93 protein-coding genes and 2 pseudogenes (1 of these 95 cut by a window edge) are annotated in these 108528 nt (G+C 66.1%); 42 read left to right on the forward strand and 53 right to left on the reverse strand.

Annotated elements, in window-relative coordinates; translation table 11 throughout:
- The 12 genes from ACIBL3_RS37525 to ACIBL3_RS37580 form a co-directional block, all read right to left on the reverse strand.
- On the reverse strand, positions 1-1243 hold the 5' portion of the coding sequence (locus ACIBL3_RS37525; protein ID WP_396358669.1) for a hypothetical protein. It extends 98 nt beyond the left edge of the window; only the first 1243 of its 1341 coding nucleotides appear in the window; the start codon lies at positions 1241-1243; its stop codon lies off the left edge, out of view.
- A 153-nt stretch (positions 1244-1396) separates the two neighbouring features.
- The gene (locus ACIBL3_RS37530) at positions 1397-2446 is read right to left on the reverse strand and encodes an aldo/keto reductase (RefSeq protein WP_396358670.1); all 1050 of its coding nucleotides are present in this window, start codon (positions 2444-2446) and stop codon (positions 1397-1399) included.
- 47 nt (positions 2447-2493) lie between these two features.
- A complete protein-coding gene (locus ACIBL3_RS37535; RefSeq protein WP_396358671.1) occupies positions 2494-3297 on the reverse strand; it encodes an ATP-binding cassette domain-containing protein in 804 nt (267 codons plus the stop codon).
- A gap of 54 nt (positions 3298-3351) precedes the next feature.
- Entirely contained in the window at positions 3352-4374 is a 1023-nt protein-coding gene (locus tag ACIBL3_RS37540; protein WP_396358672.1) for a substrate-binding domain-containing protein, read from the reverse strand.
- 55 nt (positions 4375-4429) lie between these two features.
- Entirely contained in the window at positions 4430-5521 is a 1092-nt protein-coding gene (locus ACIBL3_RS37545; RefSeq protein WP_396358673.1) for an ABC transporter permease, read from the reverse strand.
- Between the two features lie 542 nt (positions 5522-6063).
- Positions 6064-6342 carry a hypothetical protein gene (locus tag ACIBL3_RS37550; RefSeq protein ID WP_396358674.1) on the reverse strand — a complete coding sequence of 93 codons (279 nt, stop codon included), beginning with the start codon at positions 6340-6342 and terminating at the stop codon, positions 6064-6066.
- A gap of 559 nt (positions 6343-6901) precedes the next feature.
- The gene (gene npdG, locus ACIBL3_RS37555) at positions 6902-7570 is read right to left on the reverse strand and encodes an NADPH-dependent F420 reductase (protein WP_396358675.1); all 669 of its coding nucleotides are present in this window, start codon (positions 7568-7570) and stop codon (positions 6902-6904) included.
- Positions 7563-7961: a Rid family detoxifying hydrolase gene (locus ACIBL3_RS37560; protein WP_396358676.1), complete on the reverse strand. Its 399-nt coding sequence runs from the start codon at positions 7959-7961 to the stop codon at positions 7563-7565. Before ACIBL3_RS37560 ends, npdG begins: the two co-directional genes overlap by 8 nt.
- A gap of 27 nt (positions 7962-7988) precedes the next feature.
- Positions 7989-8999 carry an LLM class flavin-dependent oxidoreductase gene (locus ACIBL3_RS37565; RefSeq protein WP_396358677.1) on the reverse strand — a complete coding sequence of 337 codons (1011 nt, stop codon included), beginning with the start codon at positions 8997-8999 and terminating at the stop codon, positions 7989-7991.
- Positions 9000-9027: 28 nt separating this feature from the next.
- Positions 9028-10065, reverse strand: a complete 1038-nt coding sequence (locus ACIBL3_RS37570; RefSeq protein WP_396358678.1) for an LLM class flavin-dependent oxidoreductase — start codon at positions 10063-10065, stop codon at positions 9028-9030.
- Complete coding sequence (locus tag ACIBL3_RS37575; RefSeq protein ID WP_396358679.1) at positions 10062-10367, reverse strand: hypothetical protein; 306 nt, start codon at positions 10365-10367, stop codon at positions 10062-10064. Before ACIBL3_RS37575 ends, ACIBL3_RS37570 begins: the two co-directional genes overlap by 4 nt.
- Positions 10368-10382: 15 nt before the next feature.
- On the reverse strand, positions 10383-11672 hold the full coding sequence (locus tag ACIBL3_RS37580; protein WP_396358680.1) for a M24 family metallopeptidase: 1290 nt from the start codon (positions 11670-11672) through the stop codon (positions 10383-10385).
- Positions 11673-11742: 70 nt separating this feature from the next.
- On the opposite strand from ACIBL3_RS37580, the gene ACIBL3_RS37585 reads away from it, so the two are divergent.
- Positions 11743-12924, forward strand: a complete 1182-nt coding sequence (locus tag ACIBL3_RS37585) for a PucR family transcriptional regulator (protein ID WP_396358681.1) — start codon at positions 11743-11745, stop codon at positions 12922-12924.
- Between the two features lie 67 nt (positions 12925-12991).
- Here the strand turns inward: ACIBL3_RS37585 and ACIBL3_RS37590 are convergent, their stop codons facing one another.
- Entirely contained in the window at positions 12992-14113 is a 1122-nt protein-coding gene (locus ACIBL3_RS37590) for a pyridoxal-phosphate dependent enzyme (protein WP_396358682.1), read from the reverse strand.
- 990 nt (positions 14114-15103) lie between these two features.
- Between ACIBL3_RS37590 and ACIBL3_RS37595 the strand changes: the two genes are divergently transcribed.
- The 15 genes from ACIBL3_RS37595 (at position 15104) to ACIBL3_RS37665 (ending at position 31628) form a co-directional block, all read left to right on the forward strand.
- Positions 15104-16453 (forward strand): cytosine permease, encoded by a 1350-nt coding sequence (locus ACIBL3_RS37595; protein ID WP_396358683.1) that lies wholly within the window; start codon positions 15104-15106, stop codon positions 16451-16453.
- Between the two features lie 292 nt (positions 16454-16745).
- Positions 16746-17645 (forward strand): LysR family transcriptional regulator, encoded by a 900-nt coding sequence (locus tag ACIBL3_RS37600; RefSeq protein WP_396358684.1) that lies wholly within the window; start codon positions 16746-16748, stop codon positions 17643-17645.
- A gap of 116 nt (positions 17646-17761) precedes the next feature.
- Positions 17762-18595, forward strand: a complete 834-nt coding sequence (locus tag ACIBL3_RS37605; RefSeq protein WP_396358685.1) for an MBL fold metallo-hydrolase — start codon at positions 17762-17764, stop codon at positions 18593-18595.
- Complete coding sequence (locus tag ACIBL3_RS37610; RefSeq protein ID WP_396358686.1) at positions 18592-19902, forward strand: extracellular solute-binding protein; 1311 nt, start codon at positions 18592-18594, stop codon at positions 19900-19902. The genes ACIBL3_RS37605 and ACIBL3_RS37610 overlap by 4 nt, the downstream gene beginning before the upstream one ends.
- The gene (locus tag ACIBL3_RS37615) at positions 19899-20774 is read left to right on the forward strand and encodes a carbohydrate ABC transporter permease (protein ID WP_396358687.1); all 876 of its coding nucleotides are present in this window, start codon (positions 19899-19901) and stop codon (positions 20772-20774) included. The genes ACIBL3_RS37610 and ACIBL3_RS37615 overlap by 4 nt, the downstream gene beginning before the upstream one ends.
- On the forward strand, positions 20767-21621 hold the full coding sequence (locus ACIBL3_RS37620) for a carbohydrate ABC transporter permease (RefSeq protein ID WP_396358688.1): 855 nt from the start codon (positions 20767-20769) through the stop codon (positions 21619-21621). The genes ACIBL3_RS37615 and ACIBL3_RS37620 overlap by 8 nt, the downstream gene beginning before the upstream one ends.
- Entirely contained in the window at positions 21618-22670 is a 1053-nt protein-coding gene (locus ACIBL3_RS37625; RefSeq protein WP_396358689.1) for an ABC transporter ATP-binding protein, read from the forward strand. Before ACIBL3_RS37620 ends, ACIBL3_RS37625 begins: the two co-directional genes overlap by 4 nt.
- A complete protein-coding gene (locus tag ACIBL3_RS37630; RefSeq protein WP_396358690.1) occupies positions 22667-23332 on the forward strand; it encodes an HAD family hydrolase in 666 nt (221 codons plus the stop codon). The genes ACIBL3_RS37625 and ACIBL3_RS37630 overlap by 4 nt, the downstream gene beginning before the upstream one ends.
- Positions 23333-23476: 144 nt before the next feature.
- Positions 23477-23575 (forward strand): site-specific integrase, encoded by a 99-nt coding sequence (locus tag ACIBL3_RS37635; RefSeq protein WP_396358691.1) that lies wholly within the window; start codon positions 23477-23479, stop codon positions 23573-23575.
- 205 nt (positions 23576-23780) lie between these two features.
- Positions 23781-24488, forward strand: coding sequence for a LysR family substrate-binding domain-containing protein (locus ACIBL3_RS37640; RefSeq protein WP_396358768.1), 708 nt, complete (start codon positions 23781-23783; stop codon positions 24486-24488).
- A 135-nt stretch (positions 24489-24623) separates the two neighbouring features.
- Positions 24624-25400, forward strand: coding sequence for an IclR family transcriptional regulator (locus ACIBL3_RS37645; protein ID WP_396358692.1), 777 nt, complete (start codon positions 24624-24626; stop codon positions 25398-25400).
- A 14-nt stretch (positions 25401-25414) separates the two neighbouring features.
- Positions 25415-27445 (forward strand): hydantoinase/oxoprolinase family protein, encoded by a 2031-nt coding sequence (locus tag ACIBL3_RS37650; protein WP_396358693.1) that lies wholly within the window; start codon positions 25415-25417, stop codon positions 27443-27445.
- Positions 27442-29112 carry a hydantoinase B/oxoprolinase family protein gene (locus tag ACIBL3_RS37655; RefSeq protein WP_396358694.1) on the forward strand — a complete coding sequence of 557 codons (1671 nt, stop codon included), beginning with the start codon at positions 27442-27444 and terminating at the stop codon, positions 29110-29112. Before ACIBL3_RS37650 ends, ACIBL3_RS37655 begins: the two co-directional genes overlap by 4 nt.
- A 36-nt stretch (positions 29113-29148) precedes the next feature.
- Positions 29149-30477 (forward strand): MFS transporter, encoded by a 1329-nt coding sequence (locus ACIBL3_RS37660; RefSeq protein WP_396358695.1) that lies wholly within the window; start codon positions 29149-29151, stop codon positions 30475-30477.
- Positions 30474-31628, forward strand: a complete 1155-nt coding sequence (locus tag ACIBL3_RS37665; protein WP_396358696.1) for an aspartate aminotransferase family protein — start codon at positions 30474-30476, stop codon at positions 31626-31628. The genes ACIBL3_RS37660 and ACIBL3_RS37665 overlap by 4 nt, the downstream gene beginning before the upstream one ends.
- A gap of 396 nt (positions 31629-32024) precedes the next feature.
- On the opposite strand, the gene ACIBL3_RS37670 is transcribed toward ACIBL3_RS37665, so the two are convergent.
- The 6 genes from ACIBL3_RS37670 to ACIBL3_RS37695 form a co-directional block, all read right to left on the reverse strand.
- Positions 32025-32663 (reverse strand): SDR family NAD(P)-dependent oxidoreductase, encoded by a 639-nt coding sequence (locus tag ACIBL3_RS37670; protein ID WP_396358697.1) that lies wholly within the window; start codon positions 32661-32663, stop codon positions 32025-32027.
- Positions 32664-32675: 12 nt separating this feature from the next.
- Complete coding sequence (locus tag ACIBL3_RS37675) at positions 32676-34316, reverse strand: hypothetical protein (RefSeq protein WP_396358698.1); 1641 nt, start codon at positions 34314-34316, stop codon at positions 32676-32678.
- A gap of 23 nt (positions 34317-34339) precedes the next feature.
- Positions 34340-35233 carry a carbohydrate ABC transporter permease gene (locus ACIBL3_RS37680; RefSeq protein WP_396358699.1) on the reverse strand — a complete coding sequence of 298 codons (894 nt, stop codon included), beginning with the start codon at positions 35231-35233 and terminating at the stop codon, positions 34340-34342.
- Positions 35230-36201, reverse strand: coding sequence for an ABC transporter permease (locus ACIBL3_RS37685; RefSeq protein WP_396358700.1), 972 nt, complete (start codon positions 36199-36201; stop codon positions 35230-35232). Before ACIBL3_RS37685 ends, ACIBL3_RS37680 begins: the two co-directional genes overlap by 4 nt.
- 126 nt (positions 36202-36327) lie before the next feature.
- Positions 36328-38151 (reverse strand): DUF2264 domain-containing protein, encoded by a 1824-nt coding sequence (locus ACIBL3_RS37690; RefSeq protein ID WP_396358701.1) that lies wholly within the window; start codon positions 38149-38151, stop codon positions 36328-36330.
- Positions 38151-39284 carry a glycoside hydrolase family 99-like domain-containing protein gene (locus ACIBL3_RS37695; RefSeq protein WP_396358702.1) on the reverse strand — a complete coding sequence of 378 codons (1134 nt, stop codon included), beginning with the start codon at positions 39282-39284 and terminating at the stop codon, positions 38151-38153. Before ACIBL3_RS37695 ends, ACIBL3_RS37690 begins: the two co-directional genes overlap by 1 nt.
- Before the next feature lie 169 nt (positions 39285-39453).
- Here ACIBL3_RS37695 and ACIBL3_RS37700 point away from each other — a divergent pair, with 169 nt between their 5' ends.
- From ACIBL3_RS37700 to ACIBL3_RS37710, 3 genes are all read left to right on the forward strand, one after another.
- Positions 39454-40413 carry a helix-turn-helix domain-containing protein gene (locus ACIBL3_RS37700; RefSeq protein WP_396358703.1) on the forward strand — a complete coding sequence of 320 codons (960 nt, stop codon included), beginning with the start codon at positions 39454-39456 and terminating at the stop codon, positions 40411-40413.
- A gap of 39 nt (positions 40414-40452) precedes the next feature.
- Entirely contained in the window at positions 40453-42285 is a 1833-nt protein-coding gene (locus tag ACIBL3_RS37705) for a DUF4038 domain-containing protein (RefSeq protein ID WP_396358704.1), read from the forward strand.
- 394 nt (positions 42286-42679) lie between these two features.
- Positions 42680-43018, forward strand: coding sequence for a hypothetical protein (locus ACIBL3_RS37710; protein WP_396358705.1), 339 nt, complete (start codon positions 42680-42682; stop codon positions 43016-43018).
- Between the two features lie 466 nt (positions 43019-43484).
- On the opposite strand, the gene ACIBL3_RS37715 is transcribed toward ACIBL3_RS37710, so the two are convergent.
- Positions 43485-44246 carry a phytanoyl-CoA dioxygenase family protein gene (locus tag ACIBL3_RS37715; RefSeq protein WP_396358706.1) on the reverse strand — a complete coding sequence of 254 codons (762 nt, stop codon included), beginning with the start codon at positions 44244-44246 and terminating at the stop codon, positions 43485-43487.
- Positions 44247-44375: 129 nt separating this feature from the next.
- Here ACIBL3_RS37715 and ACIBL3_RS37720 point away from each other — a divergent pair, with 129 nt between their 5' ends.
- A complete protein-coding gene (locus ACIBL3_RS37720) occupies positions 44376-45194 on the forward strand; it encodes a helix-turn-helix domain-containing protein (protein WP_396358707.1) in 819 nt (272 codons plus the stop codon).
- Between the two features lie 7 nt (positions 45195-45201).
- Here ACIBL3_RS37720 and ACIBL3_RS37725 read toward each other — a convergent pair whose 3' ends face one another.
- From ACIBL3_RS37725 to ACIBL3_RS37740, 4 genes are all read right to left on the reverse strand, one after another.
- The gene (locus ACIBL3_RS37725) at positions 45202-45456 is read right to left on the reverse strand and encodes a biotin/lipoyl-containing protein (protein WP_396358708.1); all 255 of its coding nucleotides are present in this window, start codon (positions 45454-45456) and stop codon (positions 45202-45204) included.
- On the reverse strand, positions 45453-46466 hold the full coding sequence (locus ACIBL3_RS37730) for a thiamine pyrophosphate-dependent dehydrogenase E1 component subunit alpha (RefSeq protein ID WP_396358709.1): 1014 nt from the start codon (positions 46464-46466) through the stop codon (positions 45453-45455). Before ACIBL3_RS37730 ends, ACIBL3_RS37725 begins: the two co-directional genes overlap by 4 nt.
- On the reverse strand, positions 46463-47491 hold the full coding sequence (locus ACIBL3_RS37735) for an alpha-ketoacid dehydrogenase subunit beta (protein ID WP_396358711.1): 1029 nt from the start codon (positions 47489-47491) through the stop codon (positions 46463-46465). Before ACIBL3_RS37735 ends, ACIBL3_RS37730 begins: the two co-directional genes overlap by 4 nt.
- A 135-nt stretch (positions 47492-47626) precedes the next feature.
- Positions 47627-48757: a glycoside hydrolase family 99-like domain-containing protein gene (locus ACIBL3_RS37740; RefSeq protein ID WP_396358713.1), complete on the reverse strand. Its 1131-nt coding sequence runs from the start codon at positions 48755-48757 to the stop codon at positions 47627-47629.
- A 197-nt stretch (positions 48758-48954) separates the two neighbouring features.
- Here ACIBL3_RS37740 and ACIBL3_RS37745 point away from each other — a divergent pair, with 197 nt between their 5' ends.
- Positions 48955-50004, forward strand: coding sequence for a LacI family DNA-binding transcriptional regulator (locus ACIBL3_RS37745; RefSeq protein WP_396358714.1), 1050 nt, complete (start codon positions 48955-48957; stop codon positions 50002-50004).
- A gap of 11 nt (positions 50005-50015) precedes the next feature.
- On the opposite strand, the gene ACIBL3_RS37750 is transcribed toward ACIBL3_RS37745, so the two are convergent.
- Both ACIBL3_RS37750 and ACIBL3_RS37755 read right to left on the reverse strand, forming a co-directional pair.
- Positions 50016-51143, reverse strand: coding sequence for a mandelate racemase/muconate lactonizing enzyme family protein (locus ACIBL3_RS37750; RefSeq protein ID WP_396358715.1), 1128 nt, complete (start codon positions 51141-51143; stop codon positions 50016-50018).
- Positions 51140-52198, reverse strand: coding sequence for a Gfo/Idh/MocA family protein (locus ACIBL3_RS37755; RefSeq protein WP_396358716.1), 1059 nt, complete (start codon positions 52196-52198; stop codon positions 51140-51142). Before ACIBL3_RS37755 ends, ACIBL3_RS37750 begins: the two co-directional genes overlap by 4 nt.
- Before the next feature lie 68 nt (positions 52199-52266).
- Between ACIBL3_RS37755 and ACIBL3_RS37760 the strand changes: the two genes are divergently transcribed.
- Genes ACIBL3_RS37760 through ACIBL3_RS37770 form a run of 3 tightly spaced genes read left to right on the forward strand, consistent with a single transcriptional unit; the run spans position 52267 to position 54488 of the window.
- Entirely contained in the window at positions 52267-53451 is a 1185-nt protein-coding gene (locus ACIBL3_RS37760; protein ID WP_396358717.1) for a mandelate racemase/muconate lactonizing enzyme family protein, read from the forward strand.
- Positions 53448-54194 carry an SDR family NAD(P)-dependent oxidoreductase gene (locus ACIBL3_RS37765; RefSeq protein ID WP_396358718.1) on the forward strand — a complete coding sequence of 249 codons (747 nt, stop codon included), beginning with the start codon at positions 53448-53450 and terminating at the stop codon, positions 54192-54194. The genes ACIBL3_RS37760 and ACIBL3_RS37765 overlap by 4 nt, the downstream gene beginning before the upstream one ends.
- 15 nt (positions 54195-54209) lie before the next feature.
- Positions 54210-54488 (forward strand): muconolactone Delta-isomerase, encoded by a 279-nt coding sequence (locus ACIBL3_RS37770; protein ID WP_396358719.1) that lies wholly within the window; start codon positions 54210-54212, stop codon positions 54486-54488.
- A gap of 8 nt (positions 54489-54496) precedes the next feature.
- Here ACIBL3_RS37770 and ACIBL3_RS37775 read toward each other — a convergent pair whose 3' ends face one another.
- Positions 54497-54811 carry an L-rhamnose mutarotase gene (locus tag ACIBL3_RS37775; protein ID WP_396358720.1) on the reverse strand — a complete coding sequence of 105 codons (315 nt, stop codon included), beginning with the start codon at positions 54809-54811 and terminating at the stop codon, positions 54497-54499.
- Positions 54812-54931: 120 nt separating this feature from the next.
- Between ACIBL3_RS37775 and ACIBL3_RS37780 the strand changes: the two genes are divergently transcribed.
- The 3 genes from ACIBL3_RS37780 to ACIBL3_RS37790 all read left to right on the forward strand — a co-directional run bounded on the left by ACIBL3_RS37780 (position 54932) and on the right by ACIBL3_RS37790 (position 57625).
- Entirely contained in the window at positions 54932-55786 is an 855-nt protein-coding gene (locus ACIBL3_RS37780; RefSeq protein ID WP_396358721.1) for a sugar phosphate isomerase/epimerase family protein, read from the forward strand.
- A 93-nt stretch (positions 55787-55879) separates the two neighbouring features.
- A complete protein-coding gene (locus tag ACIBL3_RS37785) occupies positions 55880-56737 on the forward strand; it encodes a helix-turn-helix domain-containing protein (RefSeq protein WP_396358722.1) in 858 nt (285 codons plus the stop codon).
- A gap of 63 nt (positions 56738-56800) precedes the next feature.
- Positions 56801-57625 (forward strand): phytanoyl-CoA dioxygenase family protein, encoded by an 825-nt coding sequence (locus tag ACIBL3_RS37790; protein WP_396358723.1) that lies wholly within the window; start codon positions 56801-56803, stop codon positions 57623-57625.
- Positions 57626-57733: 108 nt separating this feature from the next.
- On the opposite strand, the gene ACIBL3_RS37795 is transcribed toward ACIBL3_RS37790, so the two are convergent.
- From ACIBL3_RS37795 to ACIBL3_RS37830, 8 genes are all read right to left on the reverse strand, one after another.
- Complete coding sequence (locus ACIBL3_RS37795) at positions 57734-59464, reverse strand: twin-arginine translocation signal domain-containing protein (RefSeq protein ID WP_396358724.1); 1731 nt, start codon at positions 59462-59464, stop codon at positions 57734-57736.
- A gap of 18 nt (positions 59465-59482) precedes the next feature.
- A complete protein-coding gene (locus tag ACIBL3_RS37800; RefSeq protein WP_396358725.1) occupies positions 59483-61009 on the reverse strand; it encodes a hypothetical protein in 1527 nt (508 codons plus the stop codon).
- Positions 61010-62059: 1050 nt separating this feature from the next.
- Entirely contained in the window at positions 62060-63997 is a 1938-nt protein-coding gene (locus ACIBL3_RS37805) for an ADP-ribosylglycohydrolase family protein (protein ID WP_396358726.1), read from the reverse strand.
- Between the two features lie 4 nt (positions 63998-64001).
- Positions 64002-64874: a carbohydrate ABC transporter permease gene (locus ACIBL3_RS37810; protein ID WP_396358727.1), complete on the reverse strand. Its 873-nt coding sequence runs from the start codon at positions 64872-64874 to the stop codon at positions 64002-64004.
- Positions 64871-65752: a carbohydrate ABC transporter permease gene (locus ACIBL3_RS37815; RefSeq protein ID WP_396358728.1), complete on the reverse strand. Its 882-nt coding sequence runs from the start codon at positions 65750-65752 to the stop codon at positions 64871-64873. The genes ACIBL3_RS37810 and ACIBL3_RS37815 overlap by 4 nt, the downstream gene beginning before the upstream one ends.
- A gap of 67 nt (positions 65753-65819) precedes the next feature.
- On the reverse strand, positions 65820-67187 hold the full coding sequence (locus ACIBL3_RS37820; RefSeq protein ID WP_396358729.1) for an ABC transporter substrate-binding protein: 1368 nt from the start codon (positions 67185-67187) through the stop codon (positions 65820-65822).
- Positions 67184-68218 carry a LacI family DNA-binding transcriptional regulator gene (locus ACIBL3_RS37825; protein ID WP_396358730.1) on the reverse strand — a complete coding sequence of 345 codons (1035 nt, stop codon included), beginning with the start codon at positions 68216-68218 and terminating at the stop codon, positions 67184-67186. Before ACIBL3_RS37825 ends, ACIBL3_RS37820 begins: the two co-directional genes overlap by 4 nt.
- 242 nt (positions 68219-68460) lie before the next feature.
- Positions 68461-69189 carry a hypothetical protein gene (locus tag ACIBL3_RS37830; protein WP_396358732.1) on the reverse strand — a complete coding sequence of 243 codons (729 nt, stop codon included), beginning with the start codon at positions 69187-69189 and terminating at the stop codon, positions 68461-68463.
- An 83-nt stretch (positions 69190-69272) separates the two neighbouring features.
- Here ACIBL3_RS37830 and ACIBL3_RS37835 point away from each other — a divergent pair, with 83 nt between their 5' ends.
- Entirely contained in the window at positions 69273-69521 is a 249-nt protein-coding gene (locus tag ACIBL3_RS37835; protein ID WP_396358733.1) for a helix-turn-helix domain-containing protein, read from the forward strand.
- A 96-nt stretch (positions 69522-69617) separates the two neighbouring features.
- Here the strand turns inward: ACIBL3_RS37835 and ACIBL3_RS37840 are convergent, their stop codons facing one another.
- Positions 69618-73274, reverse strand: coding sequence for a hypothetical protein (locus ACIBL3_RS37840; RefSeq protein WP_396358734.1), 3657 nt, complete (start codon positions 73272-73274; stop codon positions 69618-69620).
- Between the two features lie 137 nt (positions 73275-73411).
- Here ACIBL3_RS37840 and ACIBL3_RS37845 point away from each other — a divergent pair, with 137 nt between their 5' ends.
- Entirely contained in the window at positions 73412-74830 is a 1419-nt protein-coding gene (locus ACIBL3_RS37845; protein ID WP_396358735.1) for a hypothetical protein, read from the forward strand.
- Position 74831: 1 nt separating this feature from the next.
- Here ACIBL3_RS37845 and ACIBL3_RS37850 read toward each other — a convergent pair whose 3' ends face one another.
- Entirely contained in the window at positions 74832-75551 is a 720-nt protein-coding gene (locus ACIBL3_RS37850) for a GntR family transcriptional regulator (protein ID WP_396358736.1), read from the reverse strand.
- 130 nt (positions 75552-75681) lie between these two features.
- Here ACIBL3_RS37850 and ACIBL3_RS37855 point away from each other — a divergent pair, with 130 nt between their 5' ends.
- From ACIBL3_RS37855 to ACIBL3_RS37880, 6 genes are read left to right on the forward strand one after another with little or no spacing between them, the layout of a single operon-like run.
- The gene (locus tag ACIBL3_RS37855; protein WP_396358737.1) at positions 75682-77040 is read left to right on the forward strand and encodes an ABC transporter substrate-binding protein; all 1359 of its coding nucleotides are present in this window, start codon (positions 75682-75684) and stop codon (positions 77038-77040) included.
- 4 nt (positions 77041-77044) lie between these two features.
- The gene (locus ACIBL3_RS37860) at positions 77045-78019 is read left to right on the forward strand and encodes a carbohydrate ABC transporter permease (RefSeq protein WP_396358738.1); all 975 of its coding nucleotides are present in this window, start codon (positions 77045-77047) and stop codon (positions 78017-78019) included.
- Positions 78016-78828, forward strand: a complete 813-nt coding sequence (locus tag ACIBL3_RS37865) for a carbohydrate ABC transporter permease (protein WP_396358739.1) — start codon at positions 78016-78018, stop codon at positions 78826-78828. The genes ACIBL3_RS37860 and ACIBL3_RS37865 overlap by 4 nt, the downstream gene beginning before the upstream one ends.
- A 13-nt stretch (positions 78829-78841) precedes the next feature.
- The gene (locus ACIBL3_RS37870; protein WP_396358740.1) at positions 78842-79648 is read left to right on the forward strand and encodes a 6-phosphogluconolactonase; all 807 of its coding nucleotides are present in this window, start codon (positions 78842-78844) and stop codon (positions 79646-79648) included.
- A 30-nt stretch (positions 79649-79678) separates the two neighbouring features.
- A complete protein-coding gene (locus ACIBL3_RS37875) occupies positions 79679-80974 on the forward strand; it encodes a glycoside hydrolase (protein ID WP_396358741.1) in 1296 nt (431 codons plus the stop codon).
- On the forward strand, positions 80971-81942 hold the full coding sequence (locus ACIBL3_RS37880) for a BadF/BadG/BcrA/BcrD ATPase family protein (protein WP_396358742.1): 972 nt from the start codon (positions 80971-80973) through the stop codon (positions 81940-81942). Before ACIBL3_RS37875 ends, ACIBL3_RS37880 begins: the two co-directional genes overlap by 4 nt.
- 29 nt (positions 81943-81971) lie before the next feature.
- On the opposite strand, the gene ACIBL3_RS37885 is transcribed toward ACIBL3_RS37880, so the two are convergent.
- From ACIBL3_RS37885 to ACIBL3_RS37910, 6 genes are read right to left on the reverse strand one after another with little or no spacing between them, the layout of a single operon-like run.
- The gene (locus tag ACIBL3_RS37885) at positions 81972-83633 is read right to left on the reverse strand and encodes a dipeptide ABC transporter ATP-binding protein (protein WP_396358744.1); all 1662 of its coding nucleotides are present in this window, start codon (positions 83631-83633) and stop codon (positions 81972-81974) included.
- Positions 83630-84145, reverse strand: coding sequence for a GbsR/MarR family transcriptional regulator (locus ACIBL3_RS37890; RefSeq protein WP_396358745.1), 516 nt, complete (start codon positions 84143-84145; stop codon positions 83630-83632). Before ACIBL3_RS37890 ends, ACIBL3_RS37885 begins: the two co-directional genes overlap by 4 nt.
- Entirely contained in the window at positions 84138-85595 is a 1458-nt protein-coding gene (locus ACIBL3_RS37895; RefSeq protein ID WP_396358746.1) for a serine hydrolase domain-containing protein, read from the reverse strand. The genes ACIBL3_RS37890 and ACIBL3_RS37895 overlap by 8 nt, the downstream gene beginning before the upstream one ends.
- Before the next feature lies 1 nt (position 85596).
- Positions 85597-86478 (reverse strand): ABC transporter permease, encoded by an 882-nt coding sequence (locus tag ACIBL3_RS37900; protein ID WP_396358747.1) that lies wholly within the window; start codon positions 86476-86478, stop codon positions 85597-85599.
- A complete protein-coding gene (locus ACIBL3_RS37905; RefSeq protein ID WP_396358748.1) occupies positions 86471-87397 on the reverse strand; it encodes an ABC transporter permease in 927 nt (308 codons plus the stop codon). The genes ACIBL3_RS37900 and ACIBL3_RS37905 overlap by 8 nt, the downstream gene beginning before the upstream one ends.
- A complete protein-coding gene (locus ACIBL3_RS37910) occupies positions 87397-88980 on the reverse strand; it encodes an ABC transporter substrate-binding protein (RefSeq protein WP_396358749.1) in 1584 nt (527 codons plus the stop codon). Before ACIBL3_RS37910 ends, ACIBL3_RS37905 begins: the two co-directional genes overlap by 1 nt.
- Positions 88981-89142: 162 nt before the next feature.
- Here ACIBL3_RS37910 and ACIBL3_RS37915 point away from each other — a divergent pair, with 162 nt between their 5' ends.
- Positions 89143-90156 (forward strand): proline racemase family protein, encoded by a 1014-nt coding sequence (locus ACIBL3_RS37915; RefSeq protein WP_396358750.1) that lies wholly within the window; start codon positions 89143-89145, stop codon positions 90154-90156.
- A complete protein-coding gene (locus ACIBL3_RS37920; RefSeq protein WP_396358751.1) occupies positions 90153-91073 on the forward strand; it encodes an ornithine cyclodeaminase family protein in 921 nt (306 codons plus the stop codon). The genes ACIBL3_RS37915 and ACIBL3_RS37920 overlap by 4 nt, the downstream gene beginning before the upstream one ends.
- A 42-nt stretch (positions 91074-91115) precedes the next feature.
- On the opposite strand, the pseudogene ACIBL3_RS37925 reads toward ACIBL3_RS37920, so the two are convergent.
- Positions 91116-91244, reverse strand: a pseudogene (locus ACIBL3_RS37925) (acetylxylan esterase); the annotation flags it as partial.
- A gap of 602 nt (positions 91245-91846) precedes the next feature.
- Positions 91847-93325, reverse strand: coding sequence for an MFS transporter (locus ACIBL3_RS37930; protein ID WP_396358752.1), 1479 nt, complete (start codon positions 93323-93325; stop codon positions 91847-91849).
- A 117-nt stretch (positions 93326-93442) separates the two neighbouring features.
- On the opposite strand from ACIBL3_RS37930, the gene ACIBL3_RS37935 reads away from it, so the two are divergent.
- Positions 93443-94723, forward strand: coding sequence for an amidohydrolase family protein (locus ACIBL3_RS37935; RefSeq protein WP_396358753.1), 1281 nt, complete (start codon positions 93443-93445; stop codon positions 94721-94723).
- Between the two features lie 78 nt (positions 94724-94801).
- On the opposite strand, the pseudogene ACIBL3_RS37940 reads toward ACIBL3_RS37935, so the two are convergent.
- The 7 genes and pseudogenes from ACIBL3_RS37940 to ACIBL3_RS37970 form a co-directional block, all read right to left on the reverse strand.
- Positions 94802-95501 (reverse strand): annotated as a pseudogene (locus ACIBL3_RS37940) (transposase); the annotation flags it as partial.
- An 88-nt stretch (positions 95502-95589) separates the two neighbouring features.
- Positions 95590-96417, reverse strand: a complete 828-nt coding sequence (locus ACIBL3_RS37945; RefSeq protein WP_396358754.1) for a carbohydrate ABC transporter permease — start codon at positions 96415-96417, stop codon at positions 95590-95592.
- A gap of 1 nt (position 96418) precedes the next feature.
- The gene (locus tag ACIBL3_RS37950) at positions 96419-97336 is read right to left on the reverse strand and encodes a carbohydrate ABC transporter permease (protein ID WP_396358755.1); all 918 of its coding nucleotides are present in this window, start codon (positions 97334-97336) and stop codon (positions 96419-96421) included.
- 82 nt (positions 97337-97418) lie between these two features.
- Complete coding sequence (locus ACIBL3_RS37955) at positions 97419-98723, reverse strand: ABC transporter substrate-binding protein (protein ID WP_396358756.1); 1305 nt, start codon at positions 98721-98723, stop codon at positions 97419-97421.
- 14 nt (positions 98724-98737) lie between these two features.
- On the reverse strand, positions 98738-99964 hold the full coding sequence (locus ACIBL3_RS37960; protein ID WP_396358757.1) for an adenosylhomocysteinase: 1227 nt from the start codon (positions 99962-99964) through the stop codon (positions 98738-98740).
- A complete protein-coding gene (locus ACIBL3_RS37965; protein ID WP_396358758.1) occupies positions 99945-101195 on the reverse strand; it encodes an adenosylhomocysteinase in 1251 nt (416 codons plus the stop codon). The genes ACIBL3_RS37960 and ACIBL3_RS37965 overlap by 20 nt, the downstream gene beginning before the upstream one ends.
- 153 nt (positions 101196-101348) lie before the next feature.
- On the reverse strand, positions 101349-102329 hold the full coding sequence (locus ACIBL3_RS37970; protein WP_396358759.1) for a LacI family DNA-binding transcriptional regulator: 981 nt from the start codon (positions 102327-102329) through the stop codon (positions 101349-101351).
- A gap of 53 nt (positions 102330-102382) precedes the next feature.
- Here ACIBL3_RS37970 and ACIBL3_RS37975 point away from each other — a divergent pair, with 53 nt between their 5' ends.
- The 4 genes from ACIBL3_RS37975 (at position 102383) to ACIBL3_RS37990 (ending at position 106646) form a co-directional block, all read left to right on the forward strand.
- A complete protein-coding gene (locus ACIBL3_RS37975; protein ID WP_396358760.1) occupies positions 102383-103321 on the forward strand; it encodes a nucleoside hydrolase in 939 nt (312 codons plus the stop codon).
- Positions 103318-104526 (forward strand): adenosylhomocysteinase, encoded by a 1209-nt coding sequence (locus ACIBL3_RS37980; RefSeq protein ID WP_396358761.1) that lies wholly within the window; start codon positions 103318-103320, stop codon positions 104524-104526. Before ACIBL3_RS37975 ends, ACIBL3_RS37980 begins: the two co-directional genes overlap by 4 nt.
- A complete protein-coding gene (locus tag ACIBL3_RS37985; RefSeq protein WP_396358763.1) occupies positions 104523-105695 on the forward strand; it encodes an adenosylhomocysteinase in 1173 nt (390 codons plus the stop codon). The genes ACIBL3_RS37980 and ACIBL3_RS37985 overlap by 4 nt, the downstream gene beginning before the upstream one ends.
- A 75-nt stretch (positions 105696-105770) precedes the next feature.
- Positions 105771-106646 carry a ribokinase gene (locus ACIBL3_RS37990; protein WP_396358764.1) on the forward strand — a complete coding sequence of 292 codons (876 nt, stop codon included), beginning with the start codon at positions 105771-105773 and terminating at the stop codon, positions 106644-106646.
- Positions 106647-107803: 1157 nt separating this feature from the next.
- Here ACIBL3_RS37990 and ACIBL3_RS37995 read toward each other — a convergent pair.
- Positions 107804-108391: an alpha-L-rhamnosidase C-terminal domain-containing protein gene (locus ACIBL3_RS37995; protein WP_396358765.1), complete on the reverse strand. Its 588-nt coding sequence runs from the start codon at positions 108389-108391 to the stop codon at positions 107804-107806.
- Positions 108392-108528 lie beyond the last annotated feature (137 nt).

Below are 108528 nucleotides of genomic sequence, written 5' to 3' on the forward strand. Positions count from 1 at the left end.
TGAACAGGTGCTTGCTGCCCTGCGCCCGAGCGCGCTTGACCGCCGCCGCCGCGGATGCTTCCTGGTCGGCATCCGGGCTCAGGCCCGACCACTCGCTCCAGGTCACGGGCACGCCGGCTTGCTCGAACGCGAGGAAGATGCTGTGGTCGGAGACCGGCGTGTCATAGAGCACGTTCGCGTCGTCGATCGAATGCACCGCCCAGATCGGAAGCTTCGTCAGGTTCGCCACCGCGGATGCCGGGTCGCCGGAACCGGTGACCAGCAACGCTGCCGCGAACAGGTCGGGGTGGGCGGGCAAGATGGACCACGAGCCGATCGAGCCCATCGACAGTCCGGTGAGGTACACGCGCTCCGGGTCGATCTGGGGGTTGTCCGCCAGTGTCTGCCGGACCAGCTCGACGACGGCCTGCGACATCCTGGGCGTCGACCAGCGACCCTTGTTCGGATCCGTCGGATCGGTCTGCGGCGACAGCACGTACGCCGGGTGGCGCGCCTGCCGGGCAGGGTCGGCGAACGCGGTGGCGATCTGGTTGCCGGCGAGCTGGGCGAAATTGTCGTTACCACTCTCCCCCGAGCCGTGCAGCGTGACAACGAGGGGGTACGACCTGGGGCGGTGCCCGCGTCGAAGATCCGGCGCGAAGAACCGATACGGCATCGTGGCACCGGAGGCCGCGACGAACGAACCGGATCCGAAATCATCGATGATCGAATGACGTACGTCGCTGTTGATCACCACGCGCGCCGGATGGCCCTCGATGATCGTTTGCCGCCGGTCGCGATCTGAAGGTGAGCGGCGCGGCCGGTTTCCACGGATGGTCTCCACCTGACTTACACCATAGGCGCCGACGAGATCATAGAAATAGTCGCGCCCACCGAAGGCGACGGCCGCAGCGAGAGCGTCATTCTTGTTCAGCTCCAGAATAATGAACCGCCCTGGTTTCTGTTTCGCGCTGAAGCCGATGCCGTCATTCGAGTAGGCTTCGACAACGCTGCGCTTTCCCGCCAGCGGCGCCGTACCCGGACGTGTCAGCGTAACGTTGACATCGAAGGCCGTCGTGGGGATTTCCGCCGAGCCCAGATCGATTCGTCTGTTGTATTCCACGGCGAGACCGGTGACCTTGATGCCGACCGGCGTGACCTCGGTGATCACCGTCGTGTCAACAGCACGCAATCGAGGTGGCGCCGCCTGCACCGCCGGCATACCCAGGAATGTCGCTGCGGCCACTGTGAGGGCGATCACCACTGCACCGAATCTTCGATTCATTGCGCCTCTCTTCTTTGAGATCTGCCACAACTGTGTGGCATGCGGCCGGGCGGGCCGACAATACACCGAAAGCTAGCAAGCAAGGCCGGGTTAAGTAACTGTTAAGGCGCCTTACGAACAGCACAGAATTCGTCACAAATAGGGGCGCAGATAGGAGAGGTCGGCCGGGCTCAGCCGGTCGGCGGCGATGTTGCGCTGGTGCCAGTGCGGGTAGCGCAGCGGTTCCTGGCTGACCTGGTCGAGCCGGCTCCGCTCGTCGTCGGAGAGTTCGAGACGCGCCGCCGCGAGGTTGTCGGCGAGTTGTTCGTCCGTGCGCGCTCCGATGACGACAGACGTCACCGCCGGACGTCCGAGCAGCCAGGCCAGCGCAACCTGGGCAGCGGAAACCCCGTGATCACCGGCGATCTCGATCAGGATGTCGATCGTGTCGTACAGCCGGCGGTCGTCGTACACGGGCGGCTCGTTCCACCCCTCGAACCGCCGGGTGCCCTCAGGGGTCGGCTGGTTGGGCCGGTATTTGCCCGACAGCAGTCCGCCGGCGAGCGGGCTCCAGACAAGGATGCCGAGCCCTTGGTCGACACTGACCGGCACCAGGTCAGCCTCAGCGTCCCGGGCCTGCAACGAGTAGTAGATCTGCTGGCTGACGTAGCGGGAGTGGCCATCGCGTTCCGAGATGCTCAGTGACTTCATCAACTGCCAGCCCGTGTAGTTGGACGCGCCGATGTACCGGACCTTTCCCGCCTGGACAAGCGCGTCGAACGCGGCGAGCGTTTCCTCCAGTGGCGTCTGACCGTCCCACTCGTGCGCTTGGTATAGGTCAATGTGGTCGGTCTGAAGCCGGCGCAGGCTTGCCTCGGCGGCGCGGATGATGTGGTGGCGCGACAGTCCGGCGTCGTTCGGCCCCGCACCCATCGGCATGCGGACCTTGGTTGCGAGCAGAACCTCGTCCCGGCGACCAGCCAACGCGGTGCCGACGATCTCCTCTGATCGGCCCGCAGAGTAGACGTCCGCTGTGTCGATCAGGTTCACACCCGCGTCGATCGCGAGCGCGATCTGTCGTTTCGCGCCGTCGACGTCGGTGGTCCCGACCGCTTTGGCCCAGCCTGTGCCACCGAAGGTCATCGTGCCCAGCGTGAGGGCCGACACGCGCAGGCCAGAACTGCCAAGTTGGCGATATTCCATGGTGTGCTCCAAGTGTCGTGAGGTGTACCTGCGACATGTCGCAGCCGTCAGGCCGCTTCGAGTCCGGTGATCAGTGCGATCAGACGTTCGGTCGTCGCCTCGTCGCGCTGAAGCACCGCGACGAGCCGACCGCGGCGCAGGACCGCGATCCGGTCGGCGATCTCGAGCACATGTGGCAGCTGGTGCGAGACGAGGATCACCGCGATGCCCTTTCGCCGGACGCGGTCGATAAGGTTCAGCACCTCTCGCTGTTGCTCCACGCCGAGGGCCGCCGTCGGCTCGTCGAGCAACAGCGCGCGCCTGCACCAGGTCACAGCGCGGGCGATCGCGATCGCCTGTCGCTGACCACCGGACAGCCGACGGGTCTCCGTACGCAAGTCAGGTATCCGGATATGGATGTCTTGGAGCGCGGTCTGGGCGTCTGCCACCATCTTGCTGCTGTCCAGCCACCGAATCCACCGTCCGAGGCCTCGCCGCAAGCTGACTTCCCGCCCAAGGAACAAATTGTCGGCGACATTCAGGTCGAGCGCGAGCGCCAGGTCCTGGTAGACAGTCGCGATGCCGACCTCTGTGGCGTCGGCGGGACGCCGGAAATGGGTCTCCGTACCGTCGATGAGCAGGCGGCCGGTACTCGGCACGGCATTGCCGGAGAGGATGCTCAGCAATGTGCTCTTTCCGGCGCCGTTGTCGCCGACGAGAGCCAGCACCTCGCCGGGATCAAGGGCGAAGCTGACGTCGCTGAGTGCCGTCAGCCCGCCATATGTCTTCCCCAGGCCCTCCGCCCTGAGGATCGGGGCTTGCGTTCGTGGCTCGTCAGGTGCGTTCGCGCTGTGGTCGTGAAGGGCTGCCATACCTGCTCCTGCATCGAGGTGTGAGAGTTGAGTGAGCGCTTGGCTGTCGTCGACTCAACTGATGGCTGGGCCGTAGAGGACGTTCTGGATCTCGGGCTTGTCGAGGTTGCTCATGTCGACGCCGACTGTCGGCAGCGTGACCTGCTTCTGGATCTTCGACTTGTCGCCGTTGAGGTAGTCGACTGCGTGCTGCATCGCGATCTCGCCCGCCTTCCTGGCTTGTTGCACGACGAGGTACTGCAGCAGCCCCTGCTTGAGGTACTGCACTTCGAGCGGCGTGCCGTCGTAGGCGATCACGGGGATTTTGCCGCTTTTGTTCTGTGCGCGGAGGGCGGCTGCCGCGCCCTCGGCGTTCACCTCGGTGACGCCGTAGATCCCCTTCAGGTCCGGGTAGGCGAGCAGCAGCGAGCGAGTCGCGGCCTCCGAACCGGACGGGTTGCTGCCCGCCTCCTGAACCGGAGCGATCTTCACGTTCGGCGCGGCCTTCTGCAAGGCCTCCTTGAATCCGTCGACGCGGTCCTCGAGAGCGGTCACACCAGCGACGACATTGATGATCGCCACCGTGCCGTCACCTCCGCTCAGCTTGGCCATCTGAGCGCCCGCGAGGGCGCCCCCCTGCTTGCCGTCGCCGTAGATGGAGCTGACGATGCCAGCCGAGTTCTTGAGAACCTGGTCGACGGTGATGACCGGAATACCGGCGCTCAGAAAGCGCTGGATCGGGGCCCGCATGGCGACGGGGTCGACTGGTGCGACGATGAGCAGGTCGGGACGCTGCGCGTAGACGGCATTGAGCACCTTCGTCTGATCCGCCACGTTGAAGTTCGGCGATCCCTGGTGGTCGAGGGTCACAGTGTTCGCCTTGGCGACGTCGTCCATCGCGCGCTTCACCGTGTCGAAGTACGAATTCTGCGTGACACCAGGCACGTAGGCGACGGTGTAGTGCTTGCCGGACCCGCCGTCTTTTCCGTCCCCTGAGGCAGATTCGTTGCGGGAGCAGCCGGCCGCGGCGATGAGAGCCGTTGCGGCAACGAGCGCCGCGGTTGCGCCACGCAACCGGAGTCGAGGTGAACGAGGCATGACCTTCTCCAATTCGTCACTGGAATCGATGGATGCGCTGAGTGGACCGGTCCGGCTACTCGCTGCGGGCTACGCGCTGGCGCTGCTGGTCGACGAGCACAGCGCCGATGAGGATGACCCCGACGACGATGAGCTGCCAAGCGGAGTTGGCCTTGGCGATGACAAGGCCCGTCTCGAGTACAGCGACCATCATCGCGCCGGTGACGGTGCCGGCCACCGAGCCGCGTCCGCCCGACAGGCTCGCCCCGCCAATGACCACGGCGGCGATCGCGGATAGTTCGACGCCTTGCCCGGCCGTGATCGTCGCGACGCCGAGTTGGGCCATCGCGCTGAAGCCGGCCAGGCCGGCAATCAGACCGGAGAGGATGTAGGTTCGCAGCATGTGCCGTTTGACGTTGATGCCGGTCCGCATCGCCGCCTGAACGTTACTTCCGATCGCCTGCGTCCGCCGGCCGTACCGCGTCTTGGCGAGGAACAACCAGGCGACTATCGACACCACGACGGCCACCGCGACCGGAATGGCGATCCACCCGTCAAGAACGAAGGTGTTCCCGATGATCGTGAGTTCCAGCGGGAGATTCGAGATCTCCTGCCCACCATGCACCAGTTGTGTCGCCCCTCGTGCGACGCCAAGCATTCCCAGCGTGACAATGAACGGGTTGACGTTGAAGCGGGTGATGACAAGACCGTTGGTCGCGCCTGCGAATCCGCCGACCGCGAGGGCAACGACCAACCCCACGGCCATTGTCGGGGTGGCCCCGTAGTGCGAGTCGAGCATTCTCGACATCACGTCGGCCGAAAGGATGCCGGACAACCCGAGCACCGAGCCAACCGAAAGGTCGATGCCACCGGCAACGATGACGAAGGTCCCGCCGACGGCGAGCAACAGCACCTCCGTCGAGTTCAGGGAGACGGCCTGCCATCCCGCCTTGGTGAAGAAGTTGCTCGTCGTGAGCGCGAAGCCGACGACAATGACCACCAGCACACCGAACGTCCACAGACTTCCGCCGCGCTCGACGACTCGCCGTACGACATCAGCTCGCATCGGCATGCCGAGGCGAACACGCTTCGCGGGCCTCACGGCCACCCCGGACCTACCGTCATCGGTGACGGCGCTGCTTCGCTGCTCCACAGGTGGAACGCTCATGAAATCTCCTCGCTCTGAAGCGCGTGGTCGGCGATTCTTTCGGCAAGCCAAGCCACCGCGGCCTGATCGCAGGTTGCTCAGCTGCCCACTTGAGACGTTGCGGGTGTGCCCGCAGCCCGCGGGCGCCGCCGAAACGCTCGTGCGACGCGGCTATTGAGATGCGCCCTGCAGGGGCCGGAGGCAGCCCCGCCAGATACCTGTACTGTTGGCTGCATTGCGGTGCGAGCGACGGAGCGCCGAGGCCGGGGTCCACGGTGCAGGAGGACGACGCGCTGCTTGCAGTCGCGAGTCGGCACATCGTGAGCGCCGCGCGGTGTTTGCGTAGGCGAAGGACGTGTCACTGGAGTCCCCTCTCTGGTCTGCGACGGATGGCCTCGTGTTGTCCACCATGTGGTCTTGGGCTTTCATTCGTGCACCGCGTACGGCTCGGCGACCGGCACCTCGGGATGCGCGGCCGCGGTTCGGGACCCGGTGGACAGGCAGGCCAGCGCCCTTTACTGCTTCTCGGCCTGCGTGTCTTCCGTCACAACTGGCAGACATGGTCAGCCGAGCCCAGCGTGTTGAGCAACGTTAAGCGCGCGGCGGTTTTCCGCCCGGTTCAGCTTCTCTACTTGCCGTTGCTTAAGGGGACGGTCGGTCTCTACTTTGTGGGCTTCGGTGTGTGGCAAGCTCAGGTCGCGGCGCAAACAGGCACCTGTCCGACGGGCCCCGTTGTCGGTGCCCGGGCGCCTCCCGTCACACGACGAGGCGTGCAGGCCGATCGGCGTGATCGCCACCCGGTACTTGTGGTTCTTGGCTTTCTTCAGAACGCCGATCCTCATCGCGTCCTCCATTTCATTGCGTGATGGTTGTTGCGCCCGTTGCCAACTCGGCCAGCGAGTGCGTCAGCGGCCGATTCCTGAGCACCGCGTGTGTGTGCGGTCCCACGCCGATGTAGGTCGCCACCCGCACCGCCTCCAGGTCCGGTTCGCAGCGCAGACGACCAGGTCTGCGCCGGTTGCGATCACGCCTGCGGCTTTGTGCCGTGCTGCGGAATCAGCACTGAACCTGGAGACGACGCCACGTCTCCTGCTCCCGAGCAGGGTCGTTCCCACGTCGCGGAGGTCCTCGACGTGGCCGGGACGGACGTTCCCGTGCACCTGGGTCAGCGCCTCGTCGAGTTCCGCGCGAGCCAGGGCCGGAGGTCCGACGTGGGCGCGGCGGTCGGACGGCCTCTGCTCGAGCATCCAGGCCAGGTCCTGGTTGAGGGACGCACCAGGCAGCGGCACCACGACGCGGGCCCGACGTCAACTGGAACCGCCGCCTGGAAGGCATCCGCGGCCCGAGCGGAGACGATCACCGGTCATCCCCGCGAGAACTGCACGGGCCTTGCGGCGTCGGTCAGGACAGGCCAACGATCCGCACACCTGCGTGGGTCCGTTTCCGGATGTTGATGCCGATCAGAAGCGGCGTGAGGCTCTCGACCAGACGACTCATCTCGAGCCGGCCGGCATCGACGACCCGAAGACCGGTGACGGTGCCGATCACCTCGCGCACCACGTCCTTTGCGGCCCGCGAGTCGCCACAGATCAGGGTGTCCTGCTCGAGTGGGTGGTCGAGGTCTTGGAGCGTCGCTGCGCTGAGGGTGTGCAGCCCGGACACCACCGCGATCCCTTCTGGCACCGCGGCTGCCGCCTGCTGTCCAGCAGAGCCGGCCCAGAGGCCGACGACCTGGGTGGGCCGCCCACCCACCGCCGGCGCCAGGGGAACGGTCGCGTCGAGCAACACCTTGTCGCCCAGGTGTTCGGATACGGTAGCGATCGTGATGGCCTGGCTCGCGAGCGGGACCGACAGCACGACGAGCCGATCGGCGGCGCGCGCGGCGTCAGGGTTGGCGAGCCCCCGTATGTCGGCCGACGGCAGCCTCTGCGATGCGCGCGACGCAGCTTCCTCTGCGCGCGCATGGTCCCGCGAGCCGATCACGACCGTGTGTCCCGCATGCGCGAGGCGCAGCGCCAGGCCGTAGCCGAGCGCGCCGGTGCCGCCCAGGACGGCAACGACCTCACTCATCGGCGGCCGGGACCGCGACAATGGCGTCGATCTCGACATGTGCCCCTTTGGGCAGGGCCGCGACCCCGACCGTCGTCCGGGCTGGGACCTGCGTGCTGAAGGCGCTGGCGTAGGCCTCGTTGATCTCTGGGAAACCGTCGATACGGGTGGTGAAGATGGTCATGCGAAGTGCGTTGCCGAGGTGGGTGCCGACGCTCGCGCAGACCGCCTGAAGGTTCGCCAGCGAGCGCCGGGTCTCCGTAGCGAGGTCTGCGTTATCGAGCTTCCCGGTTGCGGGGTCGAGTGGCAGCGAGCCGGAGCAGTAGAGGACGCCACCATGGCGAATCGCTTGGACGTAGGGGCCGACGGCCACTGGGGCGTCGGGGCTGGAGACAGGATGGGGTAAATACATGGGTCGGGGATTCCTCAGGTTGGTGGGTCAGTCGGTGAAGGCGGGCATGACATCCGTCGCGAAGCGGCGCATCTGCGCGCGCAACTGCTCGATGTTGTCTGCCGCGAAGTAGATGCCGGCCAGGTGCGTCGCACCTGCGTCCCGGAACTCCTGCACCTTGGCGATGACGTCGTCCGGGGTACCGATGCAGTTGTTGGTCACGTAGGTGTCGACACTGACGTCCTTGAGCGTCGACTGCTGCAGCGTGACGAGGTGATGGAACAGCTGGGAGCGTCGGTAGATCTCCTCCGCCTCCTCGGTGGTGTCGGACAGGCACACCATGACCTGTGGCGCGATGGCGAAGTCCTGGTCCCCCCGGCCCTCCTCGGCGGCGTACTTGGCGAGCTTCTTCTTGCCCGCAGCTACGGCCGCGGGACCGAGGCCTGCGGGTAGCCAGCCCTGTCCATAACGCGCGGCCCTCCGGATCGAGGCGTCCGCATTGCCGGCTGGGTAGATCGGCAGCACGTCCTGCACGGGCTTGGGGAACATCTCGACGTCGTCGAAGGCAACGTACTCGCCGACATAGCTCGCGCGACGCTCGCGGAAGAGCAACCGAACCGCCTCGATCGACTCGTTCAACAGCCGGCCACGGTGGGCGTGCGCGAGGTGCGGCTGGGAGGCCACGAACTCCTCGCGGTAGGCCCCGCTACCGGCGCCCACCATCACCCGACCACCGGACAGCTGGTCCAGGGTGGACAGCTGCTTGGCGAGCAGCACCGGCTGCCGCATCGGCATGACGAGGATGCCGGTCATCAGCCGGAGCACGGAGGTTCGTGCGGCGATGTAGCCGTAGGTGACCAGCGGCTCGAAGAAGTCCGGTGGAACCGGGTACGACTTGCGCACGTACTGCTGCGTGGTGATGTGGTCGTTTCCCGCGACCTCGTAGTAGCCGAACTGCTCGGCCTCGACGGCGATGTCGACGACATCGGCAGCGGTGGCGAAGGGGGTGGGGTACATCATTCCTGCCGTTGCTGTTGGCAGGCCAACTCCGAATCGCATGGAGACTCCTGGGTTTCTGTGTCTTTGCTCAAGCGCAGCACGCGTGGCTAGGGAACGCGGCGTCGCGAGCACGGGCGACGGCGGCGACCGTCTGGTCCACGTCGTGGTCCGGCGTGGGCACGGGATTGACGAGGATCTGGTCGGCAACGGCGCCGAGGTCCCTCAATCGGGCGGTCACCTCGTCGAACGTGCCGGCCACGGCGAAGTGGTCGACGAGACCGTCGGGGATGTGCGGTGCCGCCCAGCCGATCGCCTCGTACCTGCGGGTGGCCATCAGCTCCAGCACCCGCTCGGGAACCTGGACACCGGTCGGTTCGAGGTAGCCGAGGTTGGGATAGCTCGACCAGATCGGCATCGCGACCATGTAGCGCACCGCATCCCTGGCTGCCCGGGGATCCTCCGAGATCGCGACGTCGACACGCGCAACGACCGGCGGTCGCACGCCATCGGTCCGTTGCGCGACGCCGGCGGCCACCGCATCTGCGGCGCCCGCGAGGGTGACGCTCGAGGCGAAGGGCGCCGTGATGACCCCATCGGCGATCCGACCAGCCGTGCCGAGCACCTTCTCGCCGCGACCGGCGAGGAAGATCGGTAGTGGCACGGTTGGAAAGTTCAGCCGTCCGGAGGTGAAGGTCAGGACCTTGCCCTCGACGTTCACCTCCTCACCCGTCAACAGGCCGCGGATAATGGCCACCGCCTCGGTGAGCGCCGTCACCGGGGCGCGGCGCACGACGCCCATAGGGGGAAATCCCGACCCTCCGGCGCCCATGCCAATCCGGACCCGACCCGGCGCGTGCTCGTGCAGGCTGCCCATCGCCATCGCGATCAGCGCGGGGTGGCGCGCGTATGGTTCTGTCACACAGGTGGCCAGGTCGATCCTGCGGGTCGCCGCCGCGATCGCGGTGAGGGTCACGAACGGGTCGCGGTAGAACTTCTCGTCGGCGACCCACAACGAGTCCAGGCCCGAGTCCTCGACATGCACGGCGCGATCGACCAGCTCGGCGACGGGCAGGTCCGGAATCATCAGGATGCCGATGTCTGGCCGCCGAGCCTGGCCGCGGGTCACGCCTCTGCTCCCCTGTAGACACTTGCGAGGTCGTCCCCGCTCATCTCGCTCATGGTGCCGGAACTCCTACGATGTGGCGTCTCACTCGTCCCGGCTGCGCGCGAGCTCTTCCCGAACCACTCGGTCGAGAAGAACCTCCAGCTGGACGCGGGTGTCCACCTCGGTTCCCGGGTCGGCCGACCACCCTCGCTCGACTCCAGCTCCGCACCCGGCAGACACCAGGCCGCACGGGGAATGTCGACAAGCAAAGGCCACGCGTCCTCGACAGCCGCCTTCACCTCGAACTCGTTCGTCAGGATCATGAGTACTCCGTTCGGTCAGGGAAGAGCGACCCAAAGCCGCCGATCGGTCAGATTCAGGCGCTGGAATCCCGCGTCGGTGACGAGAACGGTGTCCTCAACCATCATTCCGGCCCAGCCGAGCTCGTAGTACGGCGTCTCGATGCACAATGTCGTGCCGACATCGATCGCGGTATCACCGGCGGGCGACACCATCGGCGCCTCGTAGATCTCCAAGCCGATGCCGTGCCCGCAGTGCTGGCGGCGGTACGGCAGACCGTGCCCGTTGACCGTCCGGACTGCTGCTTCGAACAGTTCGCGTCCGGTCACGCCCGGACGCAACGCCTCGAAAGCCGCATCCTGGCCAGCAAGCAGGGCCTCATAGCGGACGAGCTGCACCTGCGAAGGCTCCCCGAGCACGACTGTCCGACCCAGGTCTGACCAGTAGCCGTCGACGACGCAGCCGGCATCAAGTCGCAGGACCTCGCCACGCTGCCACGACCGGCGGGTGGCGAAGCTGTCCGAGAGTGCGGAGCGCGGACCCGTGCCAGCGACGATGAAGCGCGGTGAGCCGCCACCGGCCACCATCCCCGCAGCGACGTGGTCGGCGACCTCTTTCTCGGTCGCACCCTCGGTTGCGGCCTCCACCGCGGACGCCATCGCCGCCTCGGTAAGGCGGGCTGCGTATCGGATCAGCTCGACTTCGCCCGGCAACTTCCGCGCGCAGATCCGCCCGATGGCTGCCGTCGCGTCCACCAACGTCACACGATCACCGACGGCGTGACCGGGGGCCAGCCCTTCCACGCCCCAGCGCATGTCGCGGGAGCCGATAGCGCCGACGACGAATCGCAGCGCCGCGTCGAGGGTGGGATGACGTCCGACGTCAGTGCTCAACGGCGACTCGTCGACGCTCTCGAAGAAGAACGTGCCGAACGGGACGATCCGGTCCAGACGGATCCCGGCATCAGCCGCGGCCGCACTGTCGCCCGCGGGACAGATCAGCCAGCAGTCGTCGCGCGTGAGGACCGCCGCCATCTGGTGGCTGGCGTAGAGATCAGCCCCCACCGAGCGGTAGCCGCTCGCGTACTGGACGCCGGCCGCCGTCAACATAACGAGGGCATCGAGGTCGAGATCGTCCACGACCGTCCGCAGCCGTGTCTGGCGGGCCGATGCCAGGGCGGGCATATCGACCTCGGGCCGGTCGGGCATGATCGCGCGCGGCGCATCGACGGCGGTTCCAGTCGTGGTGCTTGCGGAGGTCGCTGCGGCGTTCTCTGCCTGTGATCCGGCACCGTCCGCAAGGAGGTTGCCGCCCGTGATCGAGATCATGACGATGATTTTGGCCGCTACGCTCTTGTCGAGATACGTGGATCGCGAGGAGAATCCTTGGGAGGTATCTGTGGACATCACACAACGAGCACGTGATCTTCTCGCGAGCGACGCACAGATCGCCGAGCACCTTACGGCTGCAGTGTGGGAGAGGTTGCCCGGTTACGAGGTGAGCCTGCTCGACCGGACCGAACTATCCGACGCGATCACCGCCAGCATGCGTTCGGTCCTGCTGGCCGTCGCTGAGCAACGCCGTCCGAGCGACGCCGAGCTGGCGCCGGCACAGCACATGGCCGAGCGACGCGCCGTCCAGGGAGTGCCGATCGAGAGCCTGGTCGGCTCGTGGCACAACGCCGAAAGGGTCCTCCTCAGCCGCCTTCTCGCTACCCGGGGCGCCCTGACGACGGCAGAGGTCCAGGATGCCGCGCGGCGTGTCGGCGTTGCCGTCGACGCCATGATCGGCGCCAGCACGGCCGCGTACCGGAACATCGCGAGCGACCTGCACGCACAGAGCAGCCAGGTCGGCGTCGATCTGGTTTCCAGCCTCGCCGGCGCGGAGGCGCTAGACCCGTCGGAACTGGACCGTCGGGCCAGCATGGTGGGCGTCGAAGCCCATCTCCCCCACCGCGCCATCGCGCTGTCAGTCCGTCGCCAAGACGGCCGCTTGGTGGCACGGGCCCAACGAGCCATCGCCGAGCGGCTCCGGCCCCACGTCGCCGGCCGCACCCTGATCGGTAGCCACCAGGGATTCACCATCCTCGTCTTCGCGGACTTCGCTCGGCTGGTCGAGGTGCTCGAGCGCGCACTGCGTGATCCGGACGTCCCCGCCAGCACGGCCCTTGGGGTGGGCGACGTCCGCGAGCGTTTCAACGAGACGGCTGGATCGCTCCACGAAGCGGTCAGCGCACTCAAGGTCGGACGGCTGCTGGGACGCGCGGTGACCAGGTTCGACAACGTGATTCCGGAGGTCATGATCAACGAGAACCCGGGGTTGTCGGCACAGATGGTCGGGACCGTGCTCGGCCCCCTCCGCAAGGGCGACCTGCTCGAAACCCTGCGCACCTTCCTCAGCTCAGGTCTCTCGACCCGCGCCACCGCCGCGGCTCTCCGCGTCCACGAGAACACAGTGGCCTACCGGCTACGACGGATCTGCGAGCTTCTGGGCATCGGGTCGTCGGCCGAGCTGGTGCGGGTCGACGTTGTACTCGCCCTGCGAGCACTTGAGCTCGAGAGAGACACCGAGGACCAGTGACGCGGGGTCGCGCACTCCCTGGCCGAGAGCGCCCGCTAGGACCACACCCCTTCATCGCGGGGCCCACTCATCGGGTGAGAGCCTCATCCAGCAACATATTGAGATCGATGCTGGCCGTCCCCGAGTGCACCACGGGTCGCTGCCAGGTTCGCGCACCGAGGGGGTCCTTCAGCCCGCTGGACGTCGAGAGGACGACCACGGTCTCCGTCGGACGCACGACCCCGCCGGCAGCGAGCTTTCCGACTACGGCCACCGCGGTGGCCGCCGACGCCTCTACGAAAAGACCCTCGTCAAGGCCCATCATGCGCTGCGCCTCGGCAATCTCGTCCTCGCTGGCCGTGACCGCAAGCCCACCGGTGGCCCGAACGGTCCGCACCGACTGATCAGTGGCGCTGGACGTCGCAATGGAGAACGCCCGCGTCGACCCCGGTTCACCGCTCCGCAGCACCGGGCTTCCCGTGATCGCTGCACCGACTGCACCGAAGACCTCGGCAGCGACGAGCCGCGGCATCCGGTTAACAAGCCCCAGGTCAACCAAGTCCGCGAAACCGCGCGCCACACCGCTAATGCAATCGCCGTACCCCACGGGGACCACTATCCACTCCGGCAAGCGCTGCTCCAGTTGGAGCCACAGCTCGTAGGCGATGGTCTTATACCCTTCGATGCCGAACGGCGTGCTACCCACTGAAGGGGTCGACGCATTCGACACCGGGTACAACCCGTGGCTGCTGATGGCACGACGCATCAGCTCGTTGCGATCAGCAACAGTACTGGCCGCAACCACCGTGGCGCCATATGCGCTGATGAAGGCCATCATCGCCTCGGGCACGTCCTCAAGGGTGAAGATGACGCACGGCAAACCGGCCCGCGCGGCGTACGCTGCAACCGAGGCGCCGTGGTTCCCCGTTGAGACGGCCGTTGTGGCTCTCGCTCCGAGCCGATGGGCTGCCGCCGTCGAAACCGCAACCAGACGGTCCTTGTGGGACCAGGTCGGATTGGCCGACTCGTTCTTGGCCCAGAGGTTCGCGATACCGATCCGACGACCCACGGATCGGATCGGCACCAGCGGCGTCCAGCCCTCCCCCAGGTCAACCCGGTCGTCGCTGTCCAGCGGCAGCAGCGGCTCGAACTCCCACATGCTGCGACCAGGAGCATGCAGCAGGGCCTGCCGCGCCACGTCGCGGTCCACTTCGACATCGCAGACCAGGTTGACCCGGACGCCGTCCGCATCCCAGCACTGGCTGCACCCGACCCACAGATCGGCATACGCCGAGTGGGGCCTCTGACACCGCGGACAGCGCAACCGCTCAGAGAACGGCACGTCAGATCCCTCTCCCGCAACGCGCGCGAAGGCACGCGCCACACCGTACCGCGTAATCGATGCGCACCGATGCCACCTCACAGGCCATGAAAACTCCTCCTCGCCGCCACTCCGCGATCTACTAGTCCTGATCGTCCACCTCCATACCGGACGCGAACCACATGGACTACGGTCAACCCGAAGGCGCCTCACATGTGGATTGTCGACAAGTTGCAGAGGAGTTCGCGCGACGGCCTCGTGAATGACCGACATCAACTGGTACCAGTGAGGGGTCTCGACCACCGAAATCCGAGAAGAAGTCCCGCTGTGTTCAGCGAGGTGCTCGTGCCACCCGTGGCGATGCCGCGATCCGGCAGTTTCGAGAAGACATCGAGGCGCACCGACGCGAGCCCAAGGGAGCCGTCTGCGACGCCGTTCAAGGGGGTGACCTGGTGATTCTCGTCCGTGATCGCCTTCCCTGCCCACGATCAGCACGCTCGAGGACGCGGCTGCGGATCAATCCGGCCGTATCACCATCGCCGATTCGGCATGGACCGCCATCGCGCAAGCTGTGCTGGTGACCGGGAGGCCTCCACCTTCGGGATGCCTGAGGACGGCTCTCCCCTGCTGCAACAGGGCGGCGGTGAAGGTTTCTCACCTCCACTCGAATACACAGTGCCTCACGGCGCACTCAACGATGGGCGAAAACCAACCCATCCGTCGATAGGGGTCAGCTATCAGCCGCCGCCGACAAGCAGCCTGTGGAGAATCCACAACTACCGGCGGGCGGAATGGTGGCGAGATCACGTGGATCGCTACGTCGGCTGGTCATGACGATGGTCCGCACACGCGGGGTCCATCGCTGGTAAGGGAGCCACCATGACTGACACACAACCGGATGACGCAGGTGTAGAGTCTCCGGGCATCAGCAATGTCACTAGCGCCTCAGTGTCCAACGCACTTCAGGATCATGCACTGGAGTCGGTGCCTGCTGATCGAAGGCAGTCGCTCCTCCAGCTCGTGGTCGTCCAGGTGGGCTGGAACATCAGCGTGAGCAGCTTCCTCGTCGGCGGAGTCGTCGGCGCCGGCGTGCCATTCTGGACGGGCGTGCTCGCTGTTCTCGTGGGCAACCTGGTGCTGGTCAGCGTCAGCACGCTCGTGGGCCTCGCCGGGTGTCGAACCGGCCTGACCAGCTACCTGATTTCTCGAGCCGTGTTCGGCGCCAAAGGCTCGATCGTTGTCTCGGTCATGCTCGGCATCATCGCCATGGGCTTCATCGGCGTGCTCATGGACACCTGGGGCACCGCGGTCAACAAGCTGATTCCAGCGATCCCGAGCTGGGGCTTCGTGCTCGCGTTCGCTGTGGCCATCACCTCAACGTCGATCTTCGGATTCAAGGGGCTGGCCCGATACTCCGCCATTGCCGTGCCCATCGAAATCGCAATCGCTCTGTTCGCACTGTTCAAGATCGGCTCACTCGGCACCGGCTTCGGCGAGGTCATCGCCCACACGCCGACTGCTCCAATCGGGTTCGCTGCCGCAGTGGGCGCCGTCATCGCGACCTGGATCACCGGGGCTTCGTTGGTCTCTGATGTCACGCGTTATGCCAGGCGTCGTCGTGACGTGCTGATCTCGAACTTCGTCGGATTCGTCGTGGGCGCAGGCGTCTTCGAGACCATCGCCATGATCTCGGCCATGAAGGTGGACCAGAGCAACTTTGTGCTCGTGATGAGCGGCCTCAGCTTGCTTGCGCCTGCCGCGGTGATGCTGTTCCTTGCACTCTGGAACACCGCTGACAACAACCTGTACTCCTCGTCCTTGGCATTCACCAATGCGTCGAACCTCATCGGCCTTCGCGTAACCAAGCCGGTGTGGACGGTCGTCGCGATCCTTGTCGCGGTTACGATCGCGTTCTCCGGCGCCTCGGCCCACTTCCTGGACCTCCTCCTTGTTGTCGCCACCGTCGTGCCTCCATTCGCCGGGGTCCTTGTCGCACACATGTCGATCGTCTCCCGCCGACAGCCTCCCACGGAGATGCTGAGCACGGCTCCGAGCGTCCGCTGGAGCGCGCTGGTCGCCTGGGGCGGCTCGGCGTGGGCAGCCAAGCAGGTCGCCTTCCTGCTCAACGATGCCATCGAGGGCCTACTGCTCGGGGTCGCGAGCTACCTGCTGCTGTCACTCGCCCTGGCCGCGCGCCGCGACGGTGTGTCCTCCGGTACGAGCAACTGAAGGTCCGGTGCCACGGTCCGTGGACCACCGATTGCCGGTCTGCCACCGACCGTGGAATGCCGTCGCGCCTCGTACGCTGGCAGATCGGACCGCATGGCGGATTTGTTCCGAGCACCGCTGGTGGAGTGCCCTTCCGCAATGTTTCCTGCTCCGCCAAGATCGCTACGAAGGCACCAACCAGGTCCAGCGCATCGTCATGGCCCGCCAGTTGCTGAAGGGCCTTGGTTGATCACGTTTCCGCTGGTCAAACGCACGTTTCCTATTGTTCACGTGGCTCGGCTTGCGTGGGGTCATGGAGTTGCGGCAGCTGGAGATCTTCCGGGCGATCGCGGAGGAACTGCATTTCGGCCGGGCGGCGGAACGGATGTTTCTGGCGCAGGCGTCGGTGAGCCAGCAGTTGCAGCGGTTGGAGAGTGACGTCGGTGTACGACTCGTGGACCGCAGTTCGCGGACCGTGCGGCTGACACCGGCGGGCAAGGTGTTTCTCGCCGAGGCCGAGCGGGTGCTGTCCGCGGCGGACCACGCCGTACATCGGGCTCGTGAGGTCGCGGCCGGCCGGTACGACGCCCTGCGGATCGCCACCAACTACCCGGCCAGCCGCCTGCTGCTGCTTCCGTTGCTCGAGGACCTGCGCGCCCAGAACCCTGGCCTGGCCATGATGCTGCGGGAGATGGGTTCCCCGGAGCAGCTCCGGGCGTTGCGGCGCGGCGACCTCGACCTCGCGCTCGTCTACGGGCCGGTCGACGTTCCCGGGGTCATCAGCGCACACCTGCTCGACGTGCCGGTGGTCGCGATCGTCCGGCCGGGACACCCGCTGGCGGGGCGCGAGCGGCTGCGGTACGACGAGGTGCTCAGTTTTCCCAGGATGACTGGGTACCAAGGAGGTGGCACGGTGATCGAGGAGGCCGTCGTCGCCACCGCGGCCCGCTACGGGACCCAGTTGCCGCGGACGCGGAGCACCACCGAACTGTCGGGCTATCTGCTCGAACTGGAGACAAGCGACGCGATCGGGTTTTGCTCGCTGCCACGCGCGGAGCAGCACCGGGCGAACGGTGTGCACGTGCTCCGGCTCGCCCCGGCCGAGCCGAGCCTGCCAATCCACGTGGCCTGGAGCGAGTCCGCCGATGAACCTCTGGTGAACAGCACGGTCGCCCAACTCGTCCGCCTGGCCGAGACTGCGCGTAAAGCCTGATCACCGATCGACCAGACCGATCGGCCGATCGCGAATCGGCCGTTGATGACGCCCGGCGATCCGGCCGAGCATAGGCCCGCGACGCCGCCGCGGGCGTCTCGGATCGAGAGCGGTTCATGGACCTTCATCCCCTCGGCATCATGGCCGGTATGCCGGCCGGCGGCCACGCGAGCAGCGGCTACCTCGTGCGCGACGGCAGTATCACCGTGCAACTCGACGCCGGCCCCGGCACGGCGCTGCGCCTCGGCACGGTGAGCGCGGCAGGTCTGCCCGACGCCGTCGCCATCACCCATCTGCACTCCGACCACGTCTACGACCTGCTGCCGCTGGGCAAACTGCTGCTGCGCCGCCGGATCCGGCGCACCGACGAGAGCGCGGACCTCGAACTGGACGAATCGGTCCCGCGGACGCCGCTGTTCGTTCCCCGCGGAGCCACCAGCGTGCTCGAGTCGCTGGCCGGGCTCTTCCCGGTGACCACCCATCCGTTGCTCGATCGCGCCTTCGACGCCGCCTTCGCCATCCATGAGTACGAGCCCGGCGAGTCAGTTGCCGTCGGCCATCTCTCGGTCCGCTTCGAGTTGCTGCGCCACGCCGCTCCGAACTGCGGCATCCGGATCGAGTCCGCGCGGACAAGCCTGGTCTACACCGGCGACACCGGAGTGACCGACGCCCTCCCGGTCCTTGCCGCAGGCACCGGACTGTTGCTGAGCGAGAGCACGCTGAGGGAGTCCGACCGTAGCGGCCACGGGCACCTCAGCTCGCGTGAGGCGGGCCGGGCCGCGGCTGACGCGGGGGCCGCCGAACTCGTGCTCACCCATTTCTCCTCCACCGATCCACTCGAACTCGAGTGGCACCGCGAACGTGCCGCCGGCGAGTTCGGCGGACCGGTTCGGATCGCCGATCCCGGCCACCGCATTCCCGTCGTACCGACTCGAAAGGTCTCCGCATGAAGCGCCTTCACACCGTGTCCACCGCATTGCTCGCGACCGGCACGCTGCTCGGTCTGGCCGCCTGCTCGCCGGCTGAGCAATCCGGATCGGCCGATGCCGGGACGGGCAAGACCACCATCACCTTCACGTCCTACAACTACGGCACCCAGGGCGCCGCGGGTACCGGCACCCAGGCCCTGCTCGACCGCTTCGCGGAACTGCACCCTGAGATCACTGTGAAGCCGCAGGGGGTGGCGACCGCCGACGTCCTCACCAAGACCAAAGCCGCCGTCGCGGCCGGCGCGGCACCGGACGTGGTGCAGATCGGGTACAGCAAGCTTTCCGAAGCGTTCGAGACCCTGCCCACGCAGTCGCTGAAGTCCCTCGCCGGCGACGACTGGGACTCGTCGGTCAAGGGCATCAAGCAGGTGTTCCTCACCACCGGGACCTCGGGCGGTGAGGTCCGCGCGCTGCCGTACACCGTCTCGGTTCCGACCCTGTTCTACAACGCCGATCTGTTCAAGAGCGCGGGCCTGGATCCCAAGGACCCGCCGACAACGATCGAGGAGGTCCGCACCAGCGCCAAGGCGATCGTTGCCTCCGGTCATCACGGTGTGTACTTCGGGATCGCCGACGCGAGCAAGTCGGACTACCTGACCCAGTCGGTCATCAACTCGGCGGGCGGCTCGCTGATCGGCGAGAACGGTTCGGTCACGATCGATTCCGACCAGGCCGTCGCGGGGCTCGAAGCGGTGCAAGGTCTGACCCGCTCGGGCCTCCAGCCCGCCGTCGGCGTGGAGGACGCGCTGAGCGACTTCGCGAAGGGCAACCTCGGCATGTTCGTCGTCAGTACGGCGGTCTCCGGTCAGCTCGAGGCCAAGGCCAAGGGCAAGTTCGAGCTGCGCAGCGCCGGGTTCCCGGCGTTCGGCACTTCGGCGCCGCGCCCGACCTTCTCGGGTGCCGGCCTGATGGTGCTGAGCAAGGACTCCGCGAAGCAGGCGGCGGCGTGGCAGTTCGTCAAGTTCCTCACCAGCAAGGAGGGATACACGATGATCACCAAGGATCTCGGCTACCTGCCGCTGCGCGCCGACATCGTGGCCGACCCGCAGTACCTGGGCACGTACTTCAAGGACCACCAGTTACTGCTTCCCCCGCTGAAACAGCTTGCCACGGTCAGGCCGTACCAGTCGTTCTCGGGACCGCGGGCCAATCAGGCGATCGTGATGCTGCAGGACGACGCGATCGAGCCGATCGTGTTGCGCGGCGCCGACGCACGGTCCACCCTCAGTACGACGGCCGGCCGGATCCGCGAACTGGTCGGTCAGTGAGCACTCGAGCGACGACGCGCAGCGGGTGGGGCTACCTCGCGCCGCTGCTCGTCGCGCTCGGCCTGTGGATCTACGGGCCCGCGCTGGTCACCCTCACGCTGAGCTTTGCCGACTGGCGCCTCACCGACCAGCCCACCTGGTCGGGACTCGACAACCTCCGTGCCCTGCTCGGCGACGGCGACTTCGTCCGCTCCGCGGTGCAGACCGTGCTCTACGCGGTCGGGCTGCTGCCGTTCGCGACGGTCGTGCCGCTCGGCATCGCGACCATGCTGTGGATGCGTCCCGGGCGCTCCGCACTGGTCTACCGATCGCTGCTCTTCCTTCCGGTCATGATCGCCCCGGTCTCCGCAGCCGTGGCGTGGCGCTTCCTGCTCAACCCGCTGCAAGGGCTCCTGACCCGGGTGCTGGCGGCCATAGGCCTCCCGCCGGTCGACCTGCTGGGCTCTCCGTCGACCGCACTGCTCACGATCGTCGTGATCACGGCCGCCCGGGTGACAGCGTTCAACATGCTCCTGTACGGCGCCGCGCTGTCGGGCCTCGACCGGCGGCTGCTCGAAGCGGCCCGGCTCGAACGGGCGAGCACGTGGGAGACCATGCGCTTCGTCGTCCTGCCACAGCTGGTCCGGCCGACCATCATGCTCGCGCTGCTCAGCCTCGTACTAGCCGGCCAATGGACCTTCACGAACGTCGCCGTGCTCACCCAGGGCGGCCCCGACCACACGACCGACTCCGTGTACTACCGCATCTACACACTCGGCTTCGGCTTCTTCCAGATCGGCCAAGCCTCGGCGGCCGCGATGCTCGTTCTCCTTGCGCTCTCCGTCGTCGGCGCGGTCGTGCTGCTGGTCCAGAGAGGACGCCGATATGAGTGACCTGCTCACCACCGGGCGTCGGACGAGCCGTCGAAGCGTCCGGCTCCCCGTCGCCGGGTGGCACCTCGTGCTCGTCGCATTGTCCCTGGCGACCGTGTTCCCACTGCTGTGGGCGATCCTGACCTCGTTCAAGCCGGCCAACGAGGTGTTCGACCTCGCTCCGGTCAGCGCCCATCCGACGATCGCCAACTACACCGACGTCCTGACCCGCTGGCCGGCCGGCCAGTTGGTCGGGCGCACCGCGGTGATGGCGACCGGCGTCGCCGCCGGGCAACTGGTGATCGCCGTACTCGCAGCCTTCGCCCTCGCCCACACCCGGCGTCGGGCGCGCTCGCTCGTCCTCCTGCTCACGACGCTCTCGCTCGCGATCCCGCCGCAGGCGCTGATCGTGCCGCAGTTCCTGCTCGCCGCGCGGCTCGGCTGGCTGAACACCGAGGCGGGTCTCATCGTTCCGCAGCTCGGCTCGTCGGCGCTCGCCGTACTGGTGCTGCTGCAGCACGTGGAAGCGCTGCCGCCGTCGCTGACCGCGGCCGCGCGGCTGGAAGGCGCCCGCCCACACGAGGTGCTGTGGCACGTCGTGCTGCCCGGCCTGCGGCCGGCGATCGCGGCGCTCGGCGTACTGGTGTTCATCACCACCTGGAACGAGTATCTGTGGCCGTTGCTCATCACTCCCGACGCGCTGCACACCACCGTGCAGGTCGGGCTCGCCCAGTTCGAGACGGCCGAGGGCATCAATTACGGCGGCCTGCTCGCGGCCGCCACCCTGACGAGTCTGCCCATCGTCGTCGTCTACTTCGCCGCCTCGCGCCGGATCACCGACGCCTTCCTCACCTCAGGACTGCGATGACCATTCTCTCGTCCCCACCCCGTCCGACGCTCGCCCCGGCGCAGGTCGAACTCGCAGGCGTAACCCGGTCCTTCGGCGCTGTCATTGCTCTGGACGGTGTCGACCTCACCATCCCGGCCGGCTCGCTGACCGTGATCGTCGGGCCGTCCGGATGCGGCAAGTCGACCATCCTGCGGACGATCGCGGGCCTCGAGGCTCCGGACGGCGGCGTACTGCGGATCGGAGCCGACGAGGCGACCACACGGTCACCCAGCGAGCGTGACGTCGCGATGGTGTTCCAGGACTACGCCCTGTTCCCACACATGACCGTCGAGGGCAACATCTCGTTCGGGTTGCGCCTCCAGGCCCGGCACGACCGGCGGTCGGGGCCGACGCGTCAGCAGATCCGTACCCGGGTCGGCGACGTCGCCGCACTCCTCGGGCTCGAAGACCTGCTGGGCCGGCGTCCAGCTCAACTCAGCGGCGGTCAGCGCCAGCGGGTCGCGCTCGCCCGGGCCATCGTGCGCCGGCCCTCGCTCCTGCTTCTCGACGAGCCGTTGTCCGCACTCGATCCGCAACTGCGTGCGTCGGCCCGCACCGAGATCAGCCGCCTGCACAGGGAACTGGGCACCACGCTCGTACTCGTCACGCACGACCAGCAGGAAGCGCTCTCGATGGCGACCCACCTCGTTGTTATGGACCAGGGTGCCGTGGCGCAGAGCGGGAGCCCGGACGAGCTCTACCGGCGTCCGGCCAGCGAGTTCGTCGCCGCGTTCCTCGGCTTCCCGCCAATGAACCTGCACGACCGGGACGGTCTGCGGATCGGCTGGCGGCCCACTGACGGGCAGTTGGAGTCTCGACCGGCCGATGCGTTGCTGATCGAGGGCGTCGTCGAGTCGTGTGAGTACACCGGCGACGGGCAGCACGTGCGGTGCACCGGACCGGACGGTGGATTCGCGCTCGTGCAGCGCGAAGGCGAACGGTGGCTCGTGCCCGGAGACAGCGCGCGCGTCGCGGTTCCCGCCGAGCGCCTGCAGCGCTTCGGCCCCGACGGGATGCGGCTGACGTGACCGACCGAAGGACTGTGGGCGTCGTGTGGTCCGACTTCGGCGGCGTGCTGACACCTCCGGTGGCGCAGGCCGCCGAACGTGTCGCCGTCGCGAGCGGTGTCCCGTGGCCCGAGCTGGCCGCGGCCGCCGAGCAGGTCGCGGGCCGACTGGGCCTGCACGGACTCGGCCCGCTCGAGCTGGGACTCCTCTCCCAGCGCGAGTGGGCTGATCGGCTCACCGCGTGCCTGACGACGACGCCGCGCATCGACCTGGGTCGCTGGGACGAGCATTGGTACGCCGACCGCCCGGTCAACCAGGTTCTCCTCGACGAACTGCGTCGGATCGCCGATCACGGCGTACCAGTCGGTCTCCTCACCAACAGCGTCGCCGAGTGGGAACCCCATCGTGCCCGCATGCTGGCCGGCCAGGACATCTTCGCCGCGACGGTCAAGTCCCACGAGATCCGGCTCGCCAAACCGGACCCCGCGATCTTCCGGTACGCCGACACCGTCCTGCCGGCACCAGCCGGACAGCACTCGCTACTCATCGACGACGACCCCGCCAACTGTTCGGCCGCCGAACACCACGGATGGCTGACGATCCATCACCACTCGACTCCCGACACCATCGCGCGACTCAGACGGATGCGATTCACGGCAGCCGACACCTCCTACTGGCCATAGCCCTCGGCCGACGCCGTTTCCGCAGACCAAAGGCACCCTCGCCACCGAGCTGCCCCGGCCGGACGCGACGACCGAAGGCCGCGGTTCGCCGGGCCCCTCGGCCGGGACCGCTTCGGGCTCGACCTGCACCGCGGCGAGGTGCCGATGTGGCTCACCCGCCAGCAAGACTCCGGCGCTGCCGACTCCTCCATTTCCCGCCGGCTGTCGACGCTGTCCAGCCTCTACCGCTACGCCGCCAGTTAGGGACTCCCCGCCGTCTCCCGATCTCCATCGACGACCACCGCCCCAGATCGAACGTGGCCCGGCGCGCAACCTCAGCGCGCGTCCTGCACGCCGAGCAGGTCATGGCGATGCTCGCCGCCGCTCGCGACGTCCGCGACGCGCTCGTCGTCGGGCTGTTGTTCACCGACCCGCACGGATTGCCGCCGGCGAGATCTGTCGCATCGGGATCGGCTTCGTCGGAACCGCGACGTACGCGGTGCTCCCGTCCCTGGCCACGGCGTTGCGGGACGAACTGCCGATGATCGAGCCGGACCTCCGCGGCGAGATGCTGACGCCGGACCTCATTGCCGGTCTACGCGATCGGTCGCTGGATCTCGCGTTCATCCGGCCCCCAGTCGGGGATCCCGACCTGGATATCACGATCCTGCGTCGCGAACCCCTCCTCGCTGTGCTGCCGGACACGCATGTGCTGGCGGGCGATGCCGAGGTGAACCTGGCTGCGCTGCGAGACGAGCCATTCATCTCCTATCCGTCGCACCAGCGATCCGTGATGTACGCGAAGGTTCTCGACTCTTGTCACCGAGCAGGTTTCCGCCCCCAACGGATCCAGCAGGTCGCCGAGACGTCGACACTTGTCGCCAGCGTGGCGGCGGGTCTCGGTCTCGCACTGGTGCCGGAAGCGGTGCAGGCACTGCGGATCTCCGGAGCGACGTACCGCCCCTTGGTGCAGCAGGACGTAGTCGAACTCGCCGTCGCCACACGCGCCGGTGACGATGCACCGCCGCTAAGACGAGTGCTCGACATGCTTCCGAGGCTGCTCGCCGGAACGACGGACGAATTGCCCGACTCCCCGACCGTTCTCCTCGGACGTGGTGCGGGGCCGCCCGCACGCCCCGGCTCTACCGGGGACTGCGCCGCAGCTTTCCCGCGATGACTCGCTCGACTCAACCCCACACGGGGAACCTCCCGCTTGGGCGCAGGGGCGGTCGCATGAACGACAACGCACGAAGTCTTGACCAGGGTGCCCAAGCACTTTACCGTGATCGCATATTACGAAAGGCGTTCGTATATGTCAAACACTTCGCGGACATCCAGCACGGCGGCCGCCGCCTTACGCGTGCTGCGCCTGCTCGCCGACAATCAGGGCGGCATGGGCATCACCGATGTCGCGCGCTCGCTCGACATCGGGAAGAGCAAGGCCCATCTCCTGCTGGCGACGCTGCTAGAGCAGGGCTTCGTCGAACGCAGCGCAGACAGCCGGTACCAGCTCGGTCTAACGGCGTTCGAGGTGGGATCGGCGGTTCCAGATGCGGCACGGTTCGGCGGTGACCTGATCACACCGATGCGCGCGCTCGCCGACCTAAGCGGTGAATCCGTTTCGCTGGCGGTACCGCGCAATCGTGACGCGATCATCATTCAGCGGTTCGAGACCAAGCACGTGTTGCGGGCCGACATCGGTGTCGGGACACGGATGCCGTTGTTCAGCTGCGCCTCGGGGAAATTCCTGCTCGCACATATGCCTGAGCAACAGGTTGACAGCCTGTACGCCGATGAGGTGCTCCCGCGCAGGTCGGAGAACAGCACTCGCACGAAGTCCGAACTCAAGGCCGCGTTCCCGGAGATCCGCCGCCAAGGCTATGCCGTCAACAACGAGGAGTACGCAGAGGGGATTTCCGGCACCGCTACCGGGGTTGCGGACAGGCACGGGCAGTACATCGCCGCGCTCAGCGTCGCCGGCCCGACCAGCCGTTTCCGCGCTGAGCAATGGATCGAGCCATTGATGGAAGCAGCGCAAAAGATGACCGAACTGCTGTCTAGCCGGCGCTGGTCGGTTGAGGAAGAGTGAGGATGACACACGCAATGCAGATCGTTGCAGGGATCGATGTGGGCGGCACGTTCACCGACGTGCTGCTGTATGACGCGCGGACTGGGGCACTGCGCTTGGCGAAGGTGTTCTCCACACCCGGACGCCAGGCGGACGGCCTTCTCACGGGGCTGCAGCAATTCGGCGTTCCGTTCAGCGACCTCGACGCGATCGTCCACGGTACAACGGTCGCGACCAACGCCGTCTTGGAGCGGAAGGGGTCGCGGACAGCGCTGGTCACGACACGCGGCTTTCGCGATGTGCTCGAGCTACGGAGGCGTGACCGGCCCACCACCTACGGTCTGACCGGCGCATACCGGCCACTGATCCCGCGGAGTTTGTCCTTCGAGGTCGACGAACGCATTGATGCGCGAGGTCGGGTGATTGAACCCCTGTGCCGGGTATCGGTCGAGATCGTCGCCGCCGCGCTCCGCGAGTCCGGAGTAGAGAGCGTCGCGGTTTGCCTGCTCAACAGCTACGTCAACGCCGACCACGAGCGGTCGCTCGCGGGCGAGTTGCGCCGCCTGCTGCCCGGCGTCGAGGTCACCGCGTCATCTGAGGTGTGCCCGGAACCCGGCGAGTTCGAGCGGGCCACCACCACGGTGGCCAACGCGTTCGTCCGCGCGCCGATGTCGCGTTACCTCGGAGCGGTGCAGGAACGCCTGCAAGATCGAGGATTCGCCAGGGACGTGCAGGTGATGCAATCCAACGGTGGGTTGATCCCGGCCCGTCGAGCGGGTGAGCTCGCGGTTCGCACGCTGCTGTCCGGACCCGCCGCAGGCACCGTCGCCGCTGCGGCGTTCGGCGAGGCGGCAGGTCTGCCCAACGTCATCTCCTGCGACATGGGCGGCACGAGTTTCGACGTCGCGCTGATCCCAGGCGGCCGCCCAGCGGTGACCACGGAAAGCGCCATCGACTACGGGATCCCGATCAAGGTCCCGATGATCGACATCACGACCATCGGCGCCGGCGGCGGTTCCATCGCGTCGGTCGACCGTGCCGGAATCCTCCAGGTGGGGCCGGAAAGCGCGGGCTCCGATCCCGGCCCCGCCTGCTACGGCCGGGGCGGCACCCGGCCCACCGTCACCGACGCCAACATCGTGCTCGGCCGGATCTCTGCTGACCAGCGTCTTGGAACGCAGGACGGCCTCGCGCTCGACCGCGATGCCGCCGACGAAGCCATCCGTTCGCACGTCGCCGAACCGCTCGGTCTCGACGTGGACACGGCCGCGCTTGCGATCATCCGCTTCGCCAACGAGAAGATGGCCAACGCGATCCGCATGGTCAGCGTCGATAAAGGACATGATCCACGCGAGTTCGCGCTGGTCGGCTTCGGCGGCGCCGGGCCCATGCACATCGCCGAGCTGGCCCGGGCTGTCGGCGCCACCACCGTCCTGGTCCCACCGCATCCCGGCGCGCTGTCGGCGTACGGCTGCCTGATCGCCGACGTCAAGTACGACTACGTCACCGCCGTCGGCTCCAACGTCGAGGAGTGTACGACCGGCGGCATCGAATGCGTCCTTGCCGACCAGGCCGAGCTGGGACGCAAAACCTTACTGGCCGACGGATTCACCGATCAGGACATCGCGGTGGAGCACATCGCCGAGATGAGCTTCAGCAAGCAGGTCTATTCGATCCATGTGCCGCTCGGAAGCGAGCTCGACACGTGGACCGCGGACCGGCTCAGTGAGGAGTTTCATCGGCAGTACCTCGCGATCTACAACGGCCGCAATCCCTCGGGCACGATCCGCTTGATCGGCCTGCGCACCGTCGTGACCGGAGAGCGTCAGCCCGTCAACCAGGTCATGGCTACCTCGACGGAGCACGCCCCGTCCCATGAACGGACCGTCGTCTTCGCCGACGGCGCCCACACCGTCCCCGTCCTGCGGCGGGAGTCGTTGCTCCCCGGGCAATGTCTCAACGGCCCCCTGATCGTGGACCAAAGCGACACCACGATCGTGCTTCCTCCAGCTACATCCGCGACCGTTCACGACAACGGGAGCCTCATCGTAAAGGTGGCCTCATGACCGACCTCGATCCGCTGTCCATCGCCGTCATCCGGGGCAGACTCGAACAGATCGCGGACGAGATGGACACTGTATTCGAACGGATGGCGTTCTCACCGGTGATCTCCGACGCCTGGGACCGCGCCGACGGCATCTACTCCGCCACGGACGGCAGCATGATCGTCCAAGGCCCCCGCGGACTGCCGATCTTCGTCGGCACAATGCAGTACACCGTCGCGAGCGTGATCTCCGGTACCGACCATGCCCGTCCGGGTGACACGTTCATCGTCAACGACCCGTTCGCTGGCGGCACGCACATCATGGATACCAAGATGGTGCGGCCGTTCTTCTACCGCGGCGAACTGTTCGCCTACCTGGCCAACACCGGCCACTGGCCGGATCTGGGCGGACGAGTACCAGGTGGCTTCGGCGCGGCGGCCAGCGACTGCTACCAGGAAGGCCTGCGCCTGCCGCCGGTGAAACTGTTCACCGGCGGCGAACTGAACAGCGACATCGTCGCGATCTTGCAGACCAATTCCCGGCTGCCCGACGACGTGCTGGGTGACATTGACGCACAGGCGACGGCGTTGCGCGCAGGCGAAGCACGGCTCACCGAGTTGCTCGACGAGTATGGGGTCGAGCTCGTGAGCGCCGTAATCGATTCCCTGCGCGAGCGGTCAGCGCAGCAGATGCGCTCGTACATCGCCGAGATCCCCGACGGCACCTACCGCTTCGTCGAGGAGATGGACAACGACGGCATCACCGACGAGGTTCTGCGGGTCGACGCACAGATCACCGTCGCCGGCGAGGAACTGACCATCGACTTCAGTGGATCCTCCGCACCGTGCCGGGGGCCGATGAACTCGGTGCACGCAGCGACGGTATCGAGCAGCATCGTAGCGATCAAACACCTCTTCCCTGACGTTCCGATCAACTCCGGCATCTTCGAACCGATCACCTTCATCATCCCCGAGACCGTCTTCCTCAACGCAAAGCCCCCGAGGCCGGTGGCCGGCTGTGCGGCCGAGACCAGCCAACGCATCATCACCGCCGTCATGGGCGCGCTCGCCGACGCCGCGCCCGACCGCGTGCCGGCCGGGTCGTCGGCCACCGTCAACAACCTTTCGATCGGCGGCCTGCACGACGACGGGACCCCGTTCGTGCTCTACGTGTTCCTCGGCGGCGGTTACGGAGGCCACCCGGGCGGAGACGGCCTGTCCAACGGCTGCTCATTGATGAGCATCGGTCGGGTCCAGTCGATCGAGACCCTCGAACAGCGTTACCCGCTGCGCTTCCGGCAGTACTCCCTTCGCGACGGATCCGCGGGACACGGGGAGCACCGCGGTGGCTTCGGAGTGCATTTCGAGTTCGAATTCACCGCCGCCGAAGGCCAGGCCAGCCTGCTCGGAGACCAGGCCAAGACCGCCCCGGTCGGCCGCTCCGGCGGCACACCCGGGCAGACATCGTCCCCGTGGTTCCGCATCGGCGGCGAGCACGTCACCCTGCCGATGATCAGCAAAGGCGAAAACGTCGCACTGCACGCCGGGGACATCGTGTGCCTACGCACCCCCGGCGGCGGCGGATACGGACCCGTGGCCGAGCGCGCGTCCGAGGCCGTTGCCGATGACATCGAACGTGGCTACCTCGACGAGGAAACAGCCACCCGGATCTATGCGCACACCGCGTAGCCACCCTTGACCGACCTCTCTCCGCTGGAGAACGCCATGCTCGAAACAACAGCAGCATCAGAAACCCCGATCCGCAGAGCCATCCTCGGCAGCCTCGTCGGCACCTCACTGGAGTGGTACGACTTCTTCCTCTACGGCTCCGCCGCGGCACTCGTGTTCAACAAGGTCTTCTTCCCCACCTTCGACCCGCTGACCGGAACCCTGCTCTCATTCCTCACCTTCGCCCTCGGATTCATCGCCCGGCCCATCGGCGGAATCATCGCAGGACACTACGGCGACCGGATAGGCCGCAAGAAAGTCCTGCTTTTCACCGTGTCCCTGATGGGGGGCTCGACCGTTGCGATCGGACTGATCCCAAGCTACGCGACCATCGGAATCGCAGCACCCACACTCCTGGTCATCGCCCGGCTCACCCAAGGGTTCGCACTCGGCGGCGAATGGGCCGGCGGCGCGCTGATGATCGCCGAACGGGCCCCTTCCGCACACCGCGGCTACCTCACCAGCTTCGTCCAGGTCGGTGTCCCCATCGGCACACTCCTGAGCACCGCCATGCTGTACCTGATGTCGGGCATCCTGTCGCGCGACGCCTTCCTGCAGTGGGGCTGGCGTGTACCGTTCCTGCTCTCCATCGTGGTCGTCGCGATCGGCATCTACATCCGCCGCAGGGTCGGCGAATCACCAGCATTCACCGAACTCAAGGCCGACGCCCGCACCGCCACGCGCGCGCCGATCCTCAACCTGCTCAAGACCCAGCCACTAGACGTGCTGCGCGTGGTCGGTATCCGCGCCGGCGCCGACATCCTCTACTACCTGCTCGTGACGTTCATGCTCACCTACGTCACGACCACCCTCGGGCTGCCACGCGGCGTCGGCCTGCTGGCCGTCCTGATCGCCGCCGGAATGCAGCTGTTCACCTACCCCGCATTCGCGGCGCTGAGCGACCGCTACGGCCGCAGGAAGGTAACCATCTTCGGCGCCGCCGGCGCGATCGCGTGGATGTTCGCGTTCTTCCCACTCGTCGACACGAAAACCACCGGCCTGATCGTCCTCGCCGTCGTGGGTGGCCTGTTCTTCCACTCCGCGATGTACGGGGTCCAGGCGTCCTGGATCTGCGAGCTCTTCGAGACCCAGCACCGCTACAGCGGCGCGTCACTGGGCTACCAGCTCTCCGGCATCGTCGGGGGAAGCCTCGCCCCGACCATCGCGGTCGCCCTCCTCCGCGCGTCGGATTCCACCACGCTCGTGGTGGGGTATGTATGCGCAGCGCTGGCCGTGGTACTCGTCGCTGCGTTGCTTACGCGGGAGACGCGTGGTGGCAACCTGCAGGAGTCAGGCGCTGTGGCGACGACAAGGAGCGCGTCATGAGCGTGGTGGAACGGGCCAGGCGGGTCTTGCCCGGCGGCAACACCAGGACCACGGTGTTCGTACCTCCCCACCCGCCGTACGCGGTACATGGCGAGGGCGCGATCGTCACCGACCACACCGGACACCAAGTCATCGACTGCAACAACAACTACACAGCGCTCATCCACGGCCACGCCCACCCCGAGATTCTCCAGGCGGCGACCGAAGCGGCCCGCAGTGGCACCGCATTCGGCCTGCCGACAACATCCGAGGTCGCGCTCGCCGAGCACCTGCGCGACCGCACCCGCATCGAGCAATGGCGGTTCTGCAACTCAGGCACCGAAGCGGTCCTCATGCTCCTACGCGCCGCCCGCGCGTATACCGGCCGCGACCTCATCGTGCGATTCGAAGGCAGCTACCACGGCACAGGCGATGCCGTCGTCTCCCCCGACGCGCCAGGAGTAGTCCCCGGCTCAGTACTCGTACTGCCGCAGAACGACCTCGACGCGCTGACCACGGCGATGCGCGACCACGGCCGCCAGATTGCCGCAGTACTCATCGACCTGATGCCCAACCGCGCCGGCCTCACCCCCGCCGACCCCGGATACGTCACCGCGCTCCAGGACCTCACCCGGCAGTACGGCGCCCTGCTCGCGATCGACGAGGTCATCACCTTCCGCCTGCACGAAGGCGGACTGCATCAGGAATACGGCATCAAGCCCGACCTCGTGTCCATGGGCAAGGTCATCGGCGGCGGCTTCCCCGTCGGTGCGATCGGAGGCAGCGCCGACGTCCTGTCACCGTTCGTCCCACAGGCACCTGGCGCCGTGTCCTGGGGCGGAACCTTCAGCGCCAACCCCGTCACCATGGCTGCCGGCCTCGCCGCGCTCCGCCTCTACGGGCCACTGCAGATCACCGAACTCAACCGCCGCGGCGACCAACTGCGGTCCTGGCTCCGCGACGCCGGCGTCGAAGTCCACGGCTCGGGTTCGCTACTGCGCCTGATGACATCCGACCCCACCGAACTGTGGTGGAACCTGTACCACCGAGGCGTGCTGTGCGGCACCAACGGGCTACTAGCCATGTCCACCGCGATGACCTCCGTCCACCTCGAGCAGGTCGCCGAGGCGGTGACCGCCGTAGCCCGAGAAGCGCAGTCAATTCTGTCGTGACGGTCGCTCCAGGCCCACCCGGTGAAACGGGTCGTTCAGCCTCTTAGCGGGCCGGCGACAAGGCTGTGGCAATCCTGTCGGCCGCGACCTTCATGACAAAGCATCCATGTGGCGCTGTCGCTGTCAGCCCCAGTGGGCCCATGAGATTAGCGATATTCAAAAACTGACGCGACAAATAAATGCAGATCTGGCATTCATCTGCTGGCTGCCCTCGTCGCCGCGTTCGTCGGTCCAGGGCTGTACGCTCCGATGATCGGGATCGCACTCGCTTACGTCCCGTGCATCCGATCGAGGGCCTAGCGCCAAGCGGACGCCAGGCCGGCACGAATTATCTGTGAGGGTCCAAGGCCGCAGCCACGCGCCGGCGATCGCCAGCTAGCTGGGATGGGGCGAGGACTAGGTAGGCTTGCCGGGGCAGTTGTCGATGGCCCCAATCGGCCAGATGCACTCCGGCGAGATCAGGTATGCAAGCATCGCGGCGACCTCGACAATGGCGCCTCTTGGGGGCACCAGTGCGTTGACACTGATTCCTGTCGTGGCCAACTCCTTGCTCTGAGATCTAACCAATCCGATCAGTCCCAGGTCGCCTGCCGAGACTAGGTGCGCGATCCGCCCGTAGCCCGCCTTGTACATCCGTGGCACGACGGCCTGCGCGATCACGAGTGCAGCGGTCAGGGCGATCCGCGGGGTGCGTTCGAAGTCGTCGAAGGCGGGGTCGAACCCGGCTCGGTCCTGCAGGCCTGAGACGTTGACGATCGCATGGATCCGTCCGTTCCAGCGGGCAGCCTTGTCGACGGCTCGCTGGACCGCGTCGACGTCGCACACGTCAGCTCCTGCGCTGCCGGCCCGTGCACCGGTTGATGCCACCGCTGCTGCCGTCGCGGCAGCAGCCGTAGCATCCTCGTCGATCACAAACACCGATGAACCGAGGCGACCGATGTGCTCGGCCGTCGCCGCACCGATGCCGGTGCCTCCGCCGACGACGGCGACGACGTAGTCGCACGACAACCTTCGGACCGACGCAGAGATCATCATGCGGACCGCCGCCTACCGGCTCTGAAGTTGGGTTTCGTACTCCTTGCGCATCGCGTCGCCGCCGGCGTTGCGCCACGTCTTCACCAGGCTGTCGAGCGTAGTCATCGGCTTGCGACCCTGCACGATCTCCTTGATTCCGTCATTGAAGGCCTTGTCGATCATGGCGTTCTTGGTCGCGTTGGTGTTGGAGAACAGGCCAACTGTCGGATTGACCGCCGCCTTCGCCAGCACCTTCGTCTGATAGGCGTGCTGTACGTCGGCGTCCTGCGGACGCCCGGGCTGATACACGACCGCAGGCGCGTCTGCCAGGTAGCGAATCGGGAGTGCCGTGTTCGTCTGGCCGGTCTGGGTCAGCGTCGGGTCCCCGTCGCTGTTGACGGCGTGATCGACGCCTTCCTTACCGAACACCCGGTACACGTACTCCTCGGTGCCGAACGGAGCGGCCAGCCAGTTCAGCACGCGCAGCAAGGTCTCGATCTTCTTCGGATCGGTCTGCTTCTTCAGTGCGGTGATCGAATAGATGCCGCTCCCCTGCCACCACGGAGCCAGCCCACCACCCTCGCGGGTGTAGGCCGGCATCAGCCCGAGCTTGAACTTCGGGTTCCCGGCGGCGGTCTGGATGTACTGGTTCCAGCCGAGATACCCGTCGATCGCGTTGATCGCGATCGTCCCGGCGTTGAACAGGTTCTTGAACGGCAGCTGGTCCGAGAACGCATCCGGATGCATGACGCCCGCCGACCACAGCTGTGCGAGGTCGCTGATGCCCTGCTTGTATTCCTGGGTCTCGTACGTGTGGGTGAGCCGGCCGCCCTCTTCGCGCCAGGTGTTCGGCGCCTTGTTCATCATCTGCAGGTAGTCCCGCACCTGGTTCCAGGCACCGAAGGCCCAACGACGTGCCTTGGGGTCGGTCAGCGCCTTCGCGGTCTCGGTCAGCTCCGCGAAGCTCTTCGGCTCCGGCGACACCCCAGCGGCTTCGAACAGGTCCTGACGGATGAAGCTGTACAGCTGTACCGCACCTCGCGGGATCGGAACGCCGTAGATCCCTCCGTTGTAGACCGCCGATTTCCAGGTCCGGGTGGGAATGTTCGCAAGGTTCGAGTACTTCTTGATCGCGTCGCCGGCCAGATGCTCGTCCAGCCGGGTGAACCGCTTGTCCAGCAGCGCCGGAAGATTGGCCACCGGTCGCATCTGTAAGAGGTCGGGCAACTCGTTCCCGGCGATCGTGGTGGCGAACTTCTGTTCATAGTCGGCGGCAGGAACCATCTGAAGCTTCAGGTCAACGCCGAGCCGGTCGTTCAGGCCCGCCAAGTAGCTGTTGCTGCCGACACCTGGCGGGACAGGCAGGAAGATGTTGCTCATCCCGCTGACCGTCTCGCCGGCCCCGGGCTTGTCCGTCACGGACTTCGGACGATCCTTCGGGAAGTGCCGGAAGGCCGGGTCGACCCCACTCGCGGTGGCCGGAAGATCCGGCGTGATCCCCGTGTACGGAATGTACGTCGGCAGCGTGACCTTGCTGTTCGACTCCACCGAGTTGGCCTGGCTGCCGCCACCGTTGCTGCTGCATCCGGTCAGCGACCCGACGCCCAGGAGCGCTGCGGCTCCACCTCCGGCGCTCACTAGGAACGACCTGCGCCCGACTGCCCTGTACGACATTGCTTTTCTCCTGACTGGATGACTCACCCTTTGACGGCGCCGATCATGACTCCCTTGGCAAAGTGCTTTTGCAGGAAGGGATAGACGACGAGAATCGGGACCAGCGCGACGACCAGGATCGCCATCTGCAACGGAAGCTGCGGCGGAATCGCCTCGGCTCCGGCGCCGACCTGGTCACCGCCGATCGTCGTCTGGTTCACGACGAAGGTCCGCAGCACCAAAGACATCGGCCACTTGTCCGTGCTCTGGATGTACAGCAGCGCGTTGAAGAACGCATTCCAGTAACCGACCGCGTAGAACAAACCCATCACGGCCAGCACTGCCTTGGACAGCGGCAGCACGATCTTGACGAGCGTCGTTGCGCTCGACGCACCGTCGATCGCTGCCGACTCGAACAACTCCTGCGGCAACTGCTGGAAGAAGGCCCGCATCACCAGCACGTTGAACGCGTTCACCGTCACCGGCAGGATCAACGACCACCACGAGTCCAACAGCCCCAACTGCTTCACCAGGAGATAGCTTGGGATCAACCCCGGGCTGAACAGCACGGCGCCGAGTACCACCATCAGCATCGGACGCGCGCCGGCCGCGCCCCGTCTCGACAGCCAGTAGGCCAATCCGGCCGTCGCCGTCAGCGACAGCAGGGTACCCACGACGGTTACCACCACGGAGATGGTCAACGCTCGTGTGACCACTCCTCCGGACAGGATCGCCCGGTACGCCGAGATCGACGCTCCGTTGGGCCAGAGCACCATGCCGCCGCCGGACTCGTCGATCGTCCTCTGATCCGCGAGAGACGTCGCGATCACCGACCAGAAGGGAATGACGACGAGCAGTACAGCGATGCCGAGTGCGACGGACTTCACCAGTTGCGTCAGCGGGTTCGGCCGCTCCATCCAGATCGGACGTGTGGTCATTTCTGGTAGACCCCCTGTTCGCCGAACAGGTGGGCGAGCTTGTTGGCTCCGATCACCAGCAGAACGCCGACAACGCTCTTCACCAGCCCTGCCGCGCTGGACATGCCCCAGTCGCCGCCGATGATGCCGTTGTTGTAGACCCAGGTGTCGAGGACCTCGCTGGCGTCGGCGCCAACCGGTCCCTGCTGCAGGATGATCTGCTCGAAGCCGACCGACAGACTGTCACCGAGCCGCAGGATGAGCAGCAGGATGAAGATCCCCTTCAGCGACGGCAGCGTGATGTGCCAGAGCCGTTGCCATCCGTTCGCCCCATCGACAGCGGACGCCTCGTACTGTTCCTGGTCGACCTGGGCGAGTGCGGCGAGGAAGATGATCGTTCCCCAGCCGGCGTCCTTCCAGATCACCTGCGTGGTCAGCAGCACCTTGAACAGTTCCGGTACGCCGATGATGTGGAGCATCGGCAGGTCGTGCTGGATCAGAAACGTGTTCAGCATGCCCGCATTTCCGAGCATCTGCTGGAAGATCGCGACTACGATCACCCAGGACAGGAAGTGCGGCAGATACAGGACCGACTGCAGCAACCGCTTCAGCCGCTCACCCGCCAGGCTGTTCAGCAGCAGGGCGATCCCCAGCGGGATGGGGAAGACCAACACTGCCTGAACGACGGTCAGGATCAACGTGTTGACCAGTGCGTTCAGGAAGGCCGGGTTCCCGTCCCAGAGGAACGAGAAGTTCTGCAACCCGACGAACGGCGATTCCCTGATCCCCACATACGGCTGGTAGTCCTTGAACGCGATCACGTTGCCGAGCAGCGGAACGTACTGGAACAGGATCAGCGCAGTCGCGCCAGGCACGCCGAGTGCAACCAGGACCCGGTCCCGCCGCAGCCGTTGGAACCTTCGCGGCAACTCGATCGCGACCGTGGATCTACGGGTGGTCGCTGACCGTTGTTTGACGGTCATGGCCATGAACTCCTCCTCGCCGGCGATCTGCGTAGCTCAGCTGCGGTAACCGTTTTCCGGATGTTATTGACCGCACCGACGGGTGCACCACGGCCTGGATTGACCGAAACTAGGACAGGATTTGCAGCCCGATCAGATCTCATCGGCGGCACCGTCCGGCCACGTCACAACCGGACGGCCGGATTCGGACACCGCCACAGCCGGCCAGGCGGGCGCGGCCGTACCCATGCTCGAGGCAACTATGTACCAACGGTCCGCCTCCGGGGCGTCGAAGCGGCACCAGGGAACCTCGAGATCTGCTCCGAACGGAGTCTCGAGCGCGTGCACCGAACTGCCGGTCGTTCCATCAGAGGTGAGTGGCAGCACGGCGCTGACCAGGTCCGGCCGGGCTCCCGGTGCCGGGCTGCGCGGGATCGCGTAGCCCGATATCACCAGCGCCTCGGCTGCACCCGCGGGCTCGATGCGTACGGCTCGGACCTCAACCGATCCGCGCACCACCGACACGCACTCGAGGGCCGGACCGTCGTCGAAGCCCCCGCCCGGCTTGGCGAATCTCGCGACCTGGCGGCTTTCGGCCCTACTGTTGTCGATGGCAACAAGATCGATCGTCGGTCGCTGCGACCAGCGTCCCGCGGAGTCGACCACGGCGACCTGGTTGTCGACGGCCTCCCCCGCCGAGCCGTCCGCCAATGGCACGGGAGCCGTCGCGGTGGAGTACCCGAATCTGTTGTAGAGCGGGCTTTCGACTCTCGGGGTCGCTGCACTGTGATCAACCCCGTGATTGATCACGCGGACAATGCCGTCGGATGCAGTGCCGGACACCAGCCAGCCGATCGGGCGGATCGCACACAGGTGATCGCCCAGATCGATCGGCGCAGGCTCTTCCGGCTCGCTCCACACCGAGTGGGCCTCCGGCAACAACAGCCCCGCGAACCCCAGACTGGCCCAGTACGGCCCGCCAGGACCGGAGTACGGCTGACGCATCGGCTCGAAGCGATCGAGCCAGCCGAGACTGAGCAGGCCTTCCTCGTCATAGGCTCCACGCTCGACGAAATACCTGATCGCTCCCATACACGTACGGCGGAGCCGGCCCGGCGGGAGTGGGTTCGCGTCGAAGACTGCGCCGGTCCACAGCGCGCCGACCACTGCGTGCCGGTACACCAGCGACCTGCCCTGGTACAGCGGTCCACCGTCTGCGCCGAACAGCTCCGCGGCACAGGCCACGTAGGCCTTGAGCCGCTCTGCGTATCGGGCTTGTCGCTCTGCGACCCCCGGCTCACCGGCGGAGATGCGGCAGTACCACAGCGAGAACAGTTGCATCACGAAGCCCGCGTACCAGTCGATGTTGCCGCCCCGGCCGTCCGGGCGACCGTCGCTGTACCAGCCCTCATCCAGGTAGCAACTGTCGAGGTACTCGAGGAACTCGTTCACCCTCGCCTCGTCGTGGGGTCCGCCGGCGGAGCGCAAGAAGGCGTGCGTAACGTTGTGGAACCACTTCCAGTTGCTGTCGGGGTACCACGTGCCGGTGGACCCGGCCAGCCAGTTGACGATTCGCTCCTGGGCGGCGGACGGTAGGCGCTCCCAGATCCATCGGCGCGTCTCGTGCAGGGCGATCGAGATGGCCGCCGCCTCGACCCGCGCCTGCGCCATGTCCGCCAAGGACGGCCACCGCTCGGGCGAGTCCGGATTGGTACCGGCGATCAGGCCGCGGGCGTACCAACCGGCGTGATCACGCGGATCGGACTCCGCCGTCGCCAGCCGGAAGCCAACCGCCAGGAACGAACGGGCGAAGGCCTCCAGTCCGTCCGAGATCGGGCCTGACTTCCCTGCCGGCCCCGGCAGATCGAACCGCGCGTGACCCTGCGTCGCCCACGGCCGTAGGGCCAGCAGTGACTCGTCCGCAAGGTCGACAAGGTGCTGACGGGTCCAGCCGCTGTAGGGCGACCCTGCAAACATCAGCCCGCGGCTCCGAAGACGCGGCGGATCTGTTCGAGGTGTCCGTGGCGATGCAGAGTGTCCGGCTCCAGGTAGCTGCCCTCGGTCCACTCGTTCCAGGCGTTGATGGTGACCAGCGGAACGTTGGTCTGTTCAACGAACGTGCGGACCTGTTCGAGGGCTCGGCCGAACTGCTCCGGCGTGGCGTCGGAGATGATGTTGGTGTGCGGGTACCCGAACGCGGGGTTGAATTTGTCGGACTGCACGGTGCGCGGTGAGGAGTCCCAGCCGACCGTGATGTTCGGGTAGTACGGCTGGTCGTACTCGGCGGCATATCGCTGCCAGCCGGCTGCGGCCTGCTCGAGCATTTCGGCGTACGGCGTGAGCAAGGTGGGCATCGGGTGATGGTGTACCCAGACGTACGACGTGACGCTGTCGAAACCGAGACGGCTGACCAGGTCCGGGCCGTCCAACGCGATCCCGTCGTCCGGAAGCACTTGCCGCTCTCGGATGATCGCGTTCAGGTGGATGTCAGGGAACCCGGCCTGCGCGGCCCGTTTGCGCAGACCGTCCAGCGCGACCCGCGTCGCCTCGACACCGCCGAGACCGTCAACGAGGGTCGCCAGTTCGTAGATCGACAGATACGGGTCACCGTCGATGCGCAGGTACGCCGGATGCCCGAAGTACCGCTCGATGATGTAGTCGGTGGCCGCCGCGAACTGCTCCGCGTCGACGGTGCCGGACTCCAGGTGAGTCGGTGGCGTGGCGGACTTCCACGGATGGATGTTGCTCCAGTGATGGTTGGCCCACATCAGGGCGAACTTCATGTCACCCTCGGCCGCGTTCGGCATGAACGCCGCCTCGAGCGGGCGTTCCAGGTACGGCCGGCCGCTGTACCAGTACCAGTCGAACAGGAACGCATCGACGCCGTGCTCGGTCGCCATCGCGATCTTGCCCGCCATCACGTCCGGATCTGCCTCGTCGAGGTAGCCGTCGAGCGGAACGCGCGGCTGCAGATGCCCCTCGAACCGGGACTCGGCGCGTTTCACCAGCTCCCATTCGGTCCAGGCCTCGCCGTGCCACCGTTCGTTGCGTGGATCAACGTGGTAGTTGGGGAAGTAGTACGCCGCAACCGCGACGTCACGTTGGGACACAGGACTCACTCCTTGTTGGAAGTCAGTGGGCGCGCTGAAGGAAGGTTCTACGACTGAGTCGGATGGTCACTCGTGCCTCTCCGTGCTCTGTCACTGTTGCTAGTGATGTGATGTTATTGACAGTCAAGGCGTTGCACCTTCGCGTGGATTGAGCGAAAGTAGGACGAAAGTGACCACCAGCCGGAGCAAGCCTCGCTACGAGCGAGCCGCCGTGTTCAATCCCGACGGCTTGCCGGTGTGGGCAGACCGTCACCGACTCCCCGCTGACGTCGCGGCACACGACCATGACTTCTTCGAGATCGCACTGGTCACCCAGGGCCGCGGCCTCCACATCGCAGCCGACGGTGACCACCCCATTGGTCCCGGCAGCGTGATCGTCGTACCGCCGAATCAGTGGCACGGCTACGCGCAGTGCGAGGACGTCGTGGTTTTCGACAGCTTCGTCGCACCGGAGCTCATCGATGGCACGCTCTCGTTCCTGGACGCCGAGCTGCCGTTGATGCAGACCGTGCACAAGTCGAACTTGTCGTTGCCACAACGCGTCGATCTCGGCCAGTACGACGTGAGCTTGGCGGTCGCGGAACTGCACAGCATGAGCGACACGACACCCGCCCGGCGCTCGCGCATCGAGCTCGTCGGTCACCTGCTGATCTATCTCGATATCTTGAACCGGTCATGGTCACCTGAGCAGGCAATCCATCGCAGGTCGATCGCCCCGCTGCATCCGGCGGTCTCCCGAGCCTCCCAGCTGATGGAAGATGATCCTGGCCGCTCGTGGACGCTGGCACAGCTGGCCGCCGCCACGACGACCGAACGAACCCACCTGGTCCGTTTGTTCCAGCGCGAGCTCGGCGCGCCACCAATCGCCTACCTGAATCGACTGCGAGAGCAGGCAGCCGCGAGGCTTCTGGTCCAGACCGACGAGCCGGTAGCTCAGATCGGCGCACGGGTCGGCTGGGAGGATGCCGGGTACTTCGCCCGCAGATTCAAGAACGCCTACGGCCTGAGTCCCTCCGCGTACCGCAATCGCGCCCGTACAGGAGAGGCCCGCTACCACACGTCCTCCGATGGAGCAGCCGCCCTCCCCGTGAGCGGCGCCCGCTTCGGCGGGCCGGTCGCCGCCGGCTGACCTCTTTGCATCATTGGTGCTATCGGCAACCATCTCTCCTTGCCGGTAGGCACAACTTCGTCCTACTTTCCGTCAATCGGAGCAAAGGCGCGTCCGGCGGCGGCGCGCAATGATGCACGGAACGTAGAGGAGGTCAGCAAGATGCTCCATCACCCGCTTCGCCGCCCCTTGACCGCCATCGCCGCAGCAATGGCTTGTATTGCAGCGGTCCTGACGGGAGCGACCATGCCGGAGACCGCGGAAGCCACACCGAAACCGGTTCTGCGTACCCGGACCTGGACGCCCGCAGAGATCACGCTGAACAGCACAGTCAGCTACCCGGATTCGTATCGGGACGTGGACGTGTCCGCGACCTTCACGGGACCGAACGGTCAGACCCTGACGGCTCCCGGCTTCTGGGACGGTGGGACCACCTGGCGAATCCGGTTCTCGCCGCCTGTCTCCGGCCGATGGCAGTACTCGACCCGCAGTTCGGATTCCGCCAACACGGGCCTGAACCGTCAGCAGGGCACGATCCTGGCAGCCGACTACGCCGGGGGCCTCGACATCTACCGGCACGGATTCCTTCGGTCGAGTGCCAACAACCGGTACGTCACGTACGCGGACGGCAAGCCCTTCTTCTGGCTCGGCGACAACGAACAGAGCGCCCTGGCCGGTACGAAGCTGAACGAGTCGAACGACCCACGATTCGCCTCCCAGTTCAAAGGCATCGTGGACACCCGCGCAACGCAAGGATTCAACGTCATCTGGACCGAAACCTTTGCGAACAACGGGCGGCCGTCCAACGAGGGCGGCCCGGCATGGCTCGATAGTACGTTCGGAACCCTCAACCCGGGGTTCTGGCAGAGCGTTGACCAGCGCATCGACTACATCGCGGCCAAGGGCATCGTGACCGCACTCGCGATGGGAGTCGGCAGCAGCCTGACCGACAGCACCAAAGGCCAGACGCCCGAATACGTGCGCCTCGCTCGCTACATGGCTGCCCGCTACGCGGCATATCCGGTGGTTTGGCTCACTGCGCAGGAGTTCGACCAGCCCGCCAACTGCATCTCCTGCTGGCAGCAGGTCGCCAAGGCCTTCCACGACGCAGACCCGTACCGCAATCTCACGTCGCTGCACCAATTTCCGATCTTCGCGGGCGGCGGTGTCGAGTTCCGCAACGAGACTTGGTACGGATTCGTCGCCCTTCAAGAGGGCCACAACAGAGTCGACAGCGTAACGGACTACTGGCTGAAGGAGTACGCCCTAAGCCCGGCGCGCCCAGTGGTGGAAGCCGAAGCCAACTATGAGGGCATCGACGTTTTCTGGGACAACCACGCAATCGTGCAGACCTGGCAGACGCGCGAAAGTGCATGGAAAGCACGCGTAGGCGGTGTCGCCGGCAGTCAGTACGGCGCGGCCGGCGTCTGGTGGACGTGCTGGGACGCTCAAAGCACGGACACGAACTGCCAACTGTTCGGCAGCACGCCGTGGTACGAGGGGCTGTTCCTCCCGGGCGCCGAACAGATGGGCCATCTGAAGTCCTTCTTCACGTCTCTCCGCTGGTGGGAACTTGCCCCCGCCCCGGACGCCATCACGTGGGCAGGCGATGCGCCCACCGGTTCCCAACAGGCGTTCGCTTCGTCCAACCCACGCCGGTCCACGACCGTCGTCTACTACCCGCATCGGCTTGATGGCGGTCAGGCCTACGGCGGAACGCTGATCGGCCTGCCGAACGGTGCTTACCAGCTGAGCTGGTTCGATCCGCGCACCGGTCGGTACCGGGCCGCGGGATCCGTAACGGTCACGCGTGGGAACACCGCGCTGCCGCCACAACCGTCCGCCGGAGACGACTGGGTCCTGCTGATCCGCGCGTCGGCCCGCCAACTGTGATCTGTGCTGTCTGATTGGAGATGAGTCGCGTCTGTTCTGAGTCGGGTTCGGGTGGGTTGAGCCGCCGCAACATCCTGAAGGCGGCAGCGGTCGTGTCGCGTAGTCGATGGTTCACACGTTCGCGTTGCAGCGTCACGCCGTCACGTTGCAGTGGGGCTGGAGGGAGACGGTCGCCGGCAAGTGGGCCCGCGCATTGCTGGTCGGCGGCTCGAGCGCGGTGGTCGACATCGACGACAACGGATGCCGCCGGCAAGCACCTGGTGATGCGTGCCCCCGACGGCAGCTGGAAGGTGCTTCAGGACATCGCCGACGACACCTGGTACTCGCTGAAGGTGATCGCCGACCCAGCACTACCCAAGGCCGCGCCGTGGGTGGACGTCTATGTGAACGGCGTATGCAGGATCAGCAAAGCGCCGTTGCTCATCTCCGCGCCACCTTCGACAACCTCACGCTCCCCACCAACGAGACACTGACCTCGGACCTCTACATCGACAACGTGAGCGTCGCGGTCACCGAGTCGGTGACCGCCAACGGCGCCACCCCGGCGATCATGGATCAGGAGGCCCACTACGCCGCCGCGGCCGGCATCGACTACTGGGCGTTCCTGTGCTCTCCCCAGGACCCGCTGTCCCGAGCCCGGAACTGGTACCTGTCCAGCGCATACAAGAACGACGTCAACTGGTGCGCACGGACGCCCGCTGCTCTACTTCCTCTCCGGCGCCATCCCCGCTGACGTCGCCAAGGTGCGCGCCAGAGCGACCGAGCTCGGCGTGGCAGACCCATACATTGTCGTCATGGCCTGGACGGCCCAGAGCGCTGCGGACCTGAAGGCCATGGCCGACGCGGTCAGCAGGTCTCCACGGGCTGGAACAACCGCCCGCGGTACGACTATCCGGTGAGCTGGATCGCCGACTACACACCACTGAAGAACAATTGGGAGCAGCAAGCAACTCCCAGCGAGACCGCCACCCACCTCGCCGGAGCCATCCGCTGGGGTAACACCCATCCGACGGACGCACCGGCCAACACCGTTCTGATCTACGCCTGGAACGAGTTCGGCGAAGGCGGCTGGATCTGCCCGAGCCTGTACGAAATCCGCGACTCCGGCAGGCCCCTCCGCCTCGACGCCATCGAGGTTCTCGGACCGGCCTACCCAAGGCACGGCAACAGTGAGCATGCGAACGGTGCGAGTCCGGGAATCACACTGTGGGGAAGAGTTCGTGGTCAAGCGGTTCGCCGACGGTCAGGCCGAGTCCGTCGGAGACGACGTGGGAATCGCCGGTGTACGTCGTCTCCGCGTCGATGAAGATCGTGACGTGTGCGAAGCGCGGGTCGTCGGTCAGGTTCGGCGTCGCGGAGTGCGCCAGGTAGGAGTTGTGGAACGTGCAGTCACCGGCCCGCAATGGGATTGTCAGCCGCTCCTCCCAGCGCAGGTCGGGGGCCGCACGGAATAGGCCGTCCCGATCCGCCAGTCCCTGGCCGAGCAGGTCCTTGTGGTGCTGCGAGCCGGGGATGAACGTCATGCACCCACGCTCCACGGGCACATCGATCAACGCGACCCACGCCGACAGCGCATGCCGTGACCCGGCGTGCGGCCAGAACGGCGCGTCCTGGTGGAACTCGGTCGCCGCACCGTTGTGCGGCGGCTTGATCAGCAACTGGTCGTGCCAGATTCGCAACGGTACGCCGGCCAGCGCGGTCGCCGCGGCAGCCAACCGCGGATGCAGCGCCAGCTCCCGCAGTACGTCGTCCTGCCGCCAGACGTTGACGTACTGGTTGAAGATCGCGGACCCCCTCGAGTTGTCCGTTGCGTTGCCGCCCGCCGCCGCGGCCGCCTCGCGGAACCGGGCCGCCTCGGCGGCGGTGATGATGTTCTGGATCCGGACGACACCGTCTCGGCGATAGGCCAAAATGGTCTCTTCACTCAGTCGACCTGCTGCCGTAGAATCGGTCGTGGTCATTGGCTTGCTCCTTGGAATGCGTTACCTGCTTGTGGTTTCAGCCTGACGCCCGAAGGCGAGCCGGCGACAGGCCGACTTTGACCGAAGTTTGACTGATCTTGACCTTCACGGAGTGACAAAGTGCACGAGGTGCTGCGCAGCGAAGTCTTCGCCGACCGGCTCCCGGTGGCCGGTGAACGGATCGAACTCGATGTCGAGGTGGCACCGCACGGTCACGCCTTCTTCGAGATCGCGGTAGTCGTGGCCGGCCACGCTGTGCACGTCTCCCCCGCCGGTGACACCGAGCTGCGCCGCGGCTCCGCCGTCGTACTGCGTCCCGGAGAATGGCATGGCTACACGGACTGCGACGGCCTCGTCCTGCACAACACGTATGTCGCCGCCGACGTGTTCGCGCGCGAACTCGCGTGGGTCGCCGAGGATCCGGAACTTGGGCGAGCTTTCCGGCAATCGCTCAGGCAGAAGCCGTCCGCGGTGACGCAGTTCGAGGAGTCCGTTCTCAGCGACGTCGACCAGTGGTGCACTGCGCTGACCCGTGACCAGCAGCCGGCCAACCGATTGGGGCACCTCACCTTGCTGGCCGGGGCGCTGGCTCCGGAGCATAAAGCACCATACCGGACGAACGTCGCGCATCCGGCTGTCCAGCAGGCCATGCGGTTGCTGGAAGCAAGCATCGACGAGGGATGGACACTGAGCCGGCTCGCCGCGGACGTGCACATGGCACCCGGATACCTGGTCCGCCTGTTCGGGCGGACGATCGGCACGTCGCCGATGGCGTACCTGCACCGGCTCCGCGCCGAACGCGCGGCCGGCCTCCTGATCGAGACCGATCTCCCGGTGGCCGAAATCGGCGCGCGCGTCGGCTGGCACGACCCGAGCCATGCCAGCCGGCGGTTCCGCGCCTGTTTCGGTCTCAGCCCGCAGCGCTACCGCGCGACGTTCCGCCCTTGACCCCCGGCTATCCGGCGGGCTCCTTGGTTGCGGTGATGACGGCGACAGGTGTCCCGACCGCCACCTCGTCGTCGACCTTGACCAGCACCTCAATGACCTCACCGCCAACCGGCGACGGGACGATCACGGTCGTCTTGTCCGTCTCGACCTCGACCAACGGGTCGCCGTCAGCCACCACGGCACCAGGCGCGACGAGCACATCGACGATCGCGACCTGATCGGCCGAGTCGCCGACCTTGGGCAGCTTGACGATGAACCTCATCGAACTGTCCCAACCGCTCGCAGCGGCTCGGTCCAGACGTTCCGGAACATCGCCTCGACTCCGGTGGCCGGGAGCGCGACGGCTCGCACAACCGCCGCCGCGATGCGGGCACGGACAGCCTCGTCGATACTCTGCACGCCCGACTCGTCAGCGTGGCCGGCGCGGACCAGTTCGCGGGCGGCGAGGGCAACCGGGTCACGGCTCCGCCAACTCTCGAACTCGCCCTCCGGCCGGTACGGCGCCGGGTCCGACCGGGAGTGGCCGGCGAACCGGTAGGTCTTCGCCTCGACCAGCGTCGGACCGCCGCCTTCCCGGGCACGCTCGACCGCTGCTCCGACCGTTCCGCGGACCGCGTCGAGGTCCATGCCGTCCACAACGCTCGCGGGCATCGCGTACGAGGCGGCCCGCTGATGCAGGTTCTCCAGCGGAGTCGTGAGATTCCACCGGCAGTACTCGCCGTACACGTTGTTGTCGATCACGAAGACGACTGGCAGCTTCCAGATCGCTGCCAGGTTCAGGGACTCGTGGAAGGCACCGATGTTGGTGGCACCGTCTCCGAAAACAGCGATCGCCGCACGCTGCTCGCCGCGTGTCTGGAACGCGAGCGCCGCGCCGGCCGCGACAGGCAGCCCCGCGCCGACAATGGCGAACGTCGGCAGCAGGCCGATCTCAGGGTCGCTCATGTGCATGGAGCCACCGACCCCGCCTGCACAGCCCTCCATCTTGCCCATGATCTCCGCAAGCAGTGCGAGCGGCGTCATGCCCAGGGCCAACGCCACACCGTGCCCGCGGTAGGTCGCTGTGACCACGTCGTCTGGACGCGTCACCGATGCCAGTCCGACCGCGACGGCCTCCTGGCCTTGGCACAGGTGTGTGGTTCCGTGAATCGCGCCGGAGGCGAACAATTCGTTGATGGTGTCCTCGACGGTGCGGATCTCCATCATGCGTTCGTAACGCCGCACCGGATCGGCCAGAGCCGCCCGGCGCTGCAGTGCCGTTCCCTGGCTCACGATGCCACCTCCTCAAGGGCCCACCACGGATCCGGTACCTCGCCAGTGCGCAGATGCACATCGATCTGGCGTACGATCTCCTCCGCCTGCGGCGCGTACCGAGCTTCCAGATCCTTGCCGTACGGCACGGGCACGTCCGGAGCCGTGATCCGGAACGGGGCCGCCTTCAGATCGCCGAATGCGATACGAACCGCAGCCGCGATCACCTCGCTCCCCCATCCGCCACTCAACGGCGAGTCCTCGACCACCACGAGCCGCCCCGTCCGCCGTACAGAGGCCAGGACCGTCTCGATGTCCCACGGCACGAGCGTGAGCAGGTCGATCACCTCCACCTCATGGCCGCGTGTCGAGAGCTCCGAAGCCGCGGTCAGTGCGACCGACGTCGTGCGCCCCAAGGTCACCAGCGTCGCGGCGCCTCCAGGCCGCAGGACGCGGGCGCGTCCGAGGGGCACGATCCCCGCATCGCCCGTGGTCACCTCTGCCCGAGCTCCGTAGAGCACGCGCGGCTCGAGCAGGACCACGGGGTCGGGATGCCGGATCGCTGCCCGCGTGAGCCCGTAGGCCGTCTGCGGGTCGCTCGGGCTCGCCACCACAAGTCCGGGGGTGGCGCTGAGCCAGTTTTCCAGGGTCTGGCTGTGCTGCGAGCCGAACCCGGTTCCCGTGCCGACCGACGCCCGCAGCACCATCGGCACCGACAGCGCGCCGTTGGACAGGTACCGGAATTTGGCTGCTTGAGTGGACAGCTGGTCGAGAGCCACCCCGAGGAACTCGATGAACATGATCTCGATGACCGGCCGCATGCCCATCGACGCGGCCCCGACAGCGGCACCTGTGAAGGCCATCTCCGAGATCGGCGTATCCCGGACCCGCTGCGGCCCGAACTCCGCCACCAACCCTTCGGACGTCTTGAACGGCCCGCCGGCAGCAGCGACGTCCTCGCCGAGCATGATCACGCTCGGATCGGACCTCATCTCATCGCCGACCGCCGTGGCGATCGCGGTGTTCATCCTCAGCTTCTGAGGCATCGGTCGGTCCCACTCCCTTGGCGTCCGCTGATGTTCCGTCGTACCGCTTTCGGACCTATCAGATGAGATCCGCGCCGCTTCACCCAGCCGACTGGAACGGTTTCCAGTCATCCTCGCCTAGTACGCCGACGTGCGTCAAGCGCCCGTTCCGGACTTGTCCCCTTGCGTCAGAAACACCGACTTCACGGCCTCCAGGTACGAGTAGCCGCGGCCGACATCGGGTTGCAGGTAGCTGGACTCGGACCACTCGTTCCAGCTGTTCACGGTGATCAATGACGCCTGGCCGGGCCGGGCATCGATGAACTCGCGCGCTTCGCGCAGGAACCGCGCGAACGCATCGGCGGTCTCACCAGTGACCACGTTGTCGCGAGTGGCGGTGAACCTGCAGTTGTTGTCCCAACCGATCGTCACGTGCGGGACGTAGGCAGCCGAGTACTCCCGATCCACACGGCTCCACTCCTCGACCCCCCGCTGCCCGAAGAGCTGGTAGTCACCCTTGGGTTCGGTCACAAGACACCACTGATAGTGGGTGACGCTGTCGAGCCCCAGGGCCTCGACGAGTTCCGGACTCGTCGCATGCTCGTCTCCGTGAACAGCGGTGTCGGCTCCCTGGCGCCGACGAAGGATTCCTTGGAGATGTAGGCCGGGGAGACCGGCGGACACCGCGTACTCACGGAACCAGTCGAGCGCATCTCTGGCGACATCAGTACCGCCCAACCCATCGCAGAGATTCACCAGGTCGTAGATCGCGAACACCGGTTTGCCGTCGATTCGGTAGTAGCAATCATGCATCAAGTACTTCTCGACGATGCGAGCCGTCACCTTCTCGAACTCGGTTCGATCTACTCCGCCGCCCCAGACAACCTGCCGGTCGTGCGAGTTACGGAGATCCCAGACCGTCGGGGCGTCGTGGTTCGACCACATCAGGTAGAACTTCATTCGATCGTTGTTGGCGGCCCCGAGAAACCCTTGGTTCAGGCACTCCTCCAGGAACGGGCGGGAGTCGTACCAGTACCAGTCATAGATGAACACGTTCACGCCGTGGTCGGCCGCGGCGTTGATCTGCATCTCCATCACCCGCGGATCAGCCTCGTTGACATACCCCCAGAGGGGCCGTCGCGGCTGGTCGTGCCCGGGGTACTTCGGACGGGAGTCCAGGACGAGTTCCCACTCTCCCAAACCCCTGGCCCAGAAGATCCTGCTTCTCGGATCGTCGTGGAACGCCGGCCAGACGTAGGCCGCGACATCATAGGACGAGCTTGTCACCGCAGGACTCCCTTGTTCGCTTGTCGAGAAGCAGAGCCGTGTCGTCAGCCTTCAGGAGGTTCTGGAATCCGTTCCAGCCCAACGTTGCATCGCGACGGCAAGGTTGTCAATGGGCGCGAACGCAGCCATCGTTGACCGCAGCGGGTGGGGTGGGGCTGTACGCTGCCACCCGATCTTGGAAAGGATGGTCCGACGCCATGACCTCGAACTCGCAGGCACGTGCCGCGATGCGCCAGGTCGCGGACCGCGCAGGTGTGGCCGTGTCATCGGTGTCCCGAGTCCTGTCCGGTCACCCCGATGTGAGCGAGTCGATGCGGGCACGCGTCATGGCGGCGGTGGAGGAGTTGCGCTACGAACCCAACGTCCTTGGGCAGATGCTCCGACTGGGCGCTACGCAGACCATAGGCTTCGTCATCGGAGACATTTCCAACCCGCTGCTGTCCGAGATCGCACTGGGCGCAGAGACCGAGCTCGGACGAGCCGGGTTCTCCATGATCCTGACGAACTCGGTGAACGACCCCGCTCGCGACGCCAGCAACATCACCCTGCTGCAACGACGCCAGGTCGACGGCTTCCTGCTCTCGGTCGCCGACGAGACGAACGGGGAAACCGTCTCCGCGGTTGGCAAGCTGACGGCGCCCTGTGTGCTGATCGACCGCGAGCTTCCCCTCGAGGAGCCGGCCAGCGCGGTCCTGTCGGACCACGCGAGCGGTATCTCCGCAGCGGCCAAGCATCTCATCACGCTCGGCCACAAGACCATTGCTCTCGTCGCCGGCTCTCCGCACGTCAGGCCCGGCCGCGAGCGCATCGCAGCCATCGAGGACGTCGCCGCCCAGCGATCGGGAGTCCAATGCTACGTCCGGGCGGGCGCGTTCAACGCGACGCACGGCGCTGCCGCGACGCGCGATCTCCTGGAGGCGCGGCGGCCACCGACAGCGATCGTCGTCGGAGGCAACCAGATTCTTGCCGGCGTCCTCCGCGAACTCGCGGACCGGACACTGGAAGTCGGCACGGACATCTCGATCGTCACCTGCGACGACGTACCACTCGCAGGGCTGCTCCGGCCGGCGATCGCCACGGTACGCCGGGAACCGTACGAGATGGGCGCTGAGGCGGCCCGGCTGCTACTCGCCCGGCTGGGGGGCGAGCCTGCGAAAACGGTGGTGCTCCCCACGAGATTCGAGACCGCGGCCAGCTGCGCACCTCCGCGGCGGACACGCCGCTCCCCTGGTCGAGCGGCGCCCTGAATCGGCTTTCGTTACCGTGGCACGGCGTAGCGGCTCAGCGCTGACTCGTCGATCTCGATTCCCAGGCCGGGGGATGTCAAGGCACCGACAGTTCCGCTCGCCGTCGCGATGGGGGTCACTGGCAACTCGTGCTGCATCGGGTTCTCGAGCGGTTTCACCTCGAATTGATGGCAGTGCGGGGTCGCCAGCGAGAGGGCGATGCTCGCCGCGGTCGTGACCACGCTCGACCAAGCGTGTGCGTTGACCTCTCTTCCCGCGGCTCCAACGTGCGCGGCGGCGGCCAGCCATCCCGTCATGCCCTCGCAGCGACCTGGGTCGATGCCTACGACATCGACCGTTCCGCTGCCGACGATTCGCTGCACGCCCCGTGGTGTCCACTCGCGCTCGCCGTAAGCGATCCTCGTTCGTGTCCGGGACCGCAGTTCGGCGTACCCGCTCGGATCATCGGCACCCAAGGGCTCCTCGATCCAGGCGATGCCGAACTCCTCGAAGGCCAGCGTCCGGCTGATCGCCGTGCGAACATCCCAGTGGATGGACGCCCCCAGGTCAGTCATGATCGCTGGACGCGAGCCGAGTTCCCGACGAAGGGCGCGCACGAACGCGACGTCCCTGGCCGCGGACCGGCCGAGATCCGCCGCACCTCGCTTGCCGAAGCCCACCTTGATTCCGGTCGCGTTGTGCTGCTTCACCCAGCCGGCCATGGTCGCAGCCATCTCGTCGAGATCGCTGGACATCGCATGACAGCTGACCAGCACGGGCAGGGTTTCTTGTGCGACCCCGCCGATCAGGTCGACGACGTTGACTCCGGCCGCCTGCCCCGCCAAGTCCCACAGCGCGATATCGAGCGCGGAGATTGCAAACGCCGCGATGCCACCGTCGCCGTACCACCAGCTGTGTTGACGAAGAGAACGGTGCAGCGCAGCGTGTTCGGCCGGATCGTGACCGAGCAGCAATGGAGCAAGGCCGTCCACGATGGATGCAGTCGCGATCGTGGCCTCTGGCCACATGGTGACCGCTTCGCCCCAGCCCGTGAGGCCATCATCGGTTCGCATGCGGACGAAGAGCAGATGGCGCGTACCACCGGCGTCGTTCGGCTCCTGATAGGCAACCGGCAGTGCTGTGATCTCGGCGATTTTCACGGCCTCACCTCGAAGGCTCCGCTGGCCGCGCTGCGATAGGCGAGTTCGAGAGCCTCCACCGTCCGAGCCCCGAGTTCACCGGGAGCAGGGTTGTCAGAGGTACGGCCGACGGCGAGATCGACGAGGCGCTGCGCTGCCAGCGATCCGTCGTACGCGCCCTCACCTGATCGCACCGGCAACTCGCTCTGACCGGTATCCGGGCGGTACCGTGAGACGCGTTCGCGGAACACGTCGACGTGCAACTGCCCCTCGTTGCCAACCGCCTCGAGCGCCAGATGGTGCCTGTTGCCATCCGCACCGACATAGGCTGACGCACCGCCGACGCTGCAGACTCCGCCGCCGTCGAGAGACAGACAGATCGCATCGTGCAGCTCGACGGGCGCATCGAGCGGCGCGCTCATCAAAGCGAACGCGCCCCGGGCTCGGGCTCCGGTCAGGCTGAACGCGAGGGCGAGCGCATGCGACAGCTGGGCCTGGCCGTATCCGCCACCTGACACTGCAGGGTCGGTCCAGGTGGCCGAATCCGGCACGATGTCCCGGCTAGCGTCAGGGTAGGCACCGGTGTTGGACAGCAGTTCTCTCGTCTGCGAGGACATCGTCAACGATATCTGCTCGACCGGACCAATCCCCGACTCGCGCAGCATCGCCCGCGCCCGTTCGATCATCGGCGTGTAGTTCCAGCCGAACGATACGAGCAGGTGCCGCCCGGTTCGTGCGGCCACGTCGACGAGATCCCAGGCTTGTTCGCTCGTGAGGGTCAGCGGCTTCTCGCACAGGACATGCGCACCCACGCTGAGGGCGGACCGGACCTGCTCGTAGTGGACCGCGGTCGGGCTCGCCACGATGGCGATGTCGATCCCCTTCGCCAGGACGTCCTGGTAGTCCTCGCTCGCGAACCGGAAGCCGTAACGGTCCTTGATCCGGCGTAGTGCGTCACCGCCATACCGGCAGACGCCGACGAATTCGACGTCCGCCGCTCGTGCGGCCATGGCCGGCAAATGCGCGGCAACCGCCCACGAGCCGGCGCCGATGACACCCAGGCGAAGCTTCGTCATGGAGCGAACTCTCCTTGCTCGGATTGGCTGCTAGCATATCCTGGAACGGATTCCAGGAGGAGACCCTGATGACGCCTGATGCAGCGAACGTCGCTCCCCTCGCCACGAAACCCGCTGCCGAGGCCGACGTGCCACTGTCAGGACCGCGGATTCGTGCCATCGAGACGGTGCCCGTCCGAGCTCCACTCGCCCGCGAGTTCCGCGGCAGCTACTACCGAATGACCCACCGGGCCACCCTCGTCGTCCGTCTGCATACCGACCAGGGCGTGATCGGCGAGGCCTACGTCGGAGACGAGGACGCCACCGCCCGCGAGATCCAGTCCGTACTGATGAATGAGATCGCGCCCCGCGTCGTCGGGCTCGACGTGCTGGCAACCGAGCGCTGCTGGCAGGCCGGCTATCCGGCGACATTCGACATCCTGCGCGATCGGCGGATCGGCCTGGTCGCACTCGCCGCGCTCGACACGGCGGTCTGGGACGCCGTCGGCAAGTTCCTCGGTCAGCCGTTGTGGCGACTATGGGGAGGCGCGCGCAATCGCGTGCCGATGACCGCTATCGGCGGGTACTACGGCGAACCGCTCGGTCCCATCGAGGACGAGATCAGCTACTACCGCGACACGCTCGGCCTGGCCGGAATGAAGTTCAAGGTCGGCGGACGCTCCCCCGCAGTCGACGCCGAGCGCGTGTTGCGGGCACGAGCCGCTGCCGGTGCTGACTTCGTCCTCTGCATCGACGCCAACCAGGGCTATTCCGTGCCCGACGCGATCGACCTCGCGCGCCAGCTCGAGGATGCCGACATCCGTTGGTTCGAGGAGCCTGCCTACTGGGCCAACGATCGGCGGGCCCTGCGCGACGTCCGCTATCTGGGCGGTATTCCGGTGTGCGCCGGTCAGAGCGAGCTGTCCTCGGCCGGTTGCCGGGACCTCATGGAGGCGGGCGCTATCGACGTCTGCAACTTCGATGCTTCCTGGTCCGGCGGGCCGTCGGTGTGGCGACGAGTGGCTGCCATCGCCTCTAGCTACGACGTACAGATGGGCCATCATGAGGAGCCACAGGTCAGCACCCACTTGCTCGCCAGCATTCCGCACGGCACGTTCGCCGAATGCTTCCATCCCGACCGAGACCCGTTCTGGTGGAGTCTGGTCGCCAATCGGCCTGAACTCCACAACGGCGAGATTGCGCTCTCGGACCGTGCGGGGCTCGGCTGGGAGCTCGACTGGAGCTACATCGAGCGGCATCGGCTGGACAAGTGACCCGGCGACTCGACGACGGCCTCGCCGACGCCCGCGTGCTCGTGACCGGCGCTGCCGGCGGCATCGGTGCAGCCGTGGCATCGGCATTCGTCGCCGCCGGCGCCCAGGTCGTTGCTTCCGATCGGCGCCCCATCGGCGACCTGGCAGGCCTGCGCGGATCGTTCTCCACTGACATCCAGGACCTGCGAGCCATCCAACAACTCATCGACGACACAGTCGAGTTGCTCGGCGGGATCGACGTCGTCGCGCACATGGCCGGGATCTTGGTACGCCGTGACGATCTCGACGCCGTGACCGAGGACGACTGGGACCTGCAGCACAGCATCAACCTCAAGGCATCGTTCTTCCTCCTGCGCGCGGCCGCCAACCGCATGGTGGACCAAGGGACGGGCGGTCGACTCATCGCCACGACGTCCCAGGCATGGTGGACCGGCGGCTTCGGCGGCTCGGCAGCCTACGCGGCCAGCAAGGGAGGCCTGGTCTCATTGTGCCGGTCGCTTGCTCGCACCTATGGCGCTGCGCGCATCACGATGAACACAGTCGCGCCGGGGGCGATCGACACTGCGATGCTCACCACGGACCTACCGCCCGACGCGCTCGCATCGACCATTGCCAACACTCCGCTGCAGCGGCTCGGCCGGCCGGAAGAGGTTGCTGATGCGGTCCTGTTTCTCGCGTCCGCCCGAGCCTCGTTCATCACTGGAACGACGCTCAACGTCAGCGGCGGCTGGCTCGTCTACTGAGGAGCATCCGGAGACGTGGAATTCCTGGTCACCATCACTCAGGACTGGGCCACATTGCGCGATCAGCCGAACCTGGCTGAGCTTATCGAGGCTGAGCGGCGAGTGGGGCGCAGCCTCATCGACGACGGGACGATCCAGCGCATCTGGCGACTGCCGGGCCGACGATCGAACGTCGGCATCTGGCGTGCCGAAGACGCCACGGCACTCGTGGCAACGCTGGATCGCCTGCCGCTGCGGAACTGGCTCGATGCCGAGGTCACCCCGCTCGCTCTGCACGAACTGGAGCGACAGTGACCATCGATTCAGTCCACGTGCCAGACCTCTGCGGCCTGGATCAAGTCGCCGCCGGCATCGGTGTGCTGAGCCAGCACATCCTTGAACCACTCCGCCCACCGCGCGTTCACCTCGCTGCCACCTACACGGCCGAAGGCGGTCGCGGCGTCCGGATGACACTCGGCATAGGCAATGACGCTGGTTCCGCGGCGGAACAGCGAATAGTTGCGGATGCCGGCCTCCTGGATGGCGGCGACCAGCTCCGGCCAGATGTTGTCGTGACGCCGCTGATACTCCATCTCTTGTCCGGGGATGATCTCCATCAGGAAGCAGATCCGTTGCATCAGGATTCCTCGCCTTCCAGGCTGCCGGAGTCGTGTGGCCCGAGACTCTACTGGAACGGATTCCAGCCCGGAAGTGCTGCACGTCGCTTGCCATCGACCGCCTAGCTCAAGGAGTACCTGATGCACCTGTCCTGCGCCGACTACACCTGGCCGCTCCTGTCACATGCGAACGCGCTAGATCTCGCGCGGGCCATGGAGTGCGACGCGGTTGACATCGGGTTCATGACGAACCGCTCCCACGTCCGGCCCGAGGAGGTCCACGGGGCCGTTCCCTTCGCGGCCGGCGCTGTCCGGGAACGCACGCAGTCTAGAGGGCTCGCTATCGCCGACGTGTTCGCGATCCCGTTCACCGACTTCGAGACGATGGCAGCGAACAACCCCGATCCGGCTGAGCAGGAACGGTCACTGGCCTTCTTCGCCGACGCCGTCGAGTTCGCAGCGCTCGTCGGCTCTCCCGGCCTCACCACGCTCCCCGGCGCCGTATTCGGACACGACACGTTCGAGGATGCGTTAAGCCGCGCCGTCGAGGGGTTGAGCCGTCGCGTCGACATGGCATCGGCCCGCGGTCTGGCGCTGTCGGTGGAACCGCACACGGGATCGCTGATCGACACTCCGGAGAAGACCGAGCAGTTGCTCGACCTGGTACCCGGACTGCAGATCACCCTCGACTACGCGCATTACGTGTACGCCGGCGTCGAGCAGTCCCGCATCGATCCGCTGGTCCGGCACGCTCGGCATCTGCAATGCCGACCAGGTCGCATGGGCGACCTTCAGGTCGCGGTCTCTGAGGACGCGATCGACTGGCGCACCGTCGTCCGGTCGCTGCACAAGGCCGAGTACGACGGATACCTGGCACTCGAATACACCTGGCAGGAGTGGCTCGGCTGCAATCGCACGGACACGATCGCCGAGTCGATCCTGCTACGTGACCTGCTCCGCTCAGCAACTTCCGAGATCCGTGAGGCCACGACCTGATCAGGCGGCCGCGCACTACCGACATCGAGGTCATTGGCCCGCATCCCTCGAACTTGCTTCAGGCAACCTTGACACGGCGGGCATGCTTGGACCGTGGATGCCGAACCTTCAGGTGGCCACGCCAACTATGCAGATCAGGACGTCTGGCTGAAGTTGGAGGCCGTTTCAACGACGAACCCGGTGCGGGCCGGCATCCATGCCTCCTGGGTGCGGTGTGAGCCGGGCTGGGCCTGGCAGTACCGGCTGCCGGACTTCGACCTCTGGGCTGTCACGGAGGGGACCGGCACGGCGACGGTTGCCGGCCAGGTTGTCCGGTTGTCAGCTGGAACGATCCTGATGCTCCGGCCCGGTGACGAGATCGACGCCACGCAGCACGAACACAACCGTCTGAACGTCGGATTCGTCCACTACGACTACCCGGCTCCGCCTGCCGACGAGCTTCTCGCACCGCGTGTTGTGCGTCTGACGGAGCCATCTTCCGCCTGGGATCGGCTTCGCGCGATCATCAGCGCGATCCACCGTCGCGACAGCTCGGGGCCGGTCCAGGCCTCGACAGACCTGGCCGCTCTCTTGATGGAAGTGCACATCCAGGCAGCCCGCGCAGAAGGCGCTCTGCCGCCGCCGCTGGATCCACGAGTCCGCATCGCTGTCAACATGATCCGCTCGCGACTCGACAAGCGCCCGACTCTGGCCGAGACCGCCGCCGTCGCAAAGCTCGCGCCGGACACGTTCTCACGACTCTTCCATGCCGAGACAGGGCAGACGTTTCGAGCGTACTGCGTTGCGGCCCGGATGGAGCGAGCACGGGAACTCTTGTCAGAGACGGCCCTGAACGTACGGGAGGTCGCGCACGCATTGGGGTACGTCGACTATCGCCTTTTCGCCCGCCAGTTCGCACAACACAACCGGGGCTGTCCACCAAGTCGCTGGCGTACCTCCAGCCCCGGTTGAGTCCACACATCACCCCGTTCACGCCGTCGTACTCCGATGGCACCTTGCCCTACGGTCGATTGCATGACCACGCTCGACTATCCCAGCGATCTGTACCGATCCGACAAGCCGGCGACCTTCGTCGAAACGGTCGACCATGTTGGCGACGCCGACCTTGCGCGGTTCGCGACCGACGGCTACCTCGCCGTACGCAAGGTATTGAGACCAGCAGAGGTGACCGGCTTGCTGGATGCGCTGGCTCAGGTGCTGATCGATCCAGGACAAGCAGATATCCAGTACGAGTCCTGGGCAGGCGATCGTGTCGATACCGCCACCGGCATGGAGCGGATGGACTTGGTGCGAAGGTTCATGTGGTTCGTCAAGGAAGAACCTCGCCTCCACGCTCTGGCGACGGACGAGCGGATCCTGCGCGTCGTCCGCCGACTCGCAGGCAGTGCAGACCTCACGATGTTCCAGGACATGGCGCTGCTGAAGCCACCTGGCGGTGGACGCGAGAAGCCGTGGCATCAGGACAATGCGTTCTTCCCGTACGAGCCCGGAACGCCGATCATCGGGGTATGGATCGCCCTCGATGCCGCTACACCCCAGAACGGCTGCATGCACGTGATCCCAGGCAGCCACACCCAGGGGCCGGTCATCCACTTCAAACGTCGGGACTGGCAACTGTGTGACGAGGAAGTGGAGGTAGGCCGTGACACGGTCGTTCCGCTGCCGCCGGGCGGAGTCCTGTTCTTCCACGGCCTGCTGCATCACGGCACGCCGGCCAACCGGACCGACACTCGCCGCCGCGCCGTTCAGCTGCACTATCTGCCGGCCGGCAGCTCGGACATTCCGGAAGAGCGCCGGCTCGAGATCTTCGGCAGCGAAGGCAAGGACGTCACGTGCTGAGGATGGCGACGCAACCTGCTCGCAACGATGCTGGGAGGCCACGAGTCGCATCCGGGGCACTGTGAGCCCGGGACGCGATCTCGTGGACGCCCGCTCGATCGTTCGTAATCAGCCGGTGCGGTTCACGCCGGCGATCGCGTCCAGGCGCCAGACACTGCCGGAGTTGTTGATCTCGTCCAGGGTCGGACAGATCCAGCCGCCTTCGAGGTTCTCGTTCCACGCGTAGATGAGCACGGTGTCGGCCGCGGCGTTCGGCAAGTGCGTCTTGGTCCAATTGATGGCATCCGCCAGGTGCGCGGCTATCTGCTCAGGTGTCGCCTGCTGGGCCCAGTAGTCGTCGTCCTGCAGATAGGTGGTGTCCGGCTGCGGCCCCCAGGGCGCCGGGTAGTCGTGCCGGTCCCGCGGGTCCCACCCAGTGGTCACCGTCGGTACGACCTGTCCGGCGGCAGTCGCGTACTGGGACCACAGTGAGCTTTCGCCGACGGTGAGAGTGGAGTACGGCACCGCAGTGGATGACGGCACGGCTGCGTAGCGGCTGACCGCGTCGGCGCCGACCGTGGTCTTCAGATCCGCGGCGGTCTGAGCGGTCCAGCCCGTGACCACAACGTACGGATCGGCCAGCCCCGCCGCTGCTGCCTTCGACCGGATCGCCGTCACCCGATCGGCCGTGGCACCGGCGATGATGTAGACCAACGGCCGCCCGCTCAGCACCTTCTGGTAGTTCGACTCGGCCATGCGTGCGACGAGGACGGCCAGGTTCGCGTCGAAGTCGGCGCCGTACCCGAAGTTCCCGTCCAGGATGGCGCACCAGTTGACGAGATTCTTGTAGGCGCTGGACAGGTACAGGTCGCGGCTCTGCGTCATGGGCTGCGAGGGGTAGTAGTCGAACGCCCAGTAGTCGACCCCGGCAGCGCTGGCGTACTGGATCTCCTGATCCATGATCGCCTGGCTGGTGGCGTCGACGTTCACCGATTCGGTCACCTCGACGCTCACGTTGTCGACGTACAAGTCGGTACTCAGTGTCGGGTTGGTCTGGAACTGGATCTGGTCGAGTGCTGTCGCAGTGCCGAGGAACGGCACGTGATACGCGCCGCGGACGCCGTCGACGAAGATGTCCACCCATGGCGTCGCTGCTTCGGGTGGAGCCGGATCGACGATCACCTTCACGGAGTACCACGTGTTGTCCGCGATCGTCTGGATGACCTGCCACGCTCCGGACGAGGTCCGGTACGACAACTGTTTGCTGCCAGCAACCTGTTGGGTGGCGATGTCCACGATCGTAGTCGATCCGCTCGTCACCAGCGCGCGGGTCCATCCACCGGCAACCGTCTCCTTCCAGTCCCATTTGACCGTGATGGCGCGCGTCTGCGCCCCGAACGCGTGGCTCATCGTCGCCATGCCACCCGTCGTGGACCCATCGTGCATCAGCACGCTCTTGCCCGGTCGATCCGGCCCGTCCACGACCGACACCGAGCTTCCGGTCCCCGCCGATGTAGTCCATCCGGCCGGGGCGGCACCGGTCGTCCCGGTGTCGAAGCTCTCATTCAGGAGTGTTGGAGCGGCCACGGTGATGTCGGAGTAGAACGGCAACCGGAACCGGTACTGCGCGGGCGACAACATGCGATTCGCGCCCATACCGATCCGCCAGTCGCGGCCGGTGTACGCGTCCCAACGGATCGCCCCAACCAACGTACGGGCGGACTGTATCCCCTGCCCGTCGGCGACCGCTGGTAGAGGGGCGCCGGCCAACGCGACCCCACCCGTCAGCGCCGCGACCTTGAGGACATCCCGGCGACTCGGTCGGCCAACCGGCGCAGAATCTGACCTGCGAACAGGCATGACTCACCTCCGTGGTTGTCAAGCGGTGCGAAGTGCATCGGCGATCGCGTTCAGACGCAGAGGCCGGCCGGCGTAGCGCATCTCGTACAACGTCGGGCAGATCCAGCCACCCTCAAGGTTCTCGTTCCAGGCATAGATGAGCACGCTGTTCGCCGCAGTGCTCGGCGAGTGGGTCTTGGTCCAGTGGACGGCGTTCTTGAGGTGTGCGGCGATCTGTTCGGGTGTGCCCTGCTCGGACCAGAAGTCGTCGTCGGTCAGGTAGGACGTGTCCGGTTGTGCTCCCCAGGGCGCCGGGTAGTCGTGCCTGGGACGCGGATCCCAACCTGTGGACACGGTCGGGATGACCTGGCCGGCCGCCGCGGCGTACTCGGGCCACAACGCACTCTCCGCATCGGTGATCGAGGAGTACGGCGCACCCGGAGTCGCCGGCCCGGTCGCGTAACGGCTGACCGCGTCGGCGCCGACCGTGGTCTTCAGACCGGCTGCGCTCTGCGCCGTCCAGCCTGTGACCACGACGTAGGGATCGGCCAGCCCCGCTTCGGCGGCCTTGGTCCGGATCGCAGTCACCCGGTCCGCCGTGGCACCGCCGATGATGTAGACCAGCGGGCGACCGTCCAGCACCTTCTGGTAGTTGGATTCGGCCATGCGGGCGACGAGGACGGCCAGGTTCGCCCAGAAGTCATTGCCGAAGCCGAAGTTCCCGTCCAGAATGGCACACCAGTTGATCAGGTGTTTCTTGGCACTGGACAAATACAGTTCCCTCGCGCGACCAAGGGGTTGCTGGGGGTAGTAGTCGAAGGCCCAGTAGTCGATTCCGGCGTCGCTGGCGAACTGGATTTCCTGATCCATGATCGCCTGGCTGGTGGCGTCCGCATTCACCGACTCGGTCACCTCGACGCTGACGTTGTCGACGTAGAAGTCGGTCGCCAGGGTCGGGTTGGTCTGAAAGTGGACTTGGTCGAGCACCGCGGTGGTGCCGAGCAACGGCACGTGGTACCCGCCACGCACTCCGTCGACGAAGATGTCCGCCCACGGATCGGCGGCTTCGGGTGGAGCCGGATCAATGACGACCTTCATGGAGTACCAGGTGTTGTCGGCGACGGTCTGGATGACCTGCCATGCTCCGGACGGAGTCCGAGCGACCAACTGTTTGCCGTCGGCAACCTCACGGGTGACGATGTCCAGGACAGTCGTCGAACCTCCGGTCACCAGCACCCGGGACCAACCTCCGGCTGACGTCTCCTTCCAGTCCCACCTGACAGTGATGGCCCGGTTCTGGCCGGTGAACCTGCGGCTCATCGTCGCCAATCCACCCGCAGTGGACGTGTCGTGCAACAGAACGCTCCGGCCCGGCCGGTCCGGCCCGTCAACGACTCTCACCGTACTGCCGCTTCCGGCCGCCGCGATCCAGCCAACTGGGGCGGCACCCGTCACATCCGTGTCGAAATCCGCGTTGAGCAGCACCGGTGCGGGAACGGTGATGTCAGAGTAGAACGGCAGCCGGACCCGGTACTCCTCGGGCGACAGCATGCGGTTCGCTCCCATGCCGAACCGTGTGCTTCCGCCCGTGTACGCATCCCAGCGGATCGCCCCAACCAGCGTGCGGGGAGACCGTGGCCCCCGCCCCTTGCCAGCCGCGGATGTGGTGGCACCGGACAGGCCCAACGCGGCCCCGCCCGTCACCGCCGCCGCCACTTTGAGGACATCCCGACGACTCGGTCCACCACGCGCAGCAGAATCCGACCTCTCAACAGACATAACTGACCTCCAGAAATCTGAATCGGCGCTCACCAGATGGGCACCCCTCGGTCCGACGCACCCGCTCACAACCGTCCGCACAGCACCACGAGCACTCCGTGAGCCTGCGTGGAATTTGGTACCGGACACTAGCCACGGAACGCCGCGGCCGGGTAAGCCCCAGATTGAGCAATTGTGGGACATTCGTGACCGCACCAGGTGGACGGAAGCCTCATTCGCACTTTGCCCAATCCAGCCGATCATCGGGCGCCATTCACAACGAGCGCGTGGCACGGCGAGGCGTGGACCGAGTGGGAGTTGGTGCGACAGGCAAGGCTGACCCCGCCGTGCCGGCAGACCGATCTCCGGGCCGGTGTTCGACATCGGGAGGGCGGGCATAGTGATTCGATGCAAGAAGGCTCGAGGACACACGTCGCGGACCGTTCAAGAAGCGGTCCGCGCAGCTTGTGTCGAGGCTTGTTGCCCTCGGTGCGATTGGCCAAAGGGCGGCGCCAGCCGTTCAGGTCAGCAAGTTCCGCGATCCCCCGGACGTCGTTCGGACGGCGGGACAAGCGCGCGATCGCGTGCGTACCGCGATGACGTCACGCAATCAGCCGAACGACGGAAGTCACGAACGCGGGTTGCCCTCCCGACAAAGCTTCGCGACCGTTGCTGATTACAGTGCAAAGACTCTCCGACCAGATGCACATCCAACGGCGGGTCGGTCGCGCGAGTCTCAGTCTGCCCGTGAACGAGTCCTCAGCCGAAGACCTCCGGTGGCCGGCCAGATTGAACCGATCGCACATCGCGGAGCGATCACCGACGAGCGGCGGCGCGATCCACGGCAGGTACTTGAGACTACCGTTCGGGCGCGTCCCAGGGGTAGCGGGTTCGGCCGATGTCGGGCTGGGCATCCTTGAGCTTCGTGTGGGACGAGAGGCCCAGAAACAGGTCCAGGGACGGCACGGACACACCTCGGACCACCTTGACGAGCAGCTCGTTCCAGCCCTTGCGAAGGCCTGCGACGAAGGCCGAGCCGGGAGATCCTGACAGGTTGGGCCGGATCGGTGTGACCTCCCTCGTTCGATGCGTCTCGACACCGTTGAGCCAGACCTTGATCAACGAGTTGGCATCGACTGCGAGCCACACTTCGCGGTCCTCGGGTGCGTGGTAGAAGGTCTGCAGATAGGCGATCCCGGGCTCGGTAACCATTGCGGCCAGTTGGGTGTCGTAACCATCCACGGACCGTTCGATCCATTTCCCTGGACGGGACCGCGCGTCTGCTCCGGACTCAGGCGGTAGCGGCGTGTCCAGGGCTTCGGCGTCGGTTCCACCCGGGTGCGGATAGAACTCGCTGACCCGGTGGACATGACCGCCGGTCAGCACAAACGGGACGGGCTGGGGCGTCGGGCGGCCGATGAGCGACAGATCGAGCCGCATCCTGTTGCTGTTGCCAATCAGTCCTCTACGTACAGGTCCGAGTTGCCAGGTGAGACTGGTCGTTGCTCCGGGCGCCAATCTGATCCGCCGCGGTTCCGGCGCCGGCCAGCCGTCCGGGGTTGCGAGAGCAGCGGACACCTCGACCTCCTCCGCCCGAGGGTTCGTCAGCACCGTGACCACGGGGCGCGCCGTATCGGCGTGAATCACCGGCGAGTTCCCGTAGTCGATCACGACGTTCAGATCACGACCCGGATAGGCGGTCGTGCGACTGGTCGCCGCCAGGTCGCCGGCGAAGCCGGGGTCGGCATAAAGATCGGCGAGGGTCGTCGTCAGCACACCGGAAGCATCGAGCAGACCATGGTGGCGAAGTACGCGGTCCGCCACCCGCCGGATCCGGGTGGCCAGTTCGTCGAGCGTGCGCGGGATCGCGGACAGGTTCTTCACACCACCCCACGATTCGTTGGTCGCGATCGTGTCGCCGAGCGGCGCGACCCACCGCTCCGGCAGCGCACGGCTGCCGTAGATCAACCCGAGATAGCTGCCGATCGCGGCGCCGGACGAGTCCGTGTCGTAGCCACAGTTGACGGTCTTGCAGATTCCGTCACCGAAATCGGTCCCGTACAGCAGGCCGATCACCTGGAAGCCGAGGTTGATCGGTGAGTACTGCGCGACGTAGTGCGGCGTCGCCTTGCGGACCGCCTCGCGCGCCTGTCTCCAGTCCAGTCCGGCCGAGTGTGCTTCGAGCACCGCGCGGACGGCCCGCGCCGACGCGCTGCCGGACGGGAGGTAGGACAGGCCGATGTCGATCAACGTCGTCGGATTCTGGACGACGAACGCCGACGACTCGACCGCCGCGTTGAACACCTCGCCGTAGACGCCTTCGCCGCCGGCGTGATCGCAGATCGCGTCCTGGATCGCCAGCCGGGTGGCGACTCGTGGCGCTCCGGGCGCGCAACAGGCCCAGATCTCCGACCGGATCGGCGATCCCATGCAGTCGACGAACCAGTTGTTGTGCCATCCGCTCACCGGCGGCTCGAGCCCGAGCCGCAGGTTGCCTTTGGACAGCCCGTACTCGTCGAAGTTGTAGCCGATGTGGTCCAGCCAGTAGCGCGCGAGATCCCTCGCGGTCAGCGTCGGACCGACCTCCTCGAGCGCCAGCAGCCACGCGAGCTGCATCTCCAGGTCGTCGTTCGGCAGGCCGCCCTCGGCCAGCTCGGGGTACCACCAGACGTCGAACGGTTCGTCCCGGCCGTAGGCCTCCTCGAGTGGTGTGCCCAGGGTGCCGCCCGCGTTCTTGCCCTGCCAGCAGCCGTAGACGCGGTCGTAGTACTCCGCACTCGCGATGTCGAGCCGCATGTGCCTATCCCTTCACTCCGGTGACGACGATGCCTTGCACGAACCAGCGCTGGGAAACCAGGAACAGCAGGATGCACGGCGCCATGGCGACGGTTGCCGCGGCCATCATGAGCCCGTAGTCCTGGGTGCGCTCGCCGGCGAAGTTCATGACGCCGAGCGAGATGGGGAACTTCTCCTGCGACGTCAGGTAGACCAGCGGCATGAGGAACTCGTTCCAGTAGAAGAGGAACGCGAAGATCGAGACGATGATCATCGGCGGCTTCGACATCGGCAGGACGACCGTCAAGAAGCACCGGAACGTGCCGGCGCCGTCGACCTTGGCCGCATCTTCGAGCTCGCGCGGAATGGTCAGGAAGAACTGCCGGAGCAGGAACGTGTTGAACGGCGTCGCGAACAACGCGGGCAGCAGGATGGGCAGATACGTGTCGAGCCACCCGACATACCCGAACATGATGTACGACGGGATGAGCGTCGTCCACGCGGGAATCATGATCGTCGCCAGCATCACGAAGAACATCTTGTCGCGGCCGGGAAACCTCAGCCGGGCGAACGCGTAGGCGGCGAACGTGCTGCCGATCAGCGAGAACAGTACTCCGACTCCTGTGATCAGGACGGTGTTCAGGATGTACCGCAGGAAGGGACCGTCGCTGAGCAAGTCGGCGTAGTTGTGCCACTGCGGCGTCCGCGGCAGCCACTTGATCGGATAGGCGTAGATCTCCTCGGGAGTCTTCAGGCTCGTGGTCAGCATCCAGACGAACGGAAGCAGGAAGGCTGCCGAGCCGAGCAGCAGCACCGCGTAGGACACCGTCTTCCGGGTGGTCTCTGCGGACGAGAGCACACCTCGATACACCTGCTCCCTGGCACCGAACCCAGTCATCGCGACTCCCCTGCGTAGTACACCCAGGCCTTGGACGTCTTGAAGATGATCCCGGTGACCGCCACGATCGCGATGAACAGTACGACGGCCAGCGCCGACGCATACCCCAGACGCAGTTCCACGAACGCCCGGTTGTAGATGTTCAACGCGTAGAAGTAGCTCGCGTCGTCCGGACCGCCCTGGGTCATGACGTACGCCTGCGTGAACACCTGGAACGTGGCGATCAGCCCCAGAACGAGCTGGAAGAAGATCACCGGGGACATCATCGGAAGGGTCACGTGGCGAAGGACGCCCCACCAGCCGGCGCCGTCGATCCGCGCGACCTCGTACAGCTCCGTCGGTATCCCCTGCAAGCCACCGAGGTAGATGATGATGGAGGATCCGACGCCCCACAGTTGCATGATGACCAACGCCGGAATCACCCAGCGCGGGTCCTGCAGCCACGGAATCGGATCCAGCCCGAACAGTCCCACGAACCAGTTCAGTACGCCGTACTCCCGGTGGAACACGAAGTTCCACAGAATTGCCACCGCGACGCCGGAAAGCACCGACGGCAGGTAGTAGACGGTCCGGAAGACCGTGACGCCGGCCAGTTTCTGGTTCATCAGCATGGCCATCGCGAATCCGATAACCAGGCTCGCCGGCAGGTAGAGGATCGCGAACACCGCGGTGACCTTGACCGACTGCCAGAACAGCGGGTCGGCGGTGAAGATCTCCACGAAGTTGCCGAACCCGACCCAGCGCGGCGCGCCTTGTCCCTGCCAGTCGGTGAACGCGAGATAGGTCGCGCCGACGATCGGCCCGAGGGTGAACAGGACGAACCCCACAAACCAGGCCTGAACCCACAACAGACCCGTGGCGGCCTCACGGCGGGCCATCGGACTCCGCCGACGCCGGCGCACCGCATCCGGCGCCGGGGACTCGGCCGTGCGCTCGATCGGCGGCTCAGTACCGCTTCGCTGCAGTGTTCGCGGCATCCTCTACCCTCCGCAGAATCTCGGCCGGCTTGCCGGACACTCCGAGCGTCTTGACCTGGTTGTTCCAGGCCAGGTCAAACTCGGCCCAGAACTTGGGGTACGCCCAGTTGACGGCGTCCTCCTGCAGTTGCTGCAAGAACACTCCGACGTGCTTCGGCGGAAGGCCACCACCGGCGGCCACCTGCTCCCACTGCTTCGCCGACGACTGGCGCCCGGGGACGCTCCTGGTCACGTCCGAGATCAGCTTGTTCGTCGACTCCTCGTTGGTGATGAACTTGACGAACTTCCAGGCTGCTTCCTGGTTCTTCGACGACTTGGCGATTCCCCAGGCACCGCCGGCCGTCGAGACCTCGCGCTTCCCCGTCGATCCCTTCGGCAGCCGGAGGACGTCCCACTCGAACTTGCCGTTGACCGCTGCCCGCGTCTGCAACGTCGCCCACGACCCGTTGACGGACAACGGGAGCAGCTGCGAGGCGAACGGGTCGACACCCTTGGGAGTCGCGTCCGCAGTCGGAACGACGCCCTTGGCCATCTGATCGGCCCACGTCTGCAGGACCGCGACGTTCTGCGATGAGTTGACCACGCACTTCTTCAGATCGTCGCTGAAGGTCGCGCCGCCGTACGCCTTGAACACACCCATGGCAAACCAGTTGCCGGTGTTGATCCCGGCGCCCCAGCGTGTCTGCCGGCCACCCGACTTCCGGACGAAGTGGGAACCGAGTTCGAAGAAGTCCTCCCAGGACCAGTCATCGTTCGGTACCGGCACACCCTCGGCTTCGAACATGCTCTTGTTGATGTAGACCGCGAAGTTGGACAGGTCGTACGGCAACGCGTACACCGAACCGTCGGCAGTGAGCTGTGCGGTCTCGGCGGGCCAGAAGTCGTCCGGCTTGACCTCGGCCGAGTCGCGGGCGATCAGATCCTTGAGCGGGAGGACCCAGCCACGCGACGAGAACGGCCCGACGTCGAACGATCGCACGTAGAAGACGTCGGGCAGCCCGCCGCCGACTGCCGCGGTGTTGACCTTCGTGTAGTACTGCTGGCCGTCGGCGATGTTGAGCAGCTTGACCGCGATGCCGGGGTTGGCCTGGGTGAAGGCATCGACCCGCTGCTGGAACAGCTCGGTGTCCTCTTCGGTGTGGTTCGTCCACCAGTGCAGCTCCCCCGTGCCGCTACCGGCCGCACCCGTCGAGTCGCTGCCCGGCAATCCCTTGCCACCGCTACATCCCGACAGTGCGCCCCCAAACGTGAGTCCGAGACTCGCCGCCGCGCCGCCGAGCACCGCACGCCGGCTGACCGGACGATCGGCGAGACCGCCCTTCGAGGTTCTGATCATGTCTTCCTCCTGGTTCGTGTCACGGCAGAGTCGGTATGGGGCGCTCCTGTCGAATGGCGCAGAACCAACTCGGTCGACAACGTGGTGATGGCAGGCTCGCCGATTCCGTCGGTGAGCTGCCGGACGATCTCGGCCACCGCGATGCGGCCGAGATCCTCAGTCGGTTGCGCCACCGTCGTGAGCGGCGGAACCGATCGATGGGCGAGGTCGACGTCGTCGAAGCCGACCACGGACAGAGCCTTGGGCACTGGCCAGTCCAGTGCGTGCGCGCGTTGCAGAACCGAAACCGCCGTGGCGTCGTCCAGCGCGAAGATGGCCGTTGGCTGTTCCGGCAGCGCATGGAACCGGGTGGTCGCGTTCCAGCCGGTGTCACGGTCGACGGCACCGATGTGGACATACTCCCGCCGGATCGGAAGCCCGGCCGCCTTCAGTGAGGCTCGGTAGCCCCGATAGCGACCGCTCGACCTGCTGTTCCCGATGAAGGCGATGCGCTGGTGCCCCAGATCCACGAGGTGCTCCACGACCGCCCGGGCACCGACCTGCGTGTCGACGGTGAGCAGATCGAAGACGGTCGGCTTGGTCCGCAGACCAAGGCCGACTACCGGAATACCGGACTGACGGATATCCGCCAACCGCTCGACTAGTGCCGGGCTCGCCGGCGGCGTGACCACCAAGCCGTCCACGCCATGTCCACGCAACAGATCCACCGCCTCGATTGCGCGCTCAGGCATCCCCATCGTGTGAGCGATCAGCACGCCCAGCCCGTGTTCGCGCGCATTCTCCTGGATCGCCGTTGCGACCAGGGCCGTAAACGGATTTCTCAGGTCGGAGACAACGAATCCGATCAGACCGGTCTTCTTCGTCCGCAGGCTCGCCGCAGCACGCGAGGGAACGAATCCGAGCTCCGCGACCGCGGTCGCGATCCTGCGCCGTGCCTCCTTCCCGACGTACCCGTGCCCGGTGAGATAGCGCGACACTGTTCCGACCGAAACGCCCGCGCGCTTCGCCACGTCGTACGCCGTCACGCTCATCGGCCTCGTCACTCCAGTCGCGTCAAGATGTGTTATCGGTTACAGGTGTAATCGGTAACACTCCATCAGTCCAGATGCCGGCCTCTGGCATCGTTGACCACTTTCGGACGTCCGGGCCATGGCCCGCTGCGGCTATGGTTCGGTCGTCATGGGTGTGATGTTATTGACGGAGCACCTCGCGCACCTTCGCCTGGATTGAGCGAAAATAGGACGAAATTGGCCACCAGGCGGTACCGGCCGCCCTACGAGCGGACCGCGGTGTTCAACCCGGACGGCCTGCCTGTCTGGGCAGACCGCCACCGGATCCCCGCGGATGTGGCCGCACACGACCATGACTTCTTCGAGATCGCACTCGTCGCCCGAGGGCGCGGCTCCATATCGCGGCCGACGGCGATCACCCCATCAAGCCCGGCAGCGTGATCGTCGTACCCCCCGGTCAATGGCACGGGTATGCCCAGTGCGAAGGACGTTGTCGTCTTCGACTGCTTAGTCGCTCCGGAACTCATCGACAGCACGCCCCGCAACGTGGTCGGCCCGCTGTCGAGTCGCTGGTCGTCGTCACTGGCCCTGACGCGCATCGGTGTGATCGTCTTCACCACCGCCGCCGTGGTACTCGTTGCACAGAGCAACGCCAAGCTACTGAGTCTGATGACGAACCTGTACAGCATCGTCGGTGAACTCACCCCGGCCTTGTTCTTGTCGATGCTATGGCGTCGGGTCACCGCGGCCGGACTCGCCGCCGGTGCGATCTGCGAAGGCCTGATCGTCGCCGTACCGGCCCTCGGCTCCATCGCGTTGAAGGCAGTACCCGCCGGCACCGTCGTCGGCCTGCCGGCGCTCGTCGTCAACGTGGTCGTCGTCATCGTCGTCAGCCTGGCCACGAAGCCGCCGTCCGGCGCCGCGATCGACGTCGGGATCGTCGACTCGTCCCGGCCGCCGTCGAGGCGGCTGCCAAGGCCGGGTTGGGCCATTGACCTCCACAGACCCCCGGAAGGGACGGATACGCCGGGCGATGCGCCCGGCGTACCCGTCCCTCGTTCTGGATCGTGGTGCGGTGACTGTGACACGGATCAGGGAAATCCGGACGCTGCGCGGCATGACCGTCCGGCAGCTCGCCGACCACTCCGGGGGCTCTTCTGCCCTGATCAGCCAGGTGAAGCGCGGCGTCACCGACCCCAGCCTGGAGACCATGCGCCGGATCGCCGGGGCGCTCGACACGCCGATGTTCAGCCTGTTCCAAGACGGCGACGACGGCCGAACCGTCGCGCGCTTCGTGCTCAGCGTGACCCCACCGAGCTACTGACCGCTGGCACCGGTCTCGGCCGTTCCACGACGTCATCGAAACCCTTGGCTCTGATTCCGATCACAGCTACTGCGCGCCAACACGCCGCCCCCGCGCTCAGGCGACGGTGACGGTCAGCTCGCGCTTTGTTCGCTTAACCGACACCTTGGCAAGGCACCCAGCTTGTTTCAGGCGATTGGCGATCGCCAGATGGCCGCCGATGTTCGGGAGGGTCACCTCGGCGCCGGACGTTGCCAGATCGGCGTACGGGCCGCGTGCGGCGACCAAGACCGCGAGCGATCGGACGGGGGTGATGGCATCGCCCAACTGGCTGACGAGTTCGACGACCGAGGGGCCGTCGCCGGTTACACGCGCGATGCGTTCGAGCTGATCGGGCTCTACAGGAGTGGCTGATGCTGCGGCGAAATGGGCAGCGGCCTGCAGCGCGTCGCGGTGGTCGGAAGGAACGAACTCGGGTAGGCGGCGGACGATAGTCGTCTTGAGCTTGCCGTCGATCGCCGAGTCGGCGAGTGCGAGAGCCACCATCTCTTCGTCCAGGATCTCCGGGGTAATGAAGCCGGTGACGTTCGTGGAGCGCTGGATCGCGTAGCTGAGTGTCGGCCACTCGGCGGCGTGGAATCGCCGGAACAGCTCGATGGAGTCCTCGCAAACCCGATGCTCGATCAGCTGGCCGAGCAGATGCCCCTCCTCGGGTGTGATCGCCGACGGGGTGATCCATGTCGTCAGCTTGAGAGAGGAGACGAGTGCGACTCGATCCTGGGGAGCGGGAATCGTCGTAGCGCTGTTCAGGATCCGCTCGGCAAGCTGCAACTCGGCGGCGTCCTCACCGCCCGGCTGCCGCCCGCTGACCTCGATCCGGCCGGCGTCGACCAATACGGCTGCCAGATCGTCGTCGATCCCGCCGACCTCGTCGGCGTACCGGACGACGTTGTCGAGAGTCACCGGAAAGCGCCGAGCCCGCGCGAGCGCCGGCCACATCGTCGTCGGCACGTTCGCCAGATCGGCGACTTCGCAGCCATGCGCGGCACGCCGGAATGCTTCCGCTGCGAGATCCGGTTCCCAATCGGACAGGTCCGTCACGACCTCCTCGAACGTGGTCGGATCGAGGACTGCCGCTGTGGTCGTATCGTCCTCATCCATCGAATGGAGATATCCGTGGGGATCCAGACAGCACCGCTGATAGACGTCATCGCTGATCATCCGGATCGCGTCGAGGCTCAGCGTGTCCGGGTCCCCCAACGCCGTCCTCAGGTTGGCAGCTGTGACTGGATACTCGCCTTGCTGGATGACCACCTCCAGGACGGCAGGATCAAGAATCGCAAGATCGACGATGACCACATGAGCCCGTCGGAGCGTCCGAACCGCGTTCGCTGCCAGCGTCTCGTCGATCGACTGGGTGAGGCAGTCCAACTGCTCGTAGTTGTTCCGTAACCACGCCGCTACCGGCTCATCGAGCTCGTACTTCGTCGAGTGCGCGGAATGCTCGAGCGCCGCACTGACCAGCGCCAGTCGACGCTTGCGATCCAGGCTGAAGGTCTCGATCAATCGCCGGAACATCGACGGCCATACCTCGACCAGAAGGGAGACTGCTCTGCATGCCTGGGATCCGCGAGCAAGGTAGGAGCCGAGGAACGCATGTTCGGCGGGGCCGTCGAGTCGGGCGATACGCCCGAGGACCATACCCGCACCGGACTCGTCCTCGGCCAAGAGGTAGTCGAGGATCGCGATGTTGTACGCAGTGTCCTGATCGAGGAAATCCGCCCGCGTCTCCCGCAGGACGCTCGCGATGTCGTCGGCCCGCGGGAAGGGGTAGTTCGTATCCGGAGTGCCGGTCTGCACATGCTGGACGATGAAGTTGAGCGCCGGAAGCGAGAGCCGGTCGCCGTAGTACTGCGCGACGTACAGCGCGAAGTTCTGATCGATGAAGCCTTCACGGACCAGGTCCCGGGCGATCTCCGAGCGGAGGATCTCGCCGAGCAGCTCGTCGAACGAGACCTCGCCGCCGTCCTGGCTGACGGTGAACTCGGGGTGCCTGGCGAGCGTGGCGAACTCGGGTCGCCGAAGGAGATCGACCTCTGCGTTGAGCCGATCGCGCTCGGCCTCAATATCGCCCTTTTCTCGCGTGTCCCAGTCCTCCCTCCGCAGGTCCTGTCTGAAGAGTTCCTCCACCTGCTCGAAGGCGAGGTCCATCGTCACGGGCGATTGATGCCGGGCGCTGAGGACGGCTCGGATCCCGCTGCCGGTCTGCAGCAGCGCATGCCAGAACTCGCCAGTGACAGCGGCGGCGTCATAGGTCACTCCGCCGATCGCGTACCTGGTGAGACCGTAGTTCGGATACAGAATTCGTCCGATGGATTCGACATACCACCGCAACCTCGCGGCGAAGTCCGTACTCTTCTGTTCGAGCAGGTCCGCCAGCGCCTCACCGTCGTCGATCTGCCCAAGGCGTGACCATCGTCGGGCGATCGATTCGTCGACCAACTCTCGGCTCGCCCGGTACAGCGAGTCCAGGTCGCTTCGCCCGACCTGGATTTGTTCGAAGTCGGCGAGGTGGATGTTCTTGTAGACCATCAGTGCGAAGACCGAGTCGGGTCGGAGGTTCTCCACCCCGTGCTTCGCGGTGATCAGTCTGGTGGCGAAGACGGCGTACTCGTTGCGGATGTTCTTCAGCAGGCGCATGTCGGTAATGTGCCGTGCGGTCAGGTCGATCAGCTCCGGTGACACCGGAAGAAGGGCCTCCTCCTTGAGCAGCCGGGTCAGCAGGTCACGCGAACTGCGATGCGTGATGAACGGGACCACCGGGATGACCAGGTCGAAGAACTTCGTCCGGTTGGCCCGTACCGACTCGGCCTCAGCGGCGTCGCCGTTCATCTCCTTCGTGTCCTTGCCCAGCAGCTCGAAGATGCTGTCCTTCAGTGCGTAGACGAACCTGACCGTCTTGCCCTTCACGACACCGGCGGCGTTGAGCAGCGAGTTCAGCTCGCGCAGTGCTTCGAAGATCCGCGGGTCGTTGAATCTGTCCAGGTCCTCGAAGACGACGACGTCGACGGGCGTCGACTCGAAGTAATAGACGATCTCGTCGAGGTACTGGTCGAAGTAGCTGGCCTGCTTCTCGCTGAGCGCGATGGAGGCGCCGGCCGCGGACACCGACGCGACAACCCGGTTGTGCACGGCGAGCCGAATCCAGGTCAATGCCGCGATCGCGAGTGCGGCGAATGCGGCCAACGCCGCCACCCGGACCGGCCACGCGCGACTGCTTGACCACAAAGCGACCTCCGGGAAGAGGTTCAGGAACCGGAGCAGACCTCCGACCACTGCAAGCTGCACTGCCGAACTGATGACGGCCCGTGGCACACTCAGCGACTCGATCCTCCGATACCGCGACTGCGGCAGATCTCGAGGCGGCCGGCTGTGCAACAGCTGCTTCACCAGCTCTTTCTCGATCTGGTTGGTCCCCGACTCGCCCTTGTCGTCCAGCCCGAGCGTCGACAGCGTCAGCATGAGCACGCGATCGCCGTGCATGGCACTGAACTCGGTCAACACACTCGATTTGCCGGCGCCATAGCGACCGGTCAACGCGATGTTCCGGATGGAGTCGTCCTCGAGGGCCTGGGTGAGGCCTTCGACGTACCCACCGTGCTGAGCGGAGTCGTACGCGGGCGTCAACGGCACGAGACTCGGCACGGCAGCGCCGGAGCTCGCGCTGCCAGCCCTTCCCCCGATGCTGCCGAACGCAGGCCATTTCAACTTCATGTTCTTCCATCCCCGATCGCGCAGCGGACGCACAGCCATGTCCACGGACTGAACATGATGACACCAACTGCCACCGGTAGTCCGCGTCGCCACACCCCTGCCGGCAGCTGCGCGTATCAGTCGCGCAGAATGTTCGGGTGCGTCACCCTTCAGATCTGGCAGAGCTCGACGGCATTCCCGCATGGCTCGAGGAGCCTCCGTCGGCTGTGCCGGACCCCGTCACGGTCACGGCGCCGCAGGAGCTGCCGTTCGAGCATCTGACCGCGCAGAACTTCGAGCGTCTGGTGCTCGCGCTCGCTCGCCGGACTTTCCTGGTTGGTCGCGCTGGTCAGTACGGCGAGCCCGGCCAGAAGCAGGACGGTATCGACCTCTACCTTCGACTGACCGAACCGGGCGATGCCGGCCGGCCGTTCGTGACGGTGCAATGCCGTAACATCGCGCGGGTCACGCCAACAGCCATCGATCGGGTGGTAGACGATCTGCTGGCCGGAGGATGGGCGGAGCGCACAGCTACCTTCGTTCTCGCGATACGTGCGCCGACCCGCCGCACCGAGGTCGTCGAGGCAGTCGAAGCGGCAGCGGACAGGTTGACCAAACAGGGCATCCAGTTCGAGGTGTGGGACAGCCAGGCGCTGTCCGAGCGGCTTCTCGATCGACCTGGTCTCGTAGAACGCTTCTTCGGAGCGGCGACCAGGTCCATGTACTGCGTGATCCAAGACGACCCTGCGCCGGCGCAGCCTCTTCGAGATCATGTGCTTCCGGACCGCTGGAAGCTTGCACCGGTGGGTCCTGGCTTGGTCAGCCTCATCAATGGGCTGAAGGACATCTCCAGCCCGTACCAACCCGTCGCCGACGCGGCTCCCGCGGCGCCAACTGTGCGCGTCGGTCTCCAAGTCGGGGCGCTGCCATTGCCGGACTACGGGCTGACCACGTCCTTCATCCGCAGGCGCTTCATCGATTTCCTGGCCGACCAGCCGGTCGCGGAGCTGATCCACGCGATATGCGCCGGTCAGGAACCGCAGGCGTGGGGACCGTATGCAGACATCGGTCGATCGCACTACGCCGCCATCCGCACCGGCTTCGCCGAAGACCCTGTTCCCTCGGCCTGGGCGCGGCTGATGTTCCCCACCGACGACCAGATCTCGATCGGCCGCGACCACAGATGCGCTGCGTTGGTGATTCACATGGACTGGTTCGCAGAGCCGGGCGCGCAAGTTCGCGGACCCGTGGGTCTGCTGGACTGGAGAGCGATCATGCGGTCCGCGCTTTCGTTGCCGACCGCCTTCGCCACCTTCCTGCGCGACGAACTCGCCACGACGCCGCAACCGAGTCCGCCCGCAAGCATCGGCTTCTGGCTAGGCACTACCTCGAATCTGACCGAGCTCATCGACACGACTGGTTTCGCTCAGGTCGCCGGCACCCGGACTTCTCCCTGGTTCGACGCGTACGCCGTCGCGGAACCAGACAGTGAACGACCAGCGCAGATCGTCAACCGCTGGATCACACAACTCTGCGACAACGCTCTCCACCTGGACGATTACGAGAACTCCGTCTGACTCAGACGGAGCGGTAGAGGTCGGCTTCGAAGCGGTAGGCGTCGCCTCGGTAGGTGTTGTAGCCGAGGAGGATCGGCGTACCGGCGCGGTCGTAGGCGACCTCGCGACCGATCAGGACCGGGTTGCCGGTGGGGATGGTGAGCAGTGCGGCGGTCTCGGCGGAGGCCGCGTCGGCCTGGACCGAGTAAGCGCTGCGGTAGACCGACACTGAGCACAACTCCTCGAGCGCCTCGTACAGCGAGCGGTCGGTCAGGTCCGTGTCCAGCAGCGGCGCGCCGATCGTCATCGGGATGATGTTGGTGTCGACACAGATCGGGGTCGAGTTCATGCCCCGCAGGCGCACCAGGACCAGCACGTCGCCGCCGGGCGGCATGGCCAGCTTCTCCGCTTCGTCGATGGTCGCAGAGCGCGGCGCCAGCTCGAGCACGGCGGCCGTGGCGGTGAGGCCGCGGAGCCGGGCCATCTCGGTGAAGCTCTGCAGAGTGCTCGGCGGTTCGCCGACGGTCGGACTCGGCACGAACCAGCCGCGCTGCGGTGACCGGGCGATACGGCCCTCGTCCTCGAGTTCACCGAGGGCAGCGCGCAGCGTACTTCGGCTGACGTGGAGCTGATCGGCGAGCAACCGCTCGCCGGGCAGCCGGGAGCCGGGCGAGTAGACGCCGCGATTGATCGCATCGCTCAACTGCCGGACGACGCCCGCGGCAACAGTGGATGTCCTCATCGCCCATAACCATACCAGTTTTGAATTTGGCTCGAAAGTGGGCCTTATCTGGCATAACTGGTCTGCTTATGGCTAGCGTTGCCGTATTCGCTCGGAACGGGGGCTTCCGACCACATCGAAGGAGACAGGCATGAAGAAGCGGCACCTGATGGGCGCGGCGGCTGCCCTTCTCGCCACAGCCACCGTGCTGGCGGCGTGTGCGCCCGGTGGTTCCAGTTCCAGTTCCACGACCGCCCCCAGCGGGGTCTCGACGGATGTCTCTGGTGAGGACGTCACGTTGAAGATGCTCGACTTCTGGCAGGGCGAAGAGGGCAAGTGGATGGACTCCGTGGTCGCCGGCTTCCAGAAGGTGCACCCGAACATCAAGATCGAGCGGACCACGCAGGACTGGGGTCAGGTGATGAACACCCTGAACCTGCGGCTCGCCGATCCGAACGGTCCCGACATCGCGCTGGTGAACAACGGCTGGCAGTCGATGGGCACGCTGGCCAAGGGCGGCCGGATCCTGAACCTCGACGCCTACGCCGCGGCGTACGGGTGGAAGGACGAGATCCCGACCACGATCCTGCGCCAGGAGCAGTTCACGGCCGACGGCAAGCAGATGGGAACCGGCTCGCTGTACGCCGTCCCGGCGGCCCGGTCGTCGCTGATCGGCCTGTATTACAACAAGGCGATCCTCGACAAGCTCGGCCTGCAGCCGCCAAAGACCGTGGACGAGTTCGAGAAGGCGTGTACTGCGATCAAGGCGGCCGGTCAGGTCCCGATCGCCTACGGGTCCCAGGAGAAGGGCGCGTCGACCGCGATCCTGTTCGCGGTGCAGGATCTCTACGGCTCGGCGAAGGACATCGGCGACTTCGTCTACTCCAGCGGCTCGGTGCCGATCACGTCCACCGGCATCACACAGGCCGCCGCGGCGGTGCAGAAGTGGAACGAGGCCGGCTGGCTGACACCGAACCACCAGGGCGTCCCATTCGCCGACGCGATGAACAATTTCCTCGGCGGCAAGGGCGTCTTCCAGTTCAATTACACCGGATCGCTCGGGTTCTCGGCCGCGCAGAAGCAGACCTTCGGGTACGTCCAGCTGCCGCAAGCGAACGGCGACCAGGTCGTCGGAACCGGCTCGACGGTCGGCAACCTGGCAATCTCGGCGAAGTCGAAGCACCCCGACGCCGCCGCCGCGTTCCTCGACTACATGGCCGGCAAGGCAACGGCGCAGACCAGCGTCGACCACGGCTACCTTCCCCTGCTGCACAACGACGTACAGGAACCGGCCGGCAACCCCGAGCTGGCGACCGAGATCGCCGCGCAGAAGAAGCTTGACGAAGGCAACGGCTTCGTCCCGTACTTCGACTGGGCCACGCCGACGATGCTCGACACCCTCGGCGGTCAGGTGCAACTGCTGCTGGCCGGCAAGGTGACGCCCGAGCAACTGGCGTCCGCCGGGCAGAAGGACTACGACACGTTCCAGGCACAGCGGGCGAAGGGCTGAGCAGATGAGTTCCCGTCAGCTCCTCCAACGGCGGGCGGCTCCGGCCGCCGCCGTACCGGAGGGCGCCGCGGACATCGAACGCCCTCGGCGTACCAGGCCCCGGCCGTCGAAGCGTGCCCGGCAACGGCGGTGGCTCGGTCTCGCGTTCGCGGCGCCCGCGCTACTCGTGTACGGCTTCGTGGTCCTGGTACCGATCCTGCAGAGCGTGAGCTACTCGTTCTACAGTTGGGACGGCGTCACGACTGCGCGGTTCGTCGGACTGAGCAACTACACGGCCTTCTTCACCGATCCCGAGCTCGGGCAGGCGATGGCCCACGTACTCGTACTGGTCCTGTTCTTCGCTGGCCTGCCGATCCTGCTCGGCTTGCTGTCCGCGGCGCTCCTCGGCCGCGGCAAGATGCGCGGCGGCGGGCTCTACCGGTGGCTGCTGTTTCTGCCGCAGGTCCTCACGAGTGTCGTGGTCGCCGTGATCTGGAAGCGGATCTATGGCCCGGACGGCCCACTGAACGGCGCACTGCGTGCGGTCGGCCTCGGCGGCCTCGCCCGGAACTGGCTCGGCGACTTCACCTGGGCGCTGCCCTCGCTCGGCGTGATCGGTACCTGGACGGCCCTGGGCCTGTGCATGGTGCTGTTCGTCGCCGGCGTGGCCGCGATTCCGGGCGAGCTGTACGAGCAGGCACGCCTCGACGGTGCGACTCCGATCAAGGAGTTCCTCGCGATCACGCTGCCCGCGCTCCGCGGTCAGCTGGCGGTCGCGCTCACGCTCACCGTCACCGGTGCGCTGCGCGCTTTCGACCTCGTCTGGGTCACCACTCAAGGTGGGCCAGGTACGTCGACCACCACACCGGCCCTGCTGCTCTACCGCAAGGCGTTCCTGAACCCCGACGTGGGCATCGCAGCCGCGATCGGCATCGTGCTGGCGATCATCTGTCTCCTGGTGGCGCTGGTCGTCACCAGACTGTCCGAGGAGAACGCATGATCTCCCGCTCCGAGCGCGTCCTGAACCACACCGTCCTGGCACTCGTCTCGATCCTCGTCCTGTTCCCCGTGGTCTGGTTCGTCTTTACCGCGTTGAGCCCGAACCGCTCCGGTCAGCTCGACCTCACGAACCTGCACTGGGAGAACTTCGGGACCGCTTGGAAGCTCGGCGGATTCGGTCAGGCCATGCTCGCCTCCGCGGTGATCACGGTCGGCGCGGTGACAGGGCAGACGCTGCTGGCCGTCCTGTCCGGGTTCGCGTTCGGCGTCCTCGGGGTCGCCGGCCAGAAGGTGATCTTCCCGGTCGTCCTGCTCGGCCTGATGATCTCCGCCGAGGTCTTCATCGTCCCGCTCTACTACACCTTCCAGTCCCTCGGTCTGACGAATTCCTGGCTCGGCCTGATCATCATCCAGATCGGCATGGGCGTTCCGTTCGGCACCTTCTGGATGCGTGCGACGTTCCGCGCCGTACCCGCGTCCCTGGTCGAGGCGGCCGAGATGGACGGCGCCCGCACCTGGCGCATCCTCTGGCAGATCCTGCTGCCGATTTCCCGGCCCGCTGTGCTCACCCTCGCGCTGCTCTCGTTCATGTGGACCTGGAATGACTTCTTCCTGTCCCTGATCTTCATCGCCGACCCGGCGATCCAGCCGGCGACGCTGGCGCTGGGAGTCTTCCAGGGGCGGCACAGCGTCGACGTGAACCTGCTCGCTGCCGGATCCCTCATCGTCGCCCTGCCCGTCCTCGTGCTCTACGCCTTCTTCCAGCGCCACTTCATCCGCGGCGTACTCAACGGCGCCCTCAAGGAATAGGACTCCTCTCCCAATGCACGTGCCGCCCGAAGTCCACGACGGCCCCGACCAGGTCGGCCTGCTCGCGGCCGAGGACATTGCTGCCGGCATCGAATCGGCCGCGAACGCCGGCCGGTCGTTCGTCCTCGGCTGCCCCAGCGGCCGCAGCCCGCTGCGAACCTATGCGCACCTCGCCGATCTGGTGGCCGAACGCAAGCTCGACCTCAGCCACGTGATCATCGCTCTGATGGACGAGTACGTCGTACACGCCGCCGACGGATTCCAGCTGGTCGACGCGGACCTCCCGCACAGCTGTGTCGGGTTCGGGCGTCGGCAGATCCTCGCCCCACTCAACGCGGCAGCCAGTCCAGAACACCGCATCCTGGACGAGAATCTGTGGTACCCCGATCCGGCAGCCGAACCCGGTGCGTACGACGACACGCTGGCAACCGTCGGCGGGATCGACATCTTCCTGCTCGCCTCCGGCGCCTCCGACGGCCACATCGCACTGAATCCCGCCGGAACTCCACCCGACAGCGTCACCCGCGTCGTCGAACTCGGCGACGCGACCCGTCGAGACAACCTCGGGACGTTCCCGTCGTTCCGACAGCTGGAAGAGGTGCCCCGGTACGGAGTAACCGTCGGCATCGCCACCATCCGTGACCTGTCGCGCGCCGTCATCATGGTCGTCACCGGAGAGCACAAGCAGGTCACCGTTCAACGCGTCGCTGCAGCCGACTCCTACCAAGCGGACTGGCCAGCCACCGTCCTCAGCGACTGCGCAACCCCACGATTCCTGGCAGACCGGGCAGCGGCCGCGCTGCTGCCCGCTGCTTCCTGACCTACCAGCTACGAAAGGCACACTGTCCTCATGGCACGCATCAAGCTCGCATACCTCGGCGGCGGCTCTTCCCGGGCGGCCGGCACGATGGCCTCACTGCTCTGGCACGCCAAGGAGTTCGCGGGCTCCGAGTTCGTCCTGATCGACCTGGATCCCGACCACCTGGAAGTCGTCCGGGCGATCACCGAGCGGATGATCAAGACCCAGGGCCTCGACGTCACCGTCACCGCCACGACCGACCGCCGCGCCGGTCTCACCGACGTCGACGCCGTACTGTCCAGCTTCCGGCCCGGCGGCTTCGCGGCCCGCGCACTCGACGAGCGCATCCCGATCAAGCACGGCATCATCGGGCAGGAGACCCAGGGACCCGGCGGCTTCTTCATGTCGCTGCGCTCGGTCAACGTCCTCAGGGACGTCGTCGCGGACCTGAACGCCGTCGCCCCGAACGCCAAGATCTTCAACTACACCAACCCGGTCAACATCGTCTCCCAGGCCGTCACGCAGTACAGCGACGTGGAGATCGTGTCGATGTGCGAGGGACCGATCGTCTTCCCACCTGTCGTGATCAAGGCCGCAGGCCTCGACCCGGAGCGCGCCCAGGTGACGATGGCCGGCGTCAACCACAACTGCTGGAGCACCGAGGCCCTCTACGACGGCGAAGACATCCTGCCGCTGCTCGAGAAGGGGTGGGAAGAGCGCAAGGACACGCTGGACGCCAACTCCCGTAGAGCGCTGCACCTCGCGGTGACCATGGGATCGATCCCGTCCGACTACTTCAACTACTACTACTTCCGCGAGGAACTCCTGCGCGAGCAGCAAGGCGCAGCCAAGACGCGGTCTGAGATCATCATGGACGCCGTCCCGGGCTACTGGGACCACTACCGCGAGCAGGCGACCGCCGACTCCCCGGAACTCGACCCGGCACGCTCCCGCGGCGGCATCCACGAACTCGAGCTCGCGATCGACGTGATGAGCGCGCACTACAACGACACCGGCGCCCGGCTCCCGGTCAACCTCCCGAACGCCGGCGGCGCACTCCCCGGCTTCGACGAAAGCACAGTCGTCGAAGTCTGGTGCACCGTCGACAAGAAGGGATTCCACATCGAGCCACAGAAGCCACTGCCGCACTCCGTCCTCGGCATTACCCAGGAGCTCGCCGAGTACCAGATCCTCGCTGCCAAGACCGGCTGGGAAGGCACCCGCAAGGACGGCATCCAAGCCCTGCTGGCCAACCCGCTCGTCAACAACCTCAAGGTCGCCGAAGAACTGTACGACGAGATGGCCGCCGCCCACGCCGCGTACCTTCCGGAGCGACTCCTGCCATGAACGACCTCTTCCTCGGCGTCGACGCCGGCAATACCAAAACCATCGCCGCCATCGCGGACCGGCACGGGAACATCCTCGCCCGGGCCCGCGGCGGGCTCGGTGACATCTACGGCGTCGACGACCCGGGAGAGGCAGTAGCCACCGTCCTCCGGCTCGTCGACGAGGCACTCGCCGCCGCGGACAACGCAGTACCCGATGCGCACCTCGCGTCGGCGGCGTTCCGCCTCGCGGGCGTCGACTGGGCGGAGGACACCACGCTCTGGACCGAGGCACTCACGGGCCACCTCGGTCCCGACGTACGGTTCTCGATCAAGAACGACGGCTTCGCCCTCCTGCGGTGCGGCGATCCGGACGGAATCGGCGTAGCCGTCTCGCTCGGCACCGGCGCCGCGATCGCCGGCCGGGGACCGGACGGCGACGAGTTCGCCTTCTCTTTCTGGCTGCAGCACCCGCTCGGCGCCGCCGGTCTCGTCGACGACGCCCTGCACGCGATCTTCCGCGCGGAGACAGGCCTTGCGCCCAGCACCTCCCTCTCACAGGCGATTCCACAGTTCTACGACGCTTCCTCGGTCGAGGATCTCCTGCACAGATTCACCCGCCGCGATAACACCGAGGGCACCCACCTCAACAAGTCGAAGGCAGCCCGCGTCGTACTGCGCGAAGCCGAGCGCGGCGACCTCGTTGCCGCCGGCATCGTCAACCAGCACGCCGAACGAGTCACCGCCTATGTCGAATCCTGCGCCAGCAAAGTCGGCCTCGACTCAGGCGAACCCTTCACCCTCACCCTCGGCGGCTCCGTCGCCGCAGACAACACCATCCGCAAAACCCTCCTCCGAGAACTCGGCCGCCAACTCCCCCACGTCGACGTCAGCTCCCAAGACGCCGAACCCATCCTCGGCACCATCCTCGACGCCCTCGCCGAAGGCGGCATCCCACCGACCCCCGCCGTACGAGCAACGGTCCTCTAGGCCGGACAATGAGCCCGAGGCCGTAACCATCAGCGCCTCGCCGTAGACAACCTCACCCCGCGCAGTTGGCCCGCCTGGCGCAGGCTGCGGCGGCGGGCCTGCTCGCGCGGGTCCGGGACCGGGGCCGCCTCAAGCAGGCTAACGGTGTAGGGGTCCTGGGGCGCGCGGAGGACTGACTCGCGGTCGCCTTGTTCGACGAGCTTTCCGTGACTCATCACCGCGACGCGGTCGCAGATCTCGTCGACAACGGCGAGGTCGTGGCTGATGAACAGGCAGGCGAAGTGCAGTCGGTCGTGGAGCGCGCGGAGCAGATCGAGCACGGTGGCCTGCACCGAGACGTCGAGCGCGGAGGTTGGCTCGTCCGCGATCAGCAGGTCGGGATCGAGGGAGATGGCGCGCGCAATGGAAACGCGTTGGCGCTGGCCACCGGAGAGTTCGTGGGGGTAGCGGCCGGCCCACGGCCGCGGCATTTCGACGCTGTCGAGCAGCTCCTCGACACGGCGACGGAGCCCGGTGCCACGGACACCGCGATGGACGGCGAGGGGCTCGCCAATGGACTGCCCGATCGTGGCCCGCGGGTTCAGCGAGCCGGCCGGGTTCTGGAACACCACGCCGATCCGGCCACGGGTTCGCCGGAGGACGGACGCAGAGGCGGAGGTGAGCGGCTGTCCGGCGACGTGGACCTCGCCAGAGGTGATCGGCGCGAGACCGAGCACCGACTTGCCGATCGTGGATTTCCCGGATCCGGATTCGCCGACCAGACCGACGATCTCGCCGGGATGCAGGAGGAGATCCACCTGGTCGACCGCACGCACCCCCCGGCCTCGGCTACCGCGGTATTCGACCACGAGATCGTCGATCCGGAGCGTCGCGACGTCCACCTCCGCGGGCGTCTCGCCGGACTCGCGCGGCCCGCCACGTGGTACGGCGTCCAGCAGGACCCGGGTGTATTCCTGCGTGGGGCGGTCGAAGAGCTCCTGCACCTCAGCCGTCTCGACCACCGACCCCCGACGCATCACGACGACCCGGTCGGCCACGTCCGCGACCACGCCCATGTCATGGGTGATGATCATGATCGCCCCGGAGATCTTCGACCGTACGGCGAGCAGTACGTCGAGCACCTCCTGCTGCACGGTCACGTCGAGCGCTGTCGTCGGCTCGTCCGCAATGAGCAACTCAGGATCGCAGGCCAGCGCGATCGCGATCATTACCCGCTGGCACTGGCCTCCGGACAGCTGGTGCGGGTAGTACCTCAGCCTGTTTCCGGGGATCTCGACCATCCGCAACAACTCGAGCGCCCGTTCCCTCGCCGCGGGACGTTTCAGCGCCGGCTGGTGGGCGCGGATCATCTCTACCAGCTGCGCCCCGATCGTGAACACCGGGTCGAGCGCCGCGGACGGATCCTGGAAGATCATCGCGATTCGCCGACCCCGGAGCGCGGTCAACTCGGCCCGCGACATCGACAGTACGTCGGCGCCGCCGAAGCAGACCCGTCCGCCGGCCCGGGCGTTCGCGGGCAGCAGGCCGAGCGCCGCCAGGGCGGTCACGCTCTTCCCGGAACCCGACTCGCCGACTACCGCGAGCACCTCGCCCCGCCGGACACGAAAGCTGACCCCGTCGACCGCGCGCTGGGTCCTACCTCCGACGGTGAAGTCGACCGTCAGCTCCTCGAGCCTCAGGACGTCGCTCATTCGCTGTCCTCGGCTTCGAGTTTGTCCCGATGCTCTCGCCAGTCCTCGAGCATCTTCCGGTGGTACGACGCGAGCCACTCGAAGTAGTTGCGCGCATTCCGCAGCCGCTTGCGCGGCCCGGGCATCCCGTCGGGCAGCACGGCGAGCATGTCCTCAAACAGTTGGCGCTGCTTCCCGAACGACCGCTGCTCGCTCGCCAGGAACTCCCCCCAGATGTCGTCCTCGACCTTGAAATAGTGACTGCGGTCGCCAGGGACGGGGTGCCGCGCGACGTACCCGAGGTCGATCAGCCGCCGGGTAGCGCTCGAGATCGACCCGGCGCTCGCCGACAGCGCCCGGGCCAGCTCGCCCGACGCGACGTACCGCTTGTTGCTCACCATCAGGTAGCCGAGGACTCGCGCCTCCATCCGCGGCGACCCGGCGAGCTCCCTGATCAGCGCGAACTGCTCGACGAAGTCCGCCCGGCGCGGGTCCTCCTCCCAGGCGTCGTCCGATATCCTCTCGTCACTCATCCCGACCTCCCAGAGGGGCTCCCGCGATCTGCGCCGTACGACGCGCCCGGAACACGTCGACCGGCCAGCGTGAGCTTCCGCCGTACCGGACCAGCGACGGCCGGCCGGCCGGGTCCCAGGTGAACTCCACCTTCTCGCCGACCGAGCCGAATCCGGCCGAAGGCACGACGGCCAGCGTGTTCTCGTCGACGACCTGGAGCTCCTCGAGGTTGTCGACCGGATCCGGCGCGCCCGCGAAAAACGCGACCAGGCGGCCGCCGAGCAGCACAATACTGATCACACCCGTCAGATTCGCGAAGTTCCCGCAGAACCGCCGGGCGTCGATATCACTCGGCACCTGAGTGCCGGCCGGCGGCTGCGCGGCGAGGTTCAGCAGCTTCACCACCCCCGTCGCCAGCGCGTCCGCCGGCCCGCCGATGCAGTTGGTGAGTACCGACACGACGATCTGATCGACGGGGTCGACGAACGTTCGGGTGACGTGCCCCGGATATCCACCGCTGTGTCCGACCAACCGCCGGTCGCCGATCGTGACGATGTCCATGCCGAGACCGTAGCGCCCGATCTCGCGCCCGTTGGCGTTCACCAGGCTCTCGTCCCGCTGCAGCAGCCGCTTGCTCGCGTCGCCGATCAGCAGCTCGGAGCCGAAGTAGTGCGCGCCGCCGTAGACAGCCAGGTCTTCGGCGGTCGAGTAGAAGCCGGTGGCCGCAGCCATCGCGCGAGTTTCCACCTGCGGTATGACTTCCCGCACGTCGTCCCCTTCCAGCAGCCCGGTGTGCCCGGCGGCGTACTCACCGGCGCGTTCGCTGTCCCAATCGGCACCGGTGTTGATCAGTCCCAGACGATCCACGATGTTGGCCGCGACATAGTCGCCGTACGACGAACCACTCGCGGACTCGACGACCAGGCCCAGGAGCGAGTACCCGACGTTGGTGTACTTGAAGTACTCGTTGCGCTCGAACACCCGGCCGTCTGACCGGCACAGTTCGATCAACGCGTTCCGGTCCGGGAACGCCCCGATCAACTGCCAGTAGTCCTTGTTCAGGCCGTCGCGAATCACGCCGCCCAGGTGACCGAGCAGTTCCCGGACCGTCACCGGCCCAAGTGCGGTCTCGGCCAATTCAGCGACGTACTGTTCGATCGGGTCGTCCAGCCGAACCTTGCCCTGCTCGACCAGCTGCAGGATCGACGTCGCCGTGAAGGTCTTGCTGTGCGACGCGATCCGGAACAGGTGATCCGTGCGTAGCGGCGTACCCTCGACCTCGTCACTGTGCCCGAGTGCCACGGAAAGAACTAGTTGGTCGCCGACACGGATCGCCGCCTGGATTCCGGGTGTGCGCAGGGTGCGGCGCTGGAACTCGAGCCAGCTCTCGATGGCCGGAGCGGCTTCCCGGGCTGTCGTGGTGTCCAACAAGGCTGCGTCCGTTCTGTCGTGTCTGTCGAGGGTGGTCATTTCAGGAGCGTCCCTTAGGGTTCACCGCGTCGCGCAGCACATCGCCGAGGGTGATCAGGCTCAGTACAGTCGCGGCCAGGAACACCGCCGGATAGATCAGTGTGTGCGGCGCCTGCTGGAAGCGCGATTGCGCGGTGGCGAGCTGCAGGCCCCATGAGATCGACGGCGCGCGCAGGCCGAGGCCGAGGAACGTCAGTGTCGACTCGGCCACGATCACCCCGCCGACGGTCAGGGTGGCGACAGCAAGAACCGGGCCGATCGAGTTCGGCAGGACGTAGTGGGTCAGGATCCGGCCGGTCGGGAATCCCATCGCCTTGGCGGCCTGGACATACTCCGCGTCCCGCGTCGCGCGGACCGTCGTACGCACCATCCTGGCCAGAGTCGGCCAGGAGAACACCGCCAGGACGAGCGAGATCGATAGGGCCGAACGCTGGCCGAGGCTGTTCAGGATGACGATCGCACCCAGCAGGAACGGGAATCCCAGGAAGATGTCGGTCGCCCGGGCCAGGATCGAGTCCGCCCAGCCACCGACGTAGCCGGCGGCAGTTCCGACCACGACGGCAACAGCAAGTGCGATCAGCGTGCAGACCATACCGACGGTGAGGGACGCACGGGCGCCGTGAACGACGTTCGCGTACACGTCGCAGCCCTGGAGGTCCTGGCCGAACGGATGGCCCGGCGACGAGGGTCGAGCGCTGGCCGAGATGTCGCACGCGCGGGGATCGGCGCTGCTGAGCAACTGCGGGACGATGGCCATCAGGAGCAGCACAGCGAGCACCACCAGCGGCAGCCAGAAGAAGACCCGCCGACGGACGGTTCCCCAGACACCCCTGGGCGCCAGCGCGTCCTCCTCGACGGTCCGGGCGAGCACTGCGTCACTCATGGCGGATCCTCGGGTCGAGCAGGGAGTTGAGCAGATCGACGACCACGCTCGTCAGCAGGAAGATCAGGATCAATGCGGTCGCGATGCCGACCACCGTCGGTCCTTGGTGCACTCGGATCGATTCGAACAGCAACTGTCCGACGCCCGGCAGGTTGAAGATCCCTTCGGTCACGACCGCGCCGCCGAGCAAGGCACCGAGGTCGATCGCGAGATAGGTCAGCACCGGGATCGAGGAGTTCCGCAGTACGTGCACACCGATGACCCGCCGCCGCGACAGCCCTTTCGCCCACAGCGCGCGGACGAAGTCGGAGCTCATCGTGTCGACCACGCTCCCCCGGGTCAGTCGTGCCACGGCGGCCAATCCGTAGATCGCCAGGACCGTCGCCGGCAGCACGTAGGACGTCGGCCAGCCATCCGCCACCCCGGCGATCGGCAGCAGCGACAGTTTCATGCCGAACACGAGTTGCGCGGTCACGGCTGTCACGAAGATCGGCACAGACGCGATCAGGATGGTCAGCAGCAGCACGCCGCGGTCGATCCAGGTGTTCTTCCGCAGTCCGGCGACAAGGCCGAGCCCCACGCCGATCACTACCTGGATCACCCATGCGGTCAGCGCCAGCCGGATCGTCACCGGCCAGCGCGTCGCGAGTTGCTCGGCCACCGACCGGCCCCGGAAGTCGATTCCGAGGTCACCGGTGAGCAGATTGCCGAGATAGCGCAGGTACTGCGACAGCAACGGGTCGTTCAGGTGGTACAGGTCCCGGATCCGTTCGACCAGCGCCGGCGGCAACGGCTGCTCGCCGCCCAAACTGGCGATCGGGTCACCGGGCAGCGCGAACACTGCCGCGTAGATGGCAAACGTGACGCCGAAGAACACCAGCACCAACTCGATCAGCCGCCGGATCGTGAAGCGCACCATCAACCATCCACCAACGTCGTGTTCTCGAGTTCTGCGCTGCCGGTTCCCTCCGCGAGCTTGGCGACCCGGTCCGACGTCGCGTACGCAACCTTCTCGAAGAACATCGGCGGTGCCGGGAAGTCCGCCAGGATCGCCTTCTGCACGTCGACGTACCCCTCGGCCGCCTTCTGCCGGTCGACCTGTGCGTCGGCCTTCGCGAGCAACTCCTCGACCTGGGGCGTGTAGTACGGGATGCAGTTCACGCAGCCACCGGCTTTGGTGTAGAAGGAACGCAGCGTGTTCTGCTGACTTGGGTAGAGAGCTCCCCACCGGGAGAAGTATGGGCCGCTCAGGCTCTTCTCGTTGCGCAGCTTCAGGAACTCGGGAAAGTCGGTGGTCGGGGTCGCGGTCACGTCCTTGATCCCGAGGTTCTGCCGGAGCTGGTTGGCATAGGCGTTGTAAAGGTCGTCCAGGCCGGCGCCGCCCGGGTAGCGGAGCTCCATCGTTCCGGCGAAGCCGCCGGCTTCGGCCAGGAGTTGCTTGGCCTTTGCCGGGTTGTACGTGCACAGCTCGCCGCAGAGGGCCTCCGGCGTACCCGGCTCGCGCGGCGGGGTCAGTGCCGTTGCGGGCTCGTAGAGGCCGCCGTAGACCACGTCACTGACGGCCTGCCGGTCGATCGCCATCGAGATCGCCTGCCGGACCCGGACGTCGGAGTAGCGCTTGTCCCACAGCGGCAGGCCCAGATAGTTCATGCCGAGCCCCTGGAATACGTACGCGCGGTCGCCGAAGTCCTTCTTCACCTGAGCCATCCGCGCCGCCGGGACGACCACGACATCCGTGTTCCCTGCCTGGACGTCGGTGTAGGCCGTGGTCATGTCGGAGTACGGTTTGAACTCGATCTGGTCGACGGACGGCTTCGGGCCCTGGTAGGCGTCGTACCGCTTGACGGTCATCGGCTCGCTCTCCGTGTAGCCGCCGACCATCTCGAACGGACCGTTACCGATCGGACGCTTGGCGAAGGCATCGAGGTCCTTGTAGGCCGCTTCCGGCAGCGGATAGAAGCCGGTCTGTGACTGTGAGAGCTGCACCGGGAACTGCCCGTCCGGCTTCTTCAGCGTCACCGTGAAGGTGAGGTCATCGACCACCCTGAGACCCGACAACTGTGTGGTCGATGGCTTGCCCGTGGCCGGATGCAAAGCGTCGTACCCGACGATGTTGACCAACTGACCGCTGTTCTCCCAGGCGTTCGGGCCGTACGCGATCGTGTTCCACGCCTTTACATAGCTCTCGGCGGTGACCTTCTCGCCGTTGTGAAAGGTCCATCCCGGACGCAACTTGACGGTCCAGTGCACGGCGTCCGACGAGGACACGGACTCGGCGTTGCGATGGGTCAGAGAGCCGTCGCTCTTGACGAAGGTCAGGCTCGAGAACAGCAGCTTGACCTGGGCGAACGCCAGCGTCTGGCGCCCCGGGTTGAGCGTCACCGGATCCGGGACGGCGTACGAGATCGACCTCGTCGCACCATCGGCCGACTTGCCGTCCGCACCGGAGCAACCGGTGAGCGCCGCGGTCACGACGAGAAGAGCAACGGCAGCACGCTTCATGGGTCCTCCAGTCCGGAGCGGCCGCAGAGTGGGCCGACTAGTCGTCCATCATGAACACCGATCACCTGTCTGGCAATAGGGAACTGTGGGAAAATTCAGTATCGATTGAACTTTTGCTTCGGATGGGAGAACATCAAGGCACCGGGCGCAGGGAGGAGAACCATGCACATCGTCGAGACAACCGACTACCACACCGCGGGCGAGCCGTTCCGGATCGTCCTGCACCCGCCGGAGATCCCCGGTACCACGGTCGCCGCCCGGCGGCTTTGGGCACAGTCGAGCGCGGACGTCGACGGGCTTCGTAAGCTGCTCTGCTACGAACCTCGTGGTCACGCCGACATGTACGGCGGGTTCGTCACGCCGCCCGACGACGACGGCGCACACTTCGGCGTACTGTTCTGGCACAAGGACGGGTTCTCGACAGCATGCGGCCACGGCACCATCGCGCTCGGCACCTGGGCGATCGACTCGGGGCGCGTGCCGCCGGATCCGTCGGGGATCACGAGCGTCCTGATCGACGTCCCCTCCGGACGCGTGACCGCACGTGTGCACACCGACGCCTCGGGCCGGCCCACTGCCGTCGACTTCGTCAACGTTTCCAGCTTCACGATCGCGACTGCGCTTCCGATCTCGACGAGCCGCGGGAACGTCGAGGTGGCGGTGAGCTACGGCGGGGCGATCTACGCCCAGCTCGCTGCAGGTGACGTCGGTCTTGCCGTTGAGCCTGATCGGATCGAAGAGCTCATCGCCTTCGGACGTGAGGTCAAGGCGCTGTTGCGCGATCATCCCGCTGCTCAGCACCCGACGGACCCACACCAGAGCGGCGTCTACGGAACCATCTTCTGGGACGAGTCCGGACACTCGGCGCCGGGTGAGATCCGTCAGCGCAACGTCACGGTCTTCGCCGACGGTGAGGTCGACCGGTCCCCTTGCGGCTCCGGCACCTCGGCGAGGCTCGCGACGCTGGTCGCCGAAGGCCGGATGTCCGTCGGGGACAGCCTGGCCCACGAGTCGATTCTGGGGACTCGCTTCACCGGCACCGTTGCTGCGGTCAACGACGCTTGCGGCAGGTCGATGGTGGAAACCGTCACGACAGGGCAGGCACACCGAACGGGCGAGCACCGGTTCGTCGTCGACGAACGTGACGCTCTGACTCCAGGGTTCGTGCTCCGATGAGCGCCCCGATCTATCTGTCGCGGACCGACGTCCTTCAGGCGTTACGTCCTGCACAGGCCGTCGACGTGATCGTCAACTGCCTTCGATCCGGTGCGCGCCCCGATCGCGATCACCCCCGCAGCGTACTCGAACTCACAAACGGCCAGCTCCTGCTCATGCCGTCGGAATACCGTCAGTCGGCGGGGGTGAAGGTGCTCGGCGTCTCGCCAGAAAACCCGTCGCGCGGTGAGCCGCGCATCCATGGTGTGTACGTGCTGATGGACTCCGCAACCTTCGAAATCTTGGCAGTGCTCGACGGCGCGGCGCTCACACTCGTACGAACTCCCGCGGTCTCCTTCGCCGGCATCCGCGATCTCATTCAAGCGCGCGGGGAGCCCTTGCGGATCGCCGTTATCGGCGCCGGACCTCAGGCCATCGCACACCACGAATCAGCCGTCGACCTCTTCTCCAAGAGCGTTGGCATCCGATCATCGACGTTCATCGCACGAACCCGGCGAACGATGCCGGACTCGTTCGCCGAAGCTGGAAGCGACGAAGCCCGCACCGCGCTGAACGACGCGAACCTCGTCATGTGCGCGACAAGCTCGGCGATACCTGTGCTCCACGCACCCGACCTGCATCGAGACGCGATCGTCGTCGCGATCGGCTCACACGAACCGACCAAGCGGGAGATCGCCGGCGAAGTGTTCTCGGGGGCCGCGGTGATCGTGGAGGATCGCGCCACCGCGCTCCGTGAGGCCGGGGATGTGATTCTGGCCGTCAAAGAAGGCGTGCTTGACGTCGACTCCCTTATCGAGCTGAGCGGTGTGGCGACCGGTGCCGCCGAACTCCCGCTCGAGGGCCACGTCATCGTGAAGACAACAGGCATGTCGTGGGAAGACGTCGTCATCGCCCGCGCGATCCTCAATCTGCGGTGAAGATGCCAGCGGCCCAGTCGAGTGTTGGGTCGGTTGCTGGTAGGTCTGGCCGCACTCGTGCTCGTCGTAGTAGTAGGTCTCTACCGCCCTCTGCTCACTCCCGCAATGGTTGAAGGCCACGAACACAGTGGACGGCGGGCAGATTGGGGCCCTCAGGCCGACGGAAAACAGCGCCGGCGCGGTCGCAAGCCAGCCACGTACACACCGTCTAAGTAGCTAAGCGTCCGGAGTGCGGCGTCGACGCCGTGCCGCAAGCCCTCAGCTATCGCTGATCCCGGCGCACGGATGCTTGTCGGTAGTCGGGAGCGCCCGCTGGAAGTAGCACAGGAACGGCACGCTCGCAGCGCAACCAGGCAGCTCGATACCGGCCAGCGGCGCCAGGCCCCCGCAGCGGCGCTCGCAATCCCGCCGCCCTGGCTGCGACCGCTGACGATCAGCTTGCCCAGGTCCTCCAACGGCGAGGTCCGCGCCTCGAGCTCCCGAACCGCGTTGGCGAACACCTGAGTGGAGGATGGCTCCGGACGGCAGCCTGGTGAACACCTGGGGAGCCGACACAACCGCGCCGCACTCGAGTTCGCCGCCAGTCTGCACGCCGCCGGCTACCACCAACCCCATGCCGCGAACCAAACCTACGCGCAGGCCAGCCAGGCCTTCAACGCCGGCAAGGCGGTCATGCACCAGGACGGTCTGCTCGCCTGGCAGAGCTACTTCCAGGTCGGCCTCAACCAGTCAGTACGTCGGCGTACTGCCGCGCGGACGGCGGTGGCGACTTGTCAGGCTCGCAGGCGATTGACGTCTGGCCGTCTAGGAAGACCGAGCAGTGCCAACGGAACGACAAGGGCCGCGACGGTCGCGGCCCAGTACACGGCGTGGCGAATCCCAGCGATGTCACTCGGGATGTCGCCTACCCCTGCCCGTCGAAGCGCTGAAGTGTGAGCGCTCGCGACTGCGATGTAGCCGGACAGGGCCAGGATCCCGCCGCACTGCTGCGCCGAGTTCAGCACTCCCGCGGCCAAACCCTGATCACCACGGGGCACGGACGAGAAGGCGGTCACCGTCGATGCGACCCCAGCACACCCTGCACCCACGCCGAGAAGTATGAAGGCCGACATGGTCCACGGAACGAACGGAGTCGTACGGCTCAACGAGGCCGCGTAGGTGATGGCTCCCACTGATACCAAGGCGAAACCGGAGGTCAGAAGTGCCCGTGCGCCGGCTCTCGGGAGAAGCCATGACGCGAGTTGAGCACCCGCGACGATTGTGGCGGCCCAAACACCGAACGCCAGCCCTGCTTGCGAGCCAGTCATGCCCCGCACGTCCTGGAAGAAGAACGAACTGAAGTAGTAGATGCACATGGTCGTTCCGGTCGAGAGCGCTACAAATGCGAACCCGAGGGCACCGCGCGATCTGAACAAGTGGAAAGGGATCAACGCAGTACCAGTGATCCGTTGGGACAACGCGAACAGCGCCGCGCCTGCCACGGTCGCGACGAGTGGAAGCCAGGTGCGCCACGACTCGATGCCCAAAGTGCTCACCTGACTGAGGCCCAGAATCGCACAGCCGATGCTGAGCGAGAGCAGGGCGCCACTCAATATGCCGAGGCGACGCGTCGTGTTTCGCTCCCCTCGCGGTACCTGCACCGGGATCACCACAACGATCGTGAGGGCGATGAGGAGGAGAGGAAGAAACGAGTAGCGCCACGACGCGAGCGATGACATCAGCCCGCCTCCTACGTTCCCCAGAATCAGCCCAGCCGCACCGATCGCCGCCCAGGCTCCCAGTGCGCGCCCACGTTCTCGTGTCTGCCTGAACGTCGAGGTGAGCAGCGACAGAGCTGCAGGTGACGCGAATGCCGCACCGATCCCCTGGACGGCTCGGCCGACGATCAACATGAGCCCGTTCACGCTCACCAGGCAGGCGAGTCCGCCAGCCAGGAAGATGATCAGGCCGACCACGAGCGTCGTACGGCGACCGGCATAGTCGGCGACCCGGCCGCCGACTAGAAGGAGGCCACCAAATGCGAGGCCGTACCCCGTGATCAGCCATTGGAGGCTCTCCTTGGCCATCTGGAAGTCCGCTCCGATGCCCGGCAGCGACACCGTCATCACCGTCATGCTGCTCGAGAAGAGGAGCTGAACGCAGCACATCAACATCAGGAAGACCAGCCGGCGCCGGGGATCGCCGTCCCGGTTCGAGTCCTTGGCGCCACCTGCGGCCACAGGGCCGCTTTCAGACGGATCCTCCGGGGTCATGGTGCGGAGCGTAGCTCGATTGACAGGATGTGTCTAATCGTTTAGCTTTTCTGGCGTAAGGCGCCTGCCGGTCCGCGTGCTCGGGCGGGCGGCGTTCGACGAGGAAGGATCTTCACGGTGCCAGCAGACAGCAGGACGATCGTCGCGGACTGGGTGGTACCGGTCTCGTCGCCGCCGCTACGGGAGGGTGCGGTGGTGATCGTCGCCGACCGCATCGCCTGGGTGGGCCACCGAACCGCGCTGCCCGCGCCGTGGACCGGTCTGCCCGTGGAGGAGCTCGCTGGTGTCGTCACACCGGGCTTGGTGAACGCCCACTGCCATCTCCAGTACACGGCATTCGCGGAGGTCGGCATGCAGTCCTACATGAGTTTCGAGGAATGGTCTGAGTCCTTCGGAGTAGCCTACGGTGGCGTTCGCGACGGCAGCTTCTGGCGAGAGTCATCACGAGCTGGCGTTCGGCAAGCGCTCGCGACTGGGACTACTGCCATGGCTGACATCGTGACCAGCCAAGAGGCGTCTGGCGTTCTCTTCGAAGGCGGGCTGGCCGGCGTCGAATTCCTCGAGGTCATCGGTCAGACCGAGCAGCGGTGGAGAGACTCAGGCCGGGCGTGTTTCCTGGCATGGCTTGATGACGCAGCACCCGGGCCGCGGGGAATCTCCCCGCACGCACCGTACAGCGTGGATGGAGGCGTCATCTCCGACCTTGTCGCCATCGCCGCCGAACGCGAGATGCGCATCCACTCGCACCTGGCCGAGTCTTCGGTCGAGGCGACTCACTATCAGCATGGCGACCGGACCGTAGTGCAGGTCTGGGGTGAAAGGAGCGGCGAATTCGCGCTCGTTCGCACAGGTGGTTCCGGCCGCCGCACAGCGGAGTACGCCGCGTCAACCGGCCTCCTCGGTGCATCGACACACGTGGCCCACGGCATCTACCTGGATCGTGCAGAACGTGAAATGCTGCTGGCCAACCGCACGGCCGTCGCGCTGTGTCCGCGCTCCAACGCGATCGTGGGTGACGGCCCGGCACCCGTCGCTGCGTACCTGTCCGAGGGGCACGAGATTTCAGTCGGAACCGATTCTCTCTCGTCGTCACCGTCGCTGGACCTGATGGCAGACGTCAAGGCCCTCGCGCGAATCGCCCGCGACCAGGGGTATGCGCACCCTGATCTCAACCGCCGGCTCATCCGTGCCGCGACCCTCGGCGGCGCGAGGGCACTGGGACTGTGCAACCGCGGTGCTCTCGAAGCCGGCGCGTCAGCAGACCTCGCAGTGTTCGAGGTCGAGGTCGGCAGAGAAGGCGTCGAGACGGCGCTCGTCAACACCGCGGAGGGACAGTGCACTCGCACCGTCATCTCCGGACGCGTGGTCCACGAGCGCGCTGCAGTCCCTCGCTTCTGATCCGACGGTCTGACACAACCAGCTTCAGTCCCCTCGAACCCACTGGTTCGAGGGGACTGAACGTTTACCGGCGCTTCACTGGTGAGGTGTAGTTGGGGTCTGACGCTGGTAGATGCGCCAGGTGGCCTCGACTTCGACGTGGGCATCAGTTGCGAACAGATCCTGCAGTCGCTGGGTCTGCTTGCCGGTGAGCAGATCGGCGCCGGTGGGCAGCGTCCGTCGGGCGTTGTGGAGCGGGTCGCCGTTTCGGCGGCAGTGCCCGCGGGTGTCTTGCGACCCGCCGGCTGCACTCGTCGAGGGCGTCGTCGGCCAGGCGGACGACGTGGAAGGGGTCCATTACCGTCACGGCGTCGGGCAGTACCTCGGTGGTGGGCGGTCTTGAACTGGTGAACCCTTCCATCGCGACGACCTCGACCGCGTCCCGCCAGGGTCTGTGGGCGTTCGGTCGGCCACTGCTGAAGGCTTGTTTGGCGCGGCGTTCGACCAGACCGAGCAGCCGTGCGGGCCCGGTGCCGTCGCGGACGCCGGTCAGGTCGATGAACACGGACACGAGCGACGGTCAAGTGCTGCACGACGATGCCTTCCGGCGCCCACCGTAGCCCGCGTCGAGACAGCCTCGCCCGGAGCTCGGCCGCGCGGCGGGTGTCTTCGCGCCAGACGTGCCCGCTACTGGTTCGCCGCCGGCGCACGAGCCCACGGTGTCGCGAGGCGCTCCCTCGCACCCGCAGCGACGGCACCACTGGTCCGGCTGGACGACACGGCAAACTAACACCGCCTGGGCAACCAAACCGGAGTCAAGTCATGCGCGCGAAACTCAGTCGCGTCACGTTGGGATACCCGACGTGACGCGACTGAGGTTGCTGATGCTACTTGCCACTACCTTCGGCAAATCCACGGCGTAGCGCCTTTTGCGCGACGATGAAGACCGCCAGTACGGGCAGGAGTGTCACCAGCGAGGCGGCTGCTTGGATCTGTGGATTGACATTCTCTCGGGTCGAGAGCCCGGCGATCCCGAGGGTAACGGTCTGCACCGAAGGATCTTGCAGGAGAGTCGCGGCGACGATGAGTTCTCCGAAGGTCCAGACAAAGACCAGTGCAACAACTGATGCCAGAGCAGGCAGAGCGAGCGGGACCGCGATCCGCATGAACGTGCGTAGCGTCCCGGCCCCATCGAGCACCGCCGCTTCGAGCATCTCGGTCGTCAGGGTCTGCTGCATGAACGTGTGGATGAGGTAGAACGCGAACGGCAGACTGCTGACGCCGTCGATCACGCCCAGGACGAGGAGACTGTTGGTCAGCTCGAACTGGGACAGCATGACGAACACCGGAATCAGCCACGCGATCAGTGGTACGGCGTACACCGACGCCAGCGTCCATCTCGTCCCCGCGACGACTCTTCCCTGGTGGGTACGGAACCAGTAGGCACCCGCGAGCGCCGTACTCGCACAAACCAGGCATGCAACGACACAGGTGATGAACGTTGCGCGAAGGCCACCTGCCAAGTGCGCCTCTTCCCAGCCCACGCGCAGGTGCTCCAGCGTGAAGCTTCGCGGGAGTCCCCCTGGACTCCGGATGAAGTCGTCCTCCGTTCGTAGCGTGGTTGAGATCAGCATCAGGAAGGGCAACAGAAACGGGACAGCGATGACAGCTGCGATTGCCGTCCGCACGTAGACCTGTACGCGATTGGAGCCCATGTCAGTATTCCTTCGCGTTCAATCGCCGAAGCCGCGGCGAGATCGCCCGCGCGATTCTGGGAACAGCCACGAAAAGAAGCGCGACGATCACCACCATGAGCACCAGGACGATCGCCTCCGCCGCGGCCGCGCCGAAGAAGCCGAAGCGCATGAACTTCTGGTAGACGGCGAAGTCGATCGTTGTGCTTGCCAGCCCCGGGCCGCCACTGGTTAGTACGTAGATCCAGCCGAACATGAAGAGGAAGACAGCGATGATCTGGAACATGCACCAGAGCACGATGGTGGCCCGAATGCTCGGGATGACGACGTACCAGAGCTGGCGCAGGTAGCCTGCCCCGTCGAGTCGCGCAGCTTCGAACGTCTCGCCCGGGATCGAGCTCAGAGCCGCTGAGAACACCAGCACCCCTGTGCCCAGTCCCGCCCAGAGCATCAAGACCATGATGGTCGGCTTGACCCAGTTCGCATCAGTCAACCACGCCTGGGACAGCGCGCCCAGCCCAACCGCGTCGAGACCGCCGTTCACCGGCCCGTTGTCTCCGAGCAGCGTCCGGAAGACGAGGCCGACGATCGCCGGCGAAAGGATCGACGGGAACAGGTAGATCGTGCGGAAGAGCCCGGCGAATGCGACGTGCTCGTGCAACAGGTATGCAACCAGCAGCGGAGCCACAACCCAGACTGGCACCGCCATGAGGTAGAACAACTGATTGCGGACAAGCTGCCAGAACTCATCCTGTTGTAGGAGAGTCACATAGTTCTCGAACCCGACGTACGTGGAGTAGCCGGCTGGTTGCCAATCGAAGAACGACCGGTAGGCCACGTACGCAAGGGGCAGCAAGAAGACAACGACCTCGAGGATCAACAGCGGGGCCACCAGCAGCAAGCCCGAGTTGAAGAACCCCGCCTTGTCGACAGAGCGCAACTTTGGCGGTCGCGGCCTTGCGCGCCACGAGCGAGCTGTGGCCGGCGTCGACGACGTCCTGGCCGGCGGCCTGGTGTCGACCTCAATTGGACTGCTCATACGCCGTCTTCGCTTCCTGTGTGAACTTGTCGAGCGACATGTCCCCGCTCAGGAGTGGAGCGGCATTGCGTTCGTAGACCGCCAGAACCGGCAGTGGGAACGACGAGAACCCGGTGTGGTTGTCAGGAAGTCGCATGACGGACAGGACCGCCTTCTCCTCCGGGGTGCTACCCACGACGTCGAGACTCTTGACGTTCGGCACGGCCCGGATCCGCTCCCAGAGGATCTTCTGTGCGGGTGCGCTGCCCAAGAAGCTGACGAAGGCGCCGGCGGCTTCAGGATTCTTGGTCCAGGTGGGGATCGCCCACCCGTTGCTGGCGCCGCCGTCGGCCATGTTCTTGAACTGGGAGGTGGGAACCTGGGGGAACGGAACGAAGTCGACCTCGCCGAGACGCTTCGCGGAGGTTTTGACGTCGTCGAGTCCTCCGCTGACCACCATGGCGGCCTTCGCCGACTGGAAGTGGTTCGTTGCGTCGGGAAGCATGTTGCGCGAGAAAGCACCCCGATCCCCGAAGCAGCCCGCCTCCTTCATCTCCAGGATGTAAGTCGCGGCCGCGGTGAAGATCTTGTCGTCGATCGGGATGTCCGCCGCGGTCCATTTGGCGAGCGTCGCATCGTCCATGAGCTGGCTGGTGATCATGTACATGAAGGCCTCGAAGTTGAAGCCGTCCTTCCAACCGACGGAGATCGGGTCCATTTCCTGGCCGCTGAGCGTTTCACACGTCTTGAGCAGAGCGTCCCAGTCGGCCAGCCCGGCCTTGGGGTCGAGCCCGGCTGCAGCGAACTTCTTGCGGTTCAGGAGTAGTCCATACGCATATGTTTGCGTCGGCACGACGTAGAGGTTGCCGTTGCGGGAGTAGTTCTCCTCGACGAAGTTCAGGTCCCCGAGTGCCGGCTTCAGCGCGTCCTGCAGGGGACGGAGGGAGTTGCGGTAGCTGTAGGCCTGCTCGCCGCCGTACATCGAGACGACATCAGGTCCCGTGCCGGCGACCGAAGCATTGCGAAGCTTGTCCCAGAACGTGGGATACGGGATGTTCTGGATGTCGACCTTGACCTTGGGGTGCTTCTCGTTGAAGGCCTTGACCACCTCGGCGTACGCTTCTCGCCCGCCATCGCTGTTGTCGGGCACAAAGGTCCACACCGTCAGTGTGATGTCCTTGTCCGGGACCGGGGCGCTCAACCCGCCCTGCGATGGCTTGCCTCCACTCCCACAGGCAGCGAGCAGTGCGATGGCCGCGAAGCCGGCACAGGCGGCCCTGTACCGGCGCGCAAAGTTCAGGAGACTCATTGACGTTCCTTTCGTCACCAGCGACGCATGGCCGCGGACAGTTCCGGAGTGACCGGCTCGAGCGTGGCGCCGACGTGGTCGAGGCACAGCCTCGCGACGGCGGCTTCGAGTTTGGGGGGAACCGGATACACCTCAGGTGCCCAGTCCTTGGCGGTCAGCGACAGGTGCTCGATGGCAAGCGCCTGCAGGGTCAGTGACAAGTCCATGACCTCGATGGGATTGCCTTCGGCATCCGCGCAGTTGACGCAAGCTCCCTCACTCGCGATCAACACACGTTTCCCACTCGGCAGCTGATACTCGGCCAGGCCGGGGAGCAGTGCGGACCGCTTACCCGTGCGCCTCAGATAGTCCATCGGGAGCTCGAACGATCCACCTCCCGCCGTACAGACGATGACGCCGTCGCGCATCGCCTCGATGTGCTCCGCCGTGACACTGCCTGCGATACCGGTCGCGGAGAAGACCACCTCTGCCGAGGAGGCGACGTCGGCGATACTCGCGACCTGGTGGCCGTCGTGGTGGGCCTGGAGCGCCCGGATGGGGTCGATCTCCGAGACCACGACCCGCGCGCCGAGCGCGGCGGCGTGCAGGGCGACCCCCTTGCCCACCCACCCGTATCCGACAACGACGACGATGCGGCCCGCAAGTTGGAGGTTTGTCAGGTCCAGCAACGCCATCACACATGACTGGCCAGTGCCATACACGTTGTCGAACAGGTACTTCAACTGGGCGTCGTTGACTGCGATCACCGGAATTCGCAGGGCCTTCTCCGCGGCCATCTGCCGGAGCGGGCGCACACCGCTGGTCGTTTCCTCGCACGCTCCATAAAGGTCAGTAAGGAGTTCCGGGAATTCCCTGTGTACCCGCCTGATCAGCGTCGCGCCGTCGTCCACGAGAACCTGCAGTCCCTGATGCAGGAAGTCGCGCTCGACCTCCCGCCTTCGCCGTTCGTCCCTGTCATGGACTGCATATACCGCGACACCTCGGTCACGGAGGGCGTCGACAACCTCCGTCGTCTGCGTGTGGCCGAACACGCTCACCTCCACGCCCGCTGCCTGCAAGGCCAGGGCCAAGTTCGCCGTCTTGGGTTCGAGCACCAAAGAGAGACCGGCTCTGAGCCCCTCCAGCGACCCTTCAGCGGCGAGCCGCTGGCCAACGGCCCGCAGGGCGGGCATTCCCCTTGCAGCCCAGTCGATTCGGCGTTGTCCACCGGTGGCCGGGGATTCATGGTCGGGTAACGTCATCACGATTCTCCATACCGATCCACTCGCCGACATCGTCGATCTGTTCCGGTTTCACCTGGTCCAGCGTCACGCCAAGGCTCTTCAACCTCGCCGCCGCGATGGAATCGTCCAGCGCAGCCGGGATGACATGGACACCCGGCGCCAGATCGCCAGCCGCCAAGTAGTGAATGCCGAGGCCTTGTGCGGCAGACGTCAGGTCCATTGATTCCACCGGATGACCGCTCCCGCCGGCGATATCCACCAACGCACCTTCTGCCAGGGCATGAACATCGCGACCGTCCAGGCGATAAGTTGTCACATCGCGCCGCGCCACCTCCTGCGACACCGAGACCCGTCGCAACGCTTCGAGGTCAATCTCGACGTCGCGGTGACCGGCGTTGGCCAGTACGACGTCGTTGCTCAGGTGGCGGAACTCCGCCTTGCCCAGCCCGCGTGTCCCACCGGTCGCGGTGACGACAACCTGCGCCGTCGGAAGCACCAAGGCCGCACGGCCGACAGCATGGCCGTCCATGTGCGCCTCGAGGGCACGCACCGGATCCGTTTCGACCACCGATGTCAGGGCTCCCATGGCAGCGGCGTACTGCGCCACAGCCCGGCCAACTGTCCCGTAACCGATCACCGCGAGCCGTGCGCCGGCGATCTGACGGTTGGTGAGCCTCAGGATCGCCTGCAGGGTCGTCTGGCCTGTTCCGTGACGACTATCGAACAAGCCCTTGCAGCGTGCGTCGTTCGTGGTCAGAGCGCTGAATGGCAGCTTCCCACAGGCATGCAGCCTCCTGAGGCGAGCAGTACCAGTGGTCGTTCCTTCCGCAACCCCATGCAACGCTGCGAAAAGCGCCGGGCGGTGCTGCGCAATGCGCATTGTCAGCTCCGCGCCGTCGTCGATAATGAACTGAGGTTCCCGAGCAGCTGCCGTGAGCAAGTCACTCTCCGAGGTTGCCCGGCTCCCTCCGGCCTCCGACACGACATCGATACCTCGGTCCCGCAACGCTGCGACTACGTGGCGATTCGTCGTTCGGGGATTGCGACCGGCCACTACGAGTTCCGCGCCGGCGTCGGCGAGCACGGTCGCCAGAAACGCAGTCTTCGCCTCGATGTGCGCGACAAGTGCTACCCGCAAGCCGTCGACCCCGCCATCGGAGAGGATCTCGCGCACGAAGCCATCGAGGACAGGAGAGTTACGCCGGACCCAGCCGATCTGGTTCTCACCGAGCTGCGCATCGCCGTTCATCACACCACCTAGCCCTTTCGTTCCGGACAAACTAAGCGTTTAGAAATGAGGCGTCAAGGGATTCGCAGCAGTGGTTGCTGCACCTGTCTCAGGCTGCGTCAGCAGACTCGGAGAGCGACCGGAGCGCCAGGCTGCTGATCCTGCCCATCGTTGTCACGGGCTACGAATCTCGCGCTCGCACCCGCAGGTTTCGCCGATCAACAGGCTGCTCGGCAAGGTCTTTGACGAGGGAGGTACGTCGCCCCGCCAGGCATCGAGCATCTCGAACGCCGTGACTGCCAGTTCGTCGAGAGGAAGCGACACGGTGGTGATTGCGACGCTCCCGTTCAAGGCCTCGTTGATCCCGTCGAAGCCCACGATCGCCAGATCTTCCGGGACCCGCAGCCCCTGCCGGCCAGCGGCACGCAGACAGGCCAAAGCGTGCTCGTCCGTAGTGCAGAAGACAGCCCGCGGAGCATCCGAGTCAAGCATGCTGACCATCGCCTCTTCCGCTTCTTTCCGATCGCGAGGGAAGCGATGCATTGTCTCGCCGCCTGCCGCTCGAAAGCCTTGTTCTCGCAATGCGGTGGGGCCATGATCGACGGGCCCGGTGAGGCAGTGGACGTCAGAGTAGCCGTGCCCGAGAAGGTGCTCAACGGCACCAACCGCACCGGCGAAATTGTCGAACACCACCGAGGGGGAACTGGAGCCCGGCGGTGCCGCGTGAAGGTAGATCCGTTTGCTGTCCACCCGAGACCCGTCGCCTACTCCGACGATGAATATCGCCATGCAATTGAGGTCGGAGAAGGCGCGCTCGTACTTCTGCTCGGACTCGGCTCCATAGTGTGTGTTGCCGAGCAGTGTCAGCAGCGACCGCCTGCTGGCCTCACCCTCCATCCGGGTCGACAACTCACCGAAGAACGCGTTGGACGCGTCCGGCACCACCAGTCCGACCAGGTTGGACTTATTCCCCTTCAACGCCGCCGCGAGCGTGTTGCGCCGGTATCCCAACTGCTTGATCGCCTGGTTGACCCGCTCTCTGGTCTGCGGCGAGACCCGCCGGGGTCCGTCGTTCACGACGTAGCTCACAACCGCGGTTGAGGTCCCCGCCTGGCGCGCCACATCAGCGAGCGTCGGCCGCTTCTGCTTCTTCATGGGACCACCATAGCCATTGACAGACCGCATCTACACGTTTAGATTCGCCGATCATGGAGCTTGTGATCGATACCGACACCGCCGCGGACGACGCAGTCGCCCTTGTCCTGGCCGCGTCGACGCCGGGAATCCGCCTCGCTGCGGTCACGACTGTGGCCGGGAACGTGCCTGTTGATCTCGCCACCCGCAACGCCGCTTGGGCCCTTCAGGTCGGTGGGCGGGACGATGTACCGCTGTACTCCGGAGCAGCCGGACCGTTACGCAGGCAACTGGTGACCGGTCAGGACGTACACGGCGAATCGGGGATGGGTGACGCGAGGCCGCCCGACGGACTGCGCGCCGCCGATCAGGGATTCGCCGCCCAGGAGTTGGTGCGGGCCGCCATACAGCGACCTGGCGAGCTCACACTCGTGACTCTCGGTCCGCTCACCAACATCGCGATCGCTGTGCTGCTCGATCCACTGTTTCTCACCCGGTTCGCACGAGTCGTGGTGATGGGCGGAGCGCCGGATGCACACGGAAACGTCACACCGGTGGCCGAGTACAACTTCTGGGCCGACCCAGAGGCCGTCGACATCGTCCTGAGGGCCGCCGGCGAACTCGAACTCGTCGGCTGGGATGTCTCCCGTCAGGCGGCAGTCATCACGGATGAAGAAGCGGCATTGCTGGCCGCCAAGCGCACTCCCAAGTCCCGGTTTGTGCTCGAGGCCACAGCCGCACTGGATCGCTACTGCCGCACCGAGCAGGGACTGGCCGGCTTCGATCTGCCCGACCCAGTGGCTGTGGCGGTAGCCATGCACCCAGGAATCGTGACCTCAGCGCATCGGCTTCCAGTGAGCATCATGGTCGAGCAAGAGGCACGGGGCCAACTCCAGGTCGACCGTAGAGGTCGCCCCTCAGGGCGGTGGGTGAGAGTGATCGAGGGCGTGGACCGGCAAGCATTCCTCAACTGCTTGATGGATGCATGTGAACTGGAAGGAGCGGCGGCATGACTGCCGATGTAGCACGTGGGCGAGAGGCGATCGCGTGGGTACGAGAGTTCTCGCCGGTCCTCGACGGCCATGTGCGCTCAGTCCTGTCCGACGGAGCCATCGACGGACGGAAGGTCGCGGTCGTGGTCCATCTGGAGGCCAAGACGGCGTTCCTCGCACTGGTCCTGGCTGAGGCCGGCGCTGACGTCGTGGTTGCCGGGAGCAACCCGCACACCACAAATGGCGACGTCGTGGCCGCGTTGCGCGCAGACGGCCTCCAGGTATTGGCCCATGAGGACGCGGGAATCGCTCAGTGGGAACAAGATCTGATCAGGGTGGCCGACACCCATCCGGAGTTGATCATCGACGATGGTGCTGAGCTGACGATTCGCATGGCCAAGCATCGGCCTCACGCCTTCACCGCATTGCGTGGCGTATCGGAGGAGACGACGACCGGTACGGCCCGCCTGGAGGCGATGCACTCGGCCGGGTCCCTGCCGTTCCCGACGCTGACAGCGAACAACGCTCGGTGCAAGCACCTCTTCGACAACCGATACGGCACCGGACAGACGACCATTCAGTCAATACTGCGCCTCACCAACCGGCAGTTCGCCGGGGCGACTGTGGCCATCATCGGGTATGGGTGGGTCGGCACCGGTATAGCCGCCTACGCCAAAGCGCTGGGTGCAAGGGTTGCGGTCGTCGAAGTCGACGAGGTCAGAGCGCTCGAGGCCTACATGGATGGCCACGAGGTCGGCCGGACCGCGGATGTCCTTCCCAAGGCCGACTTCGTGATCACGGCGACCGGAGGTGTGCGCGCCATCGGCGCCCCAGAGTTCGCCTCGCTCAAGCCCGGCGCCATACTGGCCAACGCGGGCCATCACGACCTCGAGATCGATGTACCGGCTCTCGGCACGGGCCGCGAGGTCCGTCCGCAACTGACCTCCCACAACCTCGGCGACAAGCAGATCAGCCTGCTCAGCCACGGTGCCTTGGTCAACATCGCCGGCGGCTCCGGTCATCCTGTGGAAATTATGGACCTCAGTTTCGCGGTCCAGGGCCTCGGATGTCACTACCTGGCTTCGCACGACCTCCCGGCCGGCGTTCATGTCCTGCCTAAGGAGCTCGACGACTCCATCGCCGCGGCCCGACTGGCAGCTGCCGGAATCAGACTCGACCAGCTACAGCCCTACCAGCTCGACGACGTATCGGAGTGGATCGGATGAAGCTCGACTGGGCGCTCGAATGGATGCCCGTACTCAAGGACGTCGGTGCCCGCCTGAGGCTGGACGGCATCCGGATCGGCATCTGTCTCACTCTCGAACCGAAGACCGCAAACCTGGCTGTCATCCTCCGGGATGCGGGCGCTGAGGTGGCCGTGCACTGCCCGGCCACCTCGACCACGGACGAAGTGGCGGACGCACTGCGCGACCTCGGGATCACCGTCTTCGCTCGATCCACCGCGACCAAATCCGAGGACCTCGACCTCGCCGACCACTTCCTGCGGTGGAGTCCTCAGATCCTCATTGACGACGGCGCCACCATGATCCGGCGGCTGCACAGCCACCACCCGGATGCCCTCAAGACGATCTGGGGCGCAGCCGAGGAGACGACAAGCGGAATCCGCCCACTTCGCGCGATGGGCGAGAACCTGAAGATTCCGGTACTTGCGGTCAACGACGCGACCACCAAGTACCTCTTCGACAACGTGTACGGCACCGCCCAGTCGTGCGTGATGACCTTCGTCGACCTGACCAACCTCCAACTCGCGGGGCGAGACGTGCTGGTGATCGGCTACGGCTGGGTCGGCCGCGGACTGGCGAGGTACCTCACCGGACTCGGATCCCGGGTCACTGTTTCAGAGCTGGACGCGATCAAGGCGTTGCAGGCGTTACACGACGGCCACCGGGTGGCTGCTTTCGCTCAAGCCGCACCCACGGCCGAGGTCATCTTCTCGGCAACCGGGGTCCGCGGCTCGATCACACCCGAGCAACTGGCGCAGGTTCGCGACGGAGTCTTCCTGGCCGTCGCGGGTGGAGCCAGGGACGAGATTCCCATGACCTACTTGCACGGACTAGGCACTTTCAGAACGACCCGCAGTGAGGTCCAAGAGTTCACCCTTCCGGACGGCCGAGCCGTGAAGGTCATCGCTGACGGCGAATGCATGAACGTCACCGCGGCCGAAGGTAACCCGATCGAGATCATGGACCTCTCGCTTGCCCTGCAAGCCCTCGCCGTTCAGCACTTGGCGCTCAACGCCCGCAGCCTCACTCCGGGTGTGCACGACCTCCCCGCCGCGTTCGGGCAAGAGGTAGCCAACATCCGGCTCACCGCAGCCGGCGCGGCCCTGGAGCCACTCACCGAAGAGCTACGCCGCGCTCAGGAGGAATGGTGATCTGATGCGCCGGACCTGCCTTGCACGACGGCTCACCCTCGCCAAATGCGGCCACAACCCGGCAGGGTTAGCGTCATGATCACGGTGTTCGGCAGCGTGAACATGGATCTGGTCGCCTACGCACCCCGCGCCCCGAAACCGGGAGAGACCGTCGCTGGACGGGCGTTCCACACCGTCCCCGGCGGCAAGGGAGCCAACCAGGCAATCGCCGCAGCCCGGGCAGGCGGCCAAGTCCGCTTCCACGGCGCGGTGGGCGACGACCACTTCGGCGAAGATCTCAGAACTGCACTCGTGACGGCTGGCGTCGACGTCGAGGGCCTGCGGCAGATTCCAGGGCCAAGCGGTATCGCGCACGTCGTGGTCGACGATTCCGGCGGCAACTCGATCGTCGTCATCCCGGGCGCGAACGGCGCGGTCGACGCCGGTCAGCCTCCAGACCTCGACCGGGCGTCAGCCCTGCTCCTCCAGCTCGAATTGCCCATCACCGTCGTGACTCAAATCGCCGAGACCGCAGACGTGCCGGTCATCCTCACCCCGGCGCCTGCGCAGGCCCTTCCGGACAGGCTCATCGACGCCGTCACACTGCTCGTGCCCAACGAGCACGAGGCCGCGGCGATCACCGGTATCGAAGGTACGGACGAGATGCTGCAAGCCCTTCTTCGGCGGGTTCCCGAGGTCGTCATCACCCTCGGCTCGCGCGGCGCTGTGTATGGATCCCGCTCAGGCGAGCGCCTCCAGGTACCGGCCGTACCGGTGACAGCGGTCGACACGACTGCCGCCGGCGACACCTTCGTCGGCGCCCTGGCAGTAGCCCGGGCCGAGGGCATGCCCACGGCCGAGGCCCTACGATTCGCCTCGACCGCCGCCGCACTCTCGGTCCAGAAGCCAGGCGCGAGCACCTCCATACCAACCCGCGCCCACATCGACGCAGCTCGAGCCACCTCTGGCTGATCCCATCACCGATCACGACCGGGACGGCGATGCCCATGCATCTGAGCGCCGCGATCGCCGGCTGGTCCTGATCTCAGGCTAGTGCTGGTAGGCGCAGCGCCTTACCCGGGGCGAGTCACGCTCTGACGGACTTGTGCGCACCGCTGCGGCGGTTGCCGGTGATGCGGCGACGTTGACAGTTTCGGCAAACAGGCGGAGCGGCGCTGACCGGCCGGAAGACACCGGGTGGAGGCCGACGATCCTGCCGCGCGATCGACGAGCCACCAGGCGCCTGCCGGCAAGCTGTCCGGCTTCAGGAGAGATACGTCCAGGCCGTTCACCCCCTGCGCGAGCCAGCTTCGGCTCTCAGCTACCCGCTGGTCCCGGTCACCCGCAGCCCGATGCCGACGCGCACCTGCCGGGCCGTTGACCGCCCCTCCCCTTCGCCGCGAGCAGCGTCCTGTGACGTAGACTTCGAAGTTCGACAGGTCGTACGGCAGGCCGTACAGGTGTTGTTCGATGGTCAGCTGGGCAACCTCGGATGGCCAGAAGTCGTCTGTGCGCACCTCGTCCCTTGTTCTCTGTCAGAAGGTCGTCGAAGGCAGGCATACGCTTTTGGCTGGCGAGGCAGGCTATGCCGAGGTCCGGGCGAAGTGCACGTCCGCGAGATTGCCGGCAACCGCCGCGATGTTGAGCTAGTCGTAGTAGTTGTGGCCGTCGGCAACATCGAGCAGGACGATCTTCAGCCCCGGATGGGCTCTGGTTGAACGTTGCGATGACACGCTTGATCCTCATAGGACTTCACTTTCGGAGTGATTCGTCCAACTGCGCCCGTCCCCGGTCCCTCGCCTGCCGCTTCCGACTCCGATCCACTGCGAGACTCGTCGCCTGGGCATGCCGAGCCCTGCGCGGTGATCGCCGCGGCGACTCCTACTCCGGCCAGGAAGCTCGCTGGACGATCTGACCAGTGCTGGTGGTCCAGGATCGGCGTCTGGAGCAGCGGGCCAGCAAGTGTGCTGTCGATGCGATCGCGCAGTCTGGATGCCAGCCCGGCACCGGCGCTCGCTCCGTACAGCACGAGCGGCACCCCGAGTTCCCGTCGGCGACCAGATGCTCGCGAGTCCAGGAGAGCGCATGATGGCAGTCGGCGAGCGCCGCCGGACACTGCGACTCCGACGTCACCACCGCCCTTCCGTGGTGACCGTCTCCCAGGATGCAAGGACAACAGTGCGGCTGACGGCGACAATGTGCGAGCCGGGAGCCAGTTCGGTGCCATCGGGTAGGACCCCGATGGTGGCGTCAGGAACGATGACCGAGCCCTCGATCTGATCGCCACAGGCCGACCAGGAGACCTCGATAGTGCCGTGCGGCGTGGGAATATCGCCTCGTGCAGCGGAAATGTCTCCGAGCCACGGTGCTACAGCAAAGCGTGAGAATCCAGGAGCGAGCGGCCGGATGCCCAGCACACCCCTCTGGAGGAAATCGATGGGCGAGGTCGAAAAGCCGTGACAGAGGCTGCCCTTGCCACCGAATGCGTCCTTGCCGTGTTGGATGACTCCGGCCTCCCAGATCGTGGTCGAACCACTAGCGACGATGTCGCCCCAGAACCGGCGGATGATGTCGATCCCATCGGCAAAACTGCCCGAGTCTGCAAGTGAGCGCAGAACGAACGAGAGCAGATACAGCTCCGGCATCAGGACGTCGCTGTCGTCCTCCGCACCGGTGAGCCCACCCTGTGGCCAGACTGTGCCGTCAGGTGCGGACATGTGGGCAAGGGCTTGGACCAATCGGCTGAAGACTCTAGTTCCTGTTGTCCGTCGTTCATCTTGCCGATGACGGCGTCATCGGTGTTGCCGATGGTTGGGGTGTGGGTAGGCCCCGCCTGCTGGTCGCGGACGGGGCC

The organism is Kribbella sp. NPDC050124, from assembly GCF_044460355.1.
In the GTDB taxonomy this organism is placed as follows: Bacteria; Actinomycetota; Actinomycetes; order Propionibacteriales; family Kribbellaceae; genus Kribbella.

Coding starts and splice junctions, on each gene's coding strand:
- ACIBL3_RS37680 (WP_396358699.1), bottom strand. CDS start 35,233: ATGACCACACGTCCGATCTGGATGGAGCGGCCGAACCCGCTGACGCAA.
- ACIBL3_RS37625 (WP_396358689.1), top strand. CDS start 21,618: ATGACCATTCTCTCGTCCCCACCCCGTCCGACGCTCGCCCCGGCGCAG.
- ACIBL3_RS37980 (WP_396358761.1), top strand. CDS start 103,318: ATGACTGCCGATGTAGCACGTGGGCGAGAGGCGATCGCGTGGGTACGA.
- ACIBL3_RS37645 (WP_396358692.1), top strand. CDS start 24,624: ATGTCAAACACTTCGCGGACATCCAGCACGGCGGCCGCCGCCTTACGC.
- ACIBL3_RS37870 (WP_396358740.1), top strand. CDS start 78,842: ATGCACGTGCCGCCCGAAGTCCACGACGGCCCCGACCAGGTCGGCCTG.
- ACIBL3_RS37890 (WP_396358745.1), bottom strand. CDS start 84,145: ATGAGTGACGAGAGGATATCGGACGACGCCTGGGAGGAGGACCCGCGC.
- ACIBL3_RS37580 (WP_396358680.1), bottom strand. CDS start 11,672: ATGATCTCGATCACGGGCGGCAACCTCCTTGCGGACGGTGCCGGATCA.
- ACIBL3_RS37755 (WP_396358716.1), bottom strand. CDS start 52,198: ATGACGAAGCTTCGCCTGGGTGTCATCGGCGCCGGCTCGTGGGCGGTT.
- ACIBL3_RS37905 (WP_396358748.1), bottom strand. CDS start 87,397: ATGGTGCGCTTCACGATCCGGCGGCTGATCGAGTTGGTGCTGGTGTTC.
- ACIBL3_RS37760 (WP_396358717.1), top strand. CDS start 52,267: ATGACGCCTGATGCAGCGAACGTCGCTCCCCTCGCCACGAAACCCGCT.
- ACIBL3_RS37545 (WP_396358673.1), bottom strand. CDS start 5,521: ATGAGCGTTCCACCTGTGGAGCAGCGAAGCAGCGCCGTCACCGATGAC.
- ACIBL3_RS37620 (WP_396358688.1), top strand. CDS start 20,767: ATGAGTGACCTGCTCACCACCGGGCGTCGGACGAGCCGTCGAAGCGTC.
- ACIBL3_RS37795 (WP_396358724.1), bottom strand. CDS start 59,464: ATGCCTGTTCGCAGGTCAGATTCTGCGCCGGTTGGCCGACCGAGTCGC.
- ACIBL3_RS37725 (WP_396358708.1), bottom strand. CDS start 45,456: ATGAGGTTCATCGTCAAGCTGCCCAAGGTCGGCGACTCGGCCGATCAG.
- ACIBL3_RS37955 (WP_396358756.1), bottom strand. CDS start 98,723: ATGAGTCTCCTGAACTTTGCGCGCCGGTACAGGGCCGCCTGTGCCGGC.
- ACIBL3_RS37735 (WP_396358711.1), bottom strand. CDS start 47,491: ATGCCTCAGAAGCTGAGGATGAACACCGCGATCGCCACGGCGGTCGGC.
- npdG (WP_396358675.1), bottom strand. CDS start 7,570: ATGAGTGAGGTCGTTGCCGTCCTGGGCGGCACCGGCGCGCTCGGCTAC.
- ACIBL3_RS37670 (WP_396358697.1), bottom strand. CDS start 32,663: ATGATGATCTCTGCGTCGGTCCGAAGGTTGTCGTGCGACTACGTCGTC.
- ACIBL3_RS37820 (WP_396358729.1), bottom strand. CDS start 67,187: ATGATCAGAACCTCGAAGGGCGGTCTCGCCGATCGTCCGGTCAGCCGG.
- ACIBL3_RS37575 (WP_396358679.1), bottom strand. CDS start 10,367: ATGATCCTGACGAACGAGTTCGAGGTGAAGGCGGCTGTCGAGGACGCG.
- ACIBL3_RS37965 (WP_396358758.1), bottom strand. CDS start 101,195: ATGAACGGCGATGCGCAGCTCGGTGAGAACCAGATCGGCTGGGTCCGG.
- ACIBL3_RS37840 (WP_396358734.1), bottom strand. CDS start 73,274: ATGAAGTTGAAATGGCCTGCGTTCGGCAGCATCGGGGGAAGGGCTGGC.
- ACIBL3_RS37530 (WP_396358670.1), bottom strand. CDS start 2,446: ATGGAATATCGCCAACTTGGCAGTTCTGGCCTGCGCGTGTCGGCCCTC.
- ACIBL3_RS37655 (WP_396358694.1), top strand. CDS start 27,442: ATGACCGACCTCGATCCGCTGTCCATCGCCGTCATCCGGGGCAGACTC.
- ACIBL3_RS37775 (WP_396358720.1), bottom strand. CDS start 54,811: ATGCAACGGATCTGCTTCCTGATGGAGATCATCCCCGGACAAGAGATG.
- ACIBL3_RS37865 (WP_396358739.1), top strand. CDS start 78,016: ATGATCTCCCGCTCCGAGCGCGTCCTGAACCACACCGTCCTGGCACTC.
- ACIBL3_RS37650 (WP_396358693.1), top strand. CDS start 25,415: ATGCAGATCGTTGCAGGGATCGATGTGGGCGGCACGTTCACCGACGTG.
- ACIBL3_RS37850 (WP_396358736.1), bottom strand. CDS start 75,551: ATGAGGACATCCACTGTTGCCGCGGGCGTCGTCCGGCAGTTGAGCGAT.
- ACIBL3_RS37825 (WP_396358730.1), bottom strand. CDS start 68,218: ATGAGCGTGACGGCGTACGACGTGGCGAAGCGCGCGGGCGTTTCGGTC.
- ACIBL3_RS37860 (WP_396358738.1), top strand. CDS start 77,045: ATGAGTTCCCGTCAGCTCCTCCAACGGCGGGCGGCTCCGGCCGCCGCC.
- ACIBL3_RS37970 (WP_396358759.1), bottom strand. CDS start 102,329: ATGAAGAAGCAGAAGCGGCCGACGCTCGCTGATGTGGCGCGCCAGGCG.
- ACIBL3_RS37665 (WP_396358696.1), top strand. CDS start 30,474: ATGAGCGTGGTGGAACGGGCCAGGCGGGTCTTGCCCGGCGGCAACACC.
- ACIBL3_RS37635 (WP_396358691.1), top strand. CDS start 23,477: ATGTGGCTCACCCGCCAGCAAGACTCCGGCGCTGCCGACTCCTCCATT.
- ACIBL3_RS37895 (WP_396358746.1), bottom strand. CDS start 85,595: ATGACCACCCTCGACAGACACGACAGAACGGACGCAGCCTTGTTGGAC.
- ACIBL3_RS37560 (WP_396358676.1), bottom strand. CDS start 7,961: ATGTATTTACCCCATCCTGTCTCCAGCCCCGACGCCCCAGTGGCCGTC.
- ACIBL3_RS37920 (WP_396358751.1), top strand. CDS start 90,153: ATGAGCGCCCCGATCTATCTGTCGCGGACCGACGTCCTTCAGGCGTTA.
- ACIBL3_RS37855 (WP_396358737.1), top strand. CDS start 75,682: ATGAAGAAGCGGCACCTGATGGGCGCGGCGGCTGCCCTTCTCGCCACA.
- ACIBL3_RS37995 (WP_396358765.1), bottom strand. CDS start 108,391: ATGTCCGCACCTGACGGCACAGTCTGGCCACAGGGTGGGCTCACCGGT.
- ACIBL3_RS37990 (WP_396358764.1), top strand. CDS start 105,771: ATGATCACGGTGTTCGGCAGCGTGAACATGGATCTGGTCGCCTACGCA.
- ACIBL3_RS37605 (WP_396358685.1), top strand. CDS start 17,762: ATGGACCTTCATCCCCTCGGCATCATGGCCGGTATGCCGGCCGGCGGC.
- ACIBL3_RS37595 (WP_396358683.1), top strand. CDS start 15,104: ATGACTGACACACAACCGGATGACGCAGGTGTAGAGTCTCCGGGCATC.
- ACIBL3_RS37930 (WP_396358752.1), bottom strand. CDS start 93,325: ATGACCCCGGAGGATCCGTCTGAAAGCGGCCCTGTGGCCGCAGGTGGC.
- ACIBL3_RS37675 (WP_396358698.1), bottom strand. CDS start 34,316: ATGTCGTACAGGGCAGTCGGGCGCAGGTCGTTCCTAGTGAGCGCCGGA.
- ACIBL3_RS37910 (WP_396358749.1), bottom strand. CDS start 88,980: ATGAAGCGTGCTGCCGTTGCTCTTCTCGTCGTGACCGCGGCGCTCACC.
- ACIBL3_RS37540 (WP_396358672.1), bottom strand. CDS start 4,374: ATGCCTCGTTCACCTCGACTCCGGTTGCGTGGCGCAACCGCGGCGCTC.
- ACIBL3_RS37685 (WP_396358700.1), bottom strand. CDS start 36,201: ATGGCCATGACCGTCAAACAACGGTCAGCGACCACCCGTAGATCCACG.
- ACIBL3_RS37885 (WP_396358744.1), bottom strand. CDS start 83,633: ATGAGCGACGTCCTGAGGCTCGAGGAGCTGACGGTCGACTTCACCGTC.
- ACIBL3_RS37880 (WP_396358742.1), top strand. CDS start 80,971: ATGAACGACCTCTTCCTCGGCGTCGACGCCGGCAATACCAAAACCATC.
- ACIBL3_RS37780 (WP_396358721.1), top strand. CDS start 54,932: ATGCACCTGTCCTGCGCCGACTACACCTGGCCGCTCCTGTCACATGCG.
- ACIBL3_RS37945 (WP_396358754.1), bottom strand. CDS start 96,417: ATGGGCTCCAATCGCGTACAGGTCTACGTGCGGACGGCAATCGCAGCT.
- ACIBL3_RS37710 (WP_396358705.1), top strand. CDS start 42,680: ATGCAGGATCAGCAAAGCGCCGTTGCTCATCTCCGCGCCACCTTCGAC.
- ACIBL3_RS37660 (WP_396358695.1), top strand. CDS start 29,149: ATGCTCGAAACAACAGCAGCATCAGAAACCCCGATCCGCAGAGCCATC.
- ACIBL3_RS37875 (WP_396358741.1), top strand. CDS start 79,679: ATGGCACGCATCAAGCTCGCATACCTCGGCGGCGGCTCTTCCCGGGCG.
- ACIBL3_RS37985 (WP_396358763.1), top strand. CDS start 104,523: ATGAAGCTCGACTGGGCGCTCGAATGGATGCCCGTACTCAAGGACGTC.
- ACIBL3_RS37900 (WP_396358747.1), bottom strand. CDS start 86,478: ATGAGTGACGCAGTGCTCGCCCGGACCGTCGAGGAGGACGCGCTGGCG.
- ACIBL3_RS37715 (WP_396358706.1), bottom strand. CDS start 44,246: ATGACCACGACCGATTCTACGGCAGCAGGTCGACTGAGTGAAGAGACC.
- ACIBL3_RS37810 (WP_396358727.1), bottom strand. CDS start 64,874: ATGACTGGGTTCGGTGCCAGGGAGCAGGTGTATCGAGGTGTGCTCTCG.
- ACIBL3_RS37745 (WP_396358714.1), top strand. CDS start 48,955: ATGACCTCGAACTCGCAGGCACGTGCCGCGATGCGCCAGGTCGCGGAC.
- ACIBL3_RS37805 (WP_396358726.1), bottom strand. CDS start 63,997: ATGCGGCTCGACATCGCGAGTGCGGAGTACTACGACCGCGTCTACGGC.
- ACIBL3_RS37790 (WP_396358723.1), top strand. CDS start 56,801: ATGACCACGCTCGACTATCCCAGCGATCTGTACCGATCCGACAAGCCG.
- ACIBL3_RS37535 (WP_396358671.1), bottom strand. CDS start 3,297: ATGGCAGCCCTTCACGACCACAGCGCGAACGCACCTGACGAGCCACGA.
- ACIBL3_RS37565 (WP_396358677.1), bottom strand. CDS start 8,999: ATGCGATTCGGAGTTGGCCTGCCAACAGCAACGGCAGGAATGATGTAC.
- ACIBL3_RS37600 (WP_396358684.1), top strand. CDS start 16,746: ATGGAGTTGCGGCAGCTGGAGATCTTCCGGGCGATCGCGGAGGAACTG.
- ACIBL3_RS37690 (WP_396358701.1), bottom strand. CDS start 38,151: ATGTTTGCAGGGTCGCCCTACAGCGGCTGGACCCGTCAGCACCTTGTC.
- ACIBL3_RS37960 (WP_396358757.1), bottom strand. CDS start 99,964: ATGACGTTACCCGACCATGAATCCCCGGCCACCGGTGGACAACGCCGA.
- ACIBL3_RS37975 (WP_396358760.1), top strand. CDS start 102,383: ATGGAGCTTGTGATCGATACCGACACCGCCGCGGACGACGCAGTCGCC.
- ACIBL3_RS37550 (WP_396358674.1), bottom strand. CDS start 6,342: ATGAGGATCGGCGTTCTGAAGAAAGCCAAGAACCACAAGTACCGGGTG.
- ACIBL3_RS37815 (WP_396358728.1), bottom strand. CDS start 65,752: ATGGCCCGCCGTGAGGCCGCCACGGGTCTGTTGTGGGTTCAGGCCTGG.
- ACIBL3_RS37915 (WP_396358750.1), top strand. CDS start 89,143: ATGCACATCGTCGAGACAACCGACTACCACACCGCGGGCGAGCCGTTC.
- ACIBL3_RS37800 (WP_396358725.1), bottom strand. CDS start 61,009: ATGGGAGCGAACCGCATGCTGTCGCCCGAGGAGTACCGGGTCCGGCTG.
- ACIBL3_RS37610 (WP_396358686.1), top strand. CDS start 18,592: ATGAAGCGCCTTCACACCGTGTCCACCGCATTGCTCGCGACCGGCACG.
- ACIBL3_RS37830 (WP_396358732.1), bottom strand. CDS start 69,189: ATGGCCCAACCCGGCCTTGGCAGCCGCCTCGACGGCGGCCGGGACGAG.